Raw genomic sequence first — 115,343 nt, forward strand, 5'->3', positions numbered from 1 at the left:
AAATACAAAACATTTGAATAATCTTCAAATTTCTGAAAATCTTCTTCGTAAATACAATTAAAGATCTTAAAAATTTCTTTAAGATCTTTGTCAATTGTTTTGGTGTTTTTCGCCGAAATTAAATACAAATGCGAAAGTTCTTCTTTAGCAACAATTGTGCGAAAAAATTCTTTTTGTTCAACAGTTATCATCTTAATGTAATCCTAAAAAAACTCTAAATTGTTTATGTTCAAGCAATTTTTTAACTACTTGCTCGAAAACTTCTTCTTCACTTTTAGAAGCATCAATAATAATAAATCTTTGGGGATCTTCCTTAATTAATGTTCAATATCCATTGTAAACACTCTCATGGAAAGACTCTTTTTCTTTTTCCATACGGTCTTCTACAAGTCTAGTGCTATTGCGACGAATTTTTGCTTGTTCAGGAGTTAAGTTAAAGAAAATAGTGATATTAGGAATGGCATTATCAATGACTAATTCAGTCAAGGTTTTCACATATTGGTATCCTAAATTACGGGCAAAACCTTGATAAGCATAAAAGCTATCAATATAACGATCACATAAAACTAATTTACCACTTTTGAGCGCCGGTCAAATCACTCTTTCAAGGTGAATTCTTCTACTTGTTGAATATAACATGGCTTCAGCTACTGCAGATAAATCCGAAGAAGAATCTAAAATAATTTCCCTTATTTTTTCTGCTTCCCGAAGACCTTGTCCTCCAGGTTCTCTAGTTAATACAATATTTGATAAATTGAATTTAGTTTGCAAATAATGCATTAGTTTGTTAATAACGGTTGTTTTACCGCTACCATCTAGTCCTTCAAAAGTGATGAACATAACTCCTCCTTATTTTTGTCGGTGCATCAAAGAGAACTTTAATGTAAGTTCATCAATATAATCCATCGAAGCTCCTACTGGCACTCCAATAGCTAGTTGAGATACATTTAGTCCTAATTTGGTTAATTCTTTTTTAATTAATACATTAGTCATTTCACCAGTTAATGTTGGTGAAATACCTAATATTATTTCATCGAATGTTTTTGCGTACTCTTTTAAATTATTAATTTCAAATAAAGTAGCATCAACATTGCTTTCATTTTTTAATAGATTTTTAAAAGTATAATATTTTCCTTTGTAAAAACCTGCTTGTTCTATTTTATCAATGATAGCAAAATTTTCAACTATTAACAGTTGATTCTCACGATTAGAATTGTCACAGTACTTACAATAATCAATTTCACTAGGTGATTGACATAAATTGCAAAAACGAATTCTCTCTTTTAAGCGTTTAAAGGAATTAGCTAAGATTCCAACTGTTTGTTCATCATTATTTAAGACTCACAAGACAATTTTTTCTGCCTGTTTTTTTGAAATATTTGGAAGTTTTCTAATTTCTTCAATAAATTTTTGAATTGAATCTGAATCAAACATTAAAATGGCATTCCACCTGGCATTTGAGGAGCAATTTTTTCGTTTTCTTCTTTAATTAAGTCAATTAATTCATTCATTGCTACAACAATTAAGTCTTCTAAAATATCTTTATCTTCAGGATCAACAAGCATTTCATCTACACTTAAAGAAACCAAAGTGAAGTTTCCTTTCATTTTGATTACAATACCTTGTTTTTCAACACTAAAGATTTTTTCATCCAAATCTTTTTGTTTTTTTTCTAATTCACTTTGCATTTTTTTTAGTTGTTTTAACATTTCGTTATTCATTGTTACCTCTTTTCATTAATTTAATTGCATTTCCAAAAATCATTTTAGCTTTGCTTTCGATACTTTTATCTTTGAAACGATTTTCCAACTTTACAAGTGGAGAAATTTTTTCTAAGTCATTTGGAATAATTTGAGCATTTAATTGATTTTTAAATAAATTATACGCTCTTTTTCTTTGCTCTGGGGAAGTTAGATAAATGTGCTTATAACCGTTAAAAATTGAGTTAATATACTTTTGAAAATCTTCAGTATTACGCACTTGATAAATTTGATTTAAAATGCTTTCATCATCTGAAGTAAGCAAAATAAAGGTATCACTAGAAGCTAAAATCTTAGTGGGTTCTAACAATTTCATTTTTTTGTATTTTTCTGTTTCTCTGGCTGAAATTGTGTTTTCTGATAAATTTTTAATAGTACTGAAATTGTCTTTAGTATTAACTTGGATATTTTGTTGAATAATATGCAATAAGTTAGCAATTTCTTGATCATTTCACTTATCAGTATATTTATCTAAAGGAGCGATGTTTTGGGTAGAATTTTCAGATAAATCATAATACTTAGTGGCACTTTGATCCTCACTAAGATCAATTTCTTGAGTGTGGTAAAGATTTGTTTCAATTGTATTTTCATTAAAACTGTTAACTTCAGCATCTAAATCTTCTGAATTAGCTTCTTCTTCGTTATCCATGATCATAAATTCGTTGGTTTTGTTAATGGCGTTTTCAAGTAAATTAATTTCTTGAGAAATTTTCCTTTCAATTTGTACCGCTTGAGTTGTAAAAGTACTTTGTTGAACAACAAAATTAGAAGCTAGCTCCATTTCATTTGCTTGAAAAAAATCAGGTTGTTGTGTTTGATTTTGAAGGTGTGGCTGTGGTTGGACTAATTGGGTTGGTTGTTCTTTTATCAAACCTCAATTATGTTCTTGATCAGGTAATTCTACTTTTGTAAACAAATTAACTTGTTGTTTGTTTTCAATTATATTTTTAGGTTCTATTTTATTTTCTAAAGATTCAGCAACAGAATAATGTGCTCTATTTGAAGCTTCTACTAAAAATGATTGAGTATTTTCAAAAGCAACCATTTTTAAAATTAAAATCTCTAACAATTCAAAAGGTTGTTCAGCACGAGATATTTTAACAAGTAAATCATTGAGTTTTTCAAGAAATTCCAAAGCAAAGTCATAAGAAATCTTTAATGATTGTAATTCTTCTTGAGTTAATCATTCTAAAAATTCCTCTGAAGCAGTAAAACTGTAAATGCTTCATTCTTTAAGCAAGTTAATCAAACTAACAACCAGTTGATTGGCATCAGCTCCTGATTTTTTTAAAAAATAAAACAATTTGAGAGCTTGCTTAGTTTCTTTGATATAAACTAAGTTAATTAATTGAATAACTAAGTCATTTGAAGTAATTCCAAAGTTTAAACTTAGGTTTTTTAAAGTAATTTCTCCAGCACCAAATGAAGCACTTTGATCAGCAATTGATAAAGCATCTCTCATAGCACCGCCTGATAGTCGAGCAATCATTTTAAGCGCTTCAGGGGTGTATTTTATTCCTTCTTTGTTTAAAACTTTTGTTAAATGATCATAAATTTGTTTAATAGTTAGTTTTGAAAAATTAAATCTTTGAACTCTAGATAAAATTGTCAAAGGGATTTTTTGGTGATCAGTAGTTGCGAAAATAAAAATAGCATGCGCAGGTGGTTCTTCTAAAGTTTTAAGCAGTGCATTAAAAGCACTTTTAGTTAACATATGAACCTCATCAATGATGTAAATTTTAAAACGAGAATTAATTGGAGATTGTTCAATTTTTTCTTTTAGATCTCTGATTTCATCTACACCATTATTAGAAGCTGCGTCCATTTCAATGATATCTAAAGATTTACCAATTTTACTTTTGCACACATTACATGCTTGAGTTAAGTTTTCAGTATGCATACAATTTAAAACATTTGCAAAGATATTTGCAAGCGAAGTTTTTCCTGACCCTTTAGGACCACTAAATAAATATGCATGTCCTATTTTTCGTGTAAGAATAATATTTTTTAAAGTATTAATAATATGTTCTTGACCTACCACTTCTTCAAAAGAACTAGGACGATATTTTCTATACAAAGCTTTGTAACTCACGCTCACCCCTTCCATTTAATTAATTATATTTAAATATAATCAATTGCTAGGTGCTTTTTAGAAAAAGTTCTTTTATTTATGAAAAATATGCAAAGAAAAAACCTCAATTAAGAGGTTATTTTATTATTCCACAATTGTTGCTTCATCTTCTGAATTAGAAGAGTTATTTTCTTGTGTTGCTTGTTGTTGAGCTGCGTAGTTAGCAAAGTTTTTCATAACATTTTCAACTTCGTCAAGTTTTGTTTTTAAAGCAGGAATGTCTTTTTTATCCATTAGTTCTTTTAATTCGCTTACTAGTTTATCTGATTCTTCTTTTGCTTTTGCATCAAGTTTATCACCTTGTTCTTTAGTTGCTCTCTCAATTTGAGCGATTAAACTTTCTGCTCTAACAATAGTTTCAGCTTCTTCTTTTCTCTTAGCATCAGCTTCTTTGTTTTCTTCAGCTTCACGAATCATTCTTTGAATTTCATCATCACTTAATTTTGATGAGTTTTCAATGGTAATTGTGTTAGCTTTGTTAGTTTTAAGATCTTTAGCTGTTACTGTGGTAATTCCGTTAACATCAATGGCAAAAGTAACTTCAATTTGAGGAACTCCTCTAGGAGCTGGTTCAATTCCTCCTAAGTTGAATTGACCAAGCAATTTATTGTCGTTTGCCATTTCTCTTTCACCTTGTACAACTCTAATTGTAACTTCACTTTGGTTATCTGTTGCAGTTGAAAACACTTGTGATTTTGTCGCAGGAATACGTGTGTTTCTTGCAATTAAAGGTGTTGAAATTCCACCCATTGTTTCAATTCCAAGTGTTAAAGGTGTAACATCAAGTAAAAGCAAGTCGTCAATGTCTCCAGCAAGCACTCCCCCTTGAATTGCTGCTCCAATTGAAACAACTTCATCAGGGTTAATTGAACGGTTAGGTTCTTTTCCTAAAGTTCTTTTTACAAGTTCTTGTACGGCTGGCATACGAGTGCTTCCTCCAACAAGAAGAACTTCATGTAAATCTGCGGCTGTAATTTTTGCTTGTTTTAAAGCGTCTTCAATAGGTTTTCTAGTTCTATCAAGTAAGTGAGCTGTCATTGATTCAAATTCACTACGTTTAAGCTCAAGTTCTACGTTAACTGGACCATTTGCAGTTACTGCAAGGAATGGTAAGCTAATTGCTGCTACTGATTGAGCAGAAAGATCAATTTTAGCTTTTTCAGCAGTTTCTTTTAATCTAGCCATTGCCATTTTGTCTGATTTTGCATCAAAGTCATATTTAGTTTTAATTTCTTTAATCATTCAATCAACAATAGCGTGATCTCAATCATCTCCCCCAAGGTGGTTGTCTCCACTAGTTGAAAGAACTTCAAAGGTTCCTCCTTCAAGTTCTAACACTGAAACGTCAAAGGTTCCTCCTCCAAGGTCATAAACAAGAACTTTCATTGATTTGTCAGTTTTTTCTAAACCAAAAGCAAGAGCAGCTGCAGTTGGTTCGTTAATAATTCTTAAAACATCAAGTCCGGCAATTTTACCTGCAATTTTAGTTGCTTCACGTTGAGCGTTATCAAAGTAAGCTGGTACTGTAATAACTGCTTTTGAAACTTTTTGTCCTAATTTGCTTTCAGCGTAGTCTTTCATGTAAGAAAGAATCATTGCAGAAATTTCTTCTGGTTTGTAATCTTTGTTGTTAGCATGTACAGTTTTAGCTGTTCCCATTAATCTTTTAATAGATACAACGGTGTTTGGGTTGGTTTCTACTTGTCTTTTAGCTGCATCCCCTACAATAATCTCTCCGTTTTTGAATGCAACTACTGATGGAGTAGTTCTTTTCCCGTTAGGGTTTTCCAATACAACTGGTTGTTTGTTTTCAATAACTGAAACAACTGAGTTAGTTGTTCCAAGGTCAATTCCTAATACTATTTCTTTGGCCATAATTTCCTCCAATATTCACTTTTATTTGATCTAATTATAACATAAAATTTAGCAGTCTAAGCATTTAATTGCTAAATTTTATAAATTTTTGTTTATTTTTACTTGCGCTGGTACAATAGTACGATCTTGAAGTTTAAATCCAACTCTTATTACCGCCACAATTTGTTCGTGTTGCATTGAAGAATCACTAACAACATCTATAGCTTCTTGCTCATGAGCGTTAAAGATTTCACCCACATTAGGTTCTATTAATTCAATACCGCTTTCATTTAAAGCATTTTGTAACTGTTTAATAACTAAAGAAAAACCATAACAATAATTTTTAACTTGTGCGTTGTCTGAATTTTCTCCAGCTTTAGTTGCCATTAATAAATTATTATATGGAACTGCTAATTCTGAAGCTAGTTTTTGAAGAGCGAATTTTTTAACTTCTTCTTTATCTTTAGCATACTTATTTGCAATCTCTAAGGTTTTTTCTTCAATTGTTTTTTGGGCTTTATCAGACGCTTGAAGCATTTTTTCTTTAAATAAGTATTCACTAGTTCTTAAAGTATTGTTTAAAGTAGCAACTTGTAATTTTAATTCTTCGTTTTCTTTTTTAAGATTTTCAACTTCTTCTTTGAGTTTATCTTTCTCAGAAGGAGCACCACTTGTAGTGATATTTACATCACTAATTTCTAAAGACACAACTTGATTTTGTAAATCTTTATTTGGATAATCTTCATTTAATGTGACTTCAAAAGCGTAATGTCTTTTATATTTTTTATCAATTAAAAAATCATCTAAATTACTCTTTAAATCATTCTCTCCTACTACAATTGATTTAAATCCACTCAATTCTTTAATTTCCTGATCATTTATTACTGCTTTAAATGTTCCGTTTAAAACATCTCCTTTTTTAATCTTTTTCATTTTTATCCCCTTTTAGTAATAATTTTTCAAACACACTAAGTGCAGTTTTCATTTCATTAAAATCGCTATCTTGTGGTCCAACAATTGAAATTTCAGTGGTTCCTAATGGAGTGGATACTCTTTTGGTTAAAAAAGCGCTCACTTCATTAACTGATATTTTCAAGTTTTCTTGTTCATCCAGTTTATCTTCAATTTTTTCTCAAATTGAATAATTTTCCACTAAGTTAATAATTTGATTTACTTGTTCTCGAGTTAATTTCTGACTTAAAATCAATTCTTTACGACCATAAACATTATTTTTGGTTTTAATGTTAAAGATATTCCCTACAAATTTTTCAATAATTTCTAAATAGTTAGAAACTTCTTGTTTAAGCACTTCTTTTAAAGCATAAGTTCTTTCTACTAAATCTTCAATGGCTACTCCAATTAAGTTCTCTTTAAATACCCGTACTGCAATTTGTAGTTCTTTAATATTAACTTTATTATCGTCTAGTGAAATGATTTTAGAATGCACTTCACCATTAGATACTACCATAACTGCAGTTGCCATAAAATCACTAATAGGTACCAAATCAATACTTCTTAAAGTTAAAGATTTATCAAATTTAGTAGTTATTAAAGTAAGACCAGTTACATCAGCGATTGTTTCTGCTGCTTGCGAAATGGTAAAATCAGCTGATTCTTTTTTGTCTTCAAAAGATTTTTTGAGTTTTTTTTCAAGTAATTTTTCATTAGCTTGAGCAATATATTTTGCATAGTAACTTAAACCTTTTGGAGTTGGAATTCTTCCGCTAGAGGAATGGGATTTTTTTAACATCTCCATATCTTCAAGTTCTTTCATTAAATACCTTACTTTTGCGCTAGAAGACTTAATGTTTTTTTCTTCAATTAAATGAGCACTACTAATTGGTTGCTTAATTTGAGTGTATAACTCAATAGTGGCACTTAAAATTTGTTCAAGTTTATGGTTGATTCTACTCATGATTTTATTGTATCATAATTTAGCACTTAAGTATCTAAATTGCTAAATATTAAAAAATTACCCTTAAGGGTAATAATTATTTTTTATCTAGCAATCACGCAATTTCTTCTTTGTAAATTGGTCCTTGTTCAGTTCAAGGAGTTTCTAAAATAATTGGAATATTATCAAAATCAGGATCATGAACTACTTGTTTTAAGGTTTCATATCCAATAAATCCTCTTCCGATGTTTTCATGACGATCTTTATGTGAAGAAAGATCGTTTTTAGAATCATTTAAATGAATGACTTTAACTTTTTCAAGTAGATTTCATTTGTTGAGCTCGTCTTTAAAAGATTGATATTCTTTTAAGTTATATCCAGCATCTCATAAGTGACAAGTATCCAAACAAACAGCAACACGTTCAGAATTTACTCAATCTAAAATGTAGCGAATTTGTTCAAAATTAATTCCAATTTCACTTCCTTTTCCGCTCATGGTTTCAATACAAATAATAACATCTTTAGTTTGGTTTAAAATCTCTTTTAAACTATCTACCAGAGTATCTAATGCTTCTTGAGGAGAAAATTTAGTGTATGCCCCTGGGTGTAGCACTAAATATTTGGCACCAATATAATTCATTCTTTGAATTTCTTTAACTAAAAAATCAACTGAGAACTCAGCTTTTTCTGGATTAGCTGGATTAACTATATAAGGAGCATGCACAATGATATCTTCTTTGGCAATGACATTTTCAAACACTTGCTCATATTTTTCAAGCTGATAATTTTCTACTGCTGTTCTTAAAGTTGTTTGAGGTGCTCCAAGATAAATCATCATAGTGTTGGCACCATTTGAAAAAGAATCTGCAGCAGCATCAACTAAATAATTAGGTTTTTTAAACGAAACATGTGAACCAAGTTTAATCATTGTGTTTTTCTCCTTGTTTTTGAGTGATTTTGTTTTGCATTTGTTGTAAGAAGCTACCAGCAATAACCCCGGAAGGAATCGCTATTAATGCAATACCAACTATTGAAATGACAATTACAATAATTTTAGCTGTAGGTGATTGAGGAGAGAAATCTCCATATCCAATTGTAGTTAAAGTAATGGTGGTAAAGTAGAGTGAATTTCCAAAATTAGAAACTGAGTTGCTTGGAAATTGTGGATAATCAGGATGATTTTGTAAAGCTACCTTAGCTTCTTCAAAACTCATTCCATTTAAATTCGCATTGACAAATTCATTCACTTGTTCGTTGTAATGACTCACTTCAGCGTTTCAAATTACTAAAGCAAATAAAACAATTAGCACAATAACTAACACAAAAACATTAATTAAAACTTTAGATTGATCTTTAAAAACTCTAAAGATAATGGCAAATGGAGCAAAAATTTGTAATACAATCAAGAGTCTTAAAATTCTCACCATTCCTAAGGCGTTAAAAAAATCTAATACTTTTTTGTCAATATCATTAATATTGGCAAATAAGCTGATTAAGTTTATTGAAGCTAAGATACATAAAAAAGCAACAATTGAATAATAAGAAATAAAGAATTTTAAATAAGTATGAAACGCATTTTTCTTTTTGTAATGCAAATGGTAAGTCATTAAGTGCAAAACATAATCTCCTACAAAAATGAAAAAGACCGGAATTTGAGCACTTGAAATAACCACTTTGGCCGCTGTAGATGAATTTTCTCCAGCAGGTACAAATAAGTTGGCAAATGAGATTAAACAAGCAAAAATAATTAAAAAAGCATATCCCAATTTAAATGTTTTGAATTTTTTCAAGTTTCTTTTGTTTTCGGTTGTTATTTTGGCATTTATTCAAACTATTTGTCCTATAAAATTAAGGATTTTATGTTGAGTATTTTTTACAGTTTCAATCATGAAAAAATTATATATTAAAGCATTAATTTCTAAAATAAAACAAGACATTCCGAGCAGAAATATCTTGTAAAAATTAAAGATTTTTTAAATGTAAATACACATTAGCATGATATTTGTATTCTTCTAGATAAAAAGGTGATTTCTTATCGTCAGTTAAGCTTACAAACACGTAATACACATCTTTTACATGCTCGTGTTTTTTAAAAAGTGTTTTTAGAACATCTAAATTGGTAAGAATTTTTCGTTTTTCATCAGCGCCTAAATTAAAATATTTAGCTGGACCGTAAGTTAGAGTAAAAGGTTGCAATCTTTCTCTACCATTATTATAAGCGCTATATTGTATGATAGGAATTTTAGTATAAGTTAATTTTCATTCTTTGTCAAAATACTCATTCAAATTTAAGCTTTCTTCAGCTAAATTTTTCTTACTTAAGTTGAAAAGTTTGTTAAATTTTGACAAACGAAAGATTTGAATAAACAATTCAGCCACTATCATAGCAGTGATATGCAAAAGCACAGTAAAATCAATTACCACAAAAACAAGTATTGTGCTATCCAAAATAATAGAATAGTTTCCTATTGCAAATAGAACAACCGAAAATATAAAAAACGGTAAAAACACTGAAAGGACAATGAAATTTATCTTAATTCATTTAATATAAAGGATTTTAATTGCTTTAACACCTCTTTGGAATGTCTTATCCATAGATATGTTTTTATCTCTCATAAAACTTATTTTTGCGTAAGTATCAAAAAATAGTGAGTAAGCAATTTTTTTAGACATTTGGAAAGATTTAGTATATAGAAAATATGCTATTGCAAAAGGCACAAAAACAAATGCACAAATTGACCCGATAAAAAGAAAATTATCCATTGTTTGATACCTCGCTTTTTCATTCGTTTATGTCCTTAAAGTAATATGAAAAGTGATCAGAATTAATGTTGTTATTATCTAAAAGAGCAATTTCAATGTTTTTTAAATACTCACTTCCAAAACATTTAACAAAATAAGAAGATTCTAAATAAAAAAGATCGACTTTTCTGCTTAAATATGATTGTAAAAACATAGGTATTTGTTTATTAGCTATCATAGATAAGCTTGTGCTTTTCTTTGAAGAAGATAATTCATTTTTAATTTCTTTTAAATTAAAAGGTTGCATATGTTTGTAAATTATTTTCTTGCTCTTAATAAATAATAAGAATACAATGATACTTCTATATACAAAAATCAAAAGAATTCCGCTAAAACCTCCTGAAAGACCATAAAATAATTCTTCATTATATTTATCACTTGCAAATATACTTGTAAAAATAAAACTTAACGCAGCAAGTATTATACCTATAAGTGCAACAATTAGATATTTTAGAGCTCATTGTTTTAATCTCAAATAATTTTGCAAAACTGTTTTATAGAGATTTCTTTTAAGCAGAGATTTTGAGTTGGTATTGCCACTTAATATTTCGTTTGTTTTAATAATAATTAAAGTCAGCAGTCTATTTTTATCTTCGCTAAATGCGAGTGTAATTAAAATAAGAAATAGATACAGACCTAAAAATGGGTAAAAAATAGTTAAAAACATATGTTCCTTTGGTTGAATTTTTTTATTAATTAAACGATATGCAAAAATAAATGATATTTACAAAATGCTCAAAGTGAGTTAATAAAATTATACTCTCTTAAGGCAATCAAGATAAACTCGTTAACATTTATTCAAGCATTGATAGTTCTTTTAAATGTAAATAAGCATTAAAATAGTATTTTCAATTCTCTTCATAAAAAGGAGAATTAGAATCATTTATAAACGTAATCAAAACCGCATAAACACATCTGATTTTGTGAAAATTTTTAAAAATCATTTTTAACACATCTAAGTTTGTTTCAGTTATTCATTTCCCTTCTTCACTAGTTGTAATAAAATAATAAATTGCGAGATGGCTCATATCAAAAGCATTGTTGTTTGGGTTAATCCAAAATTTTCTCTTTATAGATAAAATCGATCACTTTTTATCTATATTTTCTTCCAAAATATTATCAAACATCTTTGAATTAATTTTTACCTTCTCTAGCATTCTATTTACAAGAATTGTGTTAAAAATGTCTTTGAAAGTAAAATATATTAAAGCAAACATAAATGCTAGATGTATAAAACAGAAAATAAAATCAAAAACAATCAAAGTTTCTAAAGAACTGAATTTATCAGTGTTTTCAAAATAGTTTTTGAAAACAAAAAAGTATACTGACAACACTATGATAAAAAACAAAATAAAAATGCTATTCGCTATAATGTAAAATTTTATACGTTTAGTTATTAAATTAGCACCTTTCAAAAAATCTTCAGGAATTGGATAATTTTCTTCAAAAGAAAAATAAAGTTTATTTACAATTTGCTTAAATAAATGTTTAAAAAAATTTCATTTAAAAAGATTTGTTACTCTGAATGTCATAAAAAATAAAAATGCCACTGTTGTTAAAATAGAAATTAATCCTACTCAAAATAGAATATTCATACTAGTTTTTTAGTTCCTTATAAAAATTTATTACTTCCTGATGATAAAAAGAAAAATAAATAGATTGAGGATTGTCAATATCTTTTAAGATAATTGGCATTATCATTACAAAGTCCGTTCCATAATAATCGTATAACATACCAAAACTAAGCATAAACAATGTTTTGTGTTTTCATACATATCTTTTTACAAAAAATGAGATTTGAACATCCTTTAAATCATCGAAATTGTCGTTAATTTCTTTTTGGAAATGAATGATATTTTCTTTACCAATCTCATTTTTATTCATGGCTTTTTTAAAAGTTCTTAAAAATCTTACAAATGTAGAAGTTATAAAGAAAGTTCTAATTAAAAATATCCCATAAACACCAGTTATTACTAAATCTAATACGAAATAAATAAATAGTTCTTTCATGTTGGGTATAACCCAATATAAATAAAGTGAAGTTCAACTAAAATAAATTATTATTATGCTAATGTAAGATAAAGAAAACTTTTTGATTTTAAAATAAATTATCAACAGAGCATTTTTAAAGTCTCCGTTTAGGGTTTCCCTATCTTTTAAAGATTTTTTAATTTTTTCCTTAGCCATTAATGCTATAAAAGTTGGGGTGTAATGGCTAGATTCTAAATTAATTATTAAAATAAACCCTATAAACGAACAAATACCTCAAAGAACATGAGCAAATATTAAGAGCATTGAATTAACCTAAATTATCTTCTTTTATAGAATTTGGTAATTTTTTAATATATCAAATTCCCAATTTAGAGTTGTAAACTTTTGCAAGTCTTCACAATTTTAATTTTCATTCTGGTTCATTAAGCATTTGACCTAATGTTTTGATTTCATTGGTTTCTAAATTTTTAAAAACTAAGTTTCTTCCTCCATGTCCTCCGTTATTATAGTAATCTGTTTGAGGTGTTTCGTCAATAACAACTCATTCTACTTTCTTATAATTATTAATAAGTTGACCTAATCGAATTATTTCGTCACCTATATCCGATGATACATTTTTTATTTTGTCAATTCTTTTATTTTGTTCGGCCAAATCAAAAGATGTGGTAATTAGTGTAAAAACATCTAAAGTTCCTCCAACAACAGTAATTTTACCTGCAAATGTTTGAATAAATTTAACCGAGTCCTTTAGTGTTCTAGCCATCATCAATCCTTCGATACTTAGAGACGATAATTTTCCGAGTGTACCGAAAGCATTAGACACAGAAAACCCAAGAGAAGCTATTCCTGCAGCTGTTATCACTTTGTTTTCATTTCCATATATTTCTAATAGTCTTTTAGAACTAAATGATACTTTTCTAATACGATCAACATTGAATGATTGACTATTTACAGCTATGGAAAGTGCAGTAGAGACAGCACTTGCTCAAGGTAATGCGGATATAGCGAAAACGTTAACAAAAGGTAAAAAAGACATGACAGATAATGTAACTACAGTAGCCGCAGCCGCAATAAGGGCGATTCTTAAGTTTTTTAGCAATTCCTCTTGTTTAAGTAATACTTCATCTACGTTTTTCTTAAATTCTGCGAACTTTTTCATTTTTTCTTCTAGTTCAGCAATTTTAAAATAGATGGTTTTTGAATTAACTTCTCCTTCTATTATATTGACCTTGTATCCGTTTTTAACATCTGTGTATTTAACGCTTAATTTTTTATTAAACTCTTTAGTCAAAGCATCATTTTTTTTGAATTCTTTTTTAATTTTTATAAATTCTTTTTTCAAACCTTGTTTCAATTTTGAATCTACAATTGTTTTATCTGAATTTAAAGCAATATTTTTCTGATTCTCTGTGATTACCCCAGTTTTTTCTAAATGATTTAGAACACTGTTTTTTAATTCAGAAAGATTTGAATCAGTTAAAGAGTTAACAAGTTTTGTAGAACTCATTTTTTTATCAATGATTTTAGAATCTATATCATTTAATAAATTTGGATTAGCTTGTGCAATACCTTCAGCCACTTTCATAATATCTATTTCTGGCTTTTTGGTAGTGTTATCTTGCGCTTGCAAATTATTTGGAGTAGCGTTTGTTGCAATAACTGATGTTAAATTAGAAACATTAGCAACAGGTTCTCCGATTTTAAATAAGATTTTTTTCATATTAGTCCTTAATAAGTATTATTGGAAGTAATTCCACTTTAAATTATACTCTTTTATTAAATTTAAATGCTTATTTAGACTAAATTAAAAAACACACTCCAGTAAAGAGTGTGAATTAAATTATTTATGTGTAATTAAAGATTAAATTAAATTGCAATTAAACAAGTTCAATGATTGCCATTCTTGTAGCATCACCAAGACGTTTAGGAAGTTTGATAATTCTTGTGTATCCACCATTACGTTCAGCGTATTTAGGTGCTACAACTTCAAATAAAACTTTGATTGCGCTAAGACCGTCTTTGTTTTTAATGTCACGAACATAAGCTGCAACAGCTCTTCTGTTAGCTAAAGTTGGGTTTTTAGCTTTTGTGATCATTCTTTCTGTGTGTCTTCTAAGTTCTTTTGCTCTAGTTAAAGTAGTTGTGATTCTCCCGTTTACAACAAGTTCACTAACAAGTGAACGCATTACACCATTTCTTCATTTTGTGTCACGTGAATAAATTTGTGTTGGATTTGCCATATTACTCATCCCCCTCTTTTAGTTTGAATCCGTATTCATGCAATTTTTCAATGATTTCGTTTAATGATTTTGAACCCAAGTTTTTGGTTTGTTCAAGTTCTTCATATGTCATTTTAGCAATATCGCTAAGTTTAGTCTTTTTAATTCTTCTAAGTGCGTTTAATGAACGAACTGATAAGTTAATTTGATTAATATCAATTTCTGGTGATTCGTTTCCTTCTTCAAGAACTTCTTCTTCTTTGAAAATATCCACTTTCATTGCATCCACGTCTCCAATAACTGCAAAGTGTCCAATTAAGATTTCTGCAGCTTGTTTAAGAGCTTCTTTAGGACGAATAGTTCCATCAGTTCTAAGGTTTAATTCAAGTTCTTCCTCAATTTGTGGTGATGCTGAGTTAAGTTCTTTAACTGTGTAATTTACATTTTCAATTGGTGAAAAGTTTGAGTCCACAGCAATTAATTTTCCTTTTCTGATGCTTGATTGAAGTTTGTCTTCAAGTTTAGCAATTAAAAGTTTGTTTTCTTCAAAAGAAGTAAATCCTCTACCTTGGCGAAGGAACATTTCAAGTTTTAGTGCACTTTTTGATTGTACAGTAGCAATGTCCACTGTTTGATCAACTACTTCAATTTTTGGGTGTGAAGTAATTTCTAATGCACGAGCTTTGATTTTACCAGTTGTTTCAATAACAAGTTCAGCTTTAACGATTTCATCCATTGCTAAAAGTTCTGGATTGTAGCTAAAACGAACTTTTCTTAAATTCATTAAAAGACTTGGCACGTCTTCCACCACATCTTTGATGGTTTGGAATTCGTGTTCTACACCTTCGATTTTAACCGCAAAAGGTGCAAGAGATGTAATGTTTGATAAAAGAACTCTTCTTAAAGCCACTCCTAAGGTATTACCAAACCCTCTTTCAAGTGGTTTAAGTTGAACTGTTAAGTTAAAATCACTATCATTGTTTGCAGATGTTGTTTTTTGTAGGTAATCTAGTTTTGTCATTTTTTCCATATTAACCTCTTTTTCAAACTATTTTTTAGCACGTTCACGTTTAAGTACACGTTTTGGTGGTCTTGTACCGTTGTGAGGTGTAGGAGTTACATCTTTAATTTCAGTAACAGTAATTCCTGAAACTTCGATTTGTTTTCTTGCAGCATCTTTACCTGCTCCAAGTCCTTTTAATTCTACTTTAACAGATTTAACACCGTGTTCTTTAGCTGCTTCAGAAGCTGCTGCTGCAGCAAGACCTGCTGCATAAGGAGTTTTTTTCTTGGTTCCTTTGTAACCGATTGCTCCAGCTGAGCTTCAAGCAATTACATTACCTTGTTCATCAGCAAAAGTAATAATGGTGTTGTTGTTTGTTGAGTGAATGTGAGCAACAGCTGTTGTTATATTTTTTTTCTTAGTTTTACGAGCCATTATCTATTTACCTTTCTTTCCAGCAACAGTTTTTCTAGGACCTTTACGTGTACGAGCATTCTTTTGAGTTGATTGTCCACGTACTGGAAGTCCTTTTCTGTGTCTAATTCCACGGTAACATTTAATTTCCATTAAACGTTTAATGTTAAGGTTAACTTCTCTTCTTAAGTCCCCTTCAGTCATGTAGTCTTTAGCTGCTTCTCTAATACGTGAAAGTTCTTCTTCAGAAAGACTTTTTACACGAGCGTCTTCACTAATTTGAGCTTTTGCACAAATTTCTTTAGCGATTGTTCTTCCGATTCCGTAAATGTATGTAAGAGAAATTACAACACGCTTGTCATTAGGAATCTCAACGTTTAAAATTCTAGCCATTTAATTTATCCTTTCTGATTATCCTTGTCTTTGTTTGTGTTTAGGGTTTGAACAAATAACACGAATAATTCCTTTACGTTTGATAATTTTGCAATCTTTACACATTGTTTTAACACTTGCTCTAACTTTCATTTAATTCTCCTTTATTTGTGACGGTAAGTGATACGTCCTTGAGTTAAATCATAAGGACTCACTTCCACATCAACTGTATCTCCAGGTAAAATACGAATATGATTTACCCGCATCTTTCCTGAAATGTGAGCTTTAATTACTACACCGTTTTCAAGTTCTACTGAATATAAATCAGCTGAATAGGCTTCCTTGACTACGGCTTTAAATTTGATAGCATCTTTTGCCAAATTAAATTCCTTTCGTTAATACTACTGCTTTACCGTTTTTAATTAACACAGTATGCTCATAGTGTGATGTTTTGCTTTTATCATGTGAAGCAATTGTTCAACCATCACTTAACGTTTTAATTCTTGGACTTTGGGTAATCATTGGTTCAATGCATATAACCATTCCATCTTTTAAAAGCATTCCAGTTCCTTTTTTACCATCATTAGGAACGTTTGGATCTTCATGGAGGTTTAAACCAATCCCGTGTCCACAAAATTCATCAGGAGTGTAATAACCAGCGGCTTTAATATACGAACCAATCGCATACGAAATATCACCAATTCTTGCTCCTTTTTTGATTGCTTTTATTCCAGCATCAAAAGCTCCTTTGGCTACATCAATTAATTTTTGATCAGCTTCAGAAATTTTTCCAACACCCATTGTAAAAGCACTATCAGAATTGTATCCTTCTCATTTACATCCAAGATCAACACTAAGCAGATCCCCTTCTCGTAGGATGTAATCACTTGGGATACCATGGATCAATTCATCATTTACAGATATGCAAGCTGTCGCAGGAAAACCGTATAATCCGAGAAAGGCAGGTTCGGCTTTGCGTTTTTTTATTTCATTAAAAGCTAATTGATCAATTTCTTTTAATGAAACCCCTGGTCTTACAAAGTCATAAATAATTGCTTTGACTTCTGCCAAGATTTGACAGCTTTTGGTAATTTTTGCTATTTCTTGTGGCGTTTTAATTAAACTTTTTTTCATAATAAAAAATATACTTTTTTAAAGTATATTCATTTTATCATTTTATTTGATTTTTTCAAGGACTTTTTTAGCGATAACTTCAGGAGTTTCTACTGCTTCAATACGAATTAGCATTCCTTTTTGTTGATAATATTCAATTAAAGGACTAGTTTGTTTGTTGTAAATATCCAATCTTAATTTAATAGCTTCAGGTTGATCATCTTTACGAGTAATTAAAGTTTCTCCATCCAAATCACAAGTTTCAGCTACTTTAGGAGGTTGGAATTTTACATGATAACCGCTTTTACATTTAGGGCAACTTCTACGTCCGCTAAGACGCTCTAAAATCACATTTTCTGGTGCTACAAGTTCAATGGCAACAAATTCCAAATCTTTAAGTGAAGCTAAGAAATTAGCTTGTTCAATGGTTCTAGGATATCCATCTAAAATGAATTTGTCATTGTTTTGTTGCAACTTGTTAATAGCATTCAAAACGATGGAATTAGTAATTGAATCAGGCACGTAACCACCAGTTGTTACAATTTGTTCCACTTGCAAGCCAAGTTCTGTTTTATTGGCAATTTCTTCTCTAAAAATGTTTCCTGTAGAAACATGTTTTAAAGGACTGATTTTAGTTAGAATATTAGCTACAGTTCCTTTTCCAACACCAGGTTGTCCCATAAAAATTAAATTTTGTTTTATCATAATAATCCTCTATTATCAATATCGTATTTTTCTCTATCAATTAAGTATTGTCTTGATTGTCTTTTGGCTTTAGCTAATCTTGAAGATTTTAATCTTGCAGTTAATTGAGCCACTGTCTCTAAGGCTACTGAAACTAAAATCATTAGCGAAGTTCCTCCAAAAGAAATAGCTGCAGGAAGACCTAACAAGATTTGTATAAATTGCATTGAAGCTAAAATTACTAAGTAGAAAGCAGAAAATAAGCTAAGTCTAAACACAATTGCAATTAAGTAATCTTGTGTTTCCTCTCCGGGTCTAACCCCTGGAATAAAGGTTGAATTTTTTGCAAAGTCTTCAGCAATTTTATCAGCACGTGATTGTTGAAGTCCTAAAATAATTGAAAACACAAAGGTAATTCCCACTAGCAATGATAATCCTATTGGTCTAGTAAATTGCAATTCCGTGTTGATAAATTGCTTTGATGCACTTGTATTTGGCAATAAGTTGGCAATCATTGATGGGAATGAAAGCACCATCATAGCAAAAATAATCGGCATAATTCCACCAGGATTAAGTTTTATTGGTAATTTACCCATTTCTTTAAGCGATTTACTTCTACCGGCTCCAATTTGTTGAATTGGTACTAAACGCTCAGCATTGTAGACAATTGCTAAAATTACGATAAAAATAAAGTAAATTAACACATAAGTTAAGAAACTAATAATTCCAACTAATGTTCCATTAGAATTGCTAATGTCACCAATGAAGTACTTAAAAGCAGATTGGAATTGATATGGTAAACGAATAGCAATACCAGTAAAAATAATTAAACTAGTTCCATTACCAATTCCTTTATTGGTTATTTGCTCTGAAATAAATAAAGCAAATAATGAAGCTGCTGTAAGAATCATTGGAACAATGAAGTATTCTAAAGCCACTGAACTAAATGCATTAGTATTAACAATTTCTATAAAAGGATTTTGTCCAGCAGCAAGTGATTTCATTAAAAACACAGCTTGAGGATAAGCGATTACTAATGTAATAATACGAGTGATGATATTGATTTTTTTCCGTCCATGAGGACCCGATTGTGAAAGTTTATAAATCGGAGGAAAAATTGGAGTTTGCAAAATCATCATGATAAGGGAAGCGTTAATGAAGGGACTAATTCCTAAGGCAAAAAGCGAAAATTGCCTGAGACCTCCTCCACCAACTAAGTTTAAAGTATCCACAAATGAGTTACTTGAATTCCCAAGTGATGAATTATTAGCTAATTTAACAAATGGCACAGTAATTGTTGTTCCAATAACAAATACAGCTAAAAGTAAGAAAGTATAAATAACCTTTCTTATTATTTCTTTGGAACTTCAAAATTCTTTTCAGTTGTTTCTTGCTTTATAGAGCAATCTAGAAAAGGTGAAAGTTAAATTTCTCATGTAAAATTCTGACCTTTCTAAAAATACTTTCTAATTATACTAAATAAATATTTTTTTAATTGCGTTATTTGTGTATTTTAGATGTCTTTCAAAGCATAAAAAAATGTGCCCATCTGGCACTTATGCGCTTTGAAAACTGAATAGTAAAATAATAATTTATTAAAATGTTTTGAAGTACATCTTAACTTTTAAACCTATCAATTTATTAGTAATGGTCAGCTGAATGTATTACTACACTTACACTTCCATCCTATCAACCTCGTAGTCTACAAGGAATTTCAAGGGAATACTTATCTCTGAGGAGGCTTCCCACTTAGATGCTTTCAGCGGTTATCCTTTCCGTACTTAGCTACCCAGCTATGCTCCTGGCGGAACAACTGGAACACCAGCGGTACGTCCACTCCGGTCCTCTCGTACTAAGAGCAGCTCTCATCAATATTCCAACGCCCACATCAGATAGGGACCGAACTGTCTCACGACGTTCTGAACCCAGCTCGCGTACCGCTTTAATTGGCGAACAGCCAAACCCTTGGAACCGACTCCAGCTCCAGGATGCGATGAGCCGACATCGAGGTGCCAAACCTTGCCGTCGATGTGATCTCTTGGGCAAGATAAGCCTGTTATCCCCAGGGTAACTTTTATTCGTTGAGCGACTGCCGTTCCATGACGTACAGCCGGATCACTAAGTCCTGCTTTCGCACCTGCTCGACTTGTAGGTCTCGCAGTCAAGCACACTTCTACCTTTGCGCTCTACATATGGTTTCTGACCATATTGAGTGTACCTTTGAACGCCTCCGTTACCTTTTAGGAGGCGACCGCCCCAGTCAAACTACCCACCACGCACTGTCCCCCTACCCGATTCAGGGTAGCAGGTTAGAAACTCAACATACCAAGGGTGGTATTTCAAGGACGACTCCATCAAGGCTAGCACCTTGACTTCAAAGTCTCCCACCTATCCTACACATGTTAGGCCAAGTTCCAATACGAAGTTGTAGTAAAGCTCCATGGGGTCTTTTCGTCTTGATGCGGGTACCCAGCGTTTTCACTGGGACCATAATTTCACCGAGTCTAGTGTTGAGACAGTTGAGAGATCATTGCGCCTTTCGTGCAGGTCAGTATTTAGCCGACAAGGAATTTCGCTACCTTAGGACCGTTATAGTTACGGCCGCCGTTCACCCGGGCTTCACTTCAACGCTTCGCTAAAAGCTAACGCATCCGCTTAACCTTCGGGCACTGGGCAGGCTTCACCCCCTATACTTCACCTTGCGGTTTAGCAGAGAGCTGTGTTTTTGATAAACAGTTGCCCCTCACAATTTACTGTGGCCTAGTAAACTAGGCACCCCTTCTCGCGAACTTACGGGGTCATTTTGCAGAGTTCCTTAACACTAGTTTTCTCGCTCGCCTTAGAATACTCATCTTGGGGACGTGTGTCCGTTCTCGGTACAGGTACCTATAACTTTAACGCTTAGAAGCTTTTCTAGGAAGCATGAAATCACACAATTTGGCATAAGCCTATGCATCACTTCTCCCGGTTATAGAACACGCATTTAACTATGTTCACCAGTAAAAGCTTACCCCCAAATCCGTTAATGGGTAGTGCTATCCTTCTCCGTCACTCCATCACTGGTTATAGATAGTACAGGAATATTAACCTGTTGTCCATCGGATACGCTTTTCAGCCTCTCCTTAGGTCCTGACTAACCCTGGGTGGACGAACCTTGCCCAGGAAACCTTCCCCAATAGGCGTCGTAGATTCTCACTACGAATCGTTACTCATACCGGCATTCTCACTTCTAATCGCTCCACCAGTCCTCACGGTCTGACTTCGCCGCAATTAGAACGCTCCTCTAACGTACTTTCGTACCCGTGGCTTCGGTATTGTGTTTACTCCCGTTACATTATTGGCGCAGGGTCTCTTGACTAGTGAGCTATTACGCACTCTTTAAAGGATGGCTGCTTCTAAGCCAACCTCCTAGTTGTTTATGAAACCCCACAACCTTTCTGACTTAACACAATTTTGGGACCTTAGCCGACGATCTGGGTTGTTGCCCTCGCGAGCCGGGACGTTAGCACCCCGGTTCCGACTGCATGACAATACACAATGGTATTCGGAGTTTGATTATAGTCAGTACCGCTAGGCGCGGCCATTCCATATTCAGTGCTCTACCACCAAAGTTTAACATCACACGCTAGCCCTAAAGCTATTTCGAGGAGAACCAGCTATCTCCAAGTTCGATTGGAATTTCTCCGCTATTCACAAGTCATCCGGGCACTTTTCAGCGTACTACGGTTCGGCCCTCCACTTGGGATTAACCAAGCTTCAGCCTGCTCATGAATAGATCACATGGTTTCGGGTATATGTCATCATACTAAACGCCCTATTCAGACTCGATTTCTCTACGGCTCCGCTTTTCTCCACTTAACCTCGCATGATAACATAACTCGCCGGTCCATACTGCAAGATGTACGCCATCACCCATTAACGGGCTCTGACTAATTGTAAGTAAGTGGTTTCAGAATCTATTTCACTCCCCTCCCGGGGTTCTTTTCACCTTTCCCTCACGGTACTAGTTCACTATCGGTGTCTGGTTAGTATTTAGCCTTACCGGATGGTCCCGGCAGATTCAGACAGGGTTTCACGTGCCCCGCCCTACTCAGGATACTATCAGAAGATTTTGCCATTTCGCATACGGGAGTCTCACCCTCTGTGCTTTAGTTTCCCAACTAATTCTGCTATAACAAAATTTTGTAACTTCATGTAGATAGTCCTACAACCCCAACATATGTTGGTTTGGGCTCTTCCACGTTCGCTCGCCGCTACTGATGGAATCATTATTTATTTTCTCTTCCTGTTGCTACTAAGATGTTTCAGTTCACAACGTGTCTCGTCTGCAGCGACTATATATTCATCGCTGAGCAGTTAGGCTTTCCCCTAACTAGGTTTCCCCATTCGGAAATCCCCGTATCGTAGCGTATATCCAGCTCCACGAGGCTTATCGCAGGTAATCACGTCCTTCATCGACTTCCAGACCCAAGGCATCCACCACAAACTCTTACTTATTTAAAAGTTATGTATTTTCCTATTGTTGATGTATTCAAAGACATTTTAATAAATTATTATTGCTAATAATTATCAACTCGGTATCACAAAACAAATTGACTAATTGTTTTTTTGATGTCGTTGTTATATTAATTTATCTTTACTATTCAGTTTTCAAAGAACATAATGAGAGAAAGTTCTCTCAAAACTAGATATATCATTGGACTACTTCAATGTACATGACCAAATGTTAATAATAGTCTTAAGGTAAAGTTAGTTAATTAATTAACTAATAATTGTACTCCGTAGAAAGGAGGTGATCCATCCCCACGTTCTCGTAGGGATACCTTGTTACGACTTAACCCCAGTCACCAGTCCTGCCTTAGGCGGTTGTTTCCGTAGTTAACAAAACCGACTTCGGGCATTACCAGCTCCCGTGGTTTGACGGGCGGTGTGTACAAGACCCGAGAACGTATTCACCGTAGCGTAGCTGATCTACGATTACTAGCGATTCCGACTTCATGAAGTCGAGTTGCAGACTTCAATCCGAACTGAGAACGGTTTTTTGAGATTTGCTCCACGTCGCCGTATTGCTTCTCTTTGTACCGTCCATTGTAGCACGTGTGTTGCCCCACTCGTAAGAGGCATGATGATTTGACGTCATCCCCACCTTCCTCCCAGTTACCTGGGCAGTCTCCTTAGATCATCTAACTAAGGACAAGGGTTGCGCTCGTTGCAGGACTTAACCGAACATCTCACGACACGAGCTGACGACAACCATGCACCATCTGTCATTCCGTTAACCTCCACTATATCTCTATAGCTTTGCGGAAGATGTCAAGAGTGGGTAAGGTTCTACGCGTATCTTCAAATTAAACCACATGCTCCACCGCTTGTGCGGATCCCCGTCAATTCCTTTAAGTTTCACTCTTGCGAGCATACTACTCAGGCGGATGATTTAATGCGTTAGCTGCGCCGATGGTGTCCATCAGCTAATCATCATCGTTTACGGCGTGGACTACCAGGGTATCTAATCCTGTTTGCTCCCCACGCTTTCGTCTCTCAGTGTCAGTGTATTCCCAGTTAATTGCCTTCGCCATGTTGGTGTTCTTCCTTATATCTACGCATTCCACCGCTTCACAAGGAATTCCATTAACCTCTAAATAACTCTAGTTTGCCAGTATCCAACGCGATTTGGGGTTGAGCCCCAAGTTTTGACGCCAGACTTAACAAACAACCTACAGACGCTTTACGCCCAATAATTCCGGATAACGCTTGCAACCTATGTATTACCGCGGCTGCTGGCACATAGTTAGCCGTTGCTTTCTGACAAGGTACCGTCAAGGCAATAGCATTTCCTCTACTGCTTTTTCTTCCCTTATAACAGCAGTTTACAACCCGAAGGCCGTCATCCTGCACGCTGTGTCGCTCCATCAAGCTTTCGCTCATTGTGGAAAATTCCCTACTGCTGCCTCCCGTAGGAGTCTGGGCCGTATCTCAGTCCCAGTGTGGCGGTTCAGTCTCTCAACCCCGCTAAACATCATCGCCTTGGTAGGCCATTACCCTACCAACTAGCTAATGTTCCGCACCCCGATCCTCTAGTGAAGCAAACGCTCCTTTTATATTATCAACATGTGTTAATAATAAGTATCCGGCATTAGCGCTAATTTCTCAGCGTTATTCCAATCTAGAGGGCACGTTAAGTACGTGTTACTCACCCATTCGCCGCTAAGTTCTAAAAGAACTCCGCTCGACATGCATGTATTAGGCACACAGCCAGCGTTCATCCTGAGCCAGGATCAAACTCTCGAAAAAATTGACTGTCATGTATTTTGTATATATCTAGTTTTCAAAGAACTTTTGCAATGTTTGCTTTCTAATTATACATATAAAAATTTTTTTCAAAAATATTTTTTATTTCTTTTTTTAGATTAGCAACTTAGTGCTTAATTATTATAATGCAAACAAATTATTTTCTAAGCAAAAAGATGTAATTAAATAATAAATTATTTCATCGACTTCTGAAACAGGTAATTGAACATATTCTTTGGTGTCATTTAATAATATATATAAACGCTCTAGCAAGAGTGAACTATAAGATTTTGTTGAATGCTTTGAACATAAAAAACCTTTAATTTTAAAATCAAAATAAGTTACATTATTATTTGAACACTCTAAGCAAGAAGTTAAATTAAAACTTAAATCATAATATTTTAATAAAGCCTTCAAAAAGCAATTAAAACTTTGATAAAAGTTCTCATCGTTAATATAACTTACAATTTCTAAGTAAATATTAATAAATTCATTTTGAAAATGAATGTTTTTAACTAAATCATGAACACGACTTAGAAAAGTAAAGGATTTCTCATTACCCAATTCATATTTAAATAACAATGTCGCTTTTTTTAAACGTCCCACTTTGTTTGTTTGACGAGCTTGAAAATATTCAAACTCACATAAAGCTCCATAAATTAAATTAGCAGCATTTTTGGATGTTGGTTTATTTAAACCTTGTGCAAATAATGTAAGCTGACCTTCAGTGGTTAAAAAAGTTACTAAAAATTCGTTTTCACTAAGTTCTTTTTTATAAATAAAAATTCCTTTATTAATAGTAGTGGTAGAAAGCATTACTAATAATTATATTTAAGTATTAAAAAATCATCTCAATTGAGATGAAATTATTCTTCATTGACAGGTTTATTTTTTTTACGCTTAAATAAACGATTATATTGAGTGGAAGTGACATATAAATAGCCATCGACTTTATGTAAATTCCCAATGCTAATAAAAGCATTTTGATCCACACTTCGAGCCACTTCGATAAATTTAGCTGCATCAATAAATAAGCAAGTGGTAGAAATAATTTGTTGAGGTTCTTTAGTATATCCTCCAATAACTTGAGATACACTTGTAGCAAAACGATAATCTTTAAGCAAGTTGACCTGTTGAATAATTTCTCAAGGCTTACTTGAAATAATTTCAACTTTGACCATTTTAAATTTGGGAAACAAAATATTTAAAAATCACCCATTAAATAACACCATCAACAATCCCGCCACAAATGCAGGGCTAAAGAGATTTTGCATTTCTCAGCTATTATTTTGAAGTCCATTTGTTAAGTAACTTCCTAAAAAGTAACTAAATAAAAATGATACTAAATGCAAAATCATTAATAAAGGCCCGACATTTTTGAATTTTTTGTGTGATAAATAAACACTTAAAATATCAAAACCTCCTGAAGAAGAATCAATAATAAGCAAAATAGCTGTGCATACTGCTTGAATTGCTCCTCATAAAAGAGCATAGAAAATAAGTGAAAAATCAGAAAAAGTTCCACTAGACCAAGTTACTAATTGATGTTCATTTAATTTACCGAACATATATAAAGGCTCAGTGTTAGTAATAGAGTTACTAATAATTAATCCCGTAATTGAAACAGTGCTCATAAAAATTAAGTTAAGTAAGGTAAAACGCTTTCCAATGAATTTTCATGATAGAACAAATAGTGGAATGTTAGCAATTAGATTTAACATTCAGAAAATTACATTATAAACAACTAGTTTGTTTTCATAGTTGTGCAACAGCTGAAAACTTAATCGAGCCACTGATTGGGAAATGGCTGCAATTCCCATTTCATATAAACCAGTAATTTGAACAATTAAATATTGAAATAAAGCAAAAAAGATCGCAATAATTAAGGTAAAAATAATTTGTCACTTTAGTGACTTTACCCGATAAAAAGTTCCAAAGGTAAGCAATGATTGCTTAATTTTAGCACGTTTTACTTCAACAACTTTTTCATATGCTACTGTTAGTTCTTGAGTATCAAAATGATCTTTCTTCATATAGGTATTATAATGATTTTTTCAAAAGAAAAACTCGCTTTACAAGCGAGCTCAACTCTTATTTAATTGCATTTAAAATAGTTTGTAAATGTAATTCTTTAGTTGAAGGAATATTTAAAGTAGCTCCTTTAAATAAATGTTCACTTCCAGCAGGAACAATTGCCACTGAATGCATTTGGGCTTTTATGATTCCTTCAAGTCCTGAAGGGGCATCTTCAAATCCCACACATTCTTGTGGGGTTAAATTAATTCCTACTGCTGCAGCTACAAAAATATCTGGAGCTGGTTTTCCATGTTTGATATTTGCAGGATTTACAATAAAATCAAAGTACTCTTTAAGACCAATTTTTTCCAAAATAAGTGGAGCATTATAAGAAGAAGAAGCAATAGCTAATTTGTAATCATGTGCTTTAAGTTCTTTTAAAAACTGCTCAACCCCTGGCAAAATTGCGCTTGAGTTTAATTCGGTGTGGAGCATTTGTTTGTATTGTTCATTTTTGTTAAAACACATTTGTTCAATTAAAGCATCATCAAATTCATTTAATTTATTCTTTAATTTTAAAATCGCAATTAACGTGTTTTTACGAGGTAGCCCTTTAAGAGGTTCATTCTCTTCAGCGCTGTATTCAATATTGTATTTAGCTAATTCATGTTTTCAAGCTAAATAATGTAAGTGAGCAGTATCGGTAATTACGCCATCTAAATCAAAGACAAATCCTTTAATAGTAGTTTTCATTAAATTTGCACCTCATCAATTTTAAAGGTTCTTACTTCGCTTTCTTTGAAGTGGACATTTTCGTTTCCAATAATTAGTGCTTTGTTAGCTTCTTTAAGACATTTAACTTCAAAAGTCTTTTTGAATACTGAAACTAAAAATTCTCCATTTGCATAATTAAATTTGTATTTTAATGAATCTCACTTAGTTGGTAAATTAGGGTGAATGTGCATTTGATTATTGTGTCAATCAAGACCTCCAAACCCAAACACAATCATTTGTCAAATCGCAGCTAAACTTCCGGCATGAATTCCGGCATCTGAAGAGTGCATGTTTGTTCCTAAATCGATGTTAATACCGTATTTGAATAACTCATATGCTTTTTGCATTTTTCCTAAACGAGCAGCCTCAATGGTATATGTTGCTGGAGAAAGTGAAGAATCATGAGTGGTAATTGGTTCATAATAATCAAAGTTAGCTTCACGAACTTCTTTTGAGTATAAATGTGGCATTAAACTAGTTAAAAGCACAACGTCAGCTTGTTTAACTAATTGTGAACATAAACGTTTGTGCCCTTCTTTGGTGCTAAAAAGTTTTTTACCAGCATCTCCAAGCATTTGGAATGGAGATACATCAATTTTAGGCAATCCTAAGAATTGATCGTTTTCAGCAATCACTAAGTTTTCATTTGGTTGTTGTTGAATTAATTTAGCAGCTACTTCTCTCATTTTAGCCACATTAATTCTATAAGGAATTTTCTTAAGAATGCTTTTAAGAAGTTTTTTATCTTCTTTAGTTTGTGAAAGTTTGTCAATTACTTGTAACCCAAGTTCAATGTTGTATTGAGCAAATTTGTTAATGTAAGCGTTGTTATCAATGTTTCCTTTGTATTCATTTGGTCCCATTACATCTTTAATTGCATACATTCCATTACTTTGCAATTCGGCTCTATTGGTGTAAAAGTATGCTGTATCAATTAGCATCTCATAACCCATTTTTTGCATAAAATCTTCATCACCAGTCACTTGATAGTATTGGTTAATAGCAAAAGCCACATCTGCAGACACGTGAATTTCTTGTCTACGTGAAGCAATAGGTACTTGTTCACCAGTGACAACATCAGCTTGTCCTCAGTATGGACACACTTCACCTTCGGTAGGTCAAGCCATTTCTCAAGGGAATTGAGCCCCAAGTAAATTACTTTCTTCAGGACGAATTTTTTGTTCTTTGGCTTTAGCTCTAGCTCCTTCAATTCCTAAGTAACGGTAAGTAAGTAAATTTCTAACTACTTTAGGATTAGTAAATAGGTAGTTAGGGTTGATGAAAAACTCAGTATCTCAGTAAGTGTGTCCTTGATATCCTTCACCACTAAGTCCTTTTGCTCCAACATTTTTATAAATTGAATCTTGTGGCACAAAAGAGTTAAGATGAAAAATTCCAAATTCCAATGCTAAAGTATCATATTTAGCATCGTTGGTTTTTCCGTTAATTTCAACAAAAAATTGATTTCAAACTTTTTCTTGCATTGCTTTAATTGAAGCTTCTTTTAAAGTTTCGTATTTAGTTGAAAGCAATTCATTATGTTTTAAATTAGCATTAGCAATAACTTTGTCATTGTTTAATAGCTCGTGTTCTGAATCTACACTGGTGTGCACTGACATTAATTTAGTTAATTCAACAACATCACCTTTTTTAACTGTTAAATTAATTTTAAATCCTACTTTACGACGTGCCATTGTTACGACATAATCATCATTACCACTAGCTACTTTTTTGTTATTTACCTTAACATTGGTAATTAAATTATGCACGGCAAATTTGTTTGAGAAAGTAGTTTGTTGTTGCATTTGTACTGATTCTGTGGTAGGACGTGATTTTAAACCTTCGGCAAAGTGTTGTGATCCAGTGTTGGTTACTTGTCCGTTAATTGCTGGAAGTAAAGTTAAAGTTAGTTCTTTTTGTCCTCTAGCTAAACTTAATACTTCCACTCTGATGTATTGTGCATAAACGTTTTTATCATCTTGTGATACAAAACGTTCAAAGAACAACTTGAATTTCCCTTGTGGACGTTCAATTTCAACTTCTCTAGTTAACAGACCTTCTTTAATGTGTAAGGTTTTAACATATTTGTCTTCTTCGCTTAATTCTAATTGTTTTCCATTTAATAAAATTGGTGTTGTAACTAAATCAGCTAAGTTAGCTAATTCAGACACATCATCTGCAGAAGCTTTGTTAAAAATCCCATTAACAAAAAAATCTTCCTTGTTGTAGTAAGCTGGTTCTTCATCGGCGCTTCTAAGACCTAAGTATCCATTTCCTAAAGCAAAAATACTTTCGCTTTTAGCAGTTTTAGTTTTATCAAACTTAATTTGTGAAACAGTCTTTTTGTTTAAATCATATTTTAAAAAATCCATTGTCTCTCTCCTTGATTTTCTTATTTTTCAACAAGAACTGATTCATATGGTCTAAGTTTACCATTTGGAACTTTTTTATCTGATCATGAAGATAAAACGATTTGGTTTAAATCTTGATCTAATGAAAGTTCTTTATCAGTCATATTTAATATAAGCAACTATTTTTTGATTATCATCTCATCTAGTGATGGTAATTACTCCTGAATCTAATAAAGAAATATCTGATTTACCATAGGTTAATAATTGATGATAAGTTGATTTTCTTAGTTTAATAATTTCTTTGTAGAAATTCAAAATACTATTTGGATTTGCTAATTCATTGGCAACGTTGATGGTGTCAGCAAATCTTCCTTTTTTAATTCATGGAGTAGCTCCGCTGTTAAATCCAGCATTTACACTATTGTCTCATTGCATAATAACTCTACCAGCATCACGAGAGTTAATGTTTGAATAAAGCAACATTTCTTCTTCAGTATAAATTGGTTCTTTGTCCACCATATTAGCAAATGAATTGTGGGTATCCACATCTTTAAATTCTTCACGTTTCTCAAAATGAGTGTTTAAAAGACCAATTTCTTCTCCATAGTAAATACATGGAATTCCTTTAAGTAAAAATAACATCATTGCGTGAGTTTTAGCTGATTGGTTTCTAAAGGTAGTTTCTGAACCTCAACGTGAAATGCTTCTTGAAGTATCGTGATTTGATAAGAAGTTAGTAATCATTTCAGGTCTAATTAATTCGTCATTTTGGAAAGGTTTTTGTTGATTGACAAATTCATGATAATTTCAATTTGCATCATAACCATTTCTACCAGTTTGTCTTCCTCAACCAATTCATCATCATGCAAAGTTATAGTAATTATCTGAAACTTTATTGGTAATTCCGTATTCAATTAATTCATCATGTGAAATTGAGCTAGCTTCTCCTAAAGTGAATGCATCAGGTTTGTTATCAAATGCTAGTTTATTAAATTCTTTTAAATAATCAGTAGCTCCACTGCATCATGAAAAAGCACGATTGTTTTTGAATTCACTAAAGTTTTTTGAAACATGTTTAATAGCATCTAATCTAAATCCTCTTACACCAAGGTCATATCAGAAGTTAATAACATCAACCATTGCTTTAAGAGTATCTGGATGTTCTCAGTTTAGATCTACTTGTTCTTTAGCAAATAAGTGGAAATAGTATTTATTAACTGAAGGAACATATTCTCAAGCACTACCACCAAAAATTGATTCAGCTTCTTTTTCTTCTTCGTTTAATTCTTTTCTTCAAATGAAATAATTGTGTTCAACATTATCTTCAGATTCACATGCTTTTTTAAATCATTCGTGTTCATTTGACACGTGATTTAAAACAATATCCATGATAATGTCAATTCCTCTTTTTTTAGCTTCAGCTGTAAGTTCTTTAAAGTCTTCTAATGTTCCAAATTGTTTCCAAACATCTTTGTAATCTAAAACGTCATATCCTGCATCAACAAAGTTAGTTTGATAAATTGGACAAAGTCAAATTGCATTAATCCCAAGATCTTTTAAATAATCTAATTTGCTGGTGATTCCTTTTAAATCTCCATCACCATCGTTGTTAGAGTCCATAAATGATCTAGGAAAAATTTGATAAATAATTCTGTCTTCAAGTTTGATTGTTTTCATAATATTTCCTATTCTTTTATTTAGGTTTTTCTCTTTTAAAATAAGTATCGTAATTATAAAAAATGCTGTCTAAAATATCCATAAATTCTTGATAAGTCAAATCCGTAAATCAAGTATTTTGATATTTTCTTTGCTATGTAAAAAAACAAGGAAAACCCTGTTTTCCATTTTAATTTTCTTATTTAGTTTTTTTAAGTTGACACATTTTTTTACATGCGCATTTAACATGTTTTTTAACAAATTCGTAAGCTACTTTTGTTAAAGAACCACGTTTTGCTTGGTTTTTAGTAAATTCAAGTAAGTCTCTACGAATTTGAATTTTTTCTGAAGATTCAACTCAGTTTTTAAGTGAGTGTAATGTTTGGTAGTTAAATTCAGAAGTTAGTGAAATGGTGGTTTTAGCATCAAAAATATGAATTCTTGATTCCATTAAATACACTTCGACAATTTCACCGTTGTTGTATTTTTCATATGTACTGGTAATAAAAGTTAATTTTTGATCAGTACCTTCAATTAATCCATTGTATTGAATTTCGTTTCCTAAAAGTTCTTTTGAATCAACTTTAACTTTAAGAACTACATTATATGAATCTTTAACAACTTCATCAACCGCAATATCTTGTGGACGAATACCAAAAATAATCGCTTGTCCTTCTTCAATATTTTTACGTTTTGAAACAGGAATTTGAAGTTTTAAGTTTTCGGCTACAAAGTATCCATTTTCGTATTTTCCTGAAAGTAAGTTCATGGTTGGAGTACCAATAAATTGAGCAACAAATACGTTAGCTGGATTTTTATACACTTCTTCAGGAGCCCCAATTTGTTGTACAAATCCATCTGACATAATAGCAATTTTATCTGACATAGTCATAGCTTCAATTTGGTCGTGAGTAACATAAACTGTTCCAGCTCCAACTCTTTCGTGAATTTTTCTAAGCTCAGTTCTCATTGATGCACGTAATTTAGCATCTAAGTTTGAAAGAGGTTCATCCATTAAGAATAAGTTTGGATTCCCTACAATTGAACGTCCAAGTGCTACACGTTGTCTTTGACCTCCAGATAAAGCCGCTGGTTTACGATCTAAGTAGTAATCTAATCCTAAAATTGAACTAGCTTCTTTAATTCTAGCTTCAATGATTTCTTTTTTGTTATCTTTGGTTTTAGCTTCTTTGCGAGCTTGAGCAAGTTCTTTTAATTGTTCACTTAATTTAGCAATTTCGGCTTTAAATTCTTCTACACGACTTGATTGAGAAGAGATGAAATTCAATTCTTTTTCATTAGATTCATAAAGAGATTTTAGTCCATTTAATTTAAAGAAAGCTACCCGAGAAGATTTTTTGCTTTTATCTTTTAAATCATTGTAAGATTGTTCTTTTTTGTTAATTTTAGCAAGTAAGTTCTTTTGTTTTTCAACTAATTTATTGTAGTTAGTAATGTTGTTTACTAATGATTTAAGTGAATTAATGTAGTTTTTAGTGAAAATTTCTTTTTTGTAAAATTCTGCTTCTGCACCGATTTTAGCTTTATTTGCTTTAAGACCAAAACCGATGTTGTCTTTTACGGTTAAATGTGGGAAAAGAGCATAATTTTGAAACACCATTGTAATATCTCTATCAGAAGGTTCTGAGTGAGTAACATCAATTCCGTTAATTAATACTTTTCCACTACTTGGTAAATCTAATCCAGCAATAGCTCTAAGAGTAGTTGTTTTACCACAACCACTAGGTCCTAAAAGTGATAAGAATTCACCTTTTTTAAGATCAATTGAAGTACCAAACACAGCTTGAAAACCATTATCATAAACCTTATCCATGTTTTCGATTTTTAAAACATAATTTTGATCTTGAGCATTAAGCATGTCTTGTTCATGTTTTGCTTTAAGTTGTTCATATAACTTTTCAATATGCGAAGGTAATCCATTTGGATTTAAAACTTGATTATTTGATTTAAATTGCATAATAGTCTCCTTTATTTAATTGCTCCGTTGGTAATTCCTGAAACAATACTTTTTTGTAACACAATGAAGAATACAATCATTGGAATTACGATAATAATAAGTGCGGCACTTTGAGTTCCATATGAAGAACTAAATCCTGAAACGGTTTTTTGTAAAGCTGTAATTAAAGTTAATTCTTTTCCTTTGGCAGCTAAAAATAGGTAAGGAAGTAAGAAGTCATTTCAAATTCACATGGTGTTTAAAATTAAAATAGTTACAATAATTGGTTTAAGTAAAGGTAATACCACCTTAAAGTAAATACGAATTGGTCCATACCCTTCGACTTTAGAAACTTCTTCAAGTGAGAGAGGAATAGTACTAATAAATCCGTGCATCATGAAAATGCTTAACGCTAATCCAAATCCAGTATACATTACAACCATTCCGATTAAATTATCCAAATATAAGGTGTTCATAAATGATAACAATGGAAACATAATTGATTGGAATGGAATGATCATTGACATTAAGAATAAGTAAAATAGTGCTTTAGATCATCAAGTTTTGGCTCTAGCGAGTTGTCAAGCTGTGAGCGAACTTAATAAAATAATAATTAAATTTGATGCAACTGTTAAAAACAAGGTAATAAAGAAACTGGTAAAGAAGTCTAATGATTCAAAGGCTTTATCATAGTTTTTATCCGCACCAAAAGAATCACCGTCAAAAGTAAAAATATTTTGTGTCAAGTTAGCAGCTTCATTTTTAAAAGAAGTAAGTGCAATAATAATAAAAGGTAAAAGTCATAATACAGCAAAAGATACTATAAAAACAATTGTTGTAGTTCTAGCTGCGATAGTTGTGGGTTTAAGTCTTTTTTTGTTCATATTAAGTTTCCACCTCGAATTTTTTGCTGATATATACTTGCACAAATGATAAGAATGACACTAAGATAATGAAAATAACTGATTTTGCTTGTGAAACAGCATAGAATTTTTCAATTTGACCAGTTTGGAAAATATCCACGGCAATTAAACGATAATCTCTTTTGGCCACGTCAGTAATTGCATAGTTAAGGTCAAACATTTTAAATGAACCACTTAACACTAAGAAGAATGCGATAGTTAAAGCAGGAGCTAAAGCAGGGAAAACAACCGCTTTGAATGTTTGTCATTTTCCTGCTCCTTCAATGGCAGCAGCTTCTTCTAAGGTTTTATTAACATTTTGCAACGCTGCTATGTAAATAACCATAATGTAACCTGTCATTTGTCATGTGTACACAATTGACATTGCAAATAAAGCGCTATTTGGTGTTGCGGTAGTGAAGTTTTTCCCATTTAAATATTCGGTCACTGAAGGAAAAATTTCAGGTAAAAGTTGATTAAACATTCTTTGTCAAATATAACCAATTAAAATCCCGCTAATTAAATTTGGAATAAAGTAAATACTTCTAAGAATGTTTCTACCACGAATAAAGGTTTTATTAAGGATATATGCTAGTCCAAGTGCTAGGAAGTTAACTAAAACTAAGTTAATAATTGCAAATAGAACTGTATATCCAATTCTCTCTAAAAAGCCATTGCTTTTAAATGCGTTGGCAAAGTTTTTAAATCCAACAAACGCTAATGAAGCGTTTGGGTTTTCTCTATTTCAATCAGTAAATGAATAACCAATTGACATAATAGTAGGAATTAAAACGATGAGAGTAAAGATTATTAATGCCGGTAATACTAAACCGAAAAATCATCTTTTCTTATACATTTTGTCCTTTCGTTAATAAATGCCGGCTAGCGGCATTTATTCAAATTTGTGATTTGAGTTTATTTTCCACTTTCAGCTGCTGCTGTTTTAGCATCTTCAAGAGCTTTTCTGTAAATTGAAACCAATGAAGAAAGAGTTTGTCCTTGGTTTTGTGAACCTAAGTTTTGAATAAGTTCAATATAATCTGAGTTAGCATTGTTGAATTTTTCTGGGAAGTTAGTCATAACTCAAGTTGCAGTGTTTGCTCCTGTGTAGTTGTTTACAGAAGTAATAAGTTGGTTTGCTGATTCAACTTTAACTGATGTTGAAGCTGCATAAGGGTTTGATGAACCAATTTCGTTTGATAGGAATTTAATTCCTGTTTGTGTTTGGTATAAGAATTGTAAGAATAATTTTGTAAGCTCTTTCACTTGTGGATTGTTGTTTTCTGTTGTTGCTCCTCATCTGTGAGTTGCGGCTACGAAAATTGAGCTTTTTCCATTATCTACGTTTGCTATAGGAAGTGGTAAAAATCCAAAGTTTTTGTATTTTTTAGCTGTTTGTTTTAGTTGTGAGTACATTCAAGTACCGTTTTGGAACATTCCTGCTCTACCAATTGCAACATTTGTTGCAGCAACAGTTGAATCAACAGTTCCTTTTTCGAGTTGTGAATATTCTGGGTTGTATGCTTTATATGAATCAATTAATACATCTCTAAATGCTTTAACAGTATCTGCTGTAAAGATGTTTTCTGGGTGTTCTTTTAAATCAGCAACAACTTCGTTGTATTTGTCAGCGTGAATACCTTTAGATCCAAGTAATCTTGCTGATAAGACAGCGTTCATTGTGTGGCTTGAAATAGGTCAGATGTTTCCACCTTCTGCTTTTGATACGTTGTAGAATGGTTGAACATTTGCGTCTTTTAATTTAGCTGAAATAACTTCAAATCCTGCTGCTGTTAAATCACCTGATAATACATATAATTTACCGTCTTTTTCAACAGTTCCATTGTAGTTTTCGGTTGGTTTTGTTAATGAAACACCATCAGCTGAATATGTTGTAGAATCTCCAAATGATTTACCTTCTAAAACCATAATTCCTTTTTCAGCAAATAAATCTTTGTTGTAGATGATTCCGTAAGATTCTTCTGAAAGAGGCATAAAGTGTTTGTCCCCAACAGTGATATCTTCATATTGTCCAGTAGCGTTTTCAAGATATTCTGATGCACTTGTATCAACTAATAAGTTGTTGTATTTTGAGAATCCGATTGCTTTTTCTGAACTAAATAAAATAACTCCGTTTGTTTTTCCGTTTGTTAAGTTGGCATCAATTAAAGTTTCATAGTTTCCTGAACCTCCACCTTGAATTCATCTAAGGTTTGTTCCGAAGAATTGGTTGAAAGCTTTAATTAAGTCTTCAGATTGTTGAGTTGCTTCGTGTTTTCCTGAAAGAATTTTAAGTTCCGCTTTTGAATAGTTTTTAAATTTTTCTTTTAAAGCGGCAACGGTAGGGTCGTTTTTCATTTCTTCTAAATATTTTTGACTTGCTGTTTCTTTTTGAGTACATGAAACAGCAACAAAAGCTGCTGATGGAGCCAATACACCTAAAGCTCCTAACATCTTAGTAATTTTTTTCATAATTTATTTAATCTCCTTTAAATATTTAAAAAATATTAATTTAATTATAAAATTTCGGTTTTTTAGCTTGCTAATAAAGATGGTTTTGCTTTGACTAGTCAAGCAATAAAAAACTAATATTTTATTTAATCTTACCTTAAAATGTGGAAAAAGAGTTAAAAATATTGCATTTTGCAAATGTGGAAAATTTTGCAGTTTTCACATTTGACTCACTAATAAGCTATTTTTTGTTGTATATGCAAGATTTTAATTATTTAAAATGTTTAAATTTATAAAATTTAATTACTATGAATTTAATTAACTGAAACGAAGAACAATTTAAAGACTTTGATTCTAAATTTGCATACGATAAAGATGATTTAGGGGTAACAAAAAACAATGAAGGATTTTTGATTAAACTTTGACAGCCAATTGCTAAAAATGTTGAAGTATTAATTTTCAAAGATTACTTGTCAAATGATTTTCAAGTTCTTAATATGAATAAAAAAGAACAAATTTGAGAGTTGCAACTTTCAAATGAATATCAAGGGTCTTTTTATCAGTATCGTATAACTCATAGCGATGATAGTGTAACCATTGCTTTAGATCCTTATGCAAAATCTATGGCTCCTTTTAATCACTTACAACAAAAAGTTGGGAAAGCTTTAATTTTTGATTGAGACACCACCATTAATAAACCTCAAAAATTGCAACCTCAAATTAGCAACAACATCAAAGCCATTGTTTACGAACTACAAATTAGGGATTTTACCAGCATTTATCCTGGTAAATTACAAGCTAAAAACGGAACATTTAACGCTGCTTTAGAAGCTAATATTTTCGAACATTTAACCAATCTAAACATTACACATTTACAACTTTTACCTTTACAAAGCACTTACACAGTCAATGAGTTTGAGCAAAAAATTTATCTCCAAAATCAAGGAAATGGTTGAAATACTAACTACAATTGAGGTTATGATCCACATAACTATTTCACTTTGAATGGTATTTTTTCAAGTGATCCATTATCTTCTGTTCAAAGAATTCATGAGTTTGCTAATTTTATTAATGAAGCTCACAAAAATAAAATTGGCATTATTATGGATGTGGTTTTTAACCATTTAATGCATAACGATATCTTTAATAACATTCTTCCTGGTTATTACTTTAGAAACAACGCCAAACAATACCCGGTTGATCAACCTCCTCTTGCCACTCAAAGATTCATGGTTAGAAAGTTAATTATTGATGTCTTAAAATATTTTGTTCAATACTTTAATGTTGATGGATTTAGATTCGACTTATCATGTTTTTTTGACAAACAAACACATGAACAAATTGCTTTTGAGCTTAGAAAAATTAATCCAAATATCATTTTACATGGTGAAGCTTGACCTTTTTCTGATTTAGAATTTTCTTCTACTTACATTAAAGGTTACAATGATAATGATTTTGAGTTTGCATATTTTAACGATACTCTCAGAGATTCAATTACTTGCAATGAAAATAATAAATCTCAAAAAGGTTTAATTATTGAAAATAATTTAGAACAATTTAAACGCTACGTATCTTCAATTGTAGGTAATTTAAAAGACTACAAATGAGGTGATATTGAACATTCGAATAATTTTTATGACCTTTTTGCTAATACAACCAAGATAAATTTAGGATATGTTTCATGCCATGATGGATTTACTTTGTGGGACAAAATTATTATTAACTCTAAGAACAACACTTTTGAAGAACTAATTGAAAAATATCGAAAAGCTTTAATTATGTTGCACACTACTCAAGGTCGCAAGTTGCTTTTAGCAGGAACTGAATTACTCCAATCTAAACCATGCGATTTTTCTGGTCAAGATGGCAATAGATGTGAAGTTAGTCTTTCTAAAGATTATTTAAATTTAAATGCAGAAAAAAACATGGTACATCCAAATACATATAAAACTACCGATTATGTTAACTCCATGAAATGACAAAATCTTAATCTTCCTTTGGTAAAAGACAAAGTATTTGATTTTATTTCACAATTAAACGCTTTTAAATTAGAAACAGAATTTTTCAACCTTACAGATTTAGAACAAATTCAAAAAAACATAAACTTTGTTGAAGTAAATTCTTCTAAAGGACTAATAATATTTGAGGTTGCTGTTAACAAAGAAAAAGTTGTAGTTATGCACAATTTTAGCACTCATAAACATTTATATGAACAATATAAAGATATGAATGTTTTATTTAGCTCTAAGTTAGAGCAAGTGTCATCCTTTGAACTTCTGCCATTTGAATCTAAAATTTTAAGATAGATGCAAAAATTAGGTGGTCGGGAAAATACATCGTGAAAAGCGGTGTATTTTTTCTTACTTTAAGCAAGGAGTTTTTATGAACAACGCAAATAGTGAATACCTATTGAAAAATGCAAAACTGAAAATTGATGAAGAAATTTTTCAAATTATCAATTTAAAAAGAAAAGCTCTTGTGCTATTTGCAATGTTGAACTGCTACTTTGAAAAGAATTCAGACAAAGTAGCAGTAAGCAGTTTAGATTTTAGAAAATTCAAATATGGAAATTGATCAATAGGAGAAGAAAAATACTTTTCAAAATCAACCTTTTATCAGTCATTAAAAGACTTACAAAAAATGAAACTCATTAGTTTTGAAAATGAAAGAATTAAGCTTTTAAGAAAGCTACACGAAAAAGGTAAAAGGTATTTTAAGGTTGATGATCAAGAAATGTTAAAGCAATTTGGAATGGTGAACCCAAAACAAATTTATTTTCAACTCTTAAATATGTTTTTGTTGAAAGCAAATTCTCCAAAGGAAGTGATAAGAAAAAAGTCTGAATTTAGACATAGCGACATTCGTTATGGAGAAGTTTGAGAAATAGAAAAAAGAATTTTTAGAAAGTGAGAATTTAAAATATCTTTCAGTTATTTTCTAAAAAAGAATTTTTCATATTCATCAATTTGAAGACATTTTAATTGCAAAATTTTCAAATCATTTAAAACAAATGCATTTAAGGTATTCAAAATTTTAAAAAATCTAATTAGACACGGGAAAAATCAATTTACAACAGAAAACATATTTTTTCTTGAAACAATAACAGTTAAACAACTGTAAATTAAGAAATCGTAAAAAGAGATCAATGATGGACTAGGTAATACTTTATTATCTGTGAAAACAAATAAAACGACAACTTGATTTTCAGTTTGCTAAAAGTCTTAGTTTTTTTCAGTTATTCAATTTTAGAGTCCAAAACTTGAAAAGCAAAGTAAAAAGAGATCTATTTTGGACTATTAAGTAAGTATATAAACATTAAATAAACATTAGAGTATTTAACACAATGAAGGTAAAAAAGGTATTTGTGTTAATAAGGGGGTTCAATTAGTAAAGGAGTAATTTTTGCTTTAAAGAGAATAGTAAATAAAAACAACGCTCATAGATACAAAGACAAAACAAATAAAAAAGTTAACTGAAAATACTATACCTGTAAAGATAAAAGAAACATAGTTGATTACATCACCAGAAACGATGCTTGTTTAAAAACATCTTTATCAAATTCTGAAATTAAAAAGTTAGTTGAAGAAAATGACAATAACTACAAACTAACTTTGAAAAAACTTTTAAATGAGCAAAGTAATTCTGGTTTATATCAAATTCACTCTTCAGAAGAAGTATCGCTAGTTGATATTAACGAAACCAAAAAGGTTTTTCAAAAAATAAAGTCAGATCAATTTATCTGAGATACGGTATTGAGTTTTACAGTGGAATATGCTAAAAAACATAACTTGTATTCACCCAGAGATTATGTTGAATATGCATCAAAAAATTTAAAGTGATTATTTGAAAAAGAAAAATTATCTTTCAAAGACTTAAATTTTTATGCTACTTTACATACTAACTCAGACAACCCCCATTTGCATTTAGTGTTTTTTGAAAAAGAACAAAAGTTTATTAATACCAGAAATGGGAAAAAGACTTTTAGACAAAGTGGAAGATTTAAAAAAGCAAACTTAATCAAAAATCTTCAACATCTGAATAACTTAAAATCACCACAAGAGTTAGAAGAAATCTTTGAAACAAAAAAACAAGTGTGAAACACCAAGCACACTTTACAAAAAACATACAAACAAAGCATTGTTGAACAAAATAATTTTAAAAATTCAAATCAGAAAATTACTTTACTTCAATATGAACTTTCAAAAATTAAATCACCACGCTTTAAAACTTTAAATGAAGAACTAAAACAAAAGGTTCTTAATGTTGTTGAAGAGTTAATTGAAAACAATGATGATTTGAGTAAGGAATTTTCAAAAATAACTGCATTGATAAATGAAACACCTTTTAACGATAAAGAAAAAAACAACTTTAAAGAAAAGGAGTTATCAGAACTTAAAACCAATTTAGCAAACACTTTAATTAAAGAATTGACAAACGAAAACAAATTAAAGTTAAATTACAGTTATTGAAGATTAAAAGAGATAAACCCGCATTTAGCTATTAATTACACACCAAAAGTAAATGTCAATTCAGATAATGAATCTGATAAAGATAAATCTATCAGATTACCAAAAATTATTTACAAAGCTTTAAAAAGCTACAAGAAAGCTTATGAAGTTTTCGGAACAACAAAAAATAAAAATTTATAGGAGAACAATATGAACAAAATTATTTTAAGTGGAAGATTAAGCTATATGGACTACAAAATAAAACCAGTAAGCGAAACTGAAAATAAGAAGATCTTAAATTTTTCACTTGTGAATTCAGAATTCACTAAAAAAGACAACGAAAGTGAACCAATGTATTTTAACTGTATTGTTTTTGGTAGCACAGCAGAATTAATCAACAAACATTTTCAAAAAGGAGACCCAATTTTGATTAATGGTTCATTAAATTCTTTTAAAGGAAAAGATAAAAAATTATACACAACAGTTGTGGTGGAAGAATTTGACTTTATGGAAACTAAAACACAAAAAGAATTCAGAAAAGCACGCAAAGAAGAATTATTAGCTAGAAAGAAAGAACCAAGTAAAGAAAATGTTCATAGTGAAGAAGAATTTTTAGAAGAAGCTAAAAGAATTAGTGATGATGTTTCAAATTCATTTGAAGAAAATTCAAAAGAAGACTGAGAATGAGATATGTAAAAAGAAAATGGTTTGGAAATCAAAATGAAAAATAAATTATTTAATGTTTATTCAATTAAACGCAAAGATCAGCAAGATTCTAAATATTTTTTAACTTTATTTGACATAGATGACAAAATCTTTTTTGTTGAAATAGTTAAAAACTTAAATGATTTAAATGAACAAGATTTACAAAATACAGTATCAGTTTTCGCAAATTCAAAAATGAGTAATTTGTATTGTGATTTAAATGCTGTTTATATGAGCGACCAAGAAGAATTTTCGCAATTTAGTAAAGATGCTAATAAAGAACTTCTTTTAAATAATGTTGATGATATTTTCAAATTATCTGTTTTGACAAAAATTAATGAAGTAATTCAAAGCAATGATAATAAGGTAAATTTAGTTTATTTAAAAAATGATTATCGCAACTTAGAAACAGCAAACAAAAAAGAACCGGAAGTAAGTATGTAAAAGGTTTATATGAAAGCTCTAAGCAAAGAAAAACAAAATGAAATTAAAGAATATCAAAAAAAACTTAACGAAAGTGAACTTAAAGAATATGTATCGTTAAAAAGAAAAATATTTAAGCATCAACCAATTTTTGATTACTACCAAGAATCTTATCAAATGCTTGTTGAAATATACGAACTTGATATATCACTAGATAACTTAAAAGAAATTTACAAAATACTTCAATTAGATAAAAGTTCAAAATGAGTTGAGATTTCTTTTGAAAGCAAATGAGTTAAGAGTTATAAAGAATGATATGAATTTTTAGATGAATTTTTCAAAAGTTATGGTATCGATAGTTCATGATTCTTAAAATTGTCGTTAGACTTACTTAATAATTTCAATAAAAACCATAAATACATCGGACTTGACTTTGAATATGAAGAAGAATTAGAGTTGTATTGTAAAGAACAAATAATGCTATCAGCAATAGATTATTTACTACTTGATAAAAAAGAAAAAGAAAGACAAAAAAGGAATAAATATGAAAAAAGAACAAAAAACAATTAATGTTTTAGAAATTTTAAATACAAATGTAATTGAACAAATTAAAACCGAAGCTGACAAGTTAAATTCATCACAACTTGAAGAATACTCAAAAACACAAAAAGAGCTTTTTGAAAACAAAGATGTTGTAGAAAATGACAAACTTTTAAGAGCTGTCTCTGATGTATATGCTCTTGATGTATCACTTGATAATTTAAAAACAATTAATGAAATTGTTAATTTAGATAAAAGCAACTCATATGTAGAAGAATACTTAGCAGAAAATGACATCTTTGATTATGACACCTTATGAGATATCTTTGATCAAAAACTTCAAAAAGAAGGTATGTCTGATGTAGGACTCTTATATATGTCTGAAAAACTTGTTAACAAAATCAACGATGATAATGAATGCATTCAAATTAATGCTTACCAAAATGATTTAAATGTGTTGAAAAAAAGTGAAGTAATTGAAGAAATATTAGATTCTTTAACACTTGATTTAAAAGAAAAACAAACCAGCAACAACACAATGATTATGTAAGGAATAAGTATGGGAAAATCATCATTTAGCAAACCTTCTTCTTATGAGTATTATTGAAACGGTAAATTAATACCTTTTGCAGAACGCATTCATCTTTTTTACAGCGAAGAAGATTACTTATTAGATCACATTGGTTTATCAGAAAAAGAACTTCAAAAATATAATGAAGAAAACGATACTGATTATTTAAACAAAGAAGAATTAATTGAAGATATTTGAGACAATATTTATTCGTTTAGATCAACACAACTTAATTATTTTGATAGATTAGGAGAAATCACACCTTCTAAAAAAGCAATTGTAGAAGTTATAAATAACTTAAATAAAATTGATCCGTATTGACTTAATGTTTATGAAGATTCATATAAAGAAGAACTTGAACAAGAAGAAATTCAAGAATTTAATAAAGAACATAAAACTAAATACAAAACAAGTGAAGAAGTTTATAAACATAATTGGAAAACTTATTCATTAGAAGAACAAATTGATTATCTATGAGAAATGATAGAAGATAGAGATAATGACAATGTAGAGCATTACACTTGAAGTGCAAATGATGAAGCTATAATAATGTTTTCTCCTAATTATTATTCCGAAGAAGAAACTATTGTAAGTCAATTTATTGATAATGTAAGTTATATTATTAAAACAATTGTAGAAGATAACGAGCAAGCAGAAAAATATATTAAAGAAAATTCATTAGTTTTTACAAAAGATATTGATTTGCAATTTTTAGATCATTTAGATAAATCATTTTTAATGAATGAAGATCGCACCTTAGTTGAATCAAAAAATAGTCTTTATTCATATGAAAAATTTTGTTTATTACCAAAAAGATTAGATTTTGACACAACAATTAAAAAATATGGTTATGAAGAATTTGTTAATGATTTAGAAAGTAAAAAAGAAGAACGATGAAAAGAAATTTTTTCTTGAAAACTAAATAAAGAAATGACAATGTAGAAATAGTAATGAATAAAAACGAAACAATTAAAAAGTAAGACAATATGACAATTAAAGTTTTTGAAACATTTGCTGGTATTGGTTCACAACATAAAAGTATAAAAAATATCAATTCTAAAAATGAAGATATCAAATTTGACATCATAGCAACTTCTGAATGAGATGCTCGTTGTATTATTGCTTATTCAGCAATGCATAATAAGTTAAACGAAGAGACCATAGAAAAGACATTGAAAGCAAACAATTTATTAAATGAAGATCAAATTAATGAATATCTTTTAAAGAATGTTTTTTCTTTAAATAGTAAAAAACCTACAAACTCAATTACTAGCAAAGATTTAAATTTTAAAAAAGCTCTTGTAGTTGCTAATTTGATAAATAAAAATCATAGTGATATACAAAGTGTAAAACCAAGCTTAATTGATCAATACAAAATTGATTTGATAACTTATTCTTCACCTTGTCAAGGACTATCGTTAGCTAATATGGGTAGAGATAAAGGTATTAAAGATAATTCTTCAACAAGTCATTTAATATGACAAATTGGAAGAATTGTTAGTGAGTGCAAAAACAAACCAAAGTATTTACTTTTGGAAAATGTTAAAAATCTTGTTGGAAAATACTCTGCTGAATATCAAGAATGAACAGACTTTTTAAAGTCCAATGGTTAAAAAACATTTACTGCTGTTTTAAACGCTCAAAAACACGGTTCTTTACAGACAAGAGAACGGGTATTTGCTCTTAGTGTTTTAGAAGATATTAAAACTCCATTTTTAAATGATCAACAATATCAAGAATATTTAGACAACATCGGAGCAAGTAATATTTTAAAAACTCAAAAAGAATTAAAAAGTAAATATAAAGAAATCTTTGATATTGATAATAAAAATATAAGTGATTTTAATTGCAAAATAAGAAATACTCCTTCTAGAATTGAAATATTAAACAAAAATAAACCTTTACATAATTTAGAGTTAGCAAGACAAAGAAATTTTGCAATAAACACTTTAACAACTAGACAAGATAGACACCCTAACGCTGGTTATATCAAATGTGAAAACAACGATCCAAATTATTTAAATGCTCGTTTAATTACACCGCAAGAATCTTTAAAAATAATGGGTTTTTCAGATCAAGATTACCAAAAACTAAAACCGTTTATCAAACAAGGAATATTAAACAAGGAATGTTTATATCGTTTTGCTGGTAATTCTATTGATATAAACCCTTTAAATTCTGTTTTTCAAGCTATTGTAGATATTGAAAGATTAAATAAAACAAATAAGAAAGGTTCAGAATAATATGAATATTAAAGTCTATGAAAAATTTGACTTAAATCAGAAGAGATTTTTTAAAGGTATTTATTTTTTCGTTTGAATTGCTACTATATTTTTTTTATTTTCATTAATATATTTCATTTCAACAGCAACATATTTATTTCAACAAATAAAAGAAGATTTATTAACTAAACCAGAAGTGCTTTGAAGATTTTTTATAGCTATATTTATTTTGAGTTTTTGTCTAATTTTAACTTTTAAATTTCAAAGAGACATTGAATATCAATTACGAAATATTAGACCCTTAAAAATTTACAAATTATTAACTAAGAAAATTGGTTTTTGAAAGAGATTAAAACTTTTTGTCTTTAACATAAACGAAACACAATTTGAAAATCTTGTTGCTCAGAATTTTGAATTCAAGGAAGTAATAAATAGTATAGTCAATGAAAGCTAAAAGGCAATATAACGAACTTTCTCTTAAAAGTATAAGAACAGAATGTTTTTCATATGATCTAAGTGTTTTTGATACCAACAAAAATATCAACTGGTTATTTACTAAAAGTGATTTTAAAAAGATTAATTCTAGAAAATACAGTTCTTGTGAACTTTGAGAAATGAAGTGTCTAAGTAAACCGTATTCTTTTAAAATAAAAAAACTTCAATTGCTAAATAATAACAATAAATATGATGTTTTTGTTGATGTTTATTATTTAGATAATGAAAAGAAGACATTTTCTTTTAAACCCAAATCAACAAGCAAATACATAAACCCTTGAATATCTTATTTAAGATATGATTTGCTTTTTGATTTTTACAATGAAAGTTTAAGCTATGTTTGACAAAAACTAGATCCTAACGCAAAATATGTTGGAAAAGGAGAATCTGAATATATGGTCAGTAAATCAAATATTATGCAAGTTGATCGTTCTGTTTTTGAAGATTATAAAAACCCAAAAATTCAAGAATTCATAAACAGCTATATGAATTTAGATTCAGAAGAATATGAAATATCTATTAAAAAAATTGATGTCAAACGAAATCAAAATGTAATGTAAAAAATATTAACAACAACTAACAAAGGAGATAAATGACAATTGCTAAAAAAATTAGTATTCAATACAAACAAGTAAGTAAGAGACTTGAAAAACTAAGTCAAGAAAAAGAAACACTTCAAAATAGATTACATCAAATCAATGTTGAAACTTCTGATTTGAAAAGTTTTAAATCGCAAGTTGACAAATTAGTTGGTTTAGAATCTAAATAATTTTAGAAAGGAAAAAATGCAAGCAGTTAAAACAGAAAAAAATAAAAATAAGAAATGATGATTTATTGGAGCAACCGCTGCAGGAATTGTTGCGGGAGCTAGTTTGATTTTATGGGGTTGTGGTCAAGCACAAAATAAAAAAGAAATTGAAAAATATAAAGCAATGCTTGATGGAGTGTATGCTAAAAACCAAAGTGATTATTCAAGGTTTAATTTTCAAATTGGAGATTTGCAAAGTGATATTGAAAGAATGCGTAATGATGCAATGACTCAAAGTCAAACACTAAATTATTTAAGAGAACAAATTGCTCTAAAAGAACAAGCATTACTTAAACTTGTTGGAAGTAAAAATTACAACTCCAAAGATAATAAATATTCAAACACAAGTGAGCTAGGAAAATTAAAAAGCGAACTACAAAGTTTACAAATTGAATTTGAAAAAGTCTCTTTACAAAGAGACAATTTACTTAAAGATAAAGCAAGTTTAGAAGAACAACTTAATCAACTGAAAACAGAAAGAGATAACTTAAAAGTTCAACTTCAATTAACTATTGAACAAAACAATGAAGAAATTGCTCGTTTAAATACCATCATTGCAATGCTTGAAAATGATAAAGAAGATTTACAAAATCAAAACAACTCTTTACAAGAACAACTTCAAGTTGCGAAAAATAAAGTTGCTGAACTTGAAAATGTTAAAGCAACTCTTGAAGAAGAAATTGCTAATAAAAATGAACAAATTAATGATTTAGAAACTCAAAATCAAAGCTTAAAAGAACAATATGTTGATGTATTATTAGCGTTATATAAAGATGTTAATTTACACACAAACACTTATAAAGAGATTTATCAATATCTTCATGATTTTAACTATGATGAACTTTATGAAGGAGATAATCAACCTTGTTCAGATGCTAGAGAAGGTCTTGTAAACGAATGTTCATATGAAATACCAACCAAAGACTTTGAAGAATGAAGTTCAGAAGAACAACAAATGTTTAACGAATTAGAACAATATTATGATAATGCTGATGTAAAAAGTAAATACCAAGAAAAATTAAATAAAGATTTTACAAAAGCTTTAATTAACAAAGGTGAAAAATTAGTTAAGCAATATCAAGATTTTTATTGAGCAACTCCTGATGCTTTAAATAGACTTTTAAATAATGTAAATCAAAAATTAAAAGACACAAAAAGAGATTTTACATATGCTAAATCTTTACTTGTTCGTTTAATTGGAACGGATAATGGTCAAGCAGATATTAACGATAATGGAGAAGGAGCTTTTGAAGGAAGTATTGTTGATAAACTAAGAAAGAAAATTGCTCAACTTGAACAAGAAAAAGAAAATAACTTAACTCAAATTCAAACTTTACAAGAAGAAAAACAAAATCTTCAAAATGACAAAACCAGACTTGAAAGTGAAAAAACCGCTCTTGAAAATGATTTACAAGCAAAAGAACAAAGAATTGCTAAATTTACAGATCAAGTTCAAACATTAAATACAACAATTACAAACTTAAATAACGAAAAAGCTCAACTACAAGAAAGTTTATCTGAAAAAGACAAGCAAATTCAAACTTTGCAAGAACAAGTTTCAAGTTTACAAGAACAGCTAATAAACAAAGAAAATCAAAACCAAGAGCTTTCAAATCAACTTCAAGAAAAACAAAATCAACTTCAAGCTCTTCAAAGAGAAAAACAAGAGTTGCAAAGTCAACTTAATACTTCAAATTCTAACTTAACAAAAGCTAAAAGAAAATTAGTTGAGTTAGCAGGAACTGATAATTTAGATTTTGATTATGGAACAGATGGTGCAAATGTAAAAGCAGATAGTATTGTTTTTAGACTTAAAAATCAAGTAAAAGATAAAAATAATTCTAATACAGAATTGCAAGCAAAACTTGATGCATTAGTTCCTAAACTTGTTTTAAATAGAGTAGAAAACACATCATTTAATTTAGGTGTTCAAGGTAGAGTATTAGGTGATATTAAAAACAAAGGTAATGGAGACTTTTTTGAAAAATACGGTATTGCTTGAAACAATGCTTGATATTCTGCTCCTTACAATATACCTAAATCAAGTTCTTCAACTGAAACAGTATTATTTAACAACATAAGTGATTATACATTATCAACATATAGTTATACACTCCCTGATAATTGAAGAGACTTTTCAAATATTAAGTTAACTCTTAAAGAAGATCTACCATACTACACAAACAGTAATATAATAAGCTCTCTAAGAACAACTGAAATAACAACAAAAGAAATATCTCTTTCAAGTTTATCTTCAAATCAAACAGTTATACCTTTAAATGCTAAAACAAGGGGTGATTACGCTAACGGAGATAACATTTTAAATACAAATGTCTTTCCTATTTTTATAGTTAGAGAAGATTCTCAAACAAGAACATCTGGGTTTGGTAATGTAGGAATTGTAAGTAAATGAGATGATGGAAGGGGTAAACCACATTTTGGAACTTTTGAAACTGTGCAAAACAAACTTCAAATCCAAATCTCAGGTAATAATCTTTATGTAAAAGTTTTAGGTAGTGCAAACTTAAAAGAACTTACTTTAAAAGAAGAATTAATCTATGATACATTACATGATACTCAACCATCATCTGCATTTGGATCTAAATCTCCTAATAAAGCTGTCTTAGTAAAAAGCAGTCCTTTTGTAGCTAACACACATATTCTTTCTGCTGAATTACAGTAAGCTTGTTTTAAATGAAGAAAGCAAAAGAATTAGATCAATTTTTCACAAAGCAAGAAGTTGCTGATTTACTCGTTAAAGAAGTTATTAATATTTTTCAAGAAGTATTAACTAGCGAAATTATTGAAACCAGCGTTGGGTCTGGAAGTTTTGTGAATGCTCTTTTAAAATATAATATAAAACTATCTCAAATTAAAGCTTATGACATAGATGTAAGCAATTATTATTTTAATAATGTAGTAAAAGCTGATTATTTAAAAACTCCTATGTTATACAATGAAAATAGATTTGTAATTGGAAACCCACCGTTTGGTAAAAGTGGAAAATTAGCATTACAATTCTTAAACAAAGCTTTAAAAGAAAATGGTATTGTTGCATTTGTTCTACCTAAAATATTTGAGAGATATTCAATTCAAAAACAAATAAATGTTAATGCGAAATTGGTATATCAAATAGATGTTGAGAAAAATGCTTTTACCATCAATAAGAAAGACTATAATGTCAACTGTGTTTTTCAAATATGAACAACTAAAAAAGATATTTGTCTAAAAAATCAAAGATTACTAACTCCTAAACCAAAAGAACATAATGATTTTCTAACATTCATTCATAATAACACTCCTAGAACCTTAAAGTATTTTAACAAAGACATTTATAATTGAAACTTTGCTGTTCACAGACAAGGTTTCTATAACTATTCACTTAAAATAATTCACCCAAAAGATTTAATTAAGAATAGACAATATCTTTTTATAAAAATTCAAAACCCAATAGCTCAAAAAGTTTTTGACTTAATTGACTTTGAAAAACTTTCTGAGAAGAACACAAGAGTTAAAGGTTTTTCTCTTACAGACTTAGTTGAAGAATATGAAAAAGTAAAAACTGTCGTATTACAAAATAAACCAACTCATTTCTAACAACAAATATAACAATTACATATCATATTTATAAAATTTAAGTATTATTAAAATAATACTTAAAAAAGAGTATAATTTCATTATATGAAATTATATGCGTTAAGAAAATTATTATTTATTGCTCCTTTAAGCATCTCTCCATTAATTGCTTTTAGTTGTTCAACTAATCAAGAAATCAAAAAAGAAGAACCTATAAAAGAAGATAAATTGAGTTTAGAATTAACTGAAAAATATTCAATTATTTATGACAAAATAATCAAAGAATTACCTTCAAAAAGATCTGATCTTGTTAATTTAAAATCTGATGTAAATGATTTTTATATTAACAACTACGAAAAGTTATTAAACAAAGATTTGAAAGCATATTATTTGAAATTTAAAAGCGAAATCATAAAGACCATTGATAAGAAAATACAATTAATTGATTCAGTAATGAATACATCAAAAAATACATTTGTAAACTTTTTCGTTGAAAATAAAATATACGATACTTTTGTAAAAAACGCAAGATTATATTTAAATACAAATAAATGAAAAATAAATACTACCTTTGTTGCTGATTTTCCAATTTGAGAAAAAATGGTTAATTTAGAAAAAGAAATATTTTACGAAAAATATAAAGAAGTAAATGATAATTTATTACCAGCTGTTAATTCTTTTAAAGAAGATGCTTGAATGGTATTTGATGTTAAAGATAAAGTTAACTTAGATTTTTTAAATTCTAAGTGAAATTTTAGACAAAATTATAAAACCGAAAATCAGAAAAATAAAGTTGATGCTGATTGAAGTTTTGTTTTAACTAAATCAAGAACATTAGCTAACAATAGCGAAGAATTAGTTTGACAAAATGAAGATAAAAAACCTTATAAAACACAAGAACTTTACGAAAAACATTTTACCTTGGTAAAAGATATTGTTCCAACAGTAGTTTCAAAAAAATGAGATTTTGACAAACAAGTTAAAGCTTTAACTAAATACTTAGTTATTAAAAACTTTTATAATGTCGGAGATAGAATGATAAACAAAGTTTATTTAACACTTGAAAATGAAGAAAGTATTTTTAACTGTCAAGCTTATTCAGAATTTATGTTTTTATCTTTAAATGCTATTGGACACAAAAACAACATTCAATTTAATGATCAATATTATTTTCCAAACGGTAGAAGACTTCCTCACATAAATTTAAACTATGATAAAAACGGTAAAATTTATGTAATTGATGCTACTTTCTCTGATCAATTTAACACTAAAAACCCAACACTAAGTGATTACAACAAAGTTAATGTTGACATTAACAGAAATATCTTAATTCCAATTGAAGAGTATCAAGCAAGACTTAACGCTGTTCCAGAATTCTTAGGTTATTAGAGATAACTCTTAATTGTAGTTATCTTTTTTATTTTAAAAGGAGACAAATGAAATGATTCAAACTCAAATATACTAAAAAACAAATCTGAAAAGTTATTGGTATTTTTACATTCTATACAATATTAATTTTTATATTTTTAACTTTAACATTTGCTTGCTTAAAATTCATATCTCAAACCAATTTATATTTAAATAAATCAAAAGAAGAAGGTTTAAGTAATTTTGTTGGTGTATTAACAAATATACTAAAAAACTATTGATTTTACTTAATCGGTGGTTCTGCTTTTGCTGAGATTTGCATTTTAATATATAAAAAGTCCAAAAAGAAAGATAAAAAATACGAAAAAGATTTAGATAAGAATAACTCTTGAACTTACAACGAAATTGAGAACTTGGGTAATTATTCAGAGTTTCGTAAAAACTATGAATTAAACAATTTAGATCCAGCGTGAGTGGTGTCTTATTCCAAAAACAAAAACAAAATTAAATGAAATGGTGTGAACTTATCTAAATTCCCACTTAATTTAAAAATTCTCGGTGGGACAAGGTCTGGTAAAACTCAAAAATTTGTTATACCTATTTTGAAATACAATTTAAACATTGAAGATAAAAACAAAAAACCCAACTTCGTTGTTGCAGACCCCAAAGGAGAACTTTATTCAGCAGTATATGAAGATTTACAAAATAATAATTACCGTGCTGTTGTATTAGATATAGCAGATCCTATCACTTCACAAGGGTTTAATTTACTCAATAACATTTGAGATACCTTCCATTCTAAAAAAGGTAATATTGATAATAATAAAACGCTTGCTTATTCTATGCTTTCTGAAGTTATTTATTCTCTTAGTTGGGGTGAATCAAAAGAACCAATTTGAACTACTAACGCTAAAAAAATATTAATTGCTATTGGTAAAATGCTTTTGTTTTATTCTACATTACAACCAAATAAGATTACCAGAGATCAATTTAATTTAGCAAACTTCACTCAGTTTTTGAGTGTTTCTGAAATCAAAAATTCAAAATGAATTAAAAAACTTGATGAACTTGAAAAAACATCTTCAAGTAATTTACTTAAAGATAATGAATTTGATATTAACAAAAAACAAAGACAAGATAATATTAATGAATTATTACAACTATATCGTGAAGAGATCAAACCTTTTAGCGAAACAGCAGATCAAACTTTATCTGGTTTTTTAACAAACGCAAAAGGTGCAATTGGTATTTTTGCAGAAGATAAAAGTATTAGAAGTTTTTCTTCAAGAAGTGAAACTGATATTAAAGAACTTATTTATTTAAGCAACCCCAATTATAAAAATTCTCAACATTGAAACTTACAAGTAAAAGATTTTTACGAACAAATTGATTTTTATAAAGATCAAAATAAAGATTTAGAAAATAAACTTAAATTCAATGAAAGCTTTAACGAAATTATTTTGGAGTATGCTAAATATTATTCATACAGCAAAGAAGTTGAAAGAATGATTAAAAACAATTCAAATGATTTCTTTGACATTGATAATAAAAAACAAATTATTGATAAAACATATATTGCAATTAAAACTTACTATGAAGAGAATTTTAATGAAGATTCAAATATAACAACTTTTCAAAGTTTCTTAGATTTATTAAATCAACATCATTTAAACACACTCTCTATAACAAGATTAAATCAAAAAATTGACTTATACAATGAAGAGTGTAAACCATTTGCTGTCTTTATTAAGTTTCCCGACCACGAAAAATCTAAAAACACAATTGTTAATTTAATAGTAGATCAAATATATAAAATTGCTATTACCATTGCAAATGATAATGGGGGTCAACTAGCAAGACATTTATTAAATATTTTTGATGAATTCGGTAATTTACCAACCATTAATGATTTTGGGAGCAAGCTTTCAATTGCGTTATCTAGAAAAGTTATGTTTTTAATTATTTTGCAGTCATATTCTCAACTAGACAAATACGGTAAAGATAATAAAAATATCATTTTAGAAAACACAGGACTTACAGCGTTTATTAATTCTGATTCAGATGAAACGCTAAAAGAAATTGTTAATACCTTAGGTAAAAAAGACATTTTAAAAAGTTCTTTTTCTAAAAACAAAAACGATTCAGAAAACGAATCAGTTTCAAAAGCGGAAAAAGAAATTATGAGTATTGCTGATTTAAAAGCTCTTGATTCTAACACTCACATTATTTTTAGAATGCAAAGTAAACCTTTAAAATTAAAATCTTCTCTTGCTTATAATTTCTGAAAACTCAAATCTCCAAAAGAACCAATTTATAAAGATGCAAAAGATTTTGAACTTAGCGAATACATCATCAATTTTAATCAACCAAATTTTAGTTTTACTGAACAAGACAATAAATCACAAACTAAAATCAATGAACATTTCAAACAAAAACTTAAAGATCTTAAACAAGTTAAAGAATTAAAAAATGATCTTAGAAAAGAACTTATTTCAGAGCGTGATGCAAAATATAAAGATTTGTATATGAGAGCAAAAGGTTTAAAAAATCAAATTGAACAACGCAAAGAGTATTTATCAAATTTAACAGATCCAAATCTTCTTGAAGACATCAAAACAGAAATAAATTCTTTACAAGAAAAACTAAATGAAATAACTCCTTATTTAAAAGAATTTAAAGATAAATGAATGAAAGTGTTTAATGATGAAAAAATCTTTGAATAAACTATGTGCATTATTTACAATGCTTACTCCTTTAACAACTTTTTCTTGCATTAATATAAACACAGCATCAAACTCCAAATACGAACCTTTAAGTGAATATAAAATATCAACAACAAGTGAACCCGAAAGCATTAATAAATATTGAACAGATATATCAAACTTGATGAATAATTTTGATATTGAAGAATTTGACAAAGTAAGTAATTTTCTAATTTACTTAGAAGATAAAATTTATCAGCAAGACAAAATCTTACAAACAAATATTGATAACTATCAAACAATAGTAAATTATCTAAATTTAGATAAAAGACTATTTATGTTTGATAATTCTAATGAGAAAATTAACGAAATTGCAAAAGAGCTAAGTAATGAAAATGAAGATTATGCAGTGTTAGCAGTTTATGGACAGTTTTTATTAAATAGTGTAATTATTAATGAAAACAATAAATTGCAACTTAATCTTTTTAAAGACACTTTAAGGTATATTAGCTTTTTAAATTCTAATATTACCAATGAAAATAAAACTTTTGAAGAACAATTTAACGAACTTGAAAACAAAGAAGTTTTTGAAAGTATTTTAAATAATTTAATCTCTGATATTGTCAAGATGCTTAATTTAAAAAGATATTATGCTGTAAATAAAGAAGTTATTTTTACAGATAATAAAGTTGATTATCAAAGTTTTTATAAAAAGATGTATTTGTGATTATCACAAAATTTATTAGCTTTGTATTTTAACTTATTTAATAAACATAACACTCTTTGAGATAGTTTGTTTAATGAACAAAAACAGTATTTTGAAAAATACTTAAATAAAAAATTAGATATTAATTTACTTAGTGATTTTGAAACTCAAACATCAAAAACTTCGTATAAACAAACGATAGAAAAATTAAAAAATCAGCAAATAATTTATTACAAAAATGAAAATACGAAAGATATTTTGATATAATTTTATTGCATTAAATGCAATAAATGGTGATAATTGCTATTAATGCGTTTTACCTTCACTTATTATTAAATAAGATACCTTTTATAAATTAGAGAAAAAGCTTGTATTAGCTTTGGATCTTTTTTATAAAAGGTATTTTTTATTTTTGTTTAAAGGAGAATTTATGTTATTAAACATTTTGTTGATATCAATCGGAATTTTTATTATAAGTAGTTTCTTTACTTTATTATCTGAATTTAGTTCAGGAATAATTGGTCTAATTTTATTTTTTATCTTTTCAATTGCAACCATATTATCATTAATTGCTATTTTCGTAAGTGTTATTGGTTTAGGTTTTATGGGAGTAAGCTCTTTATGCGAAATGCTAACGAAAGCAAATCAAAGATAATGTAAAACTTTAATGACAAAGGAGAACTTATGATTTGATGAATTTTGATTTTTATTTTTTTAGGAATAGCTGTTGTGTCTTGTTTTATAAGTGGTTTGTTTTATCTTTTAGTTATTTTCGTTTTTAACACAAAAACCATTCGTGTTTTATGCATAATATTTTTAATTATAACCTTCATATCAATAATTACTCTTATTGCAATTGTCATTTGTTCTATGTTTTATTCAGCTTTTTCAATTTTATCTTATCTAAATTCACAACAATAATTAAATTAAAGGAGTAAAAATGAATGATTTATTGCAAGCTCTCGGAGCAATAATGATGATAGCATTATGCTTATGAATTGGAAAGTGCATAAAATAAGATGGTAGTTTCTAAGATTATTTGATCAATTATTTTAATAATTATTCTATGAGCAAGAATAATTTGAGACATAAGAAAAACCCGTAAACAAAATAAAAAAATAACAAGTTGAAAAAATTGAAAGAAAGCACTTTATTTAACATTAATTGTTTTACTACACAGTGCTTTACTTTACACAATTTTAAATTAAAAGGAGATATATGATTTCAAAAATTACAGCATTTTATGAAGAAAACGAACAAATAAAAAGTTTACTTCAAAAAGCATGAAGTAAAGGAGTTAACATTGTTGTTATAATAGCTGCTATTGTTATAGCTTTAACAATAATTATGATAGCTGTATATTTTATACTAGCACACTTTCAAAAAGCTGACCAAATAAGAAAGATGTATAAGGACTACGGTAAATATGGTATATATCTAGTAATAGGAATATTAATACTTTTATCAGTAATTGGTGGTGTAATAACATATCTAGCAGATGAAACACGAAATACATTGTTAAACATTAATATTTTCTAATATGTTTATATTTAACTTGATTTTATACCCTTTGCTAGCTATTTTATGAGACATATTTATTACTATACCATATAACATTTTGTCTTAAATATCTGTGATTTTTCAAAAGATCGGAATTCAATTATTAATTAGTTTTTTATATGGTGAAAATGCATATGAAAACGGAGTTTTACAAGTTAATCGTGTATATTATTTAATTTTTCTAATTGCTTTATTATCTTTTGCTTTTTTAGCAATTTTTGGTTTGACTAAACATTATTTAAAAGGAAAAGATGTAGATAAAAAAGTCTCACAAACAGCAAGAAAAATATTACCTGTGCTAGGTTCATTTATACTATACCCTTTATTTGCGTTTTTTGTGATGTTCTTTTTATCTTTACTTCAAGAATTATTGCAAATAGCATTTTTTGGAACAAATGCACAAAATGGGTTTGATTTTGCTAAAAATACTTTTGTATCACTTAAACCAAGCGATATTAGCGAAGAAACTTGAAATACAATAGCTCAAAATAATTATCGTTATTCTTTCCCAGTTTCAGAGCAACCTTCTATTGTTGTTGTAATTATTGTTGCAGTTGTAGGTTGTATGATGCTTTTTCAAGTTATATCAATTGCAAGTTCTCTTGTTTCGCAAATAATGAGTGCAAGTGCTTTATTCTTTATATACCCGCTTGTAAATGTCTTTCGTTTATATGATGAAGATGCGGTGTATAACAAATGAAAAGTTATGTTTTATTCAAAACTTACAACAATTGTTTCATATATGCTTGCATTAAATATCTTTATTTTGTTTATAGGTTTTATGAACCGTGTTGATATCTTCACGGAAGATAGTTTAATCTTAGGTGGAGCTTTAAAAATTATTTTACTGCTTGGATCACTTGGTGGAATTGAACTTTTAATTGGAGATATTAGCGATCTTTTTGGACAAAGACAGTCTGTCAAATCTGGGTTTAGAATTGCAAAAGATATGTTCAGAACTGGTATTCAAGTTGCAAGTAGTGCTGGAACCGCTGTTGGTCTAGCTCACGGAGCAGTAGGTGGTTTAGCAAAAGGTGCTACTGCATTAAAAGCAGGTGCGTTTGGTGTTGATGTAGGAAAAGGTATTTTAAAAGCAAATCTTCAAAGCGGTAATATCTCAAAATTACAATACAAACAACAACTTGCACAACACAAAGCAAACATTAAAGAAAACAATATACCATCGCATCAATATAAAGTGCGTGGGGGTTTAATCGGTAAAGGTGAAGATTATTTAAGATCTCAACAATATGCTTGAAACGAACATAAAATAGCTCGTGCTGAAAAACAATTTGCTAAAAACAAAATTACTGAAGATCAAAAAAACAGCATCATTACAAAAGCTCAAAGTAAAATGAATGAAATTGATGCAAGAGACAAAGCAAAATACGAGCTTAAAAACAATTACAAATCAAGCTTACAAAATAAAGGAAAATAAATGAAATTACAAACAAATAAGTTAAGAAAATATAAACAATTTTCTTTAAGGGGACTTAATGTTATTGATATAACAATTTTAATATCTGTAATTTTAATAACAGTTTTTGCTGTTCATCAAATCGGAAGTCTAATAACTAAACTTGTTGTAGGAGTTATAATTGTTTCTTTGGGTGGTTTGTTAATACTAAAAGAACCAAAACACAAAACCAGAATTTATTTAGTAATTTATAGAATGCTAGTTCATTTACTCAGACAAAAATTGTTTACTAAAAATAAATTAGGAAACTTTAATACTAAAACTCTACTTAACTTAAAGAATTTTGAAGATAATTTTTTAAAGCTTTCTTTAAGTAAAGACAACACTTCATATGCTCTTGCATTAGAAGTCTTCGGGAAAGATATTACTATTAATAAATTTGAAGAACAAGAAGTATATTATCAAAAACTAACACAAGCTTTTGCTAACTTAAATGACAAGATATTTATTGTAAAGATACCAGAATTTGTTTCACTTGAAGAAAATATTAAATCGCTTGAAACACTCAAAGTTGATGAAAATATGCAAGCACTAAAAAACGCTTGAAAAAGCGATTTAGAAACTCTTGATACTTATGAAAAAGTAGATAAATATTATGTCGTGATGGTATCAAGCAACAAAAATGAACTTTATCACGGTATAAAAAATTTACAAGCAAGACTTTTTCAAACTGAAATCTTTTCAAAGATGCTTAGTAAATTAGACTTTTTGAAAATGTTAAATAAAGTTTATCGTTTCGGAAATGAATTTAGCGAAGAAGAATTGATAGATATGTTAGACAAGAACAACTTAAATGAAATTTTTGCTTTTGATAAAGTTCTCTTTAAGAAAAATTACTTTAAAACTGATAATGTCTTTAATTCAATACAAACCATTAGTGAATACCCTTTAAGACTCAAACAAAGTTGAATTATTGACACTTTTAAATCAAACTCAATGATTATTTGAAGTTTAAACCCAGTTTCAGAAAAACACAAAGAGAGAATATTAAATAGAGCAGAACAAAACCTTGAAGAAATAAAAGAAGAAGTTCAAAATAGATACAAGAAGAGAAAAATTACAAAAGATCAAGATGCTTTAAATGAGCTTAGCGAATCGCTTGTGTCTGGTGAAGATCAACTCTTTGAAAGTTCATTTATTTTAGTAAACAGAGCTTTTAATTTAGAAGATTTAAAAGCACAACAAAAAGAAAATGAAGAAAATATAAAATCTTGAAAAGGAGTTGTAAACAACTTAAAATACAGACAATTTGATGCATATTCAGCTATGTTATTTAAAAATACAGATATGCTCAAAGAATATACTGAACAACTTTCAACTAACATTGGGTTTGCTTGGGTGTTTCATAATCAATATTTTAATGATAAGTTCTTTTCAATAATTGGTAATTCAAATTACAACGGGAACAGTCCAATTTTCTTTGATCAAGGAATAAATAACGGAAGAAGAAATAACTTTAATATGTTTATTTTAGGAACAAGCGGTAGTGGAAAAAGCACATTTGCTAAAAAGCTAATTGCTCCTAAAATTGCTAAAAAAGACAAAGTTATTGTGTTAGATCCACAGAGCGAATATTCTAAAAGTTTAATGCAACTTGGAGCTGTCAAAATTAATTTAGGAACAAATGCTGATGTTGCATTTAACCCTTTACAAATTAGAAAAATTTTCAACCCTGATTCTTCATTAAGCATCTTAACACGCAACAGCGAATTGCTCACTTTAAATGAAAATGCTTTAATGAAATGATTTAAGATTATTTACCCGCATTTTAATGAAGACCATATTATTTTACTAAGAAGTGCTATTAGAAAAGTTTGAGAAAAACACTTTAAAGACATTGATCAAGATTTAAGCACTTTGAGCAATGATCAATACCCAATTATGAGCGATCTCATTAATGAACTTGAAGAAGAAGAACCAAGTCCTGAAATATCAAAAGTATTAAAACACTTAAAAGTGGACTTTCAAGAAAAAGGTCAATATTATCATTTGTATAACAAAACAACCAATGTTGATTTAAGTTCTAATGCAATTATTTTTGATACTTCTGCTTTAATGAAATCTAGTTCTGAATTATTTAATGGTGCGTTTTACTTAATTATTTCGTTTATTCAAGGTTTAATATCAAACCGTGAAAACAAAGATAATTCTAAGATTTGAATTTTAATTGATGAAGCTCATATGTTCATTGATGAACGAAACGAATCAACACTAGATTTTATTTTTACAACTGTTAAAGAAGGAAGAAAGTTCAATTGTGGAACTATCATAACAACTCAAAACCCACAAGATTTTACTAAAACTCAAAACATCATTCAAAAGGGTCAAGCTATTTTGGAAAACTGTCAATATTCAGTATTACTTAAATGTAAATCTGAAACTATTAATGAAATTAATAAATTGTTTAAAAACTCTGGTGGTTTATCAGAGCTTGAACAAAACTTTTTAGCATTTGCATCGGTAGGTCAAGGTATTTTAATTGTTGATAGTAGCGAAAAAATTGCGTTTGATGCTTATTATAATCAAGAAGAGAAACGACTATTTTTTGACAAAGGAGATCTAAGAATTTATGACTAATATAAAAGCAACTACTAATGAAATAAGAAGTGTTCTTAAAAAACACAAACAACAAAAAGAAATAAGTATCAGATACAGTGGAAGATTTAGATCAATTGAAGATGCAAATTTATTTAATAATTTTAAAAACAAAGTTCAAAGGAGCGGTGAAAGCTTAAATACTGTTTTAAATGACATTATAATCTCTCATATTAAAAGAGAGCAAGAAAATGTTTATTTAGATTCAATTAAAGAGCGTATGCATTACTATTTTAGAAAAGCAGTTTATGTGCAAACAAAACCTTTAAATGACAAAATTAAAGCATACAGCGAACATCAAAATAAACAAATTGATTTGCTGAACAAGAAATTAACAGCAATTATGAAAATACTTTTTACCAAAATAGATCCAAATGATGTGAATTTAGATGATTTAAACAGTGAAATTTATATTGATGATTTAGCTTTCAAACAAGCTAGAAACGACTTGTATTTAGAGTTAAATGAAAAACTAAAAGTAATTACCATAAAAGATAATCAAGTTGATCAAAAATTAAATCAAACTTATAAAGATGTTTTAGATACTCAAAATAACAACTTTGCTTTAAAGGAGTTTTATGAAAACAAAGACAAAATGAATTAAATCTTTATTATTAGTCGGTGGTGTATCTGGTGGTGCATTACCGCTTATTTCTTTTATTACAAGTAATAATAACAATAATAGTGAATATTTAACCTTTAATGATATTTATAATAGAGTAAATCAAGAAAGCACAACACTTAACACAATAAGTTTTTCTAAAATTATATACAAAGAAATCAATTGATACCCAAATGTAAAAGATGTTATGGTAGGTGCAAAAGCAATAATAAATAATCACACTTATGAAAACACGCTTTCTAACTTATATGCTCATCAAGGAGAATTTCTCACACAAGAAGAAGAAAATCTTATTAACGATCCTGAACTTCTTTATTTTACAAGTGATGATGATAAAACTTGAAAAAACAATTACAAAAATGTTGCAAAAATCATAATTGATTTATCTAATGTAGAATCAAGTTCAAATTGAATAAATACATTGAAAACTCAAAATATTAAGTTTCTAATAGCTAAAAGTGATTTTTATGATAATGTAGTTTCATATACTGAAAAAGACATAACAGACATTTTTGATTTAAGTTTTATAAATAATCTTAAAAACGAACTCAATAAAAGAAAATATGCGAGTTTAAAATACCCTTCTATGATCAATGATGTCAAATTAAAACATATGACAATTAGCTTTGATTTAAATGTTTTATTAACTCATAGTTGAGAATTTTCTCAAAGAAACGGAAATGCAAAAATTACAAATGTAAAAGCTAATATTGAAATTCAATATGAACATTCACAAAAATTTCAACAAACAGGTGATTTTATCTCACATATGAAAAATGTTGAGCGAGATTTTAACAATTCTGATCTTAAAAATCTTAAATCATTAACAATACAAACTGATGTTGGAGCAACTTATGGACTAACAGATAATAAAGTTGCTAGTGATGATAAAAGCAATAAAGAATACTTTGAAAACAAACTAAAAAATAGTGATTTTTTCCAAAAGTATTACTCATTAGAAAATAAAAATCAACTTGAACAAGCTTATAGAGCATCTCTAAAATACGAAATTTATTCTGATAATAAAAAAGTCCGTTTTTGATATGAATTTTACAACCCACAAGTTCAAAAGTGAGAAAAAATATTACTTAAAGATAATATTGATATCTACTTTCAAAATACTAATAAATTTGCTAATAAAAATTTAGCAAATAGATTAAGAATTATACCAAGCAAATTCGTTGATATTACTTAACCTTATAGCAGAAAACTTGTAGTTGATAAACCAATTAGAATTGATAATGATAAAGAACTAAGTAATGAATATGGGGGAACTTGAATTTATCACGCTCCCGCTAAAATTAGATTTTTAACAACTCTTAGAGAAGATGAAGTTTTACTCATTAATTCAAATAAAATTGATGTTTTAGATCGTAAATTTGAATATGACTTAAAAGATTTAAGAAACACAACCAAACAAAACAAAGATAGTTCAAATAATAAAGATAACGACAATGAACAAACAAACAAATATGAAATAGAAATTTTAAAATATGACAAATCAAATGTTAACGAAACCAATGAAAATGTCATATCTCGTTATAAAGTTATTTTAATTGTTAACTCCCTTGGAAATGATTTGCAAGGTAAATGATACGCTTGAAACCCTGAAATCGATCCAAAGCAAAGAGAGTTAATTGAACCATATTTAAAAAAAGAAAATGGAGAATATTTATTAGATCAAAATAACAATAAAATACCAAACTCTAAATACGATCCGTTAATCAACCCCAAAACTGGAACAAAAGAAGAAATTTTATGGGTGAATTATTCTAAATTTAACTTACCCGAAGATACACGCTTTTTACAAGATCCAAGAGACAAACAAGGTAATTTTATACATATAAACGATCTTGGAAGACCAACTCTTTTAAATGGTGATTTATTTGATATAGAGCTTGGTTTTATTGCACAAGGATCAGTTGTTGGAAAAGGAATAAATGTATCTTCAAATTCAGAAATTGAACAAGCAAAAAGATTTTTTATTAGTTCAAATTTACAAGATAGCACTTTTGATACTAATATAGATAATAGCACTAACACTTCTTCAAGCGGTAATAAAATAAGCATCTCCAAAAATGAAAACGATTATTTTTCAAGTTCGGGTCTTTGAATGTATACCATTAGAGATAAAGGTAATATTGATACTTACAAACTGTTTTTAATCGGTAAAAATGAACCTTCTGCATTATTTTCGCAAGTTTATTCAAACCCTTCTGTAATACCATTTTGAAGTTCATATCACGGTAAAAATTTAGCTAAATTTTTACTTGATAATAACTATGTTTCAGAACAAAAATTGAGTTCATTAAAATATGAAGAAGTAATTAATTTTTGAAAAATTTATGTCTCTTCAACATATAAATTTGTTTACGGAAATGAAGATAATGAAGAAGATAATTCTTATATTCACGGTAAAAAAATTAGCGATAATTCTATCATTTCACCAAAAGACAAAATAACACTCACTCCGTTTGTTCAAGAAGACCAATTAAAAGAATTTGCTAAAACAATAAGTGAAAAAGATTTTAGCAAATACAACAAACAACATTGAGAACAATATGCTGTAATTGCAGAAAAAGCAAAAGATAAAATTGATTTTGATGTAGAAAGTAAAAATAATGAAATAGTTTATTCGTTTTATTTTAAAGAAGAATCATTTAATTCTCTTTTCACAATAAAAAAATCAGTTTGAAATGTTGCTGTGAAATGAAAAGAAGATGTTGAGTTTGAAAATACAACACAAAAAGTAGAAATAACTCCTTCTATTAATGGATCTTATTTAAGTTCTATTACTGAAACTGCTTTTGATATTCAAGATATTGTAGCAAATATTGATCGGGTTCGTTTGTTAGATTTTAATGATTCAGATAAAGTAAACTTTGATATTACAATACCATTTAATAATGTTTTAAGATTTGAATTTAATGTTAAAAGAAGTTATCAAAATAATTATTTTATCAGTAGAGAAAAGCAATTTATTTATGTTGATTTAAACGATATCTTTGTAAATTTAGAAAACAAATATATAAATATTTTTAGCAATTTTAATTTAACAAATTTAAATTTAAATGGAGAAACAGACTTTTTGAAAGCAAAAAATATTATTTTAAAAGCAATAGAAAACGCTATTAACAAACAATACAAATACAAAATAGATTTTGATATTGAAAACTTTGATAATGTAGTTAAAAACGCAATTAAAGTTGTAAGCTCATTCAAAGATCCAATTTATTTTGATTTATATTTAAACTCAATTAATACAACAAATAACAATTTAGTTGGTAGAAGAAGAATATCACTAACTAATGCTGTAAAGAACAATTTTATACCTTCTAATGTTAATTTGATCAATTATTCAATATCAAATATTGAACTAAAACAAATCACAACATTTAAGGAACTTTACTCAGAGATTATAAAAAACATTGATAATGATCTTAGAGCTTATAGAATAAATTTTAATGATTATTTAACAATTGAAAATGTATCAGAGTTAGAAAAATTGCTCACTCCAAATAAAATAAATACAATTAATTTAAAATTAAGACCTTTAAATAACATTTTAAAGGGAACTAAAATAGTTAAAATTACAAATGATTTGATAAGTATAACTGAAACAGATTTAACTTTAAACAAAGAAAAAAACAAGTATACAAAAGAGCAATTACAAGAGTTGAAAGACAAACTTGATAAATCTAAAAATAGTGATTTTGGTAATAAAAACGAAGAAGAAACCGCTAAAAATGAATGAGAAGATGGTTTTGTAGATGTTAGAAAAACAGATAAAAACAACAACTCAGAAAACCCAAATAACACTAAAAAAGAAACGCTAACACAACAAGAAAAAGTAGGAATAAGTTTTGGAGTAATCGGCGGAACAGCAATTTTAGTTTTATTTATTATATGAGCAATTAAAACTAAATTCGGAACTAAACCTAAGTAATATAATTTATTTGTAGCAAAGGAGAAAAAATATGATAAATAAAGTGTGAAAAAGACAAAAAAATGAAGTTTCCAAAAACATTGAAACTATTTCGTTTGACACTAAGGGAGATCTTATTATAAAGCGTAAATTTTATGATGGAACGAATGCAAAGTCAACAAGCAATAGACCTTTAATTGTATTTCATTATGGAGAATATACTTTCTATTTAAATATGCGTTCAGCAAAAAAAGATAGAAAGAAATTACCTTTTGAATATGAATTGTCAAACCCAAAACGAAAGCAAAACGACTGAGTTGATACAACAAATATAATGGTAATGGACACAGAAGAATTTGATTTATTGTATAAAGATAGAGAATTTGAAGAGATAAACAACCTTAATTATGAAGATGCAAGAAATATCGTAGATCTTCTTATAGACAACTTTACAGATAATAAGTTTAATTACGACATAACATATCAAAGAATTGAAATTAATAAAAAAACTATGCAACCAGAAAGTAAAATTATAATTTCTACTTTTAAATTTGATGAAGAAAAATATATGGAAGGTATAGACATAGATCATTTTTTAGACCACTTAGGTTTTATCTTTGAAGATTTAGAAAACGCAAGTAAAGAAGATTTTCAAGAATATATAAAACATAATAAAAACGACTGAGATTTGATATGTAAGAAATATCGTAAAAACAATAAAATCAAGAAAAAAGACAAAGAATTTGAAATGCAAATGTAATAATTAGAACTCATTTTGAGTTCTTTTTTTATAATTTTTATATGCAAAATGATCCAAATAAATTAATAGTTAACCTTATTCAAAAGGAGTTTTATAACGAAGAAATTGCTTTTTCACTCTCAAAAGAAAGGAAAGAAAAAAGGTGAAATATTCATTCAAGAATTACTAGAAAAGTTAAGACTTCGTATGGTATATTACTTCTTCAGAAGATTAAATATAGAGATAAAAACAGAAAAATTCGTTATTTTGACAACCCAGTTTTGAAAATACCAAAGTATAAAAACATTTGTGAAGACTTAGAAAACAAAGTCTTTATGCTTAAACTTGATGGTGTTTCAAATCGTTCAATAGCTCAAAATCATTTAAACAAAGCTATCACTAGACAATATGTTTCAACAATTTTAAACTCACGAAAAGTTGAAAATAAAGTGAATTTTACAGCAGAAAATATCATTCATAAAAACATTTTATATGTTGAAGTAGATGATACATTTTCTTATTTTAGAGACAAAAATAACAAAATTGTCAAACACAGATTAAGAACAATTGTTTGTCATACAGGAAAAGATAAATTTAATAATTTAACTAATAAAACTGTCATTATTCAAGACACAATTGTTGATAAAAATAACAGCTCTTTACACGAACTTTACTTCAAAATTAGATTATTAATTTACAAACATTATGGAGATCAAATCAAGCAAATTATCTTTTATGGAGACGGAGCAAGATATATGAAAGGTCTTGCTAAGTTATTAAATTCAACATATATTTTAGATCTTTTTCACTTAACAAGAAAGCTCTTTATGCTATGTGGTTTTTCTAAATACAACACTAAAAATAAAGCTTTATTTATTGATTTTTTACAACAAAACAAAATAACTTTGTATAGATTTTCTAAGTTATTGATAATAAAAGGAAAATGACAACAAGCTATTTCACTATTAGAAGAAGAATTTGCAAAACGAAAAGATCAAATATCTTCAACAAAAATTCAAGAACTTAAAGATTTTTACAAGTATTTAAAAAGCAATGAAACAGCTATTGTAAATTACGAAAATGAATTCAATATTGGTTCACATACAGAAGCTTTCATATCTCATTATGTGAAAAAAATATGTAAAAGAAAGTTTGCAATTTATGGTAATGAATGCTTTAAAAACTTGCTTTTAATGAACATTAAAAATAACGAAAATTTGATTTTTATTTAAAAAGCGAGTTATTTCTATTAAAAAACTTTGATCTTAAATCTTTAATTTTTGCTATTTTAAATCACTAAATTTTTTTGATTTTGTTAAGGTGTCCGTTTTTGTATGTAAAAACTAAAATAAACTAATATATTACATATATTAAAACTTCAAAAAAATACCTTTGCTTACAAAAATGCATACAAAATCAATTTTTGCATACAAATTTTTTTGTAGTGCATACAAGAAAATTTGAATTCCATTTACTATAAGTAAATGAATTTAAGAGTGCTTTTAACGGTAAGTTAAACTTGACAGCACTTTTTCTTGCTTAAAAGCATACGGGTGCGTGTGATCACGCACGAGAAGGGGTTTGCATCATATTTTGTATGCAAGCTAATTTTCGTATATTTTTTTGAACTTTTTTACTTTTGGTGATTTTCTGGTGTATAATTTTATTGCTTAAAGATGTAAATTCTTTTACCACCTAATTTCTTTCATGTATCAAATTTTAAATTAGAAAAGCAGCACAATTTAGTGCTGCTCATTTTTTAATGCTTTGAATTTTTTGTTCAAAATAATATCTTTGGTTAAAAATCCATATTTTAAACGAGAAACGATAATGATAATCATAACTGTGAAACTTGCAAATAAACAAATTCAAGCAGAAGTATAGTTGATTTTATTGCTTGCAGTAATATCATTAACATTAATTAAACTTCCATCCGGACCTTGCAGTTGAATGGTTGTGGAAATTGTTAATTCAGTTGGTTGTAATGCTACTAAAAAGAATAGCATCACAAATGCAATTAATGCAAAATATGTAGATATTTGTAATAATTTTGATCCATTAAATAAATTGCTCAAAAGACCATAAATTGACACAATACTTAAAATTAGCACTAACGCAATTGCTGATATAGCTGTTGAAATTAAACTCAAAAAGATAGTTCTTAATTGAATACTAGTTGAACGTTTTTCTATGATAGCTTGTACTTGCGCATCACTAAGACCAGTAAGTTCTTTGCTTAAATTGCTTTTAAGTCATTCTTGTTCATAAACGATTCTATCAAAGAAAGTTTTAATAAGCAAGCTTAATAAAATTAAAATAACAACGCTTAAGACAATTACACTTAAAACTAGTATTTTCCGTGATTTATAGCTTCTAAATAAATTCATTAGTTAATTCTTTTTTGAGTTTGCTTATCAAAAATATGCATTCTTGAAACATCAAAAGTCAATTGAATATTTTGATAAAGTTTGTATTCTTCATTATTTGAAGCAGTGATGATAAATTCTAACTCTTCATTGAGTTTAGCTAACACCAATTGATCTTTTCCAATTAATTCGATATTAAAAACAATTGCATCAGTTAAGTGAGAGTTTGAATCTTTAGAGATTTTAATATCTTCACTTCTAAAACCAACAACCACTTCTTGACCTTCTTCAAGCAATTTTGCATCACTTTCACTAACGGCTAAAGACAAGCTTTTATCAACTGAAGTGATTTTTCCGTTGCTATATACAGCATCAAAAGTATTCATTGTCGGAGAACCAATAAATTTGGCCACAAACAAGTTTGCTGGTTTAAAATAAAGTTCTCTTCCGCTGCCACTTTGTTGAATTGATCCGTCATTAAAAACCACAATTTGATCACCCATTGTCATAGCTTCAAGTTGATCATGAGTAACGTAAATACTTGTTGTTTTAAGCATTCTATGAATTGAAACGATTTCTCTACGCATGCTTTCACGCAATTTAGCATCCAAATTTGAAAGTGGTTCATCCATTAAAAACACAAGTGGTTTCCGTGAAATAGCTCTTCCAATAGCGACCCTTTGTCTTTGTCCTCCAGAAAGATCTCTCGGTTTACGATATAAATAATCTTCAATTTTTAAAATTCTAGCAACATCTTTAACTCTACGATCGATAATATCTTTTCTTTCTTTGGCAATTCTTAATCCAAATGAAATATTGTTATATACGTTCATATGAGGGTATAAAGCATATGATTGAAAGACCATCGCGATGTTTCTTTCATTTGGTAATAAGTTATTGTATCTTTTGTTGTTAAACAATAAATCACCAGAAGTAATTGAGTTAAGACCTGCGATCATTCTTAAAAGTGTGGTTTTCCCGCAACCACTAGGTCCAAGAAAAATACAAAATGAACCCGGTTTAATTTCTAAATTAATATCCTTAAGAGTGTATTTTTCGTTTCCTTCATATTTTTTAGATAAATTCACCAACTTAATGTGAGCACCATTATTTGTGTTGGTAACTTCACCAAGTTCAGTAATCATTTTATCTAAATCAATTTGCTCAAAGTTGAACTCTTCTTGTTCATGATTTGATTGTAAGTTGTTTTTGTTTCTTTTAAACATAATTATCCTTTAACTGCTCCTTCTGAAAGTCCACCAACAATAAATCTTTGTAAGTACATAAATAGTGAAAAGGCTGGAATTGAAGCAAGTAGCGATCCTGCTAAATACGCTCCATAGTGAATGTGTTTTGGTTCTGTTTCAATTAAGGTTAAAAGTCCTATAGCTAATGTTTTAGATTCGTTTTCATAAAGAACAAAACGAGGCAAAATAACATCAGTAAATGGAATTAAAAATGATCATAATGCCACCATAATTAGGGCAGGACGAATTACCGGAAGTAAGATTTTGAAAAATAACCCTCAGTTAGTACATCCATCAACTTTACCTGAATCATCAAGTTCTTGAGAAACGGTATCCAAATAACTTTTGAGCATAAAAGTGTTTGATGATATAGCTCCTCCAGTGTAAATGATAATAAGCATGTAAATTGGATTTACTCCCAAACTAGTACCCATTTTAACAATAATAAATAAGGTAATTAATGAAGAAGTGGCTGGAATCATTTGTAGCAACATAATAATTGCTAAAGAATATTTTGAACCAGAAAATTTAAAGCGTGAGTATGCATAAGCATTCAGCGCCACTCCTGTGGTAGCAAGTACCATTGTCAAAGTAGCAATAATTAAAGTGTTTTTATATCAAGTTCCAAATAAACTTCTTGGACTAGTAAATAAATAAGTGAAGTTATCAAAACCAAATTTAAACGGAGTAATGGCAATAATCCGAGGATTATTAACATTAAATGAAGCTGTAATGAGTGAAAAAACAGGGAATAAAATGATAATGGCTCAAAAAATTAATACCAAATAATTAACAAACAATCAAGCAATTTCCATTGGAGTTGGGGCTTTAGTGTCCGATTCATTAAAAGTAATTCTTTTTTTAATTTTTGTCTTAGGAGTAGTTTTAATTTTGGTGTGAATTGGTTTAAAAAACTTTGATTCAGTCATAATTAATCTCTCCTTGTAATACTTTTAATAAATCCACGTGCAGATACTGAAATGGTTATTAATGAAGCAAGTGTGGTTAAAGCTGCTGCAAAAGCTTGGTCACTTTCGATTTTAATTGCTCCTTGGGCAATTTTAAACACTCAAGAAATAATAATATCAGTTGTTCCTTCTTTAAAGACAGTTGCATCTAAATATTCAGGACCTCCACCGGTGAATAAGCTTATGGTAGTAAAGTTATTAAACGCTCCCACAAATTGTCCAATAAGCATTGGAGCAATCATCATAAGCAATTGTGGAATAGTCAAATATCAAAATAATTGTCGACCTTTGGCTCCATCAATTGAACCTGCCTCATAAATATCACGTGGAATTGATTGTAAATTACCTGTAACCAACATGAAAATTCAAGCATACGAAATTCAAGTTTGTACTAAAATCACTAAAATCCGAACTCTAAGTACATTATCAAACAATCAGTTAATTGGCTTATCAATTAAGCCAAGAGCCATAAAAATCGAGTTGAAATATCCACTATCTCCACCAGCAAAAGAGTTTTTAAAAAATGTTACAGTAATAAAAACAGGAATAGCTCATGGAATAATATAAATCAAACGGAATATTTTTTTACCTTTTAAACGGTTATTATTTACTAAAATGGCAATTGCAATCCCAAGCGCAATTGGTAAAAGTGTTGAAAAAATAGTTCACACAATTGTTCATGAGAAAACTCTAAATAAAGAGGTGATTAAACGATTTTCTCTAAAAATTCATCATAGCCCTCATTGTTTAAGTCCAACTCATGATACTTTTTGAGTCACTGGATCATGTAAGTATCCAAAATCAGTAAACGAAATTAAAATTGAGGTAATAACAGGTGTAGCCACCACAAAAACCATTAATACTCACCCAAAAAGGGAAATCATTCAGGGAAAACCGCTGGTATTAAGTCAACGTTTAGTTGAAGATCAATTACTTGGTCGTAATCCATGTTCTAATGCAATAGCTACTCTACGTGCTCCAATGGCAGAAATACTAAAATATGCTAGCGCAAAAACAAGCAAAATAATTGATACAACTCCTCCAAAAAGGTAGTATCTAGCATCTGGTAACACCCCTTGATCGATATTCCTAATATCGGCTCCAAGATCAATTAATCCAAATACTCCACCGATTTTACTTCAATACAATCCAAAAGAGAATGGAATAAATCCTAAGTAAAATAGCGCCGAAAAGGCAAGCATTACCGCTCCTTTGGCATACTGTTTAAATCAAATTAATTCTGATAGACCTGGTAGAATAAATCCTAGCAATGTAGCTCAAATACTGATGTTTTTAATGCATTCAGTTGGAATTGATTTTTGAGCTTCGTTGATCTTACTTTCAAAAATTTTATAATCAATTTTTTCTTCGGCTTTACGTCTAAAATATAAAGTTCACAAAGTATTTTTGATTCTTGAAACTTCGTTGTTTAATTTAATATCATTAATTGCTTCTTTGTAAGCAATTTTATTTTCGATTTTTAAATTTTTATAAGCTTGTTTAGAAATTTGTTTTGATTTAAGCTTGTTTTGTGTTTCTTTTAAAGCATTTTTATATTCTGCTTTAGCATTTGAAGCTTGCTTTTTAAGATTTACTTTTTCTTGTTTAACTAAATTTCTAGTTTGCATAATTTTCTTTTGAGCAAGAGTTTGACACTCTTCCAAAAGAAATTTTAATCGAGTTTTATTGGCATCACTTGATAAAGCACTATACGCTTTTCCTGCTTCAATATCAAAATGTCCATTATAGGTGTGTGTTTTTAAAAGATTTCCTTTTTGAGTTAAAAATTGTCCTTTGTAAAAGTATTTAATAACTCTTTTAACTCTAATTTTGTTACTTGATGAAGCCACTTTATTTTTAATTACGTTAAATGTAATTTGTTGTTCATCATTAAAACTATCTACAACTCTTTCAAAATTACTCTCATCGATATGATTTAATTCCAAAAGATTTTCAAGTAAGTAATAAATATCTTTTTGATTTGATTCTGAGATTAACTCATTTAAGTTTTTAAGTTGGATTTGATATTGTTTTTTTAATGCATTAATTTTTTGAGTTGAAGTTTGTTTAATTATTTTTAAAGCATCTTGATGCTGTTTCTCGCTGTTTTTGATCTCGTTTTTATGCTGATTTATTTTTTCATAAAAAGCTTTTTTCTTTTCTAAAATCTCTTCTTTATGAGTGATATATTTTTCATTGTACTCATATTCTGATTTTAAAATTCTTTGTTTATAATCAAGCTTAATATCGGCTTTTTCAACTTTGTATTGTTTTTTGAGTGCTTGATGCTTGTTAAGATATTCTTGATAATACTCTTGTTGTTTACTTTGAAAATAAGCTAATTTTTTTTCAATTTTTTTAACAAAATCTTTAATTATCAATTGCTGTTCCCTTGAATGCGGAGAAATAAATTCATTGGCATATCTACTTTTAATTGAACGTTTAAAAAGTTTGTAAGATTCGAAAAGTTTTTCTTCTTCAAATTTTGTTTCTTGTTTAAGTTTTAAAAGCAATTGTTCTTTCACTTCTAAAGAGTCACCAGTATCTTTGAGAGATTTTTGAAAATCTTTAGCATACAAATGTAGTTCTTTTTTTCTACTTTTCAATTTAGCTAATTCAAAATTAATAAAGTCTTCAAAGGAGCGAGCAAAATTCAAGTTTTTATATTGTTCTTTTAAGACTTTAACTTTATTGATATACGCAACTCGATGACTTGAAAGCTCGCGTTTTAAATTTGCTTCTAATTTACTTTTTGCTCTTAAAAACAGATCTTTTTCAACTTTTTGTTGAAAATTCAAATCTGCTAACATACGTTGCCCTTTGACTTTAGCTATGTGTTTATACGCTTTAAGTGTTTTGCCGCTTTCAGATACAACAGGTTCAAATTCTTTACTGTATCAATTGTAAAGTTTTAGCTGTTCCAAACTTACCCCCTTTCCTTTCTCATTTTTTGAATAAATTCGTATTTGTGCACTTTTCGCTTAATAATTAGTTTCACTAAATATACAATCAAATAAATGCTAATAATGCACGCTACAATCGTACTGATGCTTCCAAAAGCTTTTTGCAAAGTGTTTAACTCATTAAAATTGCTTATGAAAGGCAAAAATGCCATAGCTAAAAACACGATTATTCAAAACATAAAAAAGATATAGCCTGCTTTGAGTTTATATCTTAGAAAATAAATATAAACGCAAAAGAAGACTATAACTAAGGAATTACCAATATATGACAATAACTTAGCAATTTTTATATTTTCAATGTGGTGAGCATCATATTTTTGTAATAAGTTATTATCAACAAATGTTGATAGTACTCAAAACATTAATGCAAAAGTGATTATGCAACACAATGCAATGAGAATATAAAAATCTCTTTTTTGAATATGGATTTTTAACTTAATAAACTTATTATTTGTCAAAATCAATTATTGTTGAGGCACCAGTTTGTTGGTTAATTCCGGCAGTTACTTGTGTGTATCTTTGATTTAGTTGTTCAGCAATTTTACTTTGGAATCACATTAAATCTTTATTAGCAGCAGTTTCTTTAGCAATCGCATCCAAGAATGTTGCATTTCCAAATGTTTGGTTGTTTCAGTTATCTCAAAGGTTAGCTCCTAAAATTGGATTTGAGTTATCAATACGGTTACTTTGGAATTTGATTACACCAAGACCACCCTCGCTAATTTGTCTATTTGAAGAAAGGACCTCAAGTAACTTATCAAAACTTAATGTTTTAAGGAAATTGTTGACTTCTGTTTGTATTCTTGCAACGGTAACACCTTCAGGAAGTTCTGATTTTTCAATTTTTGTAATTTCAGCTTTAATAAACATTTCTCATAAAGCTTGGTTTACATAGTTATTTAAATATAATCTTGCAGCTTTTTTAATTACATCATCTGCAGCTGGAGTAGATGCTGTTTCTTTAATAAATGTAAGCGCTGCGTTTTCTACTTTAACGTATTCTTCCTCTAATTTATTAGCTTCTAATGCTTTTACCAATGAATCAACTAGTGCTTTTTTATCATCATTTTGGTCACCATCAGCTCCAAAAATAGTTTTTTCAATTTTTCTTAAATGAAGACCTTCTCCTCCTCCCAAGGTTGCTTTATATTTAGCTAAGGCCTCATCTTTTAAAATTCCAGTTGAAATTCATCATGAATCTTTTTTAGGAGACTCAAAAGTTGAAAGAGTTTTTCCATACATTGCTGCTAAAGCATTTCTAAGACCAGTTTCTTCTTTTAAAGTTTTTACAAAATCAGCTTTAGATTCAGCACTAATTTTTGGAACTCCAGTAATTGTGCTGTTATTTGAAAATGACTCAGATTTTAAAATATTCGCATCTGCAATTGCTTCATCAGTGTTATTGTTTTTAACTTCTCATTGATAAAAAGGAGTTAAATTAGCACTATTACCAACTTCTACTATTGAAGCAAGTCCTTGAAGCAATTCTTCATGTGAGTTATATCCTAAGCTCTTGTAGAATTGTTGGTATTTAGTTGCAGTAGCTTCTGAATTAGCTAGAACTTTTTGCTTAATTTTCTCTTGAGCTGCTTTAGTAAATTGTACTTTTGAATCTGCTTTGAAGTATTCAAAGTTTGGTTCTGTTTGTAAAGCAATTTTAATAACTTCAATTAAAGCTCTTTTTCTATCTGGAGACGCATTTGCGTTTCTGTTGTTAATTAAGTAACTTCAAGCTCCTGAAGCTTGTCTATATTCATAATCATCTGTAGTGTTGATTACATTAAAGAAACTTTTTGCTCCACCTGTATTTTCAGATGTTTGTAAGTCTCATGTTCCAATGATTGCATAATCAATTTTTCCTTGTTTCATGAGTTCAAAAATTTTGTTTTGAACTTGACCCATGTCACTAACTAGTACTGCTTTTAAATCTTCTTGTGTGATTCCTTTTTTAGCTCAAACAGTTTCTTGATATTGTTCAGGTGTTTTTAAGTAAGCTGCTTCATAAATTGGGAAGTACAATCTTGAAGCTACATCTAAAGCAGTTCTGAATTCTTTTTTGTATTTGTTGTCAGCGCTTTCTTGGAATCCTGATACTGTTTTGGCATTATTTGGGTATAAAATTTTTGACATTAAATCTTCAGTAAGATTTTCTTGCTGTTGAAGTTTTCTAAACACTCCACCTAAAATTCCGTTTCCATACCAAAAATCTTGTAAACGAATAATCGCTTTTCCGGCTTTAACTAATTCTTCAAGACTATCTGTATCTTGATTATTAAGTTCTTTTCTTGCTTCATCAGCAGTTTTTGTAGAAGCAAGAACTATACCTTCAACATTGTGTCTAAGCGCGAATAATCTACTTTCTAATTTAGTATTTGCTCCAGTTCCGGTTTTACCAACTACACTACCGAATTTGACCATATCGGCTTTTTCTTCATCGGTTGCTCCAATTACCGCACCAATTTCTTCTAAAATATTTGGTTCAAATTGTTTTAATTCAACAACTGCTTTTTTAACAGCTAAATCAATGACTCTATCTTGTGGAGCATAGAAAATATCAGGAACTGATTCATCGGTAATTCCGACATCAGTGTTAACTGCATCAAAAACGTTTTTGGTGATTGTTTTGATTTTGTACCCTTTTTTAGCAATATCTGTTTTATTATAAAGTTCAACTACTTTTTTATAAAAGTTTTCTTGAGCACCATCTACTGCAATGATAATTTCTTTACTATCATTATATTTAGTTCCTGATCCGCCTCCAGTTGTATTATCACAAGCTACAGCTACAGCTGATGCACCAAGTCCACTCATAATTAATGATGAAGTAAGTAATAATTTCTTTTTAAACATTTTTTCTCCGTTTTCTATTCAAACACAATCTCGTTTTTAATATAACCTCAAATTGAAAAAATCAAGGATAAAGGAAGTAGGCATAATAAATTACTGATAATGCAACAAATATTCACTCACTTGGCTTTTTCAGTTTTAGAATAAATATAACCTAAATGAATTGACATTAAAATAGTTACGATTCATGAAAAAACCGCTACAATTAAAAGTAATCTAGCTTCAAAAGTCTTTATTTGATCAATAAATTCTTTCAGATGTTCCTTATTGTATAAATCAAAATTGTATTTTCTTAAAGAGTTTAATAATATGATTAAGGTTAAAAACATCATGAAGTTGGCAAAAATAATAAATAAATATTCGATTATTTTAGGTAAAAATTTGCGTTCTAATGGTCTTTTACCTAATAACAAAAATCTCATTCTTGTTCCAAATGAGATTTTTTTATTACGCTTGCCAAACCCATTATTTTTCATACCTTATAATAAATTATAAAATATTCTAAATTGCCCTAAAAATCATTTCCACATTTTTTCCAGTTATTCTTATTTGCTTATTGACTAGTCAAGTTATTTACTTTTGCAACTAATATAGTCCCCACTCCCTTTCCTGTAACTTTATTATTCTCAGAAACTTGAGTGTTTTTTGAATATAAGACTTCAGTTATTTTATATCCATCTTTCAATCTAAAGCTTAAATCATTATTTCCTCAGTTAAATAAATAAAGTAAAAATTCGCCTTTTTGATTAGTTCTAACAACAACATTCGAATCAACAATTACGCCCGAAATTGTATCTTTGTTAATTATTTGGTATGGATCTACCACACTATTTGGTTGTTGAGAAACAACATATGGATAATCATTTCTAATTTTATTAAGCTTAGACACTAACGAATAAGTTGATTGAGAATCTTTTATGGCATCTTCAATTTTTTGTTCATTAACCGATAAATTTAAATAAACTCTTGAATATTCTTCTCCTGAACGTTTTTCATAAAAATCCACTACTTTACTTTGATCTTTTCAAGGAAAAGCTTCACGAATTAAACTATCACCTTTTCGTTGTGGCCCGCCATGCATGTTTAATTCAATTCCATCATATAAAATAGGACTGCCACCACGTGATAATAAACTAGTAAGGCCATATTGAAGCATTGATTTTTCAGATTCGTTTAAGGGTTCATTGGTAAAGATGTTTTTACCAGTAAAATTAATTTTTGATCTAACAGAATTAATTCATCTTTCAACGTCATGATTATCTAAAAACGGCATTCAACGAGAATTATTTTGCGACACTAATTCCAAAATAGCTTTTTCTTGATTATAGTTTATTCCTACATCTAATGTGTGTTTTCAATGCACTCCATCAATTACACTATCTAAACCGCCATGAACTTTATTTGTATAAATAAGCGAATCTGAAGGACTTTGTCATCATTCACCAAACATAAATGGTGTTTGAGAAGATCTTTGATTCCCATCATTTAAAACATCTGCAGTTGTTTCTCTAAGTGAAGCAAAGATTGTGTTAGTTTTTTCAATACGATTAGTTTTATCCTTGTATGGGTTTTTACTATCAAAAAAGTGATAAAACGCATCATATCGGAATCCATCAACACCAATTTTGCTTCAATATCTTTGAATTGCTTTAAGTTCATTTATAACTTTAGGATTATTTAAATTTAAATCCGGCATTCCAGACCAAAATTCAGCAACATATTTTTTATTAGTTGCCGGAATTGATTTATCAATATTTAAAAAAAGGTTTCTTACTCCTTGATTATCTTCACCAAGTCCATCAACATTAGAAATATTATCATCTAAAAAATAATAATAATTTTGATATTCCTTATTCCCTTGTAAAGCGGCTTGAAACCAAGGATGTTCATAAGATGTATGGTTAAACACCATATCCAATACAACTTTTATTCCGTTTTTATGTGCTTCTTTTAAAAAATCAATAAAAGCTTGTTCTCCTCCTAATTCAGGAGCCACTCCTAAATAATCAATCACGTCATATCCATGATATGAGCTTGCTGGATGAATTGGAGATAAATATAATGTGTTAATTCCAAGATTTATAAAATAATCTAAATTATTTTTAAGTCCTATAAAATCACCAATTCCATCTCCATTACCATCTGCAAAAGAATACACAGTTAACTGATATATAGTTTCAGAATTGTTTTTAGAACTATAAGGAGCAACAAATTGAGCATTTTGCGCATCTTCTAAATAACTTAAACGTCTAGTATTATTTTTAATTATTTCTTTCACAAACTTTTCATCTCCTCAATTTTGCTTGTTTTTCTTTACAATCGTTGTACATGAGCTACTTACAAGAGTAATAAACGGAGCTCCAATAAGCAGTCATTTAAGTTTTAAAAGTTTCATATTTAAATTTTACTAAAAGCCCTTTTTAATTTACTTAGACTAGACAAGTTTATTTTTAAAAATTGCAATTTCTCCCATTGTTTTAAATCCTAGTTTTGAATAAAAATTAATTAGTTTGGATGATGCAGAATCTACATATATTAGTGTTTTACGCTTGTTTTGTGTTTGTTTGTTCAAAAATAAAGACAACATTTGAGTTGCTCAGCCCTGGTTTTGAAACTCTTTTTTAGTATTGACTCCTCAAAGAACATCATAATTATTGATAGTATAAACAATTGAAGCTCCACATATTTTTTCTAAATTATTTTCTAGATAAAAGATGTCTTTTCTTTTTGAATTAATTTGCTTAATTCAAAGATCTTCAAAAAAGCCAAATTCTCCATTTAAAAATTTTTTATACTCACTTTTATTACTTGAATAAACTAGTTCACTATTTGTGGATTCTAATTTCGTTTTTTTATTATCATTTGTCATAATCTGATTAAATCACACAATTGATTCCAAAGAGTTCATTACTTTTTTAAAATCCAAATAATTATTCTTGTCTACATAAATATAATTTGGATTAAGTTGAACAATTAGTCTCTGAATTTTTTGTAATGTTTGTTTTCTTAAAAGGTGTTTATAAGTGATAAAATGCAAAAAAGAAACTTCTTGATTGTTTAATTCTTTCATTTCATAAATCGCACATATATTATCAATTCTAATTAATTTAGCTTGATTGTTTTTTAATAAAAAATAAACCCAATTATTCACTGGAAAATTGTTTAAAAGTAATTTTTCTATTTTCTTTTTCATAAAAATAATTATATAAAAAACAAAGGTTTATAACCCTTGTTTGTTATGCTCCGTTGATTAAATCAGAAATTTTCTTAGCTGCAATAGCTCCATCAGAAGCAGCGGTAACAATTTGGCGAATTTCTTTGGCACGGATGTCTCCAGCAGCAAAAATACCTTTAATTGATGTTTGCATATTTTCATCTGTAATGATGAATCCTCTATCATCAAAGATATCTAAATCTTTTGCAAAATCAGCCACTGGAATAAGACCTATGTAAGGGAAAAATGATCCAACTTCCAAAGTAACTTCTTCTCCGTTTTCTTTTTTAAGAACAGCTTTTTCTAACTGATTTTCACCAATTAATTTTAAAATTTGTGATTTGTAGAATACTTGCACGTTTTCAAGTTTAAGTAATTCATCAACAAGTCTTTTTTCTGCATTAAAGAAATCATCTTTAACAACTAGATAAACCTGTGAAGCAATTTTAGATAAATAAGTTGCTTCTTCAACTGCTGAGTTCCCTCCTCCTAATACAAGTGAAGGCAATCCTTTGTAAAGTGGACCATCGCAAATAGCGCAAAAACTCACTCCACGGTTAATTAAGTTTTCACAGTTTTCAATAAATGTTGGAATTCTATTTTTCATTCCAGATGCTATTAAAACTGTTTTAGCACTATAAGAATCTCCTTGAACTGTTTTAACTTCTTTATTTAAATCACCGTGAGAAATAATTTCTGATACTTCTCCGTAAATATATTTGGCACCGTATTTTTGTGCATGTTCAAAAAATCCAGTCGCCAATTCTCATCCTTGAGTCATTTCAGTTCCAATTCAGTTTTCAATTTTGCTGGTAGCTGAAAGTTTTCCTCCAGGAGTTCCTTTTTCAATAAAAGCTACTTTTAAATTAGCTCTAGAAGCATAAAGAGCCGCATTAAGACCTGCAGGCCCACTTCCTATAATTATTAAATCGTATTGTGTATTCATTTTTTCCTTAAATTTTTGCTGGTTTAATTATATTTTTAACGTATCCAAAAACAGCTTTAGGCGAAGTTTTTGATACATAAAGTTGATATTTCAACTCATCTTTGTATTGATAAACATATCTATATTTTTGTTTTACAACCACATATTCCACTCTTGAAATGAATTGGAAATAAATAAATCATAATGTTCCCAAAATCACAAAAGCCAGCGAAACATTTGAATAAAGAGCAAACGAATCTTCACGAAGAGGTTCCATTGCAAACCGTACTAAACCATATCAAATAAAGTACATTCCTGCGTGTGTTCCTGGTTTGAAAAGACCAAAGAAGTTAAATATTCATACAATTACTAAGTAAGCAAATAAATTAGCAAGTCCTTCATATAAAAATAATGGGTAACGATACAATCCAGTTAAACCAAGAGAATCAGAATACGCATCAGAAATAAACATATTTTTAGCAATAGTATCTCCAAGCGCTAAAACCGCAGATCCATCTCAATCAACCTTACCGTATAACTCATGGTTAGCAAAGTTTCCTCATCTACCAACAAATTGTCCAATTAAAACACTTGGTATGATGATACTTAGAACTTTACGGTAGTCAATCACATCCCGCTTGAATCATCCATAAATCATACCAGCAACTCCACCGACAATAACTCCCCCTTGAATTGACAATCCTCCATCTCAAGCGGCATATCAATGAGAGTTTTTAAATGGTTCAGGCTCATAAAGAAGAGCTTCCACAACATATCCTAAACGAGATCCAAAAATTGATAAAGGCACAATGATGATAATAAAAGTAAGTAGAACTTCTATTTTGTATTTTTCGCGCATTCAGAAAAATACAATAGTCAAAATTGAAGCGATAATTCCAAGCATAATCATTATTGAATATACCCTTACTTCAAAAGAACCGATTGCAAATAAATATCTTGCAGTTCCAGCACGAATTGGTTCTAATAATGCATTATTCATCTTCTAGTCTCCTTTTTTCAATTTTATCAATAACATTAAGGCCATCATGACGAGCTAAATATGCGTTTACTGCTGCTTCAATTAATGAAGAAACAGATCCACCTTCTTTAGTTGGTACTTGAATCATTTTAATTGAACGACCCATGATTGGATATTTTAGAAAGTCAATACCTAAGCGATCTAATCGGTTTTGTTCTTCTTTTTTTACTAATTCCACCACTAAGTGAATTGGAGAAGAAGAAGCAACTGATCGAGCACCATAAGTATATTTAATGTCAATTGGACCAATTCCTCTCACTTCTAAAAAGTCTTGAGTAATTCGTGGTGAACTACCAATAAAACGGTTTCCTAAATCTTTAATTAGGACTGCATCATCAGAAATGAAAATATGTCCTTTTTGAATTAGATCTAAGGCAGCTTCACTTTTTCCTGATCCACTAGGTCCTACAATTAAAACTCCAATTCCACCAATCATCATTAAACATCCATGTACTTGAACCACTTGGGCAAAATGGTTGTTTAAATATGTACCAATACTGGTAGTTAAATATGAACTTGATAAAAATTTGTCATGAACTACAGGCACTTTGTATTTGCTGGCAACTTCTTTAATTAATTGAATATTTGAGTCTGACATTCCTTTAGAAAGCATTACAAGTGGCGGTTGAAATGAAAAAACATGTTCAAGTGATTTGCGTGTTCTTTTATCTCCAACTAAGTCAAATCACTTACTTTCACTTGTTCCTCAAGCTATCACATTAAATTTTAATCTCTCTGTTCCGGTGTTTTCAGCTAATTCTAACCCAACTCTTTTGATTGCTGGAGAAAGAATTTCTCTGTTATTTAGAGGAACATTTGAATTAATGACATTAAGATCAAAAAAACCTATAATGTCGTTTGCATACATTTTTTTTGACATATTATCCTTATTTATAATTTTAAAATTATACCGTTTTAGGTTTTTAATTTCAAAATTTTACGCAAGAACTCGGCTGTGTATGAAATTTCAGAAGCACTAACTTGCTCAGGTGTTCCTGAAGCAATCACCCGTCCACCTTTAATTCCTCCATCAGGTCCTAAATCAATGATATGATCTGCACACTTGATAACATCTAAGTTGTGTTCAATAACAAGCACTGAATCTCCATTATCAACAATTCGATTTAAGATATGAATTAATTTTTTTACATCATGAGTGTGCAATCCCGTTGTGGGTTCATCAAGAACGTACAAAGTTTTTCCGGTAGGTTTTTTTTGTAAATAAGTGGCTAGTTTAACTCTTTGGGCTTCTCCTCCAGATAAGGTAGTTGACATTTGTCCTAGTTTAATATAACCTAAACCAACATCTTGGAGAATTTGTAATTTTTCGACAATTTTAGTTTTAGCTTCAAAAAATTCCAATGCTGTATCTACAGACATATCTAGAACATCAGCGATTGTTTTGTTGCGGTATTTAATTTCAAGAGTTTCACGATTGTATCTTTTTCCATCACAATCATCACAAGCAACATAAACATCAGGTAAAAAGTGCATTTCGATTTTAATAAAACCATCTCCAGAGCAACGATCACATCTACCTCCAGCGACATTAAAACTAAAACGACCTTTTGAATATCCTCTTATTCTTGATTCTTCTACATTGGCGTAAATATCTCTAATGTCATCAAAAACTCCGGTGTATGTCGAAGGGTTTGAACGTGGAGTTCTACCGATAGGACTTTGTGAAACTGGAACAATTTTATCCACATTTTCTAGTCCTTTAATTGAATCAAACAAAGCTTTTTTATGTGCATTACCTTCTGCAAGACCTAAAGAATATTGAATTCCATGAACTAAAATCTCATTAACTAAAGTACTTTTTCCAGAACCACTAACACCAGTAACAGCAACTAGTTTTCCAAGTGGTATTGTCACTGAAATATTTTGTAAGTTATTTTGTTTTGCTCCATTAATTGTTATGGTTTTTCCATTACCACTTCTTCTGTTTTTAGGAATTTCTATTTTTCACTCTCCAGAAAGATATTTTCCGGTAATTGATTTTTTATTTTCAACTATTTTTTCCAACTCACCAGCAGCAACAATTTCTCCACCTTTATGACCAGCTTCAGGACCAATATCAACGATGTAATCTGAAGCAAGCATAGTGTCTTCATCATGTTCCACAACAATTAGCGTATTTCCTAAATCGACCATTTTACGTAGGGTTTCGATTAATTTCATATTATCTTTTTGATGTAGTCCAATTGAAGGTTCATCTAAAACATATAAAACTCCAGTTAAATTAGAACCAATTTGAGTAGCAAGTCGGATTCTTTGGGATTCTCCTCCAGAAAGGGTTTCTGCATTTCGATTTAAAGTTAAATATTCTAATCCAACATTTTTTAGGAATGTAAGTCTATCAGTTATTTCTTTAAGAATAATTTTTGATATCTGAATTTCACTCTCACTAAAAGTTTTTGTAAGTGTTTCAATAAAATCTAAAGACTCCTCAATTGACATTTGAGTAAACTGATAAATATTCTTTTGGCCTAATTTAATAGCTAATGCATTTGAATTTAATCTTGCTCCCTTACATACATGGCATTGAAATGAACCCATGTATTTTTTAAGTCAATCTCGGATCGCGTCACTTGTAGTGTTGTAGTACAAACGTTCAACTTTGTCTAAAATTCCTTCAATTTCTCGTTTATATCTTCGGTGTGTTCCACCACTAGAAGTTAAATCAAACTCAATAATTTCATCTGAACCGTGTTTTAAATATTTTAGTAAATGTTCTGGTATTTCATCAATTGGTTGATCCTTGTCAATCCCATAATGATTTAAAAGAACTTCAAATTCTTGTCATTCTAAATTTTGGGTGTTTACAGTGTTTTCAAAGTACTTAATTCCACCTAAAGAAATACTTCTTCAAGGTTCTGGAACCAATGAGTTTCAATCTGCTTTAAATTCAACACCAATCCCCTTGCAATTTTGGCACATTCCATAAGGAGAATTAAAAGAAAAAAGTTTGGTTTCGATTTTTGAAATACTGAAATCTTTGTAAATACATGCATGATTTTTTGAAAAAGTTAAAATCTCATTTGAATCAGCGTTCTCAACTTTAACAATTCCTCCAGAACGATCACAAGCAATGTCTACTGCTTCAGCAATTCTATTTTGATTTTCTTCAGTTAAAGCAACTCTGTCAATTACTAAATCTATAACATGGCGAACATTTTTGTCTAAAACAATTTTGTCTTCAAGCATAAATAATTGACCATCTACTTTAACTCTTAAAAATCCTTCTTTTTTTAACTTTTCTAAAAGATTTTGGTGAGTTCCTTTTTCTCCATCGACAAGTGGAGAATAGATAATAAGTCTTGAATTTTGTGGTTGTTTGTAAATTGAAGTGATAATATCTTTGGAACTTTGAGAAGTAATTTCAATATTATGATTAGGACAATAAGCTTTACCAATTCTGGCAAAAAGCAATCTAAAATAATCATAAATTTCTGTAACTGTCCCAACGGTTGAACGTGGATTATTGACAGTCGTTTTTTGTTCAATAGAAATAGAAGGACTTAGTCCTTCAATAGATTCTACATCTGGTTTTTTAGTACCGCCTAAAAACATTCTGGCATAACTACTCAAACTGTCTACATATCTACGACGTCCTTCTTCGTAGATAGTATTAAAAGCAAGTGAACTTTTTCCTGATCCACTTAAACCAGTAAAAATAATTAATTTGTTTTTAGGTAAAGTTAATGAAACATTTTTTAAATTGTTTTCTCTGGCACCTTTGATGACAATCTGATCTTTTTTTGACATTTTTCCGCCTAACTTGGTAAGTCACATCCATTAACTGGATGCAAAAATAGTGTTGTTTTTTCAACTTCTGTGATTTCTTGTGGAGTAAAAATATTTAATTCCTCAACTAAAGTTATTAAATTTTTTGCACTACCGTCTAATCTTAGAAATGAAAAAAGGTCTTGAGCCAATAAATATAATTGATCTTGAAGATCTTTACTTGGTAAAACATCTTCAAATTTGTTGATATTATTAGCTTTTAAAATCTCTTTTATTTTAGCAAATTTATCATTATTTGCTTGAGCTTTAATCGCACTTAAATATCCTAAAGCTACAGCAAATATTTTAGTATCTTTAACAAATGAATCATTTCTTTGAAATGTTGAAAAAGTTAATGCATGTCTTAGTTGATCGTCACTTAAGTTTGCTTTAAGTAAAATTTTTCTAAAAGCATTATATAGTGAAACAACGTCAACGGTTTGAATCAAAATAAAATCAGTATTGTTTTTAATTTCTTTATATGTATATGTCATATTATCACCTCACTCAAATTGTATACTAAAAAATGAAAAAGTTAAAAAAACGCTAAAAAATTAGCATTTTTTTAACTTTTTGCATTTTGGAGCTCTAAAAGTATGTCTCTAAGTTCAATTGCTCTTTCATAATCAAGCATTTTGGCCGCTTCATCCATTTGACGCTTTACTTCTTTAATTACTTCTTCTCTTTCTTTAGGTGAGACCTTCTCTTTTTTGGCTTTCTTTTGACTTTGATCTAAAAGAAGTTGCACAGCATTCATAACACCGTGACCATGAATTGGTTCACTAAGAGGCTTAATAATTGTTTTAGGTACAATATTGTGTTTTTGATTATACGCAATTTGTAAAGCTCTTTTTTCTTTGTTATCATCAATGCACTCTTGCATACTTTTTGAAATCTTGTCTGCGTAAAAAATAGCTTGTCCTTTGTGGTTTCTTGCTGCTCTACCTGTAATTTGAATAAGAGAACGAGTATTACGCATAAAACTTTCTTTATCAGCATCTAGAACAATCACTTTAGAAACTTCAGGTAAATCAATACCTTCACGTAAAAGATTAATTCCAATGAGCACTTCGTAAATACCTGCCCGGAGCTTTCTTAATATTTCATTTCGAACAAAAGTATTATGTTCAGAATGAATGTAAGCTGCTTTCACATTACGTTCAAGTAAATATGCCGATAATTCTTCAGACATTCTTTTGGTAGTAGTTAAAATAATTGTTTTGTCTCCGCTTTCTCTTTGTTGGATAATAGTATTGTAGATATCCTCGATTTGATTTTCTGTTGGTTTAATAATAATTTCTGGGTCAAGTAATCCTGTAGGTCTTACATATAAACGAGTAACAACTCCTTGTGTTTTATCAAGTTCATAATCACCAGGAGTAGCTGAAATGTAAATTTTATTAAAATCAAAAGCACTTTCTCATTCTTCAAATCTTAGTGGTCTATTTTCCAATGCGCTTGGTAATCTAAAACCATAATTAACAAGAGATTCTTTTCGTGAACGATCACCTTTATACATCCCATTTAGCTGTGGGACAAACATGTGAGACTCATCAATAAACATTAAAGAATCTTTAGGAAAGTAATCTAAAATTGTATACGGTCTTTCTCCGAAAGTTCGACGATCCAAATACATTGAGTAATTCTCAATCCCTTTACACATCCCAAATTCTTTCATATCATCAATATCATTTTTGACTCTTTGATTAATTCGAGTGGCTTCAAGTATTTTTCCTTCATTGGAAAAATACTTGATTTGACTTTGCAATTCTTTCTCAATAAGAGGAATAATGTCATTATATACTGAATTTTCAGTTGCATATGCATTACCTGGAGAAAGAGTATAAATAGAAACTTTTTTAAGAACATCTTTAGTTAAAGGATCAACTAAAGCAATTTCTTCTATTTCATCCCCAAAAAAAGAAATTCTCACACAAGATTCTTCAGAGTCTGCAGGTCTAACAAAAACTACATCACCTTTTAAAGTGAACATCCCTGGTGCTTGATCAATATCATTACGATCATATTTAATTTGAACCAGTTGAGAGATAAAATCTTTTACCGAAATGGTTTGACCAATATAAAAACGATAAAAAGAATCTTTGTATACTTCAGGATTTAAAGCACCATAAATAGCACTAACAGAAGCTATTACAATTACATCTTTGCGAGTCAATAGAGAATTAACGGCGCTTAAACGTAAAATTTCGATTTGTTCGTTGGTTTGTGAATCCTTTTCAATATATGTATCAGTTGTAGGCAAGTATGCTTCAGGTCGATAGTAATCAAAATAAGAAATAAAATATTCAACGGCATTTTCAGGAAAAAAAGTTTTTAATTCACTATATAGTTGTGAGGCTAAAGTTTTGGTATGGGTTAAAACAATGACAGGACGATCAAATTCTTTAATAACATTTGCAATTGTAAAAGTTTTTCCGCTTCCTGTTACCCCAAGTAAAACTTGTTCTTTAGTTCCTTCTTGAATTCCTTCGACAATTTCTTTAATTGCTTTAGGCTGGTCACCGCTTGGTTTGTAATTTGAATGTAATTTAAAAAGACTCATGTTTTTATTATATATTTATTGGCTTAATTTATAATAAATGCAAATGAATTTACTTTGAGATAAAAATAACAATATAACAATTAAATCACAAATTGAGAAATCACTTTTTTAAAGAAAAACCACAACGATTGTAATTTACTTTTAAAAAAGAATGTTTTTGGAGTTGTGTCAGACACTTTAGAACAGGGATCTTATTATTTTTCTATTAAAATCAAAAATCACTCTCTAAGTACTATAAAAGATCAAATAAGACTCTTTTTAGAAAGTCAGTATAAAGATAAAGAAATAAAAGAGTGTCTTCAAGAGATTTTTAATATTTTAAATTCCTTATATATTCTCGATCATAAGACACTGGAAAACAAAAAACCTTCTTATGTTTGAAATAAATCACTTATTGATCAAATCTTACTAGTTTCTTATAAAGGAGCAAAAGCTCAATTAACTTAGAATGAACGTAATGAATTAATTATTTTAAAAGGAGCAGTCTTATCAGATCAAATTCCTTATAATAAGGATATTCTTTATCAATAGCAGCTATATTTACTAAAGCATCAAGAGATCAACACCAAGATAAGATTTCAAATTTTACAACTACTTCTAATGTAATATTAAAATCTCCTAACGAAGTTGGATATTTTCTATATTATGCTGGTTCTAATAGTTGAGAAATAACTCATACAAAAAACAACCAAACATTAGCAGAAATTTGTTTGGTAAAAAAATAAAAAAAATTTTTGTTGTTTTAATTTTTTGTATTATAATAATTAAGCAACAAACGCATGCGAGTGTAGTTTAATGGTAGAACTTCAGCCTTCCAAGCTGACTGTGAGGGTTCGATTCCCTTCACTCGCTCCATATCACTATTGACCGAGTACCTTTAAGGTACTTTTTATTTACTTGTGTCCCTACAAAAAGAAAGTACGCACTGAGTGCGTACTAGTAAATGTTAACAACATAACTTTATAGACAATGATAAGAAACGAGAGAGACAAAACTTATCTAGATATCTATAAAAAATAAAAGGGGATACTTGATAGAAAAATATAAGTAAATATATAAAATCAGTATGTGGAAAATATTAAGCGAGTACTCTTTCGTTTGAAAGAGGAGATCAACTAATGGATCTCAATATAATTATAAAGATTTAATTGCAGATTAATTGCAGAATGTTCAAAACTGGAAAATATTTTCACATTTTGGCATTTTGCAATTTTTAATTACCCTCAAACAAAAAACAATATAATTTAAAAATATGAGAAATTTCAAACTAGCTTTAGAATCGCAAAAAGAGCAAATAATTAACTTTTTATACGAAAAAAGTCCGTTTTTGAATACTTTTTTAATTTCTGATATTACTTTATTTGGTTTGCATAAAACTAATGATATTGCAACACACATCAACGATGGAAAATTAAGCGATGTCGTGCTATATTTTTATGGAAATTTAGTTATTTATTTAGAAAATTTAGATTTTAATGAACAACAATTTGCTGAAATTATTCAAAATCATCATGTAAAGAACATTTTGCTGGTAGGAGTTGATTATAAAGATTTAGTTAAAAAAATACAAAAATATGGCTTTGAATTTATTGTTCATCAAGAAACTTTTATGAAACTTAACAAAAAACTCTTTTTAAGTCAATATGATAATTATTTAACTACTTCAGTAGAATTTACCCCAAGCGATATTCCAAACATTATTGAGGCTCGTAATACCGTTAAAGAATTCCAAGGATTAGGAGAACAGTATCAAGATCCTAATTATTTGAGAAATTCATACAATAATGGGTCTTATTTTGGGTTTGTAGTTAAACAAAACAATCAAATACTTGCTCATGCTGCTTCTTCAGCTGCTACCGAACAAGCCGTAATGCTTGGGAGCATTTTCAGTGTAGAACAAGCACGGAATTTAGGATATGCTAAAGATTGCACTATTGCTTTATGCAAAAAAATCTTAAATCAAGATAAAACACCAATTTTATTTTGAGACAATCCTGCTGCCGGCCAATTATACAAACGACTTGGTTTTGAAGAAATTGGAAAATTTGTTGTTCTTATAAGAACAAATAATTAACAATAAATAAAGTATAATTTAAAAACTATTACATTAAGATGGAGAATATTATGTTTTCAGTAAAAAAAGTATTACAAAAACCAAATTACTTTCATGCACGTTCTTACACTTTGAAAGGATGAGTAACTTCAAATAGAGGTAACAAAAAAGTTAGATTTATTTCTGTAAATGATGGTACAACAATTAAATCAATGCAAGTAGTTTTCAAAGGAGATCAATTTGATTTCGAATTACTTGATAAACTTAAAAGTGGTTCAGGATTAGTTGTGGAAGGAATTTTAAAAGAAACTCCACAAGCACAACAACCAATTGAACTTGAAGCAACAAAATTAGTTGAATATTCAATTGCCCACGAAGATTATCCAATTCAAAACCAAGAAATGAAACTTGAAACTTTAAGAGACCTTCCTCATGTAAGACATAGAACCAATTTGCTTAGAGCAATTATGCTTGTACGTTCAACTTTAGCTCACGAAGTGCACCGTTACTTTATGCAAAGAGAGTTTTATTACATGAACTCTCCTATTATTACAAGCAATGACGGGGAAGGTGCTGGAGAAACTTTTGTTGTAAACGATGGTGAAAAAGAACCATTTTTTGGAAAAGATAAAAAAGCAACCTTAGGAGTTACTGGGCAACTTCATGGTGAATCTGCCGCACTTGGGATGAATAAAATTTATACTTTTGCACCTACTTTTAGAGCAGAAAAATCAAACACCAAAAGACATTTAGCTGAGTTTTGAATGATTGAACCTGAAGTAGCTTTTTATGACTTAAATCAGGACATCGCTTTAGCTGATGATCTATTAAAGGTTGTAATTAGAAATACAATGTTCAAAAATAAAGATGAGCTTCAGTACTTAAATGACACATTAGATAATAGTTTACTTGATCGTTTAAACGAATTTGTCAATACCCCTTTAAAAATTGTTGAATATACTCAAGCAATTGAAGATTTAGCTAAAGTTAAAGATATTTTCGAAAACAAAGACATTAAATTTGGGCTTGATTTAGCTACAGAGCATGAAAAATATTTAACCGAAGTGGTATATAAGGCTCCAATTGCCGTGATAAACTTCCCTAAAGAATTTAAGGCTTTCTACATGAAACAAAATGAAGATGGTAAAACTGTTGCTTCATTTGACTTACTTGTACCTGGAGTTGGGGAATTAGTTGGTGGTAGCCAAAGGGAAAATGACGTTAACAAGTTGCTTCAAAGAATTAAGGAGCTTGGTATTGATCAAGACGATCTTAAATGATATTTAGATCTAAGAAGATTTGGAAATACTGGATCAGCAGGTTTTGGAATTGGATTTGAAAGATTAGTAATGTATGTAACAGGAACCGAAAATATTCGTGATGTTATTCCTTATCCTAGAACAGCAGGAAATATTAGAATGTAAAATTAGCATCGCTAATTTTTTTATATTAAAATTAATACAATGAAAAAAGTAAAAATCGGAGTGGTTGCTGAATACAACCCCTTTCACAATGGACACATTTATCAATTAAATTGAATTAAAAAACAATTCCCAAATTCCAGAATCTATGTCGCTATGTCTTATAGATACTCTCAAAGAGGCGAATTTATTTGTATGTCATGAAACAAGCGTAAAAAATACGCAAAAAAATACGGTGCGAATAAATTTATAAAACTAAAAATGAATATTTCTTCTCAAGCAGCCCACATTTTTGCTAGAGAAAGTGTTTTAAAATTAGCCAAAAAAGGAATAAATTATCTTGTGTTTGGGAGCGAAATTGGAGATGCTACTTATCTAGTAAACATTGCTACAATTTTAAAAAATAATAATGCCCAGTACAATCAATTAGTCAAAAAATATTTAAAACAAAAGGGATTAAGTTTTCCAAGAGCCACAAATTTAGCACTTCAAGAATTAACTAATGAAGATATTTCAATGCCCAATGATATATTAGGAATCGAATACATCAAGACAATTGTAAATGAAAATTTAAATATCGTTCCTATAGCGCTTAAAAGAACTATTGATTTTCATGCTCAAGAAACCGTTAATAATTTTGCAAGCGCAACCAAACTCAGAGAAATGATTAAATCAAAACAAGATATTTCTAAATATACACCTGTGAAAATAAGCGATATTAAATTTAAAGATATTGCCTCTACTTATCAAAGATTTCAAAAAATTATTAGCAAGACTCCAGCAAAAGAAATCGCAAAATATAAAATGATTTCTGAAGGAATGGAAAATCTTTTTAAAAAACAAATAAATTCGCCTGATTACGAATCGTTTATAAAAAATTGTACAAGTAAAAGATATACTTCTGCTCGCATTAAACGTGCTTATTTATTTGTTTTACATAAAATTAAAAAATAAAAACCTCGATTACTTTTTCGAGGTTTTTATATTTGTTTTACTAAAATTTTATTTTCTTTTGGTTCTAAATATGTGGTTTTTACAATTCTTGTTGTGGTACTATGAGCATTTGAAACTCTGCGAAATTCAGGAAGAGAGATGTGATCATTGTATTTGATTTCATTTTCTTCAATAATGTTATTTTTATTATCGTCAATTCAAAAGTAAATACTATCTCCATCATGTAACTTTACATAATCTTCTGTTATATATGGATAATAAACTTCTTTTGGATTTGGATAAATTCTACTTTGAAGTTGCTTTTGTCTTTCTTGATCGTTTAACATAATTGCACCGGTATCAAACTCGCTTTTTCCAAAGAAATTAAATGTATCTTGATATTGGAATTTTGTACTTTGTAGTATTTTATTATCTTTTGAAACGATTACAAAACCACTATATTTTTTATTAGGTAAATAACCGCTGAATTTAACATATTCTTTGGCCACATCATCGGTTCAGATACTTTCATGTAATTTTGTATTATCATCAATTTTATCATTTCATTTTCATTGAATTTTAGGAAAAATCTGAGCTATTGCTTTTCCATAACCCATTGTATCAAGGAACAATTCATAAAATTTAGAACTTCTATTATTTTTGAATTCGTCTTTGAGAGTGTAAATGCTTGATGAATCAAAGTTATCATCTCCTGTTACAGTACCTTTATAGTTAAACGCAAAAACATTATCAGGAAAGGCTAAATATTCATTAATGTCAAAACCTCTATTTGTATATGCGGTTGCTGAATTTAATAAATAAGTTCGCATTCAATCATTTCCAGCTCCATAAGTTGATAATGTATAACCTTGTTTAGAAACAACCGAATTACCAAATCATCCAAAATAAGATGTTGAATTTGAACTTTCTGGATAAATTCCATCATTAAGAGGATAATAATTTTCAAAAGCAAATTTAGTGTATTCTCGAGCTACTAATTCAGTTAAAGAAAAAATATATTGAAGAGATTTAGGATTAATAACAAATGTGCCATCACTTGTGTACCAAAATTCTTTTTTATCATCAAAATGAAATTTGTCAACATTGGTATTTGCGTATTCTCAAAGCTCATTTGGAGAAAAATAGTTATGCAACAATTTGCTCTTTGCAATATCGCTTAATAAGTCGTAATTAGAATTTCCTGTTAAATCTGCTTTAATATTAATATTTCAATTTAATAAGTTTTTGAATTCTTTGCTAAAGTAACCATTTCAAAGTTGGGTTTCGTTTAATTCTCCTTCTTCGCTAGCTCCATGATAGATAATTTTTTCATTTCCAAAATCATTCTTATTGTTGTTAAACGGATCAATTATCAATGCTGTTTGAGCATAAGTATTGGCTCAATGGTGAATGTACTCGTGAAAAAGAGTTCCCATCAGAGAAGACATAATTGAATAAAGACTAATATTTTTTTCTAAAAATGCAAATCCATTTAAATAGATATTTTTACTTTGTGGAATATATGCTCCATTAGCTGATTTTGGGATAACATTAAAATCATTGATATTAATAGCTTCTAAATAAAATACTTCAGGTCCAAAAGGAACTTTTCGCTTAAATTCTTGAGCGAATTTTACTAATGCATTTTTACCAAGCAAATATCTTTTATTATTGTTTCCATCCACAAAATAAGCATAATCACGAAAAATAATTTTTGTATAAGGATCAATATATTCTAAATAAAATCTCTTTTCTGAATCTTGTTTTTCTTTTACTAAAAGAAAATCTTTATCTGTAGAATTTACTGCAGATAAAATTTTGTTTTTCTGTTCTTTACTTAGATTTGGACCATTAACAATTAATAATTCTGAATCAGTAATTTGCACAACTCTATGAGGAGAAATGGAACTATCATCAAAATTTTGATAATTTTTATTAATCTTAACTGAACTTAAATCCACAGCATCAAAAGTTTTATGAACCGGAGTTGGATTTTGTTGTGAGTTTAAATCAAAAAAGTCACAACTACTTGTCAGAGTTGCTAAAGAACTTAAAATCGCAAATAATCCAAAGTACTTTTTAAAAGTTTTTTTCATAATTTAAAATTATATTATTTATTTAAAAACTAAATCAGTTTTAAAGAAAAATCAGCAATAGCTGATATTGGTTATTTTTCTAAAAATACTAATGTTTCAATATGATGTGTATTCGGAAACATTTCATATGGAGTTATCTGTACAATTTTATATTCTTTGTCTAAAAAAATTTTTAAATCTCTTGTGAGAGTTCTTGGATCACAGGATAAATAAACGATTGAATTAATTTGTTTTTGGTTTATTCAATTGATAACTTTGTTTTCAAGACCTGCTCTAGGCGGATCTACTATCAACACTGAATCACTAACATCAATTTCCTTTTTGAAAACAACATCTTCAACTTTTCCGGCGTAATAATTTATATTTTTTAAGCCATTAATTGTTGAATTAATTTTTGCTAAATGAATTGAGCTTTCCACAACTTCTATTCCTATGCTTTTTCTAAAGAAATTGCTAAAAAATTGAGAAAAAACTCCAACACCACAATAAGCATCAATTAGTGTATTTTTGTTTGTTTTATTTTGTAAATATTTAGCAATGTCTTTTAAAATATTTTCAAATACTGTTAAATTAACTTGAAAAAAATTATCAGAAGAAATTTTAAATTTTTTATCTGACAAAGTGATTGAAAACTCTTTTCTTGAGTAAATTAGTTCGCTTTGAAGATTCTTTCTAGAATAAATTTCAATAATATTGCTTTTTTGACATAATAACTGAATAAATTTTTTAGGTAAATCATAACTTGGGTCAAGATCAAATGTAATTTGAATTTCTTGTTCTTTATTTGTTCGAAATGAAACTTCTTTAATAAATCGTACTTTTGAAAGTTCATTTTTAAAAAATGTATTTAGATTGGCCAGCACAAAATCAGACACTTCAATTAATGTATCTTGAATTAAGATTGTTGCTTTTGTTTTTCTTAACTGATAGCTTTTTCAAAGATATTCCCCAAAATATATGTTTTGTTGGTCAACGAAGATTGGGTATCTAACTTTATTACGATAGTTATAAATAGGATCAAATCATTTTATTTTATTTATTGTTGACAAAGAAATATTTAAATTACGAGAAAAGAGATTTTCTAGATATTGCTGTTTTCATTTTAGTTGTTCGGGATATGACAAATGAATTAAAGATGCTGCATTAGAAAACTCAAATAAACTATTTCTGTGTTTAGATAATGTAAGTAATTTTAAAACTTTACCATATCCATAATTTTTATGATTTTTAGTTATTATAATTTCTGCTTTTTCTCCAGGTAGTAAATTCGGAACAAAAAATCTTTTGTTTTTATAAAGAATAACACCGTATCCTTCATAAGTTAATTCGATACATTCGCTTACAATTTTATTTTCAACACACATAAAGAAGCTCGATTCTACCGTGTTTTTTTTGTTTATATATTTTTAGTTGTTCTGGAATTTTAATTTCTTTTGCCATGTCAGTTTCGATGATAATTTCTCCATCTTCTTTGAGTAACTTCGAATCTGATATTAAATTTAAAGATTCATTTACTAAGTTAAATTCTTTAAAAGGAGCGTCAATGAAAATAAAATCAAAGAATTCAGAAGTTTTATTTAAAAAAGCTATGGCATCAATGTTGTAAACATTAATGTTTTGGCAATTTAAAGCGTTGATATTTTGTTTAAGAATTTTCACTACACTAGGGTTTTTTTCAATAGCAACAACTTTTGAAGCTCCTCTACTTTCTGCTTCAATAGTTCAAGCTCCACTCCCTGAAAATAAATCTAAACACTCTGAATTTTCCATTTTAAAGTGCAAACTTGAAAAAACTGCTTCTCTAACTTTTTCAGTTGTGGGCCTAGTGGTGTTTTTGTCTGGTTCTAAAATTTTTTTATTTTTGTATTTGCCTGCTACTATTCTTAACATAATTTTAATCCTTTAAAAAATAGCACTTAGTGCTATTTTGTAGCTTTCATTGCTAAATGAACTTTTTCTAAACCTTCAGCTCCATAAAAATGGTTAACTAATTCATATCCTAATTGCATTGCTGCATCTGCACATCTAGCTGTAATTAATTTATTAGTTGATAATAAATTAGTAACGTATGATTGTTGATAATTATTGCTTCTAAATTCTTTTGCTCATGAACTTGGATAAGCTGAATATTGAATTGTTTCATCAATAATATCGTGCTCTCTTAATGTATTTGGAGCATCACAAATAGCTGCTATTTTATTAGGAAATTTTTTTATCATCTCTAAAGAGACTTCATCAGTTCTTAATGATTGTGCTCCTGGTCCTCCTGGAACAAAGAGTAAATCGTAATCATTAATATTAACGCTATTTTTTACATTATGTATTGTGATAACTCCATATTGACTACTTACGGAAGTTAATTCAGGGTTGAAATAATCGATTTCCACACTTTCATCTGCTCTTCTAAGGCAAGAAAGGGGAGTGACTAATTCAACATCATTAAATTTGTTTTCTAAAATTACTAATACTTTCATTATCTTTTTTTAAATCTTAAAACTCCTCTTCATAATAAATACACAAAAATCGCAATTGGAAGTAAAACTACCAAAACAAAAACAACAATATAAAAGTTTCTTCATCCTTTATTTAAAGATTTTTTAGAATCTTCTACCATTGATAAAAATTCTGCAGTGTCATTTACAATAAACATTTTTATGTCTTGAATACGTTTTTTGTCATATAAGTATAAACCAAAATATAAAACACTTATAACAACCATACTCAATAATCCAATAATTAAAAATACTTGAGTGTTTCCAAAACCATTATCTAGCAATTTAACCAAATCAATTGTGCTATCAATTTTAATAGCACTTGTTTCGGATGTTTTGATGATGATTTTTTCGGCTTTATAAAGTCCAAAAACAATTAACTCTAAAAGTCCAAAATATGTCATAAAAAAGGTATAAATTCACGTCAAATTAATCACTTTACGAGAAATATCTTTATATAAGTCCGCAAATGTTGTGCTAGCAGCAATATCTCCGCTACTAAAACTTTCTCGATATTTTCTTTCAATGCTTTTTCATGCTGAGAGTCTAATTAAATTTTTCGCAAAGTAAAAAAGAGAAATTGCCAATAACAGTCCAAGTCCTATTCAATAATATATTCCTGATGAAGGTTCTTTGGCTGTATTAAATGAATAGTTCATGATCATTCCAGACAAACAAATAATTAAAAGTATTCATCAAAAAATGAGCGCAACTTTTCGAATGTTTTTTTCTTTTTTAAGGATTCTAAAAGTATCAGATGAAAGCATTCTTTGTGGATCTTGATATTTATTAATTATTTTCTCTTGTTGAGCAATACTGTGCTCTAATTTATTACTTTGTTGCAATTCAACTGTATTGTTTGATATTTTTGGTTTAAACATTATCACCTGGTTTCTGTAATTGCTCATTTAAACTAGCAAATACTTCATTAATTAAACGAATAGAAAATTCTGATTCTTCTTTTAATTGTCCTTCTAACTTAGTGCTAAATCACTCAATAACTTCATCCTTAGCATTTTGATCTAATGAAGAAGTTAATTGAATTAATGCGATAGCTGAAGTTTCTATATTTTCATTATTAAATTGTTCTACTGCCGCTTGTTTTGCTTCTTTGATGATGAGTTCTTCTTTTTCTTGTTTACTTAAAGTATCATAAGTTGGGTGTTTTAGACGAATTTGTTTAATAGCTTGATCATATTGAGAACTTAACTCTTTAGCAGCATTATTTATGTTTTCACTTAGTTGTGAATCATTATCAAGTCTTTTAAGAATATCATTTCTTAATTGTGAATCATTGATTAGTTCCGCTAATTCACTTAAATTAGAAATAAAGTTTTCTTTTTCTTGATCAGTTAGACTATTTCAATCTCGCGCAAAAACCTCTTGAAATTTATTTGGATCTTCAAATATTTTAAAAAGGCCTTCTATTTTTTTCAAAATATAACCTGGAGCCTTCCCTTTAAAACCAGTCAGAAGTGATACGCTAAATTGTTGAAAAGAATCAGTTTGTTTAGCTGTAGGCTTGGCACTAACAATTGCAGCAAACATCGGTACACCAATTGCAAAACTTGTTAAAGCATAAAAAGTTCTTAAAACTCTTCTAGGTTTTCGAATCGGAAGAGAAGCTCTTTGATAAGTTGTAATTGATTGTGAAGATTCCAAATTATTCATTGAATCTTGAGATTGATTTTTAAAAATTTCATTTTCTTGCTTTTGAATTTCATCCAACATTTGTTTTTGATGTTTGATTTTGCGTTTTCTTTTTATCAGTAAAACGCTAGTAAATGTAATTGTGCTTATTACATTTAAAATAGCATAGACAATAAAATATAAAAAGATTAAAGAATACCTAATTAACTCAGCTGTAAGATTCTTATTTTCATCATTAGGTAAACTCGCAACAATTGCTTTATATAAAATAAATGTAACTAGCGACGAAATAGCAATAACTAACACTTGAACTATCAAAAAAGGTCATTTAAAGTAATAACCACTAATAATTAAGAAAACAGCTAGCAAAATAACTCCAAAAATAATTAAAGCTAAAAAAGCACTGCTGTTTGTAAATTGAACAAGTGACTTTAAAAAACTTGAAGCGTTTGACATATTAAATTAAAATAGTCCTTTTGTTTGGTTTTTTTCATGGGTTTTTCTTATCAATTCGATCAATAAAAAGTTTCCCTTGCAAGTGATCTAATTCATGTTGAAAAATAATGGCTAAATACCCAGTAAGATCAAAGGTATAAACCCCTTGTTTGTTATAGCTATAAGCTTGCACTGTGATTTTATTGCTTCTCGGAACATATCCTTCTTGATTTGGTCAATCTTCAGGAACTGATAAACACCCTTCTCCTTCAGATAACGCAACTAATTGATCGCTTTTGCGAATGACTTTAGGATTAAATAAAACATCTTTAAAAATAGGATTTCCTTTGGCATCTGGTAAATAAACATAAAAAACATTTTTAAGTATTCCGTATTGTACCGCAGCCACTCCAACACCTGCTCTAAACTCGCTGCCTTCTTTTTGAGAATCATCAATGTGATAGATCATTTTTTCAGCTAATTCAATATCTTCTTCGCTCAAAGGAAGAGGTACATCTAAAGATTTTTGCCTTAAAACTTTTTCAGGTAAGTTAACAATTTTGACATCATATTTTTTCATATTTTCAATTATATTAAAAAACGAAGTTTAAGACTTCGTTTTTATTACTTTGATAATTAATTAGAACCTGTGGTTGAAGTTTCTGAAGAAGTGTTTGCATCGGTTGGATTACCGTGTGTTGCTGAATAATTTTCTGACTCTGTTCTAAATTTTCCGTATGCAGCCCTCAATTCTTGGAAAGCTTGAGTTATGCTCTGAGTTGATGCTAAAATTTGATCATAAGTTGCTGTCTCAAGATCTAATGTTGATTGTGTTTTTACGTTTGACGAGTTATTATACGCATCTCTTAGAGGGGTTGTTATTTCTTCAGGATAATCATTATGACTTAAATGATAAACTATAGTTTCGTTGTTTAATAAATTGTTCAATCTTCCTAGATTAGCTGTATATTGAGATTTAGCTTTTTCTTTTTTATCTTCTTCAATTAATTGTGCAAATTTATCGTGCGCTTCTTGTTTAATAAGAGCAACTGCTGATTTTAATGTATCAATATCACTATCATCAAGACCCGCTAATTCAAATGCATAATCAGTATATTCTTCTTCTCATTTATCTTTTACTGATTGCTCAAAACGAGAAATTTGTTCACCATCGAATTGCCCTCCACTAGCAGCAATATCTCTGTAATTGTTTAGAACAGATGTTGCTTCTTTTTCATAAGCAAATGCTTGAAGTTCTCTTAATTTATTTTCAAATTGTTCTTTTTTGCTATTGAACTGTTCAGAAGCATTTTCTCCGCTTTCAGCAGCATTCGCAACTTCGCTTGCTAATCCTTCTAATTCAAGTTTTTGATCTTCGGTTAATTGATTATACATAGGATCGGCTTTGAATTCATCGTTCTCTTCAGCAGTTTCGGCTTTAGATAATTTAATCTTCAATTCTTCAACTTTTTCTAGTAATTGGGTTTTAGATGCGTTAAATTGTTCTTCATTTGAACGATCTGAAATGTCAACTCCTTTAAGAGCACTCATTAAATCTTCTAATTCTGCTTTGTCTTGTTCACTTAATGAAGAATATTTAGGGTGTTCTTTAACAGAATTGTATGCTTTTGTTGCCTCATCTAATTCTTCTTGAAGTTTTAACTCTACACTTTTAGCATTTAGTTGATTAATTGCTTCTTTTAATTCATCCGCACTTACATTTTCATTACTTTTTAATGCTTCTTTTTGGTCAATTAAAGTCTGTAGTTGTGCTTGATGCTCTTCATTTAAAGAACCTTTAGCTTCTTTTGCTTTATTAATAGTAGTATCTAACTCATCTAGTAAAACAAGTTGTTTGTATTTAGTTGATAAATTATCTAATTTTTCTTGAATTTGTTCAGTTGTTAAGTTTGAATTTAAAGCTTCTTTATCTGATGTAATTAAAGAATCTAAAATAGCTTTTCTTTCCGCACTTAACGCTGGAACATCTTTTCCTAATTCTGAATAATTTCCCCCGTTAGCTGCAAGTTGAGCTAATTCATCAGCTTTAGCTAAATATTGCATTTTTAATTCACGCGCAGCTTTATCATCTTCAAGTTCTTTCATTTTATTTAGAAGATTTTCTTTTTCAGCTGGGTAAGATTCTTTGCCTTCTGCAGTAGCTAAATCTAAGGCTTTGACTTTTTCAACTAATTGATCTAATTGTTGTTGTTTTTCTTGTGTAGCACTGGTGTATGCTTCTGAAGATTTAAACGCTTCTGCTTTAGCTAATAAAGATTCTTTGTCATTTTTAAGCATTAAATCTTTTAGTTCATTTTCTAAATTAGCTTTTGCCTGAATTAATCCTTCTGTAGTTGCATCAGTAGCATTAGCTAGTTGTTCATATCTATTTAAAATCTCATCTAATGCTGCTTTATTTGACTCAAGCAAGGTATCTTTAAGAACTTTAGAATCAGAAATAGCTTGTAATAATTCTTTCTTAGCATTTTCCAATTCTTTTTCTTCTTGAATAGCTTCATCGCTTTGAACTTGTGCTTTATTTGTGGCATCAAGAAGATCATTTAATGCTTTTTCAAAGTCTTGTGAGGTTTGATTTGAATCCACAACATTGTTTAAGTTGTCAATTGCTTTTTGTAAATCGGCTTTTTGTTCATCTGTTAATTCAGCGTTTTTTAGAACCTCCATTGCTTTTTCAACTGGTAATTTCGCTGATAATTTTTTAGCCAATTTTTCTAATTCTTGTAGTTTTTCTTGTTTTGTTTGCTCATTTATTTGCTCGTAATTCATTAAGTGCTTATCCCTTAATGACTCAACACTTAAATATGATGGTGTTGATAAATATTTTGAATAAGCATCCAAAATTTGATCTGACGATTGTTTATATTCATTTAACACTCTATCATTTTCGGTTTGAGTTTCCTTATAGTCCACTCTTGTACCTTTTTCTTTTTGTGAGCGTTTTTGTAATGTTGTAAGAGCAGCAACTGCTGATACCCCTGCAACTAATCCTAAAGCTAAAATAGCTCCTGTAATTTTTCTACCTTTATTTTTCATATTTTCATTATAACAAAATTAAATTTAAATTAAATTGTTCGTTTTTTACCTTCTAACTCTGAAAAATCGAAAAAAAAAAAAAAAAAACAGTCATGCAAAACTGTTTTTCTGGTTTTGGAACTAAAGTAATTTTTCTAGTTCGTGTTCCAAAATTGACACAATTTCTTCTAAAGATTTAACGGTTTGAGTATCAAATCTTTTATAAACTGGTGCATCAATATCCAAAACTGCAAATAATTTGTTTTTTACAATTACTGGAATAACCACTTCACTTTTTGAGTTGCTATCGCAAACAATGTGATCTTTAAAAGTATTAACATCATCTACAACAACGGTTTTTTGAATGGTGGCAGCGTGCCCGCATACCCCTCTATTAAAAGGAATTACTGAACAAGCAACCTTACCTTGAAAAGCGTGTAAATATAAAGTATTGTCTTCATTTACATAAAAACCTGCTCAATTTAAATTGTCGAATTTTTCTCAAATAAAAGCGGATGTGTTGGCTAAAATTGTGTAAATTTTCTTTTCATTATCAATTAAATTTTTATATTCATTCATTTTACTGTTTGTTTTTTTCAATTAATTTTTCTGCATCAGAAAGTTTAATTGAGAAGAAACTTGTTACTCCTCTATTTTGCATTGTTGCCCCAAATAAATGGTCAACTCTAGACATTGTTCCATGACGGTGAGTAATGACAATAAATTGGGTTTGTTTTTTAAGTTCTTGTAAGTAATTTGCATAACGCACAACATTTGATTCATCCAGAGCAGCTTCTACCTCATCTAAAATACAAAGAGGTAAAGGACGAGCTTTTAAGATTGCAAAGAGTAATGAAATAGCAATAAGAGATTTTTCTCCTCCAGAAAATAGTTTTAAATTCTTAACACTTTTTCCAGGAGGTTGTGCAAAAATAGAAATTCCACTTTCAAGCACATTGCTTGGATCGACAAATTTTACTTGTGCAGTTCCTCCACCAAACATAGATTTAAATACTTTATCAAATTCAACATTTACATCATTAACAATATTGCTCAAACGAGTAATAATTATTTTGTCTAACTCTGCAATTGCGTTTAAAACTGTGTCTTTAGCTTCTTGTAATTCATCTCTATTTGATACATAAACATCATATTTAGATTCAACTTCTTCAAGTTGAATGATTGACTCTAAATTTACATTTCCTAAAGCATTAATTTCGTTTCTGAGTTCAGTTATTAATTCTTCTGCCTTTTCAATTGGCATTTCTAATTTATAATTTTTCACTGCGTTTTCGAGGGTTAAGTTATAAAAAGAAACTAATCTTATACGGTGTTGTTCAAGTATTTTTTCTGATTCTTTTGCTTGATATAATTTTTCGCTAAATGATTCTGTGAGTTGATTGAACAATTTATTAGCCTCATTTCTAAGCTCATTTAGTTGTTCAATATCAGCATCAATTTTATGTTTTTGTTGTAATAAAGCACTAAGCTCAAAAACAAAAGTTTTTAGCTCACTATCAATTTTGTTGATTCGATCAATAGTTGCATTAACGGTCTCTCCACTAATTTTAGAAACATCTTCTCCAAGAAGTGAAAAATCAGATTGAATTTTGTCTAATTTTTCTTGAGTATGTTTAATTGAAATTAAGATTCCTGAAATTTCGTTTCCATAAGAAGTCACATAATTTTGCAAATTAATACTTTGGCTTTTTAGATTTTCAATATCTACGGTGTGTTTTTTCTCCATTGCGACAATTCCAGGAATGAGATTCTCTAATTGTTTAATTTTGTCATCAATTCCTAAAATATCATCACTTTCTTGTTTTGTTCCCCCGACCATAATTCCACCAGGACGAACCACATCACCATCTTTAGTAACAACCATGTATTTTTTGTCTAATACTTTAGAAATTTTATTAGCTGAATCAATGTTATCTACAACTACAATATTTCCAAGTAAAAACCTATTTAGTACATCATATCTAGGATCTACTTTAACAAGCTCACTAGCAAGGCCTAAAAAACCTAGATGATTTCTTACAACTAATAAATAATCATCGCGAATAAATTTTTCTTTAATTGAAGTTAAAGGAATAAAGGTTGCCCGTCCTCCATTATTGGATTTCAAAAATTCAATTGCCTTAACGGCTGTTTCAGGAGTATCCACAACTACATGTTGTACGCTTGAAGCCAAAACAGCTTCAATAGCAGAAGTATATTCGCTTTCTACTTTAATTAAATCACCAACAATTCCTTTTAAACCTCTAAAGTTGTGAGCATTTTCTAAAATTGTTTTGGTTCCTTTGTAAAGATTACTTTTACTTTCTTTTTTAGAAGCTAAAATTTTAAGTTGAGTTTCAATCTCGTGTTTTTTTCTACTCAAATTATTAAGTTTAGTTTGCAAGTCATTAATTGTAACGTTTACTTCTGTGAGCTTTTGAGCAGTTTGTTCTTTTTTATCTTTAATTTCTTTTTCACTATTTAAAAGATGCTCTAAAACTTGTTTTTGTTCAATATAAGCTTCTTGCAATGCTTCTTTTTTCTCTTTTAAATCAACTTGAAACTCTCCAGAGGCAATCATGTTTCTTCTTGTAGTTTCAGTGTTATATATAATTTTAAGTTCATTTAAACGAGATTCAGCAGCATTCTTTTTAGATGAAAGTTCTGAAATCCTTTTGTTTAAATCACCTTGCTCATTTTTACGATGAGCTATTTTAGTGCTATATTCATCAATTTTATCTCTATAGTTATTCTTTGTGTCTTCAACACCTTCAAGTTCATTTTTTAATGATGAGCAAAGTTGTTCCAAACGAACAATTTCTTGCCCTAAATAAGCAATTTCAACATTTTTTAATTTAGCAGTTTTGTCTTTGAAAACAAGAGCTTTTTCTGCTTGTTTTCTAAGAGGTTCTAGTTGCTTTTCTAATTCACTAATGTGTGCTTGAATAATTTTTAGTGATTCATCTGTTCTTTCAAGTTTTCTAATTGATTCAATTTTTCTAAATTTATATTTAGAAACTCCAGCAGCTTCTTCAAAAATACCTCTACGGTCCTCATCACTAGCTTGAGCGATATCACTAACAGTACCTTGAGAAATAATAGCTAAAGAGCTCTTTCCAATTCCCGTTTCCATCGCAATGGCTTTAATATCTTTGTGTCTTGCTGGTTGCCCGTTAATGTAGTATTGGTTTAATCCTTTGTTTCTTTCTAAAGAGCGAGTGATTGAAATAGTTTCGCCTTCATATGAAGTAAGTCCGTCTTTATTTTCAAAAGTTAAAGTAACAGTTGCTTTGTCTAAAGGTTTAGCGGTTTTTGAACCTGCGAAGATAACATCTTTCATTTCATCTCCACGAAGTTCTTTAGCGCTTTGTTCTCCCAACACTCATTTAATGGCATCATTAATATTACTTTTACCTGAACCATTTGGCCCGACAATTCCAGCAATTCCACCATCAAAACGTAAAATTACCGGATCAGCAAATGATTTAAATCCGTGAGCTTCAATTTTAATTAATTTCATTTTTGTTCCTTTACTTTAGCTTATTTAAGGCATCCTGAGCCGCTAATTGCTCAGCCTCTTTTTTGGAATGTCCAATTCCTTTTCCGTAAATTTGTTTATCATGAAGAGCTTTTGCCAAAAATGTTTTGTCATCATTTTGAACCACAACATATGTCACACTATTTTTTGAAAAACTTTGAAAATACTCTTGCAAAATTGTTTTTGAATCCTTGTTTCCTTGGGAATGAACTTTATCAATGATAGGAAAAATATATTTAGCCACAAATTTACGTGCTTGTTCAAGACCTTGATCTAAATAAATGGCTCCCAGCATTGATTCAAAAATGTCTGCTTTAACTTTAAGAGAGTTTTTAACATCATTAGCTGTTTGTTTAATTCCAGTTTTTAAAATATCTACTAAACCCAATTTTTCAGACAATTCCGCTAGCGTTTCAGTTCTAACAGCAGTAGAACGTACTCTAGTTTGCATTCCCGGTTCTAATAATGTGTATTTTACAAATATATATTCACTAGATAAAAAATTCAAAACCGAATCACCTAAAAACTCTAATTGTTCGTAGCTATTAAAACTTTTGTGCAAGGCTACATACGAAGAGTGAGTAATAGCAGCAAAATACAATTTTTCATTTTTAGGTTCAATTTGATGATGTCTTAAAAATTCACTTAGCGATTTAGCTTTAATAATTGTCATAATTAAATTTGCTCACTTAATTTAGAAATTAAATCTTTTTCCATAGCATCTTGAAGCTGATGTAATGCGGCTAAGTAACTTTTTTTATCACTTGAACCATGAGTTTTTAAAGCCGGAGCATTTACCCCAATTACTCAAGCACTTCCAACATTACGATAATCAAGTTGCTTCATTACATCTTTGAAAGCTCTTTTCATTAAAAGAGCACCGATTTTACGCACAAAAGATTTATTGATGCTTTCTTTTAAGGAATCAATAAAAGTAAACACAGCTCCTTCATAGCTTTTAAGCACCAAGTTACCGCCATATCCATCAATAACAGCTACTTCAAAATTCCCTCTAAATAAATCTCTGGTTTCATGAAACCCCAAATAATTAATATTGCTATTTTCTTTAAGTAATTGATGTGCCTCTTTAGTAAATTCAAGACCTTTATAATCTTCGGTTCCTATATTTAATAAAGCAACTCTAGGATTTTCTTGATTAAACATCACTTTATAAAAACTTGAAGCTAAATTAGCTCATTCCACTAGTCATTCAGCTTTAACTTCCAAATTAGCTCCTACGTCTAAAAAGACAAATTTCTTTCCATTAATTGCATTTGCTACAGGCATAAAAGCTGGACGAGAAACATTTGGTAATCTTTTTAGTTTTAATGTCAAAGCCGAAATATAACTTCCGCTATCTCCACAAGATAAAATGCTTTGGGCTTGATTTGTTTTATATAGATCAATTGCTTGATTCATTGAAGTGTTTTCTTTTAAAGTTTGTTTAATATTTTTAGGATCGCTAGGAGTATTTGGATTATCAACAAGTTCAATGTTTTGAGGTAATTTTAAATTGATATTTTTTAGATTTCCAACTAACACAATTTTAGTTTCAGGGTGTTTTAAAGCAAATTCTTGAGAGGCTTCAATTGCTGGCATTACTCCATTATCATTTCCATTGATATCAAAAGCAATAGTATATTTATACATTATTCAACTCCTATGAAAAAGTGGTAATTAGGTTGATTTCCTTCGTAAATTTCCACTTCAACATCTCATTTGGAGTTAATGTAGTTTGAAATTTCTTCTGCATCAGAGTAACTAGATTCATCACCATAGAAAATAGTGACAATTTCACTTTTTTTACTAATTAGCTTTGAAACAATTTTTTTACCAGCTGTAATTGAATCTTCCACTGAAGCAATTATTTTTCCATTAGCAATGGCTAAGTATTCACCTTGTTTGATTTCAACACCATTTAATTTGGTGCTACGAGCTGCAATTGTTACTTCACCAGAATTCACTCCTTTAATAGCTTCTTTAATATTATTTTTATTTTCTTTTACAGTATTTTCAGGATTAAAATTAAATAATGCTGCTAAACCTTCCATTTGTGTTTTGGTTGGAATTACAATAACATTACAGTCATTAGTTACTGCTGCTGCTTGCTGGGCCACTAAAGTAATGTTTTTGTTATTAGGCAAAATAAAGACGTTTTCTGCATTAACTGATTCAATTGCTTTAATTAATTCTTGAGCGGATGGGTTTTGACTTTGTCCGCTTTCAACAACATAATCACAACCGTTTTCTTTCATAATTCGAACAATTCCAGTTCCTAAATTACATGAAATAATGGCGTTTTCAACCCTTTCTTGACGTTCTTGAGCTTGTTTGAGTTCTTCTGCTTGTGCTTTAGAATCGTTAGCTTGCAATGTCATATTTTCAGATTTAATTTTGATAAATTCACCATGTTTTTGTCCAAAGTTAAGCATGTCTCCTGGTTTAAGTGCATGCCCATGAACTTTTAATAAGTTATCATCTTGCACCACTACAAGAGAAGTGGCAATTTTTTCAATTTGTTTGGTAAAACGATTTTTATCAAATTTTTCAGCATCACTTAGTTCAATTAAAAACTCAGTACAATATCCAAATTCACCATCATAAGTTTCTACATCAGAAATAAAATTGGCAATGTCTTCGCTTACATCAGATTTAGCAACTGCTCTTCCTTGAAGATATTCACTAATCCCTCAAAGAATTTTAACCAACCCTTCACCACCACTGTCAGTTACACCTACTTCTCTTAAAGTTTTAAGAATATTTGGAGTATTGTCACAGCTTACACGAGCAAAATTGTATGCATCAGCAAACACATCGTTAATTTCGGCTTCAGAATCTTTATATTTTTTTGTTAAATTCTCGGCTGTTTCTCGGATAACAGTCAAAATAGTTCCTTCAACTGGTTTATAAACTGCTTTGTATGCTCTAGCGGCCGCTCCTTCAAAAGCCAATGTTAAATCATGCGCATTTAAAGTGTCTTTCCCATTAATTGCTGTAAAAAAACCTTTAAAAATCTGACTTAATATTACTCCTGAATTACCTCTAGCTTCATAAATCATGTCATGCGCTAGTTGCGCAAGAACTTCAGTAACATTTTGATTTGTTACTTTTTGTAAGTTATTTACAGTTCCAGAAATAGTTGCTGCCATGTTAGTTCCTGTATCTCCATCAGGTACAGGGAAAACATTTAATGCATCGATTTTATTTTTAGCATTAATTAAAGCATTAGCACCAGAAAGTAAAGCTTCTGAAAGTTGCTTTCCATTGATAATCTTAGACATTTTCTACACCCCTAACTAAAATGGTTATCTTATTGAGAATCTCTTTTTTCTTTCTTAGTTCATAATACATTTGGCTATAAAGTTCTTCAACTAGAGGTTTTACCGCTACTGAAGATAGCACACTAACAGCAGCCACAAAACTTCAACCATTAGGTGTTGAGTATACTTCCACCAATTCAATTGGATCAGTTTGTAAATTATCCATATCTATAAATTCCGTTTTTTGTGAATTCTCTGTCAAATTGTTCTCGTTTTTTTGAATTTTTACAATACCAGGAATTGAAGAAAGTTTATACACAAAAAGTTTTTTGATTTCAAGAAGTTCCATTTATAGCCTCCAAATCTTAAAAATATAATTTTATTTATATTTTACAGTTTTTTTCAAATTTATAGGGTCAAAAAACATTTCAGATAAGTATAAATTTAATATAATTGAAAATACTTATAGGAGAACAAAATGGACACAAAATTAACAGAACAAGAACAAATTAGAAGAAATAAATTGCAAACATATAAAGAATTAAATGTAGAACCTTTTGCCAAAGCAACAGGATTGAAATCTTTAACATATTCTGATCAAATTGTTAACGAAAATGAATCTTTTTCTAAAGAAAAATTAGAACAAAAACAGACATTTTACGCTATAAGCGGAAGAATTCTAACCATGAGAGGGCCTTTCATTTTACTTAAGGATTATCACGGAAAAATTCAAGCTTACTTTAACAAAAAAGCATATCCTGAATTGGCTAAAATTGTCGATACTTTAGATTTAGGTGACATCATTTATGTTGAGGGTGTAGCAATGAAAACACACACCGGAGAAGTCACCCTTAAAGTTAATGATTTAAAATTGCTCACTAAAGCTCTTAAACCTTTACCTGATAAATATCATGGTTTAGCAGACGTTGAAGAAAGATACAGAAGAAGATATGTTGATTTAATTGTTAACGAAGACAGTGCCAAAACATTTTGAACAAGAACAAAAATTATTAGTGCAATTAGACAATATTTTGATTCGTTAGAATACATGGAAGTTGAAACACCTTTTTTACACGATTATCTTTCAGGAGCAAGTGCTCGTCCTTTCAAAACTCATCACAACGCTTTAGATCAAGAGTTTGTGCTAAGAATCGCTACAGAAATCCCTCTTAAAAAACTTCTTGTTGGAGGTATTGACAGAGTTTATGAAATCGGAAGAATTTTTAGAAACGAAGGAATCGACACAACTCACAATCCTGAATTTACTTCAATTGAATTTTATGAAGCTTATTCAGATCTTGAAGGTATGATGAATCGTACTGAAGAATTAATCAAAAGTATTGCTAAAAAGTTAGGAAAAGAAAAAGTTATTAATAAGGGTGTAGAAATCGATTTAACTCAACCATTTAAACGCCTAAACATGATTGATGCCGTATCAGAAGCCACAGGAGTTGATTTTAGAAAAGCATCATTTGAAGAAGCGGTTGAAGTTGCAAAAAAACACAAAATTAAAATTGAAAAATTCTTTAAACTTGGACATATTATCAACGAATTATTTGAAGCATTAATCGAAGAAACTTTAATTCAACCTACTTTTGTGTGAGGACACCCAATTGAAATTTCTCCTTTAACAGCAAAAAGCGAAGATCCACGTTTTACAGATAGAGCTGAATTATTTATTAACACTAAAGAATACGCAAATATGTATACTGAGTTAAGCGATCCAATTGATCAACTTGAACGTTTTGAAGACCAACTAGTAGAAAAAAATAGTGGTAATGATGAAGCGAGTGATATTGACTGAGATTTTGTGGAAGCTCTTGAATACGGATTTCCACCAGCTGGTGGTTGTGGAATTGGAATTGATCGTTTGACAATGCTTTTAACTGAAAAAGATTCAATTAGAGATGTTTTATTATTCCCTACAATGAAAAGAAGAAAATAAATGAGAAAAGTTTTTGCTTTTGATTTAGACGGTACTTTATTAAAAAAGAACAATACTATTGACCCTTTAACTCAACAAGCTCTTACACTAAGCGCACAAAACAATAACTTAAATGTAATTGCAACTGGAAGAGGAATTTTAAAAGTTAAACCTTTAATTGAAAAACAAATAATCAAGGACATTCATTACTGCGTGTGTTCAAATGGTGCGCTTCTTTGAGATGTAAAAACTAATAAAATTCATGTACTTGGTAAATTATCTAAAGAAGCTTATTACATTTTAAAAGAATATGCTCTAAAATATGAATTGGTTTTAAACTTAGACACTGAAGATTTCAACGGTACTTTCATGCCTACAAAAAATGGATTACAATTTCCTAGTTGGATGAGTCAAAAACAAATTATGGATTTAGCCATTGTAAATCCTCGAACTCTCGAACAAATTGAAGAAGTTGTAGAAAATCCTAATTCAAACATTGTTCAAGTGGCATTAAGAAATCCTTTGGAAATAGCTCAAGAAGTTACTAACAATATTCGTAAAGACTTACAAGGTCAAGCTTCAGTGTTTTTAACCAACTCAGTTTACACTGATGTTAATCCACTTGGTATTTCAAAATATATTGGAATTGAAAAGGTTCTTGAAAAAGAAAATCTTACCGATAGAAACTTAATCGCATTTGGAGACAGCGGAAATGATTGTGAAATGCTTTCCCAAGCTTCTATAGGAATTGCAATGGGTAATGCCACAGACGAGGCTAAAAATGTTGCCGATATGGTCATTGGTGATCATCAAAGTGATACTATTGGAAAAACACTATTTGATATATTAAAAAGTAGCAACTAATTTTGCTACTTTTTAATATATCATTAATCTTCTCTGATTACTTTTTTATTCACGAATGCTGATCAAATTATCATCACTAATAAAATAAGATTCATTGCAGCTAATAATACATAACCATATGGATGTAAATATAATTTATCAGCTTGAGTGTTAATTAAAATTCCTAAAGCAATTGGTGAAGTAAATAAATTAACAAAAGCTACCAAAGTAATTCAAATTCAAAAATTAGAAAAAGCTTTTTGTTTGTCTCTTCTATATAGCATAATTGAGCCTAGTGAAGATAAAAACACCAATCAAGTAAAAGGCATTACCATTAAAAAAGCATATGAAGTGTTTTTAGGATCTCTAATTAAACTTAAACTCAAAGTAAAACCAATTAATGTAAGCACTAAAAACACTAAAGTAAAAATATGCGGTTTATAATTAATAAATTTAAAATTAGTTTGCTCATTCTTTTTCATAAGTAATATAGATTATAAAACTTTTTAAAGTTCAAATTTAAATATATGTAAAATATTTATATTATGAACAAATTACAAAAACTATCTTCAGAAGAATTAAAATTATCTTTTGATTTTGAAATAACAAGATTTGAAAATAGAGAATTCGATATCACTATTCACAAATTACTTCGAGACATTAAATATAGTGATCGTTTCTTTGAATGATTTATGGAAGATCTAATTTTCTTACTTGCCCAAAACAAATATCAACTTAGATGAGATGTAGCAACTGTATACTTTAGCGGAGTAAAAAATTTAGATCTTTCAGATAGTGATTATAAAGAATTTACCAAATTGCTTACTACATCAGTAACAAACTTTGATATTGTTGTAAAAAATTAAAAAAAATTTATTTGCTTTTATTTTTTTGTGCTATACTTTTATCACAGTGATTATAGCAACGGGGATCACCTGAATCCATTCCGAACTCAGTAGTTAAGCCCGTTAGTGCCGACGATAGCAGAAATGTGAAAATAGGGAGTTGCTGTTTTTTTTATATCTTTTTTTAGATTAGAAATTTTTGATAAAAACCAAAAAATGCGTTTTTTATCAAAAAAACAATAAAAAATTAACTTTTTGCTTTTTTTATGTATAATTAATACGTATTAAGAAAGGAAAATTATGGTTAAAGAATCTAACAAAAAAGAAGTTTTAGAAACAGTTAAAAACGGTCTTCACTTAGTTGTGTTTTACGCTGAATGATGTGGAGCATGTAAAATGCTTAAACCAGTTCTTGAAGAACTTTCAGCTAAAGATAATGTAAGCGTTTTAAGAATTAATGTAGACACCGAAAAAGAATATGCAATTGAAGAAAAAGTTCAATCTATTCCTTATGTATTAGTTTACAAAGATGGTGAATTAGTTCACAAAATGTTAGGATACAAACCTTACGCACAATTAAAAGAAGATCTAAAACCTTATTTATAATAAAATCTCGCTCAGTTTGCGAGATTTTATTATAAATAAGAACTATATTTTAATATATTGTTAATATTCTCTTTTTCTTGAGAAGAATCTTCTAAAGATAAACTTCATAATAATCCACAAAAATTCACTATGCATTTATACTTATAAAATTCTTTTTTATCAATGTTTTGATCATAACATTTTAATAAATGATTTTCTCTATCTTCATTTAAATTTAGATTAGAACTTAAATAAGCTAAATCGTAATATTTACTATTCAAACCAGCATCAACTAAATCTATAAACTTTACTTTTCCATCATTTAAACTAATAAGTACATTATTTTGATGCAAGTCGTTATGAGAAAAAACTAAATCCCGTGGATTTGAGAGATGGTTAAAAATTTTATTAATTATTTGATCATCAATTTGTTTGAATACTTGATTGTTACTATACTTTTGATATAAATTTTTAATTTTTATATCAAAATCATATTTTAGGTCGCTTTTGACCTTATGCATTTGTTTAATTCTACTTGCAACTCTTCTTATATTTCCTTTGCATCAATTAAAAGATCTTGCATTAACTCATTGTCTTAAAACTATTTTTTCATTCTCATAGTAAATACTAGGGAATAAATCAAACTCTCCTATTGAAGAAAAATAAAATTGTTGGGATTTTCTTTGTATTACTTTATCAGTTACTTTGTATGAACTTTTAGAAAAAGAAGGGAGCAAGTTTTCTGGAGTCATTGAAGAATACAGTTTCTCTAAATAGTTTTGCTCATAAATGTAAAAATCAAAAATTTTACAAATGTATAAAAGATCGTCAAATTCGCTTTTTTTAACATTTAAATACTGCATCAATAACTTTTTATCAAATCCTTGTTTATATAACGAAATAGCATCAAAACCGTTGAAATTTGTACGAATTCATTCTAAATCAATAAACTCAATTTCATTATGATCGTTAATTAGGATATTTTTTAAAACCAAATCTCCATGTTGAAGAACTGTGGGTTGTTTTAAAAATTTTTTGATTATATTTTTGTATTTGTCATCATTAATTTTGTCTTCAAATCAATTAAATTCTTGAACTTGTAATTTTATTGAACTAAAATTTTTGAGTTTAGATAGCACTGCAAGTTGAATTTCTTCAGTTAGTTTGACTTGATCCAAAGTTGTTCCTTTAAATCATTTACGCACTAAAATCTCTTCATTAATAAACAATGTGTCTTTATGATCTTCATAATATTTGAATTCATTTTTTTTATCTTTGAAAACATCACTTTTGGATATTCTAACTTGATAATCAATGTTGTTTATTGTAGCAATATATGTGTAGTTGTGAAATCCTTGATATTTAAATTCAAAATTAGAAATTTCTCCTAAATTCTTCTCTTTTAAAATCCCTTCAAGCTTTTGATAATGTTCATTCTTAACTTTATTCATACAACCTCTTAGCACTCATTTTTAAATCCTTTGGACATGTAAATATGCTTTGTTCTTCGTTAAATTGCACAAATAATAACTTCGGATAAGATCTTGAATATTGTTTGTTTCCTAAAAAGTTAAATTCCACTAAAGGCACATGCATTAGTTCATATATTTCTGAATTTACATCATCTTTTAAGATAGCTGGATAAATACTTAAATCAAAACTGAGTAAAATTTCTGTTTTCAATAGTTTTTTTTCTTCATCATTAAAAAAATCTAAGATCATGTTATGAAAGTCTTTAAAAGTACTTTTATATCCTTCAATTGTGTAAAATCACTCACGATCTTTTTGATATTCATTCTTAAAAACTTCTCAATCAACCAAGTTTTTTTGTTTTTGAACAATTTCATTTAAAAATCAACCGTAATTTTGCATGTCTTTAGGTAATCCAAAATAAAAATCATAATTATCCTGACATAAATCACAATAAGTTTTCACTTTATCTAACATATGTAAATTATATTATTTTGATGCTTTTTTGTATATTAAACACATTTAATTTATAATTTTTATATGTTAAATTTTGAAGCTGAATTTTTGCCAAACAAAAAAATTATTGCTGGTTGTGACGAAGCTGGAAGAGGTGCGTGAGCTGGTCCTCTTGTAGCTGCTTGTGTTATTATGAATAACGAAAATAAAATATCAGAAATTAATGATTCAAAAAAACTTTCTAAACAAAAGAGAGAATTTTTATATCGTCAAATA

General features: G+C 29.2%; 95 protein-coding genes, 1 tRNA gene, 3 rRNA genes and 3 pseudogenes (2 of these 102 only partly in view). 35 read left to right on the forward strand and 67 right to left on the reverse strand.

Going from position 1 to position 115,343, the window contains the following annotated elements; all coding sequences use genetic code 4:
- From EXC45_RS01770 to EXC45_RS01940, 35 genes and pseudogenes are all read right to left on the reverse strand, one after another.
- Positions 1–191, reverse strand: the 5' end (the start) of a protein-coding gene (locus tag EXC45_RS01770) for a hypothetical protein (RefSeq protein WP_036433779.1). It extends 730 nt beyond the left edge of the window; 191 of the gene's 921 nt are visible here — the first part of the coding sequence; its start codon is at positions 189–191; its stop codon lies beyond the left edge, outside the window.
- 1 nt (position 192) lies between these two features.
- Positions 193–840 (reverse strand): dTMP kinase, encoded by a 648-nt coding sequence (tmk, locus tag EXC45_RS01775; protein WP_036433777.1) that lies wholly within the window; start codon positions 838–840, stop codon positions 193–195.
- Between the two features lie 9 nt (positions 841–849).
- A complete protein-coding gene (locus tag EXC45_RS01780) occupies positions 850–1,434 on the reverse strand; it encodes a toprim domain-containing protein (RefSeq protein ID WP_036433775.1) in 585 nt (194 codons plus the stop codon).
- Positions 1,434–1,721: a YbaB/EbfC family nucleoid-associated protein gene (locus EXC45_RS01785; protein WP_036433773.1), complete on the reverse strand. Its 288-nt coding sequence runs from the start codon at positions 1,719–1,721 to the stop codon at positions 1,434–1,436. Before EXC45_RS01785 ends, EXC45_RS01780 begins: the two co-directional genes overlap by 1 nt.
- Positions 1,714–3,867, reverse strand: coding sequence for a DNA polymerase III subunit gamma/tau (gene dnaX / locus EXC45_RS01790; RefSeq protein WP_084272185.1), 2,154 nt, complete (start codon positions 3,865–3,867; stop codon positions 1,714–1,716). Before dnaX ends, EXC45_RS01785 begins: the two co-directional genes overlap by 8 nt.
- 108 nt (positions 3,868–3,975) lie before the next feature.
- Positions 3,976–5,766 carry a molecular chaperone DnaK gene (gene dnaK, locus EXC45_RS01795; RefSeq protein WP_129693756.1) on the reverse strand — a complete coding sequence of 597 codons (1,791 nt, stop codon included), beginning with the start codon at positions 5,764–5,766 and terminating at the stop codon, positions 3,976–3,978.
- A 78-nt stretch (positions 5,767–5,844) separates the two neighbouring features.
- The gene (gene grpE / locus EXC45_RS01800; RefSeq protein ID WP_051616925.1) at positions 5,845–6,678 is read right to left on the reverse strand and encodes a nucleotide exchange factor GrpE; all 834 of its coding nucleotides are present in this window, start codon (positions 6,676–6,678) and stop codon (positions 5,845–5,847) included.
- Positions 6,665–7,660 carry a hypothetical protein gene (locus EXC45_RS01805; protein WP_036433769.1) on the reverse strand — a complete coding sequence of 332 codons (996 nt, stop codon included), beginning with the start codon at positions 7,658–7,660 and terminating at the stop codon, positions 6,665–6,667. Before EXC45_RS01805 ends, grpE begins: the two co-directional genes overlap by 14 nt.
- 76 nt (positions 7,661–7,736) lie before the next feature.
- Positions 7,737–8,567: a deoxyribonuclease IV gene (locus tag EXC45_RS01810; protein ID WP_036433767.1), complete on the reverse strand. Its 831-nt coding sequence runs from the start codon at positions 8,565–8,567 to the stop codon at positions 7,737–7,739.
- Entirely contained in the window at positions 8,560–9,528 is a 969-nt protein-coding gene (locus EXC45_RS01815) for a potassium channel family protein (protein ID WP_165163203.1), read from the reverse strand. Before EXC45_RS01815 ends, EXC45_RS01810 begins: the two co-directional genes overlap by 8 nt.
- A 73-nt stretch (positions 9,529–9,601) precedes the next feature.
- Positions 9,602–10,312, reverse strand: coding sequence for a hypothetical protein (locus tag EXC45_RS01820; protein ID WP_129693757.1), 711 nt, complete (start codon positions 10,310–10,312; stop codon positions 9,602–9,604).
- A gap of 82 nt (positions 10,313–10,394) precedes the next feature.
- On the reverse strand, positions 10,395–11,108 hold the full coding sequence (locus tag EXC45_RS01825) for a hypothetical protein (RefSeq protein WP_036433764.1): 714 nt from the start codon (positions 11,106–11,108) through the stop codon (positions 10,395–10,397).
- A 127-nt stretch (positions 11,109–11,235) separates the two neighbouring features.
- The gene (locus EXC45_RS01830; RefSeq protein ID WP_036433761.1) at positions 11,236–12,036 is read right to left on the reverse strand and encodes a hypothetical protein; all 801 of its coding nucleotides are present in this window, start codon (positions 12,034–12,036) and stop codon (positions 11,236–11,238) included.
- A 1-nt stretch (position 12,037) separates the two neighbouring features.
- The gene (locus tag EXC45_RS01835) at positions 12,038–12,451 is read right to left on the reverse strand and encodes a hypothetical protein (RefSeq protein WP_129693758.1); all 414 of its coding nucleotides are present in this window, start codon (positions 12,449–12,451) and stop codon (positions 12,038–12,040) included.
- A 289-nt stretch (positions 12,452–12,740) separates the two neighbouring features.
- Entirely contained in the window at positions 12,741–14,153 is a 1,413-nt protein-coding gene (locus EXC45_RS01840; RefSeq protein ID WP_036433758.1) for a hypothetical protein, read from the reverse strand.
- A gap of 157 nt (positions 14,154–14,310) precedes the next feature.
- A complete protein-coding gene (rplQ, locus tag EXC45_RS01845; protein WP_036434009.1) occupies positions 14,311–14,673 on the reverse strand; it encodes a 50S ribosomal protein L17 in 363 nt (120 codons plus the stop codon).
- 1 nt (position 14,674) lies between these two features.
- On the reverse strand, positions 14,675–15,682 hold the full coding sequence (locus EXC45_RS01850; protein ID WP_036433756.1) for a DNA-directed RNA polymerase subunit alpha: 1,008 nt from the start codon (positions 15,680–15,682) through the stop codon (positions 14,675–14,677).
- 18 nt (positions 15,683–15,700) lie between these two features.
- A complete protein-coding gene (rpsK, locus tag EXC45_RS01855) occupies positions 15,701–16,090 on the reverse strand; it encodes a 30S ribosomal protein S11 (RefSeq protein ID WP_036433754.1) in 390 nt (129 codons plus the stop codon).
- Between the two features lie 3 nt (positions 16,091–16,093).
- The gene (gene rpsM / locus EXC45_RS01860) at positions 16,094–16,462 is read right to left on the reverse strand and encodes a 30S ribosomal protein S13 (protein WP_036433752.1); all 369 of its coding nucleotides are present in this window, start codon (positions 16,460–16,462) and stop codon (positions 16,094–16,096) included.
- A gap of 18 nt (positions 16,463–16,480) precedes the next feature.
- Positions 16,481–16,594 (reverse strand): 50S ribosomal protein L36, encoded by a 114-nt coding sequence (gene rpmJ / locus EXC45_RS01865; RefSeq protein WP_036433749.1) that lies wholly within the window; start codon positions 16,592–16,594, stop codon positions 16,481–16,483.
- A gap of 11 nt (positions 16,595–16,605) precedes the next feature.
- On the reverse strand, positions 16,606–16,821 hold the full coding sequence (gene infA / locus EXC45_RS01870; protein ID WP_036433747.1) for a translation initiation factor IF-1: 216 nt from the start codon (positions 16,819–16,821) through the stop codon (positions 16,606–16,608).
- Position 16,822: 1 nt separating this feature from the next.
- Positions 16,823–17,575 carry a type I methionyl aminopeptidase gene (gene map / locus EXC45_RS01875; RefSeq protein WP_036433745.1) on the reverse strand — a complete coding sequence of 251 codons (753 nt, stop codon included), beginning with the start codon at positions 17,573–17,575 and terminating at the stop codon, positions 16,823–16,825.
- A 42-nt stretch (positions 17,576–17,617) separates the two neighbouring features.
- Positions 17,618–18,259: an adenylate kinase family protein gene (locus EXC45_RS01880; RefSeq protein WP_036433744.1), complete on the reverse strand. Its 642-nt coding sequence runs from the start codon at positions 18,257–18,259 to the stop codon at positions 17,618–17,620.
- Positions 18,253–19,674: a preprotein translocase subunit SecY gene (gene secY, locus EXC45_RS01885; protein ID WP_036433742.1), complete on the reverse strand. Its 1,422-nt coding sequence runs from the start codon at positions 19,672–19,674 to the stop codon at positions 18,253–18,255. Before secY ends, EXC45_RS01880 begins: the two co-directional genes overlap by 7 nt.
- 184 nt (positions 19,675–19,858) lie before the next feature.
- Positions 19,859–22,741: ribosomal RNA gene (locus EXC45_RS01890) — 23S ribosomal RNA — on the reverse strand.
- Between the two features lie 282 nt (positions 22,742–23,023).
- Positions 23,024–24,529, reverse strand: a 16S ribosomal RNA gene (locus tag EXC45_RS01895).
- Between the two features lie 138 nt (positions 24,530–24,667).
- Positions 24,668–25,342 carry a recombination protein O N-terminal domain-containing protein gene (locus EXC45_RS01900; protein ID WP_036435026.1) on the reverse strand — a complete coding sequence of 225 codons (675 nt, stop codon included), beginning with the start codon at positions 25,340–25,342 and terminating at the stop codon, positions 24,668–24,670.
- 50 nt (positions 25,343–25,392) lie between these two features.
- On the reverse strand, positions 25,393–26,559 hold the full coding sequence (locus tag EXC45_RS01905) for a YitT family protein (protein WP_036435023.1): 1,167 nt from the start codon (positions 26,557–26,559) through the stop codon (positions 25,393–25,395).
- A 58-nt stretch (positions 26,560–26,617) separates the two neighbouring features.
- Positions 26,618–27,295: a beta-phosphoglucomutase gene (gene pgmB / locus EXC45_RS01910; RefSeq protein ID WP_036435020.1), complete on the reverse strand. Its 678-nt coding sequence runs from the start codon at positions 27,293–27,295 to the stop codon at positions 26,618–26,620.
- A complete protein-coding gene (locus EXC45_RS01915; protein ID WP_036435009.1) occupies positions 27,295–29,688 on the reverse strand; it encodes a glycosyl hydrolase family 65 protein in 2,394 nt (797 codons plus the stop codon). Before EXC45_RS01915 ends, pgmB begins: the two co-directional genes overlap by 1 nt.
- Before the next feature lie 20 nt (positions 29,689–29,708).
- A pseudogene (locus EXC45_RS01920) lies at positions 29,709–31,344 on the reverse strand (alpha-amylase family glycosyl hydrolase).
- A 178-nt stretch (positions 31,345–31,522) separates the two neighbouring features.
- Entirely contained in the window at positions 31,523–33,301 is a 1,779-nt protein-coding gene (locus EXC45_RS04115) for an ABC transporter ATP-binding protein (RefSeq protein WP_051616986.1), read from the reverse strand.
- An 11-nt stretch (positions 33,302–33,312) separates the two neighbouring features.
- Positions 33,313–34,164 carry a carbohydrate ABC transporter permease gene (locus EXC45_RS01930; protein WP_036435007.1) on the reverse strand — a complete coding sequence of 284 codons (852 nt, stop codon included), beginning with the start codon at positions 34,162–34,164 and terminating at the stop codon, positions 33,313–33,315.
- Position 34,165: 1 nt separating this feature from the next.
- Positions 34,166–35,038: a carbohydrate ABC transporter permease gene (locus tag EXC45_RS01935; protein ID WP_036435005.1), complete on the reverse strand. Its 873-nt coding sequence runs from the start codon at positions 35,036–35,038 to the stop codon at positions 34,166–34,168.
- Between the two features lie 59 nt (positions 35,039–35,097).
- Positions 35,098–36,654, reverse strand: coding sequence for an ABC transporter substrate-binding protein (locus EXC45_RS01940; RefSeq protein ID WP_036434998.1), 1,557 nt, complete (start codon positions 36,652–36,654; stop codon positions 35,098–35,100).
- 287 nt (positions 36,655–36,941) lie between these two features.
- Here EXC45_RS01940 and EXC45_RS01945 point away from each other — a divergent pair, with 287 nt between their 5' ends.
- The 17 genes and pseudogenes from EXC45_RS01945 (at position 36,942) to EXC45_RS02020 (ending at position 55,464) form a co-directional block, all read left to right on the forward strand.
- Positions 36,942–38,939 (forward strand): hypothetical protein, encoded by a 1,998-nt coding sequence (locus EXC45_RS01945; RefSeq protein WP_036434996.1) that lies wholly within the window; start codon positions 36,942–36,944, stop codon positions 38,937–38,939.
- A gap of 76 nt (positions 38,940–39,015) precedes the next feature.
- Complete coding sequence (locus EXC45_RS01950; protein ID WP_129693759.1) at positions 39,016–39,753, forward strand: hypothetical protein; 738 nt, start codon at positions 39,016–39,018, stop codon at positions 39,751–39,753.
- A gap of 491 nt (positions 39,754–40,244) precedes the next feature.
- Complete coding sequence (mobL, locus tag EXC45_RS01955; RefSeq protein ID WP_036435428.1) at positions 40,245–41,282, forward strand: relaxase MobL; 1,038 nt, start codon at positions 40,245–40,247, stop codon at positions 41,280–41,282.
- A 9-nt stretch (positions 41,283–41,291) separates the two neighbouring features.
- Positions 41,292–41,777 carry a single-stranded DNA-binding protein gene (locus EXC45_RS01960; protein WP_129693760.1) on the forward strand — a complete coding sequence of 162 codons (486 nt, stop codon included), beginning with the start codon at positions 41,292–41,294 and terminating at the stop codon, positions 41,775–41,777.
- A gap of 24 nt (positions 41,778–41,801) precedes the next feature.
- Positions 41,802–42,230 (forward strand): hypothetical protein, encoded by a 429-nt coding sequence (locus tag EXC45_RS01965; protein WP_129693761.1) that lies wholly within the window; start codon positions 41,802–41,804, stop codon positions 42,228–42,230.
- Between the two features lie 9 nt (positions 42,231–42,239).
- Entirely contained in the window at positions 42,240–42,779 is a 540-nt protein-coding gene (locus tag EXC45_RS01970) for a hypothetical protein (protein ID WP_129693762.1), read from the forward strand.
- A complete protein-coding gene (locus tag EXC45_RS01975; protein WP_129693763.1) occupies positions 42,754–43,299 on the forward strand; it encodes an Mbov_0392 family ICE element protein in 546 nt (181 codons plus the stop codon). The genes EXC45_RS01970 and EXC45_RS01975 overlap by 26 nt, the downstream gene beginning before the upstream one ends.
- Before the next feature lie 9 nt (positions 43,300–43,308).
- The gene (locus EXC45_RS01980) at positions 43,309–44,262 is read left to right on the forward strand and encodes a hypothetical protein (protein WP_129693764.1); all 954 of its coding nucleotides are present in this window, start codon (positions 43,309–43,311) and stop codon (positions 44,260–44,262) included.
- 191 nt (positions 44,263–44,453) lie between these two features.
- A pseudogene (locus tag EXC45_RS01985) lies at positions 44,454–45,563 on the forward strand (DNA cytosine methyltransferase).
- A gap of 1 nt (position 45,564) precedes the next feature.
- Positions 45,565–45,996 (forward strand): hypothetical protein, encoded by a 432-nt coding sequence (locus tag EXC45_RS01990; protein WP_036435194.1) that lies wholly within the window; start codon positions 45,565–45,567, stop codon positions 45,994–45,996.
- On the forward strand, positions 45,986–46,597 hold the full coding sequence (locus tag EXC45_RS01995) for a hypothetical protein (RefSeq protein WP_129693765.1): 612 nt from the start codon (positions 45,986–45,988) through the stop codon (positions 46,595–46,597). The genes EXC45_RS01990 and EXC45_RS01995 overlap by 11 nt, the downstream gene beginning before the upstream one ends.
- A gap of 32 nt (positions 46,598–46,629) precedes the next feature.
- Positions 46,630–46,806, forward strand: a complete 177-nt coding sequence (locus EXC45_RS03970) for a hypothetical protein (RefSeq protein WP_156951407.1) — start codon at positions 46,630–46,632, stop codon at positions 46,804–46,806.
- Positions 46,807–46,822: 16 nt separating this feature from the next.
- Positions 46,823–49,528: a coiled-coil domain-containing protein gene (locus tag EXC45_RS02000; protein ID WP_129693766.1), complete on the forward strand. Its 2,706-nt coding sequence runs from the start codon at positions 46,823–46,825 to the stop codon at positions 49,526–49,528.
- Between the two features lie 11 nt (positions 49,529–49,539).
- Positions 49,540–50,442, forward strand: coding sequence for a DNA methyltransferase family protein (locus tag EXC45_RS02005; protein ID WP_036435146.1), 903 nt, complete (start codon positions 49,540–49,542; stop codon positions 50,440–50,442).
- A gap of 84 nt (positions 50,443–50,526) precedes the next feature.
- Entirely contained in the window at positions 50,527–51,810 is a 1,284-nt protein-coding gene (locus tag EXC45_RS02010) for a hypothetical protein (protein WP_129693767.1), read from the forward strand.
- Positions 51,811–51,857: 47 nt separating this feature from the next.
- Positions 51,858–54,512, forward strand: a complete 2,655-nt coding sequence (locus EXC45_RS02015) for a type IV secretory system conjugative DNA transfer family protein (protein WP_129693768.1) — start codon at positions 51,858–51,860, stop codon at positions 54,510–54,512.
- Entirely contained in the window at positions 54,493–55,464 is a 972-nt protein-coding gene (locus EXC45_RS02020) for a hypothetical protein (RefSeq protein WP_129693769.1), read from the forward strand. Before EXC45_RS02015 ends, EXC45_RS02020 begins: the two co-directional genes overlap by 20 nt.
- 123 nt (positions 55,465–55,587) lie before the next feature.
- Here the strand turns inward: EXC45_RS02020 and EXC45_RS03975 are convergent, their stop codons facing one another.
- The gene (locus EXC45_RS03975) at positions 55,588–55,755 is read right to left on the reverse strand and encodes a hypothetical protein (RefSeq protein ID WP_165163192.1); all 168 of its coding nucleotides are present in this window, start codon (positions 55,753–55,755) and stop codon (positions 55,588–55,590) included.
- Between the two features lie 660 nt (positions 55,756–56,415).
- Between EXC45_RS03975 and EXC45_RS02025 the strand changes: the two genes are divergently transcribed.
- The 7 genes and pseudogenes from EXC45_RS02025 (at position 56,416) to EXC45_RS02060 (ending at position 67,347) form a co-directional block, all read left to right on the forward strand.
- A complete protein-coding gene (locus tag EXC45_RS02025) occupies positions 56,416–56,736 on the forward strand; it encodes a hypothetical protein (RefSeq protein ID WP_129693770.1) in 321 nt (106 codons plus the stop codon).
- 94 nt (positions 56,737–56,830) lie between these two features.
- On the forward strand, positions 56,831–58,195 hold the full coding sequence (locus EXC45_RS02030) for an Mbov_0396 family ICE element transmembrane protein (protein ID WP_129693771.1): 1,365 nt from the start codon (positions 56,831–56,833) through the stop codon (positions 58,193–58,195).
- On the forward strand, positions 58,196–60,811 hold the full coding sequence (locus tag EXC45_RS02035; RefSeq protein WP_129693772.1) for an Mbov_0397 family ICE element conjugal transfer ATPase: 2,616 nt from the start codon (positions 58,196–58,198) through the stop codon (positions 60,809–60,811).
- The gene (locus EXC45_RS02040) at positions 60,804–61,433 is read left to right on the forward strand and encodes an Mbov_0398 family ICE element protein (RefSeq protein WP_129693773.1); all 630 of its coding nucleotides are present in this window, start codon (positions 60,804–60,806) and stop codon (positions 61,431–61,433) included. Before EXC45_RS02035 ends, EXC45_RS02040 begins: the two co-directional genes overlap by 8 nt.
- Positions 61,408–65,397, forward strand: a pseudogene (locus EXC45_RS04130) (Mbov_0399 family ICE element protein). The gene EXC45_RS02040 and the pseudogene EXC45_RS04130 overlap by 26 nt, the downstream one beginning before the upstream one ends.
- Positions 65,398–65,428: 31 nt before the next feature.
- Positions 65,429–66,136 carry an Mbov_0400 family ICE element protein gene (locus EXC45_RS02055; RefSeq protein WP_036435237.1) on the forward strand — a complete coding sequence of 236 codons (708 nt, stop codon included), beginning with the start codon at positions 65,429–65,431 and terminating at the stop codon, positions 66,134–66,136.
- A 41-nt stretch (positions 66,137–66,177) separates the two neighbouring features.
- Positions 66,178–67,347, forward strand: coding sequence for an Mbov_0401 family ICE element transposase-like protein (locus tag EXC45_RS02060; protein WP_129693776.1), 1,170 nt, complete (start codon positions 66,178–66,180; stop codon positions 67,345–67,347).
- 510 nt (positions 67,348–67,857) lie between these two features.
- Here EXC45_RS02060 and EXC45_RS02065 read toward each other — a convergent pair.
- From EXC45_RS02065 to uvrB, 14 genes are all read right to left on the reverse strand, one after another.
- Positions 67,858–68,502, reverse strand: coding sequence for a hypothetical protein (locus EXC45_RS02065; RefSeq protein WP_036434876.1), 645 nt, complete (start codon positions 68,500–68,502; stop codon positions 67,858–67,860).
- A complete protein-coding gene (locus EXC45_RS02070; protein ID WP_051616983.1) occupies positions 68,502–69,707 on the reverse strand; it encodes an ABC transporter ATP-binding protein in 1,206 nt (401 codons plus the stop codon). The genes EXC45_RS02065 and EXC45_RS02070 overlap by 1 nt, the downstream gene beginning before the upstream one ends.
- Positions 69,708–69,709: 2 nt before the next feature.
- The gene (locus EXC45_RS02075; protein ID WP_036434871.1) at positions 69,710–70,657 is read right to left on the reverse strand and encodes a sugar ABC transporter permease; all 948 of its coding nucleotides are present in this window, start codon (positions 70,655–70,657) and stop codon (positions 69,710–69,712) included.
- A gap of 2 nt (positions 70,658–70,659) precedes the next feature.
- Positions 70,660–73,620 carry an ABC transporter permease subunit gene (locus EXC45_RS02080; protein ID WP_036434870.1) on the reverse strand — a complete coding sequence of 987 codons (2,961 nt, stop codon included), beginning with the start codon at positions 73,618–73,620 and terminating at the stop codon, positions 70,660–70,662.
- 486 nt (positions 73,621–74,106) lie between these two features.
- On the reverse strand, positions 74,107–76,509 hold the full coding sequence (locus tag EXC45_RS02085) for a hypothetical protein (protein ID WP_036434866.1): 2,403 nt from the start codon (positions 76,507–76,509) through the stop codon (positions 74,107–74,109).
- A gap of 14 nt (positions 76,510–76,523) precedes the next feature.
- Entirely contained in the window at positions 76,524–76,982 is a 459-nt protein-coding gene (locus EXC45_RS02090; RefSeq protein WP_036434864.1) for a hypothetical protein, read from the reverse strand.
- A 77-nt stretch (positions 76,983–77,059) separates the two neighbouring features.
- Positions 77,060–78,901: an alpha-amylase family glycosyl hydrolase gene (locus tag EXC45_RS02095; RefSeq protein WP_036434861.1), complete on the reverse strand. Its 1,842-nt coding sequence runs from the start codon at positions 78,899–78,901 to the stop codon at positions 77,060–77,062.
- Positions 78,902–78,940: 39 nt separating this feature from the next.
- Positions 78,941–79,699 carry a GNAT family N-acetyltransferase gene (locus EXC45_RS02100; RefSeq protein ID WP_036434859.1) on the reverse strand — a complete coding sequence of 253 codons (759 nt, stop codon included), beginning with the start codon at positions 79,697–79,699 and terminating at the stop codon, positions 78,941–78,943.
- Between the two features lie 43 nt (positions 79,700–79,742).
- Complete coding sequence (locus tag EXC45_RS02105) at positions 79,743–80,666, reverse strand: NAD(P)/FAD-dependent oxidoreductase (RefSeq protein WP_036434856.1); 924 nt, start codon at positions 80,664–80,666, stop codon at positions 79,743–79,745.
- Between the two features lie 7 nt (positions 80,667–80,673).
- Complete coding sequence (gene lgt, locus EXC45_RS02110) at positions 80,674–81,645, reverse strand: prolipoprotein diacylglyceryl transferase (RefSeq protein ID WP_036434853.1); 972 nt, start codon at positions 81,643–81,645, stop codon at positions 80,674–80,676.
- Positions 81,638–82,564, reverse strand: coding sequence for an HPr(Ser) kinase/phosphatase (hprK, locus tag EXC45_RS02115; RefSeq protein ID WP_036434849.1), 927 nt, complete (start codon positions 82,562–82,564; stop codon positions 81,638–81,640). Before hprK ends, lgt begins: the two co-directional genes overlap by 8 nt.
- A 35-nt stretch (positions 82,565–82,599) precedes the next feature.
- Positions 82,600–85,452 carry an excinuclease ABC subunit UvrA gene (uvrA, locus tag EXC45_RS02120; RefSeq protein ID WP_036434847.1) on the reverse strand — a complete coding sequence of 951 codons (2,853 nt, stop codon included), beginning with the start codon at positions 85,450–85,452 and terminating at the stop codon, positions 82,600–82,602.
- 8 nt (positions 85,453–85,460) lie between these two features.
- Positions 85,461–85,964 carry a hypothetical protein gene (locus EXC45_RS02125; protein ID WP_036434845.1) on the reverse strand — a complete coding sequence of 168 codons (504 nt, stop codon included), beginning with the start codon at positions 85,962–85,964 and terminating at the stop codon, positions 85,461–85,463.
- Between the two features lie 71 nt (positions 85,965–86,035).
- Entirely contained in the window at positions 86,036–88,033 is a 1,998-nt protein-coding gene (gene uvrB / locus EXC45_RS02130) for an excinuclease ABC subunit UvrB (RefSeq protein ID WP_036434843.1), read from the reverse strand.
- A 165-nt stretch (positions 88,034–88,198) separates the two neighbouring features.
- Here uvrB and EXC45_RS02135 point away from each other — a divergent pair, with 165 nt between their 5' ends.
- The 5 genes from EXC45_RS02135 (at position 88,199) to EXC45_RS02155 (ending at position 92,461) form a co-directional block, all read left to right on the forward strand.
- A complete protein-coding gene (locus EXC45_RS02135) occupies positions 88,199–88,480 on the forward strand; it encodes a hypothetical protein (RefSeq protein WP_036434841.1) in 282 nt (93 codons plus the stop codon).
- Positions 88,481–88,814: 334 nt separating this feature from the next.
- A tRNA-Gly gene (locus EXC45_RS02140) sits at positions 88,815–88,888 on the forward strand.
- Positions 88,889–89,285: 397 nt separating this feature from the next.
- Positions 89,286–90,107: a GNAT family N-acetyltransferase gene (locus tag EXC45_RS02145; protein WP_036434839.1), complete on the forward strand. Its 822-nt coding sequence runs from the start codon at positions 89,286–89,288 to the stop codon at positions 90,105–90,107.
- Between the two features lie 50 nt (positions 90,108–90,157).
- On the forward strand, positions 90,158–91,510 hold the full coding sequence (asnS, locus tag EXC45_RS02150; RefSeq protein ID WP_036434838.1) for an asparagine--tRNA ligase: 1,353 nt from the start codon (positions 90,158–90,160) through the stop codon (positions 91,508–91,510).
- 39 nt (positions 91,511–91,549) lie between these two features.
- Entirely contained in the window at positions 91,550–92,461 is a 912-nt protein-coding gene (locus EXC45_RS02155) for a nucleotidyltransferase (protein ID WP_036434836.1), read from the forward strand.
- A 26-nt stretch (positions 92,462–92,487) separates the two neighbouring features.
- Here EXC45_RS02155 and EXC45_RS02160 read toward each other — a convergent pair whose 3' ends face one another.
- The 14 genes from EXC45_RS02160 to EXC45_RS02225 form a co-directional block, all read right to left on the reverse strand.
- Positions 92,488–94,536, reverse strand: coding sequence for an MYPU_1760 family metalloprotease (locus EXC45_RS02160; protein ID WP_036434834.1), 2,049 nt, complete (start codon positions 94,534–94,536; stop codon positions 92,488–92,490).
- A 71-nt stretch (positions 94,537–94,607) separates the two neighbouring features.
- Positions 94,608–95,900: a 23S rRNA (uracil(1939)-C(5))-methyltransferase RlmD gene (gene rlmD / locus EXC45_RS02165; protein ID WP_036434832.1), complete on the reverse strand. Its 1,293-nt coding sequence runs from the start codon at positions 95,898–95,900 to the stop codon at positions 94,608–94,610.
- Complete coding sequence (gene rsmD / locus EXC45_RS02170; protein WP_036434830.1) at positions 95,884–96,426, reverse strand: 16S rRNA (guanine(966)-N(2))-methyltransferase RsmD; 543 nt, start codon at positions 96,424–96,426, stop codon at positions 95,884–95,886. The genes rlmD and rsmD overlap by 17 nt, the downstream gene beginning before the upstream one ends.
- A 32-nt stretch (positions 96,427–96,458) precedes the next feature.
- Positions 96,459–97,010 (reverse strand): DJ-1/PfpI family protein, encoded by a 552-nt coding sequence (locus EXC45_RS02175; protein WP_036434828.1) that lies wholly within the window; start codon positions 97,008–97,010, stop codon positions 96,459–96,461.
- Positions 97,010–97,909 carry an MSC_0882 family membrane protein gene (locus EXC45_RS02180; protein ID WP_036434826.1) on the reverse strand — a complete coding sequence of 300 codons (900 nt, stop codon included), beginning with the start codon at positions 97,907–97,909 and terminating at the stop codon, positions 97,010–97,012. The genes EXC45_RS02175 and EXC45_RS02180 overlap by 1 nt, the downstream gene beginning before the upstream one ends.
- Complete coding sequence (locus tag EXC45_RS02185; RefSeq protein WP_036434824.1) at positions 97,902–99,134, reverse strand: hypothetical protein; 1,233 nt, start codon at positions 99,132–99,134, stop codon at positions 97,902–97,904. Before EXC45_RS02185 ends, EXC45_RS02180 begins: the two co-directional genes overlap by 8 nt.
- 1 nt (position 99,135) lies before the next feature.
- Positions 99,136–99,693, reverse strand: coding sequence for a peptide deformylase (def, locus tag EXC45_RS02190; RefSeq protein ID WP_165163207.1), 558 nt, complete (start codon positions 99,691–99,693; stop codon positions 99,136–99,138).
- Between the two features lie 56 nt (positions 99,694–99,749).
- Positions 99,750–102,167 carry a CCDC158 family protein gene (locus EXC45_RS02195; RefSeq protein WP_036434819.1) on the reverse strand — a complete coding sequence of 806 codons (2,418 nt, stop codon included), beginning with the start codon at positions 102,165–102,167 and terminating at the stop codon, positions 99,750–99,752.
- 120 nt (positions 102,168–102,287) lie between these two features.
- Positions 102,288–102,746, reverse strand: coding sequence for a GAF domain-containing protein (locus EXC45_RS02200; RefSeq protein WP_223213879.1), 459 nt, complete (start codon positions 102,744–102,746; stop codon positions 102,288–102,290).
- Positions 102,727–105,666 carry an AAA family ATPase gene (locus EXC45_RS02205; RefSeq protein WP_036435073.1) on the reverse strand — a complete coding sequence of 980 codons (2,940 nt, stop codon included), beginning with the start codon at positions 105,664–105,666 and terminating at the stop codon, positions 102,727–102,729. The genes EXC45_RS02200 and EXC45_RS02205 overlap by 20 nt, the downstream gene beginning before the upstream one ends.
- Positions 105,667–105,676: 10 nt before the next feature.
- Positions 105,677–106,357: a ribonuclease III gene (rnc, locus tag EXC45_RS02210; protein ID WP_036435070.1), complete on the reverse strand. Its 681-nt coding sequence runs from the start codon at positions 106,355–106,357 to the stop codon at positions 105,677–105,679.
- A gap of 2 nt (positions 106,358–106,359) precedes the next feature.
- Complete coding sequence (gene plsX, locus EXC45_RS02215; protein WP_036435064.1) at positions 106,360–107,334, reverse strand: phosphate acyltransferase PlsX; 975 nt, start codon at positions 107,332–107,334, stop codon at positions 106,360–106,362.
- Positions 107,334–108,965 carry a DAK2 domain-containing protein gene (locus EXC45_RS02220; RefSeq protein ID WP_036435062.1) on the reverse strand — a complete coding sequence of 544 codons (1,632 nt, stop codon included), beginning with the start codon at positions 108,963–108,965 and terminating at the stop codon, positions 107,334–107,336. Before EXC45_RS02220 ends, plsX begins: the two co-directional genes overlap by 1 nt.
- Complete coding sequence (locus tag EXC45_RS02225) at positions 108,958–109,293, reverse strand: hypothetical protein (protein WP_036435060.1); 336 nt, start codon at positions 109,291–109,293, stop codon at positions 108,958–108,960. Before EXC45_RS02225 ends, EXC45_RS02220 begins: the two co-directional genes overlap by 8 nt.
- Before the next feature lie 129 nt (positions 109,294–109,422).
- Here EXC45_RS02225 and lysS point away from each other — a divergent pair, with 129 nt between their 5' ends.
- Positions 109,423–110,889 (forward strand): lysine--tRNA ligase, encoded by a 1,467-nt coding sequence (gene lysS / locus EXC45_RS02230; RefSeq protein WP_036435058.1) that lies wholly within the window; start codon positions 109,423–109,425, stop codon positions 110,887–110,889.
- Positions 110,890–111,732 (forward strand): Cof-type HAD-IIB family hydrolase, encoded by an 843-nt coding sequence (locus tag EXC45_RS02235; RefSeq protein ID WP_036435056.1) that lies wholly within the window; start codon positions 110,890–110,892, stop codon positions 111,730–111,732. It abuts the gene before it with no gap.
- A gap of 23 nt (positions 111,733–111,755) precedes the next feature.
- Here the strand turns inward: EXC45_RS02235 and EXC45_RS02240 are convergent, their stop codons facing one another.
- Positions 111,756–112,193, reverse strand: a complete 438-nt coding sequence (locus EXC45_RS02240; RefSeq protein ID WP_036435054.1) for a hypothetical protein — start codon at positions 112,191–112,193, stop codon at positions 111,756–111,758.
- Between the two features lie 63 nt (positions 112,194–112,256).
- On the opposite strand from EXC45_RS02240, the gene EXC45_RS02245 reads away from it, so the two are divergent.
- From EXC45_RS02245 to EXC45_RS02255, 3 genes are all read left to right on the forward strand, one after another.
- Positions 112,257–112,577 carry a hypothetical protein gene (locus EXC45_RS02245; RefSeq protein WP_036435052.1) on the forward strand — a complete coding sequence of 107 codons (321 nt, stop codon included), beginning with the start codon at positions 112,257–112,259 and terminating at the stop codon, positions 112,575–112,577.
- 42 nt (positions 112,578–112,619) lie between these two features.
- Positions 112,620–112,725 (forward strand): 5S ribosomal RNA (rrf, locus tag EXC45_RS02250).
- Positions 112,726–112,856: 131 nt separating this feature from the next.
- Entirely contained in the window at positions 112,857–113,162 is a 306-nt protein-coding gene (locus EXC45_RS02255; RefSeq protein WP_036434746.1) for a thioredoxin family protein, read from the forward strand.
- A gap of 29 nt (positions 113,163–113,191) precedes the next feature.
- On the opposite strand, the gene EXC45_RS02260 is transcribed toward EXC45_RS02255, so the two are convergent.
- Entirely contained in the window at positions 113,192–114,592 is a 1,401-nt protein-coding gene (locus EXC45_RS02260) for a phosphotransferase (protein WP_036434748.1), read from the reverse strand.
- On the reverse strand, positions 114,585–115,088 hold the full coding sequence (locus EXC45_RS02265) for a hypothetical protein (protein WP_129693777.1): 504 nt from the start codon (positions 115,086–115,088) through the stop codon (positions 114,585–114,587). Before EXC45_RS02265 ends, EXC45_RS02260 begins: the two co-directional genes overlap by 8 nt.
- A 63-nt stretch (positions 115,089–115,151) precedes the next feature.
- On the opposite strand from EXC45_RS02265, the gene EXC45_RS02270 reads away from it, so the two are divergent.
- Positions 115,152–115,343, forward strand: the start of a protein-coding gene (locus EXC45_RS02270) for a ribonuclease HII (RefSeq protein WP_036434752.1). It continues 411 nt past the right edge of the window; only the first 192 of its 603 coding nucleotides appear in the window; the start codon lies at positions 115,152–115,154; its stop codon lies beyond the right edge, outside the window.

This window comes from Mycoplasmopsis columboralis (assembly GCF_900660675.1).
Taxonomy (GTDB): domain Bacteria; phylum Bacillota_I; class Bacilli_A; order Mycoplasmatales; family Metamycoplasmataceae; genus Mycoplasmopsis; species Mycoplasmopsis columboralis.